Source organism: Arthrobacter sp. UYCo732 (assembly GCF_040547265.1).
Classification (GTDB): Bacteria; Actinomycetota; Actinomycetes; order Actinomycetales; family Micrococcaceae; genus Arthrobacter.
In genome coordinates, this window is record NZ_JBEPPJ010000003.1 from 112,932 (window position 1) to 228,274 (window position 115,343).

Here is a 115,343-nt window from a genome sequence, read left to right on the forward strand (position 1 = left end):
CGCGATGCGCTCCTACGAGAAGGCCCGGGGCCCGCGTCGTGCGATCAGGTCACCTTCAGAAACTTCGCCGCCGGCTCGTGGCCTTCCACCTTGAGGGTCCAGTCGGGGCGCTTGAACGTTGCCGGGGTGACGCTGACCTTTTGGACTTCTTGCATGGTGCCGCCCCAGGACTGGCGGGTGATGCCGTTGAGTTCGTAGCCGAGGGAACGGGACACGCCCAGGGAAGCGGCGTTCCAGGCGGCGGCTTCCGATTCGGCGACTTCGGCTCCCAGCCAGTCGAACGCGTAGAGCACGACGGCGGCGCGCATCTCCTTGCCCAGTCTTTGGCCGTGGACGGAGTGCTTGAGCCATGAGCCGGTGCTGACGGTCTTGAGAGTTGCGAAGTCCTTGGCACCGATGTCCTGGCAACCGATGAATTGGCCCTCGTGCCAGATGCCCAGGAGGAGAGTCCAGTCCTCGGGGGTGGCCTGGCCGCGGCAGCGCCAGTACCACTGCGCCATGTTGGTGCCCAGCGTGTCCGCGGGGAGTTCCGTCCACGGGGTGCTGAAGGGGTTCATGGCGGGATCGTGGACTCCGCTGGCTGCCGCCGCGACGGCGGCTGGAATGTCGTCGTCGGTGATGGGGCGCAGCATCAGCCTGGGTGTGGTCAGCTGCAGTGCTAACAGTGGCCAGATGCAAGTCAGGGCGGCGGTCATCAGGGAAGCCTAGCCGACGGTGGGAAGCCGGTCCTGTCATGCGGGTAGCGGCTAGGCGCCGATGTCCCAGCTGATGTGGCGGCGGACGTCCGTGAGGTTCATGGACTCGGCGAGGAAGAGGTCATCCAGCATGTATTCGTCAAGGGCGATGATCCGGATCCAATGGCCATAGTCCGGTGTTGGCCCCTCCAGCGACTGACTGGCGACACAGACGCTTGTCTCCAGGTCGATGCGCACACGGTTGGGGCCGGGCTGGCAGAGCGGCGCTGCGGGATCCGTGGCACGGTAGGAGGCGGTAGGCGTGACCGTTGCCTCCAGTGCCGACCGGCCGTGGTGATCCACTCGGCGCACGTTGTCCACCGCAACCGCGTTGGACCCGGGGAATTCGAGGGGCGCAGGCGCGTTCCCCGCAAGTTCCACGGGATCGAGGGCGGCCGAGAAGCGGCCGTTCCCGAAGCCTGGTTCGCCGTACGCGGCTTCCGGTCGGCGCCTGACCAGGCCGCCGTCGTCGTAAACGGGCGCCACGAGGTGAGGCGGCAGCAGCCAAGATTTCCGTGTTGAACTGATGTACAGCCCGTCCCTGGAATCATTGATGCCGGTAGTGCTGTGGAGGACAAGACGGTCAGCGGTCTCTAAACGGAGCGCCCCGGGCCGCCGCAGCCAAGCCCGGACCAGCGGGGCTGCAGGATCGGGAGCCTCGGCGAACGGCTCATCCCAGTATTCAAACCGCAAGGACTGCCACTTCCAAGGGGAAGACCGGCACAGGTTCCGGAACATTGCGGTCAGGTCAGTGGCCGCGGCACTGCCCTCCGGATCCGGCCGGCGCCTGGTGTCCCATGTCGACATATCCACAGTTTACGCGTGGGCTCTGCGGGCCTGCGCCAGAATCCAGTAGCATCCGAGGGGTGATCCGACGACTCGATGGACTGTGGGACGACACCCCGGTGGCGTTTTGGCTGGTGCTTGCTGCATGCGGGTACTTTCTGGTGATGGCGGCGCGGTTGACGGTTATCGACGTCCGCCACCACCTGCTGCCCAACCGGATTGTGTTTCCCTCATACGCTGTGGCTGGGGTTCTGCTGCTGGCGGCCGCAATCGCGCACGTGGTTGCCGGTTCCGGCGCGCTGCAGGTAACGCCCGACGGCGGTGCGGAACTTCTGGGGGTACCGGCGCTGCGGATACTTGCCGGGGGAGCCGTTCTCTGGGTTTTTTACTTTGTCCTGCGGCTGGTCTACCCACCTGGCATGGGCTTCGGCGACGTCAAGCTGGCAGGCGTCCTGGGGATGTACCTCGGCTACCTCGGCTGGGCGCACGTGTTTGCCGGGACGTTCGCGGCGTTTCTGCTGGGAGGCCTCTGGTCGCTGGCGCTGCTGGCGGCCCGCCGTGGCACTCTAAAGTCCGCCATTCCATTTGGCCCGTTTATGCTGGCGGGGGCCGCCGCTGCCATGTTGCTGCCCGCCTGATTCGGCCTGCCCGCCTGATTCGGCCGCCCGGCAGGCCAGTGGACTTAGCGCTTATCCGCCCATGCAGGAACGTGGGAACAAAGGCAATCGCCGAGAACATGCCCAGGCCCAGGGTAAAGCCGATTGCGGTGGCGTTGATGAAGTTGCGGTATTTGAACAGGCTGGTTATGGAACGTTCGGCAGGAGATGCCCACCTCGTCGCAGACCTCTTCCACCGTGAAGCCGTAGAGGCCTTTGGCTGCGGTTAACGCGCGGGCGGCCGCGGTGACGGCTTTGCGGGTTTGGCGGCGCTTGCGCTCACGGAGACCACCGTCACTGGGTGCACTATTTTCCACGAAGTGAAATTTTGCACCAATCAACAAGAGTGCAAAAGAATCCCGTCAGAGACGCCGACGGCGGCCGACGCCTTCCGTGGGGAAGGTGCCGGCCGCCGTCGTTATTCTCCGGGGCCTCCGCCGCCAAGGGAGGCGGTGGGGACTTATGCCTTGTGCGGCGGGCGCGTCATGGACATAACGTCCAGGGCGGTGTCCAGCTGCTGTTCGGTCAGTTCGCCGCGTTCCAGGAAGCCCATGGCAACCACGGTCTCGCGGATCGTGAGGCCCTCGGCCACAGCCTTCTTCGCAATTTTGGCAGCGTTTTCGTAGCCGATGTGCTTGTTCAGCGGCGTGACGATGGACGGCGAAGCTTCGGCCAGGAAGCGTGCGCGCTCCACGTTGGCGGTGATGCCATCGATCATCTTGTCGGCCATCACGCGGCTGGTGTTGGCCAGCAGCCGCACGGACTCGAGCAGGTTGGCGGCCATGACCGGGATACCGACGTTCAGCTCGAAGGCACCGTTGGTGCCGGACCAGGCGATAGCGGTGTCGTTGCCGATGACCTGGGCGCAGACCATGATGGATGCTTCGCAGATGACAGGGTTGACCTTGCCGGGCATGATCGAGGAGCCGGGCTGCAGGTCCGGGATGGCGATTTCGCCGAGGCCGGTGTTGGGGCCGGAGCCCATCCAGCGGAGGTCGTTGTTGATCTTCATGAAGGAGATCGCGATGTTGCGGAGCTGGCTGGACGCTTCGATAAGGCCGTCGCGGTTTGCCTGGGCTTCGAAGTGGTCGCGGGCTTCAGTCAGCGGCAGTCCGGTGTCGGTTGCGAGCAGTTCGATGACGCGCTCCGGGAAGCCGGCCGGGGTGTTTATGCCGGTTCCCACGGCCGTGCCGCCGAGCGGAACTTCGGCGACGCGGGGGAGGGATGCGTTGATGCGCTCGATGCCGTAGCGGACCTGGGCTGCGTAGCCGCCGAACTCCTGGCCCAGGGTGACCGGGGTGGCGTCCATGAGGTGGGTGCGGCCGGACTTGACGACGTCTTTGAATTCGACGGCCTTGCGCTCCAGCGACTCCGCCAGGTAGCCGAGGGCCGGGATGAGGTCGTTAATCAGGGCGGAGGTCGCAGCGACGTGGACCGAGGTGGGGAAAACGTCATTGGAGGACTGGGAGGCGTTGACGTGGTCGTTCGGGTGCACAACCTTGTCACTGCCGGCGGCCTTGAGGGCGCGCGAAGCCAATTCGGCGATGACCTCATTGGTGTTCATGTTCGAGGACGTGCCGGAACCGGTCTGGAAGACGTCGATGGGGAAGTCGCTGTCGTACTTGCCGGCAGCTACCTCATCGGCAGCCGCCGCGATCGCCTTGGCCAGCTCGCCGTCGAGCACCCCAAGTTCCGCGTTGGCCTGGGCAGCAGCCTTCTTGACCCGGGCGAGCGCCTCGATGTGCGCCCGTTCCAGGGTCTTGCCGGAGATGGGGAAGTTCTCAACTGCACGCTGCGTCTGTGCACGGTACAGGGCGTTCACGGGGACGCGGACTTCGCCCATCGTGTCGTGTTCAATGCGGAATTCTTCAGTGGAAGTCATGGGGCTAGCTTAGGACGAGGTACGCCCGGGGCTAAAACCGTGAACCGCATTGCTACGGGGGTTGGAGGGGGTCCGCGCTAGATCTCGCCGATCCCGGAAACCACGTTCGCCCGGCCCTCGGCGAGGCTGTAGGACAAGCCGATCACTGCGGCGCGGCCGTCCTCGATTGCGGCAGAAATCACACGCGAACTGTCCACAAGGCGCTGGGACGTCTGCTTGACGTGCTCCACCACCATGTCGTTTATCTCGTGCTCGCCGTTCCGCAGGGATGTCAGCACGGACGGTGTGATGCGCTCCACGAGGTCCCGGATGAAGCCGCCGGGCATCTGACCGGTTTCGACGGCGTCCTTGGTGGCGCTTACTGCCCCGCAGCTGTCGTGGCCGAGGATGGCGATCAGCGGTACCCCCAGCACACTGATGCTGTACTCGAGCGAGCCGAGTACGGCGTCGTCAATCACCTGCCCTGCGGTGCGCACCACAAAGGCGTCTCCCAGCCCCAGGTCGAAAATAATCTCCGCAGCGAGGCGGGAGTCCGAGCAGCCGAAGATCACGGCAAACGGGTGCTGGTTCTCCACCAGCGACGATCGGCGGGACGAGTCCTGGTTCGGATGCGAGGATTCGCCGGCAACAAAGCGTTCGTTGCCTTCGCGCATGCGGCGCCAGGCAAGGGCAGGGGTCAGGTAGGTAGCCACTGGCCTACCTTACGGCGCCGGACTGGCGGACGGTGAAACCGTTACGGGCGGATTGCCGTCCATAGACTTCACGACGGCGTCAGCCAGGACGGCGAACTCGTCCAGTTGCGCAGCCCCGGTCAGGACAACGGTGGTTCCGCGGTAGTTCAGGATCATGCTCTTCTCGCCTTTGCCTGCGTCCCGGAGCTCCCAGGCCTTGCCGCCCGCATCGCGGGTTCCTGTGACGGGAGCACTCTTGGTCTTCTGAAGAAGCCAGGTGGGATTGGACTGCCGGGTCTGGACCAGGCCGATAAAGGAGTCCTTCGGTGTGATGTAGCCCACCTCCCACGCGGGAACGCCACTGCCGCTGCCGGACTCCCAGCGTGCGTAATTGGGCCTGTATGCACCGGCCGTGTCCGGCGCGGCGGGTGTGAATCCCGCCACATCCGTAGCGTTCCGGGCCACCGCACCGACGTCGATGTCAGGGCGGAATCCGTCGCTCTTGGGAAGGGGGTTCATCAGGAGGATGGGCAGGAAAGCGGCAATGCTGACCACCAGGGCAACGATCATGCCGATCACTGACGCATTGGCGCGTTTGGCGGCTGCGGCCGCAATAACGGGCTTTACGGGAGGCTGGTCACCAATCGGCGTGCCCTGTCCGTTGCGTCCGGAGTCCGAGGGATCTGGTTCTTGGCTGGTCTTTTCCTGCATTTCACTCACCCCTCTATAGTCACCCATGCGCGGGCCCAACTCACATTCGGGGTTGAGGTCCGGGCCGGTGGCACATATTGCGCGGGGACGTCATGCCGGCACCCGGGAGTGGCGCCGCGACTATGATCAGTAGCAGAGGAATCACCGCGTCGGCTGAACCCGGCTGAGCGGGTCCAATGATCGCCACTCAAAGAAGAGGTTCACGTGTCACCAGCGCCTATGACCCAGCAGTACTCCACGATCTCGCCCTCACTTGCTGTGGGTATCGACGAGCCGGACCGCAACCTTGCCCTTGAGCTCGTCCGCGTCACCGAAGCCGCAGCCATCGCCGGTGGCCACTGGGTTGGTTTCGGCGACAAGAACAAAGCTGACGGCGCCGCCGTCGACGCCATGCGATCCTTCCTTCACACCGTCCACTTCAACGGCGTTGTGGTCATCGGCGAAGGCGAAAAAGACGAAGCCCCCATGCTGTTCAACGGCGAACACGTTGGCGACGGCACGGGCCCCGAGTGTGACGTTGCCGTGGACCCCATCGACGGCACCCGGCTGACTGCCCTGGGCATCAACAACGCCCTCGCCGTCCTCGCCGTGGCTGAGCGGGGTTCCATGTTCGACCCCTCCGCGGTGTTCTACATGGAGAAGCTCGTCACCGGCCCCGAAGCCGCCGACATGGTCGACTTGCGCCTCCCGGTGAAGCAGAACCTGCATTTAATCGCCAAGGCGAAGGGCGTGAAGGTCAACCAGCTCAACGTCATGATCCTGGACCGTGACCGTCACCGCCCGCTGGTCGAGGAGATCCGCGAAGCCGGTGCGCGCACCAAGTTCATCATGGACGGCGACGTTGCCGGCGCGATTGCCGCCGCACGCTCCGGCACCGGCGTTGATGCCCTCATGGGCATCGGCGGCACACCTGAAGGTATCGTTGCCGCCTGCGCCATCAAGTCCCTCGGCGGCGTCATCCAGGGCCGGCTGTGGCCCACCAGCGACGAAGAGAAGCAGAAGGCCCTGGACGCCGGCCACGACCTGGACCGGGTGCTGTCCACCAACGACCTCGTCTCCAGCGACAACTGCTACTTCGCGGCCACTGGCATCACCGATGGCGACCTCCTCAAGGGCGTCCGCTACTCCAAGGACAAGGTCCTGACCCAGTCCATCGTGATGCGGTCCAAGTCGGGCACCATCCGCTTCGTTGATGGCGAGCACCAGGCCAGCAAGTGGGAAGGCTACGCCCGCAAGAACTAATCGACGGGTTTGGCGCGAGGGGCGCCACACTGCTGCTGCGGTGTGGCGCCCTTTTGTGCCTGCAGCCTGGCTCGCTGCCTGCCCACGGCCTGCCTTGTCGCCGCGGACGCTGTACGGCCAGCCGCGGCAGGCCGTTGGTATAGGGTTGAATTCATGAGTCTTGCCGTTGTGCCCTGTACTGACCGCGCCGTCTGGGACGGTTATGTTGACCGGTTCCAGGGCCATCCGCAGCAACTATGGGGCTGGGGTGAGACCAAGGCCATGCACGGCTGGTCCGTGGACCGGGTCCTGGTCACCGACGATGAGAACATCCTCGGCTGCGCACAGCTGCTGGTCCGGAAGCTGCCATCCCCGTTCGGCGCCCTGGTGTACGTGCCGCGCGGACCGATGTGCTCCGAAGACAACGCCACCGCCGTCCTTGAACAGCTGGCCGGCTACGCTTCCTCCCGCCACCACGGCGTGGCCCTGAGTATCGAACCGGACTGGGACGCAGAGTCTCCCTTCGCCCCCGCAGTGGCTGCCGCCGGCTTCAAGCCCTCCGCCAACACCGTGCTTATCCCGCGGACCCTCATCCTCGACCTGGCCAAGACCGACGATGAGCTCATGGCCGACATGTCCAAGTCCACGCGCGCCAACATCCGCAAGTCAATGCGCAGCGAGGTGGACTTCCGGAAGGTCGCGGCGGCGGCGGAGCTGGAGCAGGTGCTGGGCATCTACCACGAGACGGCTGCCCGGGCGGGGTTCGGGATCCACGAAGACCAGTACTACCGGGACATTTGGGCCAACCTGGGCGAGGGCTCACCCATCATCGGAGCCTTCGACGGTGATCAGCTGCTGGCCTTCGTCTGGCTGTCCCGGAGCGGGGCAACCGCGTTCGAGCTCTACGGCGGCGTCTCTGCCGAGGGCCAAAAGCAGCGGGTGAACTACGGCGTGAAATGGGCTGCCCTGCGTGCCATGCGCGAGGACGGCTGCTGCCGCTATGACTTCAACGGCCTGCTCAACGACGGCATCTCCGATTTCAAGAAACAGTTCGCCAAGCACGAGAACATGCTGATGGGAACCTGGGAGAAGCCACTGTCGCCGCTCTACCCGGTCTACGCCCGGGCCATGCCTGCTGCCCGCAAGGCCCTGCAGGCAGCACGCCGCCTGCTGAAACGGGTTACCCGGCGCTGAGCGCGGTGGTGACGGCGAATGCAACGGTCGTCTCCGTAACCCCTGCCACAGCATGGACGTTCACCGGAGCTTCGGAGGCGGCCAGGAATGCGCTGCCGCCGCGGCCCAGTTCCAGGTCGCCCTTGGGCGAGTCGAGGTACACCGCGCCTTCCACGACAATCACGACGACGGCGCCTGACTGGGCAAGCGGGACCGGCGCCCCGCCCGGGGCCAGCTCGATCCGCTGAAGCTGGAATTCCCGGAACGGGGGCCGGTACAGCTGCTGGCCCAGTCCGGAAATTTCCGGGTTCAACATCGGGACTTGGACGGAAGTGAAGTCGACGGTGCGCAGGAGTTCGGACACGTCAATGAATTTGGGTGTCAGACCGCCCCGGAGCACGTTGTCGGAGGAGGCCATGACCTCTACTCCCAGGCCGGAGAGGTAGGCATGGATCTTTCCCTCGGGCAGGTAGACAGCCTCACCGGGGGCCAGCGATATGCGGTTGAGCAGCAGCGAGATCAGTACGCCAGGATCACCCGGGTACTGCTCATGGAGGGTGATGACCGTGGAAAGCTCCGTCTGGTACGGTGCCAGCGAAGCGCCGGAGATCAGGGCTGCGGCCACCGTCGCCGTGGCCCGCGGGACATCGTCGCCGCCCTGAATCAGACGTTCGAAGGCAGCCCGCAAACCGGTGCCCTCGTCCGGATTTTCGAGGAAATGGATCAGTTCGGTCAGCAGGGGCGGCACCTCGGTTTCCATCAGGTCGAAACATGCGCCAATGTGGGCCAGGATCTTCCGGGTGACTGCAGGATCCCGGAATCCGCAGAGCGATTCAAAGGGGGTCAGCGCAAGGATCATCTCCGGCTTGTGGTTGTCATCACGGTAATTCCGGTTGGCTGCGTCCGGGGCGATGCCTTCAGCATTTTCCCGCGCAAATCCTGCCCTGGCCTGCTCGATGCTGGGGTGAACCTGAAGCGACAAGGGCTGGGCAGCCGCAAGAAGCTTTGCCAGGAATGGCAGCCGCGGCCCAAATTCCGCCACTGATTCGCTGCCGAGGAAGTGCTCCGGATCTGAGGCAATCAACGCATCCAGTGGTGTTTCCGAGCCGTCAGTCCGGCGGGCCATAGACGGGGCGCCGGGGTGTGCACCGACCCACAGTTCGGCTTCCGGTCCGCCGGACGCGGGGCGCCCCAAAAGCTCTGCGATGGCTGTTCTGGAACCCCAGGCATAGTCGCGGAGGGCGTTTTCAAGTTCGTACAAAGCCGGGTCCATCCTTAGTATTCAGCTCTTCAGTAAGTGTGTAAGTGTGTAAGTGGGGCAGGGCGGGCGGCACGCCTACAGGGGCGCGCACTGACCGTTGGTGGCCACGAGTTGGCGGATGGCTTCCTCGTTACCCTCGCGCTTGAGCTGGTTCAGTAGCTCCTCGGTGATCGGTTTGCCGTCGGACGTTGTGGTCACCGGTGTGAAGTCCGACGACGGCGGGGGAGTTTGTTGCGCGGGCCAACCGCCTGCCAGTCCGGAAGCAGCCTGCAACGGTCCGGCTGCCTGCAAATGTCCGCCAGCCGTGGGGGGCTGCACCACGCCGTCGACGAACGCTGCAGCCTTCGGGCCCGAAGCAGATGCCAGAAGCTGGTCCACCTTGTCGTGGATGACGTCGAAGTCAGGCACCGTGGAGAAGGAAGCGTCGAAGTCGGGCGGACCAATGGTGAGCCGCCTGGCTTCCTGACCCTTGGCCTTCATGGCAAGATCCACAAAGCTGCCGAGCTGGGACGAGGAGATGGTGGACTCCACCACCTTGGTGCCCGCGCTGGCGATGTCCTCGAATTTGGACAGCAGCGTGGCCGGGTCCAACTGCTTCAGCATGGCCTGCTGGACACACTGCTGACGCTGGATGCGGGAGTAGTCGTCGACGTATTCGCGGGACCGTCCGTACCAAAGTGCATGCTCGCCATCGAGTGTTTGTTCACCGGCGGGAATCCAGCCCAATGGCATGCCGTGAGTGCGCGTAACCTCGTCGAAGTACCCGCTCATCGGAACCCAGCCGCCGGCCTTGATTTTGATGCCGCCCATAGCGTCAATGAGTTTGGCGAAGCCCGCCATATCCACCAGAACATAGGCCTGGACAGTAATGCCCAGCGTCCCTGAGACTGCTTCGAGAGTCGCCTGCGCACCGGGATCGGCCACCCCAGGGTAGAGGTCGGCGTGCTCATTCGTTACTTCAGTGTTGATGGCGTTGATCAGGCACTCGTCACCACAGTTGTACCCATCCGGGTAGATCTTGCGCATGGGGGAGTCTTCGCTGAACTGGGCGTTCTGGAGGTTTCGCGGCACGGAGATGATGGCGGTCTGGCCGGTCTTGGCGTCCACGCTGAGGACGGAAAGGCTGTCCGGGCGCCGGCCCGTGCGGTCATCGCCGGCGTCACCGCCCATCATCAGGAAGTTGTAGCGGCCCTCCACCGGATCAATCGCTGGCCCGGCCGAGAAGATATTGCCAATGGCATTGCGCCCCACGTTGAGCAGGTAAGCGGCGTAACCCAACGTGCCGCTGCTCAGGACCAAGGCAATGACAAGCGAAATCACGACGGCGGGACGCGCCCCCGGCGCCAAGAGGACCGGTCTGATGAGCCGAAGGGTGTTGATAAAGAGGAACGCCCACCCGAGGGCGAGCGCCACCAGGAGCACGATGATCACCAGCGAAGCGAACGGGTTGGTGATGACATTGATCAGGAGGGTGCGGTTGAAGATAAACAGCAGCACTGTTGCCACCAGCACCACCCAGACGCCCAGGGTCACCCGCAGGGCGGTTCGGCCGACTTTACGGTCACCGGCCACAATCTGCGCGCTTCCGGGCACCAGAAGAGTCATCAGCAGCAGGACAAAGGCCCGCTTGGTCCGGACAGGGGACGGGGCGCCGGACGGAAACCGTACGGGGTCGGTCATGACGGTGCCGGGGGCGGGGTGCTGCGGTTCGCTTCTGGACATGTTCCCGTACCTAGCGGCCGCCCCGGAGGACGCCATTGCCGTCAGCGAAGACTTCGCTGACTTTCTGCCTGAGGTTGGCTCCCTTGCGGGCGGCGACATCGTTGAGCTCCTGGGCGAAGTCCACGAGGTCGGCGCGGAGCGAGGCTGCCAGTGCGTCCGTGCCCGAGGCGAGGATGCGGACGGCCAGCAGGCCGGCGTTGCGGGCGCCGGCTATGGACACGGTGGCGACCGGCACGCCGGCCGGCATCTGCACGATGGAGAGGAGGGAATCCATGCCGTCCAAGGTCTTCAGCGGGACCGGGACACCAATAACAGGAAGCGGAGTCACACTGGCCAGCATGCCGGGAAGGTGTGCGGCTCCGCCGGCGCCTGCGATGATGACGCGCAGGCCGCGTTCGTGGGCCGTCTGCCCGTACCGGATCATTTCCGTGGGCATCCGGTGCGCGGAGACCACATCTGCTTCAAAAGGGATGCCGAATTCGGCCAGGGCATCGGCTGCGGCCTCCATGACCGGCCAATCCGAGTCCGAACCCATAACCAGCCCGACGATGGGTGCGGTTTCGGTGTCAACCCCGGTCAGGTTGGTGCCGGTGGTGGTGTCGCTGTTCATGCGTTCTCCTCGGAAATGCGTGCTGGTTCTTCGGCAGGAACCCGGCCGTCGCGGATGATCGCCGCCACCCGGGTGGCGCGCTGCCGGACTGAGTCCACGTCATCGGTGGAAGCCCCCAGCAGGTTGACGTGGCCAATTTTTCGCCCGGGACGCACGGACTTTCCGTAGCAGTGGACCTTGGCCGCCGGCTCGCTCGCGAGGGCGGCGGGGAAGGCGGAGAACAGGTCCTGGTTGTCGCCGCCGAGGAAGTTCTTCATCACCACCACGGGGCCCAGCACGTCAGTGGCGCCCAGCGGGAGGTTCAGTACCGCCCGCAGGTGCTGCTCGAACTGGCTGGTCACTGAACCGTCCTGGGTCCAGTGGCCCGTGTTGTGGGGCCGCATCGCGAGTTCGTTGATAAGGAAGCCGGCGCCGGTCCCGGGCGTTTCAAAAAGTTCGGCGGCCATCACGCCGGTCACGCCCAGTTCGCTGGCAATCCGCAGTGCGGCGTTTTCGGCTGCCGCTGCCACATCCAGGGGAATGCCCAGCGCGGGCGCAATGACTTCATCGCACACACCGTCCACCTGGATGGTGTGTACCACCGGCCAGGCCCTCGCTTCGCCGTCCGGGGTCCGCGCGACCAGCGCGGACAGCTCGCGGCTGAAATCAACCTTGGCTTCGGCGAGCAGCGGGCTCATTGCCTCAAACCACGGAGCCGCCCCGGCCGCGGCTTCGGCGGAGTCGATAATTCGAACGCCCTTGCCGTCGTAGCCGCCGCGGGGCATTTTGAGAACCACCGGCCAGCCGATGCTGTCGCCGAAGCTCACCAGCGCGGGGACATCGGAGACCGCAGCCCACTCCGGATTTGGAAGCCCGAGCCTGTCGATTGCCGCCCGCATAACCAGTTTGTCCTGGGCGTTGATCAGTGCGTCCGGCCCGGGCTGGACGTTCACGCCGGCGGCCTGAAGCGCGCGGAGGTGGTTCGTGGGGACATGCTCGTGGTCGAACGTCATGACATCGAGGCCCTCCGCGAAGTCGAGGAGCGTTTGGAGGTCTCGATAGTCACCCACTGGTGAAGTGGACACGGCTGAAACGGCGGAAACGTCCTCGCCTTCGGCCAACACACGGAGTTCAAAACCAAGGGCGGTGGCGGCTGGGGCCATCATGCGCGCGAGCTGGCCGCCGCCAACCACGCCGATCACTGGAAAAGTCACATGTGTCAGCCTACAGAAAAGCTCGGCGGATCCCGGACTTCGGGCGCCACGATGCCCGGAAAGCAGGTAATCTGGCCGCCGCGGGACCTGGTGCGCGGGGCGGTTCCCAGATTCGGCGCTAAAATAGACCTCTGGCCGTGTGGCCCACAGATCGGACGGCCATGGAGGGTCATGATTAATTCACTCGCAGAACGTATCCGGGGGCTAGCCTCGCTGTTTTGGCGCGAGGTTGCGAAATTCGGAGCCGTTGGCGGTGTGGCCTTCGTCATTGACTCGGCAGTCTTCATCTGGCTGTTTACCGGCCCCATGCACGGCAGTGAGGTATGGGCGAAGGCTATAGCCACCATCGTGGCGAGCATCTTCTCCTGGGTTGCGAACCGCTTCTGGACATTCCGGCACCGCAAACAGGCCAATGTGCTCCGCGAAGCGGGGCTGTTCGCCGTGATGAACCTGGTGGGGCTCCTGATCGCTTCCGGCTGCGTCTGGTTCGCGAAATACATTCTCGAGCTGAACGATAAGCCGTCCCTCTTTATTGCAGGCAGTGTTGTGGGCCTGATCCTGGGCACCATCTTCAGGTTCTTCGCTTACCGGTTCTGGGTCTTCAACGAGGAGTTGGACCAGGAGCCGGAGTTCTCCCACGACCACGAGCTCATCGAAGTGCACCATCACGAAACGGCCGCAGCTGTAGCTGCCCCGGGCGCGGAACGCCCAGAGCAGGACGTTACCGAACCCCCCCGGCAGCCCTAGCACCCGGCTCCGCGCCGGGCGCGGAACTACCTTCCCGCGCCGCTACTTCCCCTGGACGCGTTCGGCGGCGAGGAGCTGCTCTGTCAGCTGCACGTCGGGATGGACCAGCACCACCGAGCCGCCGTTCTGCCACGCGCCGAGTGAGTTGGACAGGGCTGCTTCCATGCCGTCCGAGGCCCTGACCAGCAGCCGCACGCCTTCATCGTGGGTGGCGGAAAACCCGGACAGCAGGTGTTCGTGGAGGTGCCGCTGCCCGTCGCTGCCCGAAATGGCGAAGCTGTTTGCGGAGGGGTCTGTATGCAGCATCAGGACGTCGCCGTGGGAGCGAACCTCGGCGGCATAGTCGATAACTCCGGCGGGCAGCTCCCCCGGCCACCGCATGGCAAGCGCCGGCAGCGCAACAGCGATCACGGCGTCGTACGTTCCGGTGACGCTTTCGGGGTTGTCGGTGACGAGTAACTCGGCCTCGCCTCCGTCCAGGACAGTCCCCATGCCGAGCTGCCAGGCGGCCAGGGCCCAAATCAAGGATTTCCAGTGCGCCGGGAGGTCAAGGCCGAGCCGCATCCCCGGCTCGGCGTCAAGCTCGTCCTGCAGCAGGTTGCCCGTTTTTGCCACCCAGTTGTCCAGGACGCGGCCGGAAAGTTCAACGCGCTCGGAGTCAGGGCCGTACCAAGTAAGGCGCGGCGATGTGGCGTGGCCGGAACGCAGGGAAGTCATCAGATCGATCGCCGGGATGCTCATCCCACCATCTTGCCACGGCCCCTCTACGACCTCCTGAGACGGGGAGCGCCGACCATCAGGAGGGGTGGTTCCCCACCTCGGCCATCCTGTGATGTTGCTCACAGTAGTTTGTAACCTCATTTGTCTTATTGGGGCGGCGCCTGTAGTTTTGGCCGGTATTCATGGGAATCGGGGTCTCCCGGTGCTATGTCGAGGCCCACCCTTGGTCCGGCGTGCCGGATCCTGCGCAAAATTCCCGGGCGTGGCGTGACAGGGTTTGGCCGGGACAGTTGATTAGTATTCCTGCCGCGGCTTGACTCGCTGCTAGTTACACACGTGTAATTAGATATCGAAAGCCACTGCGTAGATACCGGCACGCAACCGAGTGCCAAGGGGCCAGGCAGTGGCTGCAAACTTTCAGGAGGGTCGCCGTGGGGCAAGCAGAGCGTATCCATGAAGACGCCGTAGTGGCCGGCCAGGCAACGGCTAAATACCGCGCACGGGGCGTACCGAGCGACTGGTATGTGGATCCCGCCGATCCTGACGCAGCGGACCGTTACAACCGAAACACCAAAGACCCCCTCCAGGACCAGGCCACCGCCTTCCTGGCCGCGCACGAGGCGCTCCTTGACGGCGGGCACGGCCAGGACGATGACGACCTGGATCCGCCCATGGAACTGCGCACCTCCGTGGCGGAAGCTGCCCAGCCAGTGTGGATCGGGTTGCCGTTCAGGCAGGACTTTGATGATGAAGGTGAACTCGGCTGGCAGACTGATGCCCTTTGCGCGCAGACCGATCCGGAAGCTTTTTTCCCGGAGAAGGGCGGATCCACGCGCGACGCCAAGAAGGTCTGTGGTGCATGCAATGTGCGCTCACAGTGCCTGGAATACGCGCTGGCAAACGACGAACGGTTCGGCATTTGGGGCGGCCTTTCCGAGCGTGAGCGCCGGCGGCTAAGGAAGCGAGCAGTCTAATTCTTCAGGAAGTCCATGTCACTGCCGTTGTGGTGTCCCACAACGGCAGTGCCTATCTCCCCAGAACCCTGGCCGCCCTCGCGGACCAGACCCGGTCAGCCGACTCCGCCATCGGCGTGGATACCGGCTCGCGCGATGACTCCGCAATCCTCCTGGAGCAGGCGTTAGGCGCAGAGAACGTCATCAGCTTTCCCCACGGCAAGAGCGGAATGGGTGGCGCCGTACGCGCCGGGCTAGATGCGCATTCACCGCGGGAAGGCCAGTCCCACCGTGCCGCCACGGAGTGGGTGTGGCTGCTCCACGACGACGCAGCCCCGGCGCCGGAGGCGCTGGCGGAACTTCTGGGTGCCGTGGAACGCGCTCCATCGGTGACAGTCGCCGGATGTAAGCAACTGGATTGGCACTCCGGACGCCGCCTAATCGACGTCGGACTGTCCACCAGCCGGTGGGCCGAGCGGCTCACCCTCATCGACGCCGACGAGCTCGACCAGGGCCAGTACAACGGCCGTTCGGACACGTTCGCCGTGAACTCGGCCGGCATGCTGGTCCGCCGTGATATCTGGGAACTCCTGTCGGGATTCGACCCAGCCCTCCCGGGCACCGGTGACGACGTCGACTTCTGCTGGCGCAACCGCCTCGCCGGGCACCGTGTAGTAGTGGTGCCCACAGCGCGGATGTACCATGTGGCACACCGGCCCCATGCCCAAGGGAACCCCTCTGCGGCGCGCAAAGCGCAGGTCCACCTCCGGCTCAAGCACGCGCCGCTCTGGAAAGTGCCCATCCACGCGGTGGGCGCACTGCTGGGTAGCATCTTCAAACTCGTGCTCAGCATCGCGGTCAAGGACCCAGGTCACGGAGTTTCGCAGTTGATGGCAACGTTCGCTGCCTTGGCCCGGCCCGCTGCTGTGGCAAAGTCCCGGCGGACGGCGGCCAACACCCGCCGGATCAGGCGTTCGGTCATCAAGAACCTGCAGACGCCCCGGCGAGAGGTCTGGAACCACCGCCGTTCCCTGATGGAGGCCCTCGGCTCAGACAAGTCCACCGCCGATGGCCTTCTCCACGATCCCCTGGCAGACCAGCCCACCGGCGACTCCGCCGATGACTTTGCGGCGCTGACCACCACCGAACGGGGCTGGGTGGGTACTGGTGCGGTGGCCGCCATCATCATCGCAGCGGCCGCTTCCCTCACTGCCCTCAGCGGGTTGTTCCGGGCCGAGGCCGCTTCCGGCGGTGGCCTGATACCGGTGTCCGCCACGCTTGGGGAAATCTGGCATCACGCCTCCAGCTGGTGGATCAGCCTGGGGGCGGGTCTTCCAGGCGGGGGAGACCCCTTCGACTACGTGCTGTGGGTCCTGGGCCTGTTCGGCGGCGGGGATGCTAATGCCGCCATGTCGTGGCTGCTCTTGCTCGCTGCTCCACTGTCCGGCCTGACGGCGTGGTGTGCGGCTGGCGGCGTGACCATCAGGCGCCGCTTCCGCTTTGTTGCGGCCCTGTTCTGGGCAGCCGCTCCGGCCTTGCAGGTCGCACTCAACCAAGGCCGCGTCGGAGCCATGGTTGCCCACGTCATGATCCCGCTGCTGGCGCTGGCACTCTTGCGCGCCACGGGGTCCGCGGTTGGCCATGGGCGCTTTATCCTCCCGGCCCCCGGCGATCGCCGGTTCACCGAAAAGCCGCCCGCACGGCCAGGCATTAACGGCATGCCGTCCTGGACGGCTGCCGCTGCGGCGGGCCTGGCCCTGGCCGTTGTCACCGCGGCTGCCCCCTCCTTGCTGGTCCCCGCCGCGGTGCTCATCGTGTTGTGCGGGCTGATGCTGGGCCGGCGCGGCCGCACGGTGTGGTGGGCGCTTTTGCCCAGCGCTGCGCTCTTTCTTCCCTTGGGACTGTCCGTCTTAGACAGGCCACGGGCACTCCTTGCGGATCCCGGCGTGCCGCTGGGATTCGAGGCGGCCCCGCTCTGGCAGCAATTCCTTGGGCAGCCGCTGCTGTTCGCACCCGGGGGTGGTCTGCACGGCCTTCCGTTCTTCAGCGGGCAGGTCATCCCATGGGCACTTGTGCTTGCGCTGCTGGTGGCTCTCCCCGTCCTGGTGCTTGCCGTTGCGGCGCTGTTCCTTCCCGGTAAACGGAGCCGTACAGCACGTGCACTGTGGGTAGCGGCGCTGATCATCCTGGTGGGTGGGTGGCTGGCCGGACACGTTGCAACGGGCGCAATTGCAGACGCTCTGGTCACGCCATTCAGCGGTCCGGCTGTCTCGGCCGCCGGGTTCTCGCTTCTGGGGGCGGCACTTATCGGTGGTGAGCGTTTGTTGGCCGCCGCAGACCGTTCCACCTCATCGAGCGTCAGGCGAAATATGGTGCTCCGCTCCGCCACGGCCGTGGGCATGGTCATACTGCTGGCCGGTCCACTGGCGGGCATGGCGGTGTGGTCTGCGCAGAACGTCCTCCGGACCGTCGCTGCGGCGCATCCCGCCGACGTTTCGGCCGGACCGGCGCTGGGAACGCCCCGGCTCGTGGAGGCCGCCAATGCACGGACCCTTCCCGCCACAGCGATCGACCGCGGCACCGGGCCTGAGCAGACGCGCACGCTGCTGATCAGCACCAAGGAGAACGGCACCTTCGACGCCGCCCTGATGCGCGGTGCCGGGACTACCCTGGACAGCCTTTCCGCCATCGCTGCTGCGCGAAACATCATGGGCGCACCCGGCCAGGAGACGGTCCGGGACGATGATGACGTCACGGCCTCGCTCCGGAGTGTCGTGGCCACCCTCGTGGCCGGGCAGGGCGTTGACCCAAGGCCTGCGCTCGAACGCCTCGGCGCCGGATTCGTTGTGCTGCGGTCGGCCGATACCGCAGCCCAGCTCACCGCCAGCAGGATGGACGCAGTGCCGGGCCTTGTCACCGTAGGCCAGACGGATGTTGGCTGGCTTTGGCGTATTACCCCGCTGAACCAACCGGCACTGCAGCCTGCTGACGTGGCGCACCGCGTGCGGATTGTGGACCCGGCGGGAGCCACGGTGGCACTGGTGCCATCCAAGTACGACAACGTCGACACCGCCGTTGCCGAAGGGCCGGAAGGCCGGCTGGTGGTTCTCGCCGAACGGGCAGATCCGGGCTGGAGCGCCTGGTTCGACGGCCGGAGACTCACTGCCACAACGTCAGGCTCGGCCCAGGCCTTCACCTTGCCGGCCTCGGCGGGCCAGCTGACTATCCGCTACGACGCCCCTTGGGCCCTGTGGTCCGGAATCGCGCAGGTCACCGTGTTCGGACTCACGGCGATACTCGCCATTCCCATGCCCGCCCGCAGACCCAACACAGGCTTGTCACGGGACGAAGGATCTTTGCGTAAGGAACACCAGAATGCATAAGGACGCTTCGCACTCCGGAACGGCCGGGCCAGAAACGGCTCCGGCGGCTGCTGCAGCAACAGGCCCGGTACGGGCAGCCACCGTTCAGGACCAAGATTCTCCGGCGGCTGCTACAGCACCAGGCCCGGTAAGGGCGGCCACGGTTAGGAAACAGGATGCCCCGACTGATACGGCGACGGCGCCCGGTGCTCCCGAACGGACCCGGCCCGCTGCGCGCAGGACCGCGTCCAAGGAGATGCTCGCCGGTCTAATTTCGGCGGTGGCGATCATCGCGGCAGCCGGTGGAATCGTGACTGCTGCGTCCCTCGCCCCGCAACCGGCCAGCAGCCGCAGCATCCCGGCTACACTGGCCTCCGTTCCGGCCGGTGCAAGCGTTGGGGTATGTCCCGGGCCGGCCCGCCTGCTCGAAGGGACGGCAGCCGGTACTGACCCCCAGTTCAGCCCCGAATCGGCGACCGCCAAGAGTGTTGTCAGCGGCGCCGTCCTCAGCGCCCCCGGTGGTGTCCTGCCCGGTAGCCAGCTGTCCGCACTCAACGGGACTCCCGCCGTCGAGATCGCTAAAGGTGGCGGCCAACCCGCCCAGGAGGCCGGTCCGCAGGATCTGAAGGCCGCTGTGTTCAAAGGGCGCAGAGTGGACGGCGCCACCATCCTGAGCGCCGAGGCCCTGGCAGACCAGAAGCCGTCAGCAGCCGGTGCGCTGAAATACACGGCCACGGATGGTGACCTGCAAGGTTCTGCCGCAGCCAATTGCCAGCCACCAGCCAACGATCTTTGGCTTGCCGGTGCCAGCACCATGGTGGGCCGCACGTCTGTCCTGGTCCTAAGCAATGCCTCCAGCACTCCCGCCACCGTGAGCCTGGAGCTGTTCGGGAACAAGGGGCAGATTCAGGCCCCCGGCAGCAGGGGACTCCTCGTGGCTCCGGGAAGTACCCGCTCAATCGTCCTGGCCGGTCTGGCTCCCGGTGAGGCGCAGCTGAGCGTTCACGTCCGCAGCGCCGGTGGTCCCGTGGCCGCTGTCATCCAGCAGAGTGTCCTGAGGGGACTGACGCCCGGCGGTGTGGACTTCATCGTGCCAGGGGCCGCTCCTGCCGCCCGGCAAGTCATGACCGGCCTGGACATCCAGGACGCCGGTGGGATTGCCGCTGCCACTGGAAAGGGCGGCTTCTACGACGCCGGTCCGGCTCTTGCCATCACCGTCCCCGGTCCATCGGACGCTGTAGTGGAGGTCAAGGTTTTCGGCCGGGACGGACAAAAAGCCCTTCCCGGCGGCGGTGTTGTCACGGCCAAGGCCGGAGCCGTCACCGAGGTTTCGCTGGCAGGCGTTCCGGCCGGCCACTACACGGTATCCACCAGCTCGGATGTGTCGTTTGTAGCCTCGGCCCGGGTCACCCGCGGCGTCAACAGCGAAAAGGCGTCGGATGTCGCCTGGGCGGCCGCAGGCGTGCGGCTGGGAAGCCAGCATGTGGTACCGGTGCCGCAGGGCGGCGACCGTACCCTGGTCTTCGGCGTCCTCGAAAACCGGGCCACGATTTCCTACGCACCCATCACAGCTGACGGCAGGGTCCGTGCAGCGGCAACAGTCGACGTCGCCGGCGGCACCACAACCTCCATCAAGCTCGCCGACAAGGTTGAGGAGTCAGAGGTGGTGGCATACGTGGTCTCGGCCTCCGGCGACGCCGCTTACGGCGCGCTCCTTTTGCAGCAGGAAGGCCGCGAAGACGTCTCCACGCTGGCCTTGATGGCGGCCGCGTCCGGACAGGAAAAGGTTGCCGTCACCCTGGGCTACTGACGGGTCACCCAGGCTTACTGACGACATCGGATCAGCCTGACGACATCGGATCAGCGCTGTTGGCAGAGCGCGGCCGGACCACGATTATCGGTTCAGCGCCGTCGGCTCACAACCGCGGGCGCACTGCCGGCGGTCAGTATCTGCGGCGGTAGACCGGATCCAGCGTTTCGGGTGCCACGCCGAGCATTTCGGCAGTTTGTTCCACTACAACGTCGTGGACCAGGTCCTGTAGTTCCTCCCGGCTGCCGCAGCCATGCTCCACTACCCGCCGGTACAAGGTAATGACCGGGCCTTCCTCGTCCGTGGCGGGAGTGTAGGCGCCCATGGGCGGGGGTACGGCGCTGGCCACCAGCTGCTCCAGCTCCGGGGGTATTTCGTCGACGGCGAAGCGTACGCCGTCCAGCGTCTTGCCCCAGATGTCGTGCAGCCGCTGCGCGGAATCAAGCACCATGTCATCAAAACGGTCGGACCGCGTCCGGTACCCGGGATGTGTGGGCAGCACCAATTCCCCCCGCAGGCCACGGCCATGGCGGTTCCTGCGGCGCGTCGCAAAGCTTCGGCCCGGCAAGTCCGGCCCCGCGGCTTCGCTGCGGGCGTCCGGGTCAGCCAAACGGACCGAAAGACCTGAATCGTGGTTCGATGACTGCATACATTGACTGTAAACCCGGCCGAAGATTTACGCGACACCAGCCGGAGGACGCGCCAGGGCACGGCGGCAGGAGCGGCAAATACCCGGAAAGAACGCTCAAACGGAGTAGTCTGGGATGTCGTGGGAGCTATCCGTGAATGTTCAAGGTCAGCCTGCCGTCAGTCAGCGGTGGCTACTTTGACGTACGTCTACGCAGACTCCACCGCCGTCCTGGGTCCGCTCGCCACTTACGCCGAGCCGCATTGTTACGATTTGTGCGAGCAGCATGCCGGCTCGCTGACGGTCCCCCGCGGCTGGGAAGTACTTCGCCTGGCGATGCCCACCAGCCCGCAGCAGCCGGGCCCCGACGACCTCCTGGCACTGGCCAATGCGGTCCGGGAAGCTGCGGCGCTGCCGTCCAAGCTGCAGACAACGCAGACCCAGCGCGCTTCGCATTCAGCGCTCGAGGCTCCCGCCGCTCCAGAAGGCACCCGCCGGGGGCACCTGCGTGTCCTGCGCGAACCTTCCTGACGGGACGCCGCGGCCGGCAATTCTTCCTCAAGCTACGCGTTCCTGGCTTCAGCGAACCTTCATAGCCTTGTACAGTGCTGACCGCCCACCGTCCTGTTACCGATGTGGCGGTAGGCTGGGACCTGCTAATCAGTCAGCCAACGGCGCGCACACGCGCCCTTTCGGGAGCATCAACCATGGCAAAGATCAGTCCTGACCTGTTGTCCGTCCTGCGCTGTCCCGTGACCGGCTCGCCGCTGGTCCAGGAAGGCGAAGAGCTTGTATCGACGGCGGCAGGAGACGCCGGCGGGAAACTGCGCTATCCGATCCAGGACGGCATCCCGTTGCTGCTGCCGCCGGAACTGCTGCAGGCCGCCAACGCCGCCAGCTCCGACCAGCACGATCCCGTAGCCTCCCTGGCCAACGGCAAGAGCCCGGCCACTGCCTAAGGCCCGGGGGACCGCACGAGCCCGGCCCCGGATGGCACCGCGGGCCAGACATGGCCCAGACGAGGCTGCTGCCGGCTATGCCTGGAGAGGTCCCCGGCCGGCAGAGCGCGGCCATGGATCAAGCTACGGCGGACTATACCCAGAGCCTGGCGGACGGCGGGAGCCCCCGCCACCGCACCAGCGGCCAGGCGCGGACAGGCCCCGGCCAGTACTGGCCAGGCCACGCATCGCCACCTGCACCACCACCGCAGATACCTTTACCAGATAACTTTCGCCACACAACTTTCACGCCGACGCTTCAACGGCGTCGCCACCATCGGACCGAGCAAAGGAATCCAATGACATTTGACTACAAGGTTGCCGATATTTCGCTGGCTGAAGCCGGCCGGCACCAGATTCGCCTGGCCGAGCACGAGATGCCCGGGCTAATGTCCCTCCGGAAGGAGTTCGGCCCCAGCCAGCCGCTGAAGGGCGCCCGGATTGCCGGGTCCCTGCACATGACGGTGCAGACCGCCGTCCTGATCGAAACCCTCACCGTGCTCGGTGCCGAGGTCCGTTGGGCCTCCTGCAACATCTTCTCCACCCAGGACGAAGCCGCCGCCGCTGTTGTGGTTGGTACCGGAACTGTCGAGGACCCGCAGGGCGTTCCCGTGTTCGCCTGGAAGGGCGAAACCCTCGAAGAATACTGGTGGACTGCGCAGCAGATCCTCACGTGGCCGGGCGCTGACAAAAACCCGGAACTCGGCCCGAACATGATCCTGGACGACGGCGGCGACGCCACCATGCTGGTCCACAAGGGTGTTGAATTCGAAGCGGCAGGTGCGGTACCGGCAGCTGCCGAGGACGAGTCCGAAGAAGGCAGGATCTTCCTCGACGTAGTCCGCGCGTCCCTGCAGGAAGATACGCAGCGGTGGACCCGGATCGGCTCCCGCCTGCGAGGCGTCACCGAGGAAACCACCACCGGTGTGCACCGCCTGTACCAGCTCGCTGAACAGGGCAAGCTGCTGTTCCCTGCCATCAACGTCAACGACTCGGTCACGAAGAGCAAGTTCGACAACAAGTACGGCATCCGCCACTCCCTGCCGGACGGCATCAACCGCGCCACCGACGTCCTGATGGGCGGCAAGGTGGCAGTTGTCTGTGGCTATGGCGACGTGGGCAAGGGAGCCGCTGAGGCTTTCCGCGGCCAGGGCTCGCGGGTCATCGTCACCGAGATCGACCCCATCTGCGCCCTCCAGGCAGCCATGGACGGCTACCAGGTGGCCAAGCTTGAGTCCGTGCTGAGCGAAGGCCACATCTTCATCACCACCACCGGAAACAAGGACGTAATTCTGGCCGAACACATGGCCGGCATGCGTGACAAGGCCATCGTGGGCAACATCGGCCACTTCGACAACGAGATCGACATGGCCGGCCTCGCCAGGATCCCCGGCGTCCGCAAGGTGGAGATCAAACCCCAGGTGCACGAGTGGGTGTTTGAAGCCGACCCGGCCACCGGTCAGGGCAACCGCTCCATCATTGTCCTGTCCGAGGGCCGCCTGCTCAACCTGGGCAACGCCACGGGCCACCCGTCGTTCGTGATGAGCAACTCATTCGCTAACCAGACCATCGCCCAGATCGAGCTGTGGACCAAGCGGGACCAGCCCGAGGCCGAACGCGAATACGGGAACAAGGTCTACGTCCTGCCGAAGATCCTCGACGAAAAGGTGGCCCGGCTCCACTTGGACGCCCTTGATGTCGAGCTCACCGAACTGTCCAAGGAACAGGCCGAATACCTGGACCTAGACGTCGCTGGCCCGTACAAGCCCGAGCATTATCGTTACTGAGGTGTGACTCCCCGGGCGCTGACCGCGCCCGGGGTTGTTATCGTCAAGCATTAAGATCGGACTATGGAGCCTGAAGTGAAGCCACACCGGATGTCGACCACCAAGAAGATCCTCGCGGTTGCCGGCGTCTGTGTTCTTGCTGCCACCGGAGGCGTGTTCGCCGCCGTCGCGCCGGGCTTCGCGCGCGGGGCGCTTGAATCCGAAGCAGCCTCCGCGGTCCGGTCAGCGCCAGGCGTGGCTTCGCCCGTGGTGGCACCGGTCAAGGTGGACATCACGCCTGCCGGCGCCGCCAAACAGGTGAATCCGGCAACACCGGTTTCAGTCAAGGTGGGCAACGGCAGGATCGAGAGCGTCACGCTTACCAGCACCTCCGGAGAAGCGGTCAAGGGCACCTTCGCGACCGACGGCAGCGGCTGGTCTGCCACGGCCCCGCTGAAGTTCAACACTGAATACAGCTACACGTATGTGGTCGCTGACGGGGCCGGACGCGAAACCACAGCCACGCAGTCGTTCAACACCGTGCCCAGCACCCACGAGGCCGACGCCGCGATCTACCCCCTTGACGGCATGAAGGTGGGCGTAGGCCAGCCCCTGCAGGTCGTCTTCAGCGAGCCGGTAGTCAACCGGGATGCTGTGGAGAAGGCCATCAAGATCACCTCCAGTGCGGGCCAGGCCGGAGCCTTCCATTGGTTCAGCGACACCATGGTCCGCTACCGCCCCGAAGCCTTCTGGGCCGCCAACTCCACCGTCACCATGGACATGCAGCTCTTCGGGGTTGACCTGGGCAACGGCCAGATCGCCAACTTCAACAAGAAGGCGAACATCCATTTCGGGGACAAGAAGGTGGCCATCGCCGACGCCGCCGCCCACACGTTCACCCTCAGCGTCAATGACCAGGTAGTAAAAACCCTCCCGGTCAGCATGGGGGACAAACGCTTCCCGTCAGCCCGGGGCTATGCCGTGCTGATGGAAAAGAACCGCCGTGACCACTTCCGGGCCGCCAGCATCGGACTCAAGCCCGGTGACCCGGCCTACTACGGCGAAGTGGATGTGGAATACGCCATCCGCCTGACACTCAGCGGGGCGTATATCCACCAGGCACTGGAATCCGCCTACCCGTTCATTGGGAACACCAACGTCTCCCACGGGTGCATTGGCTTCGCTCCCGACGGTGCAGCCTGGGTTTTTGACAACATGACCACCGGCGACGTTGTGCAGATCATCAACACCGAGGGCGACCACGCCGCAGTGGACGACGGCTACGGGGACTGGAACATCCCTTGGGCCGGCTATGACAACTAGGCCGGTAGGCTCAAGACCAGACACACAGCGCTGCCGGGACCATAGCCGGCAGTGCGGACCCCAACGGAAGTGACGCTGCTGTGAACGACAATTCCCCGACCCCTGCCAAACGCACGGAGCCGCAGCCGGATCCGGTCCTTGATACTTCGTCGGACTCGGATGAGCCCGCATTTGCCTGGATGACGGGACAACCCGAAAGCCGAGCGGACCGCAGAGCGGCGGAGGCCGCCGTCGAACCTTCCGTGGTGGCGCCCGCGGCCGCCGACACTTCTGCCGCCCAGCGCTCCGCAGAACCTTCCACTGTCCAGCACCCGGGAACCCAGCGCATCGCCGTAGGGTCTCCCGCAGCAGCCACTGCGGAGGAACCGCCCCTCACCGGCGCGGCCCGCCACCAGGCCGGTCCGTTCAATGAATCCCTGCCCACGTCCGCTCTTCAGATCCGCCCGCCGGAGGAGGAAGTGGAGCGCCGAAATGCGGAGCGCGAAAGCGCGGCCAACGCCAAACCGGTGGCCCCGCGCATCTGGCAAGTCCTGCTTGCCCTTTTTTACCCCGTGATCCTGCTGGTACTCGCAGTCCGGGCGGTCACCAGCCCGCTGTTTCTCTGGGTCGAATACAACAGGCCAGGTTTTCCCGGCGACGGATACGGCTTCAGCACTGACGACAGGATGACGTACGGCTCCTACACCGTTGATTACCTCAGCAACTGGGCTGGACCCCGGTACCTCGGTGACCTGGTCAACCGCAGCGGCGGCACCCTGTTCAAGGACGGCGAAGTCAGCCACATGGCGGACGTGAAACTGGTTATTCTGTCGGCCTTTGGCGCGGGGGCGCTCTTGATCGTGCTCAGCATCGTGGCCATCGCCTACCTGCGCCGTAAAAGCACTGGGGGAGTGCGCCGGGGCCTGTTCGCGGGATCGATCGTTTCGCTCGCCATCATCGTGGGCCTCGCGGTACTGGCTGTGCTGGGCTGGCAACAGTTCTTCGCCGAGTTCCACCGGCTCTTCTTCGCCAGCGGTTCTTGGACTTTTGCCCTCGAAGACACCTTGATCCGCCTGTTCCCTGGCCAGTTCTGGATTGATGCCGGCATCGTGATCGCCGGATTGGTACTGCTGGCCGCACTGGTGACTCTGATCCTCACCTGGCCCACCCGCCGCCGTCGCGGCCTCGGACAGGATGAGCAGGACGCCGCTGCGGTTCCGGCCTAACTGCCGTAAAGCCTGGTGATCTCCCCTTCAAAACCACGGACGACGGCGGCCCTCTTGAGTTTGAGGGAGGGCGTCAGGTGACCGGATTCTTCCGTGAGTGGGGCCGCCAGGACAGTGAAGCTCCGGGCGGCTTCAGCCTTGGAAACCAGCGTATTGGCCTGGTCCACAGCCGTCTGTACGGCTGCGGTCCTCGGCGAACACGTGGCGGGCACCAGCGTCCATTCGTAGCGGGTTGCGGACATCACCGGCACGCTGTCTCCCGGCCCGAGGCCGCCGGCAATCAGCCCTTTGGCCAGCGCATAGCTCTACCAGGAGTTCAGTGCTTGCTTCCCGCACGGGGCGTCTCCGTTCCGCCGCCTTACCGCGGCGCGCGGCTCTCAAAGGTCTAATGCCATCCTGCCTTAGATCCAGGACGGCATCCACATTCTGTAGTGCCATTCCTCGTACGGAACGGTCTCCGCAGTCCACACCGGGTAGAAAAAGGCGGACAGCAGGACTGCCGCTGCGATGAAGAGCACAACCAGGTAAAGGCCCGAGCGCCGGCGCCAGAGGGGGTCGGTTTCCCGGCCCAGGACCAGGCCCAGGCAGTACACCAGAGCGAGTATCAGGAACGGCTCAAAAGAGACAGCATAAAAAAAGAACATGGTCCGTTCGGGGTACAGGAACCAGGGCAGATATCCCGCACCCATACCGGCCAGGATCGCCCCCGCGCGCCAGTCCCGGCGTCCGGCCCACCAGAAGAGCAGGACCACCAGCGAGATGGCTGCGCTCCACCAGATGATCGGGTTTCCTACGGAGAGGATGGCCGAGGCGCAGCGGGCGGCATCGCACCCAAGCGTTTCCGGGCCAGGCTGCTGGTAGTAGAACGAGGTGGGCCGCCCCATCACAAGCCAGCTCCACGGGCTTGCCTCGTAGGGGTGTTCCGACCCCAGACCCTGATGGAACTTATAGGCCTCCAGATGGTAGTGCGCCAGCGAACGGATCGAGTCCGGCAGCCAGCCCCAGGCATCGGGGGGGTTGTCCTGGGCCCAACGGCGGAAGTAGGCGTCCCCGGAGCGGAACCAGCCGGTCCAAGTTGCGGTGTAAACGAGGAGGGCCACGGGCACCATGCTGGCAAAGGCCGGCAGGCCGTCCTTGATGATTCCGCCGCTGATCCAGCCACGGATGCCTGCCACCCGGCGTGCATTAAGGTCCCACAGCACCGTCAGGACACCGAAGCCGGCAAGGAAAAACAGGCCTGACCATTTGGTGCCGACGGCGAGGCCCATGCACACGCCGGCGGCGAGCCGCCACCAGCGGATACCCAGCCACGGACCCGCCAGGAGCTGGCGGGCGGACGGACGGCCCGCCGTTGACGCCGCTGCCAGCAGCGCGAGCCTGGCGGCGAGGCGGCGGCGCCCGTCGTCGCGGTCCAGCAGCAAGGCGCCAAAGGCGGCCAGCAGCCAGAACATCAGGAAGATGTCCAGCAGCGAGGTCCGCGACATCACGAGGTGATGGCCGTCGACGGCCATCAGGAGGCCGGCCGCGGCGGCCAGGGGCAGGGAACGAAAGAGTTTCAGAGCGATCAGCGTCAGCAGCAGAATGGACAACGTGCCCGCCAGCGCAGCGCCGAACCGCCAGCCAAACGGATTATCCGAGCCGAACAGCCACATGCCGCCCGCGATCATCCACTTGCCCACAGGGGGATGGACCACGTACTCGGGACTGTCCAGGAGGATGGCCGGGTTGCCGGCGTTGAAGGAGTCGTTGGCCTTGTCCGGCCACCTGCGTTCGTAGCCGCTGATCAGATAGGAGTAGGCGTCCTTGACGTAGTACGTTTCGTCGAAGACGAGGCTGTGGGGGTTGTCGAGCCGCACAAATCGGAGGAGGCCGCCGATCAGGGTCGTGAGGGCAGGGACCAGCCAGAACCAGAGGCGCAACGACGGCGGGTAATCGCGCCAGCTGCGGACGTTGCCGATCAGGCGCCCGCGGAGGGCTGCCCCAGTGAATGCCTCGGCCGGGCTGGTGATCCAGGGGCGGCCGGTCAAGGGGGTGCGTTTTCTGGCCTCGGCAGGCCGCATCAAGGTCTGCGTCACGTGCCCCATGCTACCTTTTGCCGCTTGCGCTCCCTGCCAGCAGTAGGCTGGTGGAGTGGACCCTAACCCCAGCACCTTCGCCGATTCCAGCCCTGCCGACCCATCGCCTGAAGCTGAAGCTGAAGCGGGGCCGGCCACCGCCGGGTCGGTCTCCGCCGATCCAGTCTCCGTTGGTCCGGTCACCGCAGGGCCAGGCCGGATCGTCCTGGCGGCAACACCCATTGGCAATACCGGCGACGCTTCGGCCCGGCTGATCGAACTGCTGGGCAGCGCAGACATCGTGGCGGCCGAGGACACCAGGCGGCTGCACCGCCTGGTCCAGAGCCTAGGGGTTACGGTCGCCGGGCGGGTCATCAGTTACCACGAGCACAACGAGGCCACCAAGACCGCAGAGTTGCTGACTCAGGTGCAGGCCGGTAAAACCCTGGTCATGGTCACTGACGCCGGCATGCCGTCCGTTTCGGACCCAGGCTTCAGGCTGGTGGAAGGCGCTGTGGCGGCGGGCCTTACCGTGACCGCCGTGCCGGGGCCCTCAGCCGTGCTGACAGCATTGGCCCTGTCCGGCCTCCCTACTGACCGCTTCTGTTTTGAAGGTTTCCTTCCTCGAAAGGCGGGCGAACGCGCGTCGCGGCTCGCGGACCTTGCCGCCGAGCGCCGGACCATGGTGTTTTTCGAGGCCCCCCACCGGCTGGAATCGATGCTGCGCGCGCTCCGGGAACGCTTCGGAGCGGAGCGGCGGGTCGCTATCTGCCGCGAACTGACCAAGACCTATGAAGAAGTCATCCGCGGGACAGTGGGGGAGCTGCTGCTTTGGTCGGAAAACAGCGAGGTCCGCGGCGAGATTGCGGTGGTACTGGGCGGCGCTCCCGAACAGGCCCCGGGCACCCCCGAAGACCACGTGGCCGCCGTCAACGAACTGATCGCCCAGGGCATCCGGCTTAAGGAGGCGGTAGCCGCCGTTGCCGAAGACGTACGCGTGAGCAAGCGTGAGCTCTACTCGGCGGTACTCGCAGCGCGGTGAAAGGCGGCCTGACTTATTGGCGTGCGCCAGGTTGTGCAGCTGCACAGCCTGGCGCAAAGTCAGTGGTGCATCCACTCCTAGACCCCCAGTCCTGGACGGCAGTACTGTAAAGGGGAATCAGCCAGAACACGTGCCGCAACGGCACCGGTGGAGGCTGGAAACGTACTTACAGACGAGGGAGTCACCGTGACCGTCACTGCACAGACCGCCGTTACCGCGGAACGCGAGAGCGAGCTGCTGGCTTCTGTTCCCACCGGCCTGCTGATCAACGGCGAATGGCGGTCCGCCGCTTCGGGAAAAACCTTCGACGTCGAGGATCCCGCCACCGGGAAGGTACTGGTGAGCATCGCCGACGCCGGTTCGGAGGATGGCATGGCGGCTTTGGATTCCGCCGCCGCGGCCCAGGAATCGTGGGCGAAGGTGCCGGCCCGGGAACGCGGCGAAATTCTGCGCCGGGCCTTCGAACTGGTGACCGGGCGGGCCGAGGACTTCGCCCTGTTGATGACTCTGGAGATGGGCAAGCCGCTGGCGGAGGCCCGGGGCGAAGTTACGTATGGGGCGGAGTTCCTGCGCTGGTTCTCCGAGGAGGCTGTGCGTGCCTTCGGGCGGTATGCGGTATCGCCTGACGGAAAGTCCCGGCTGCTGGTGACCAAGAAACCGGTGGGGCCGTGCCTGCTGATCACACCCTGGAACTTCCCCCTGGCCATGGCTACCCGCAAGATCGCTCCCGCCGTGGCAGCGGGCTGTACCATGGTGTTGAAATCTGCCAACCTGACGCCGCTGACCTCGCAGCTGTTCGCTGCCGTTATGCAGGAAGCGGGTCTGCCCCCCGGTGTCCTGAACGTCATTCCCACGTCCACGGCAGGTGCCACCACGGGACCCCTGATCAAGGACCAGCGCCTGCGTAAACTGTCCTTCACCGGTTCCACCGAGGTGGGCCGCCGCCTCCTAGCCGATGCGTCCGGGACGGTTCTGCGGACCTCGATGGAGCTCGGCGGGAACGCCCCGTTTGTGGTGTTCGAGGACGCGGACCTGGACGCCGCCGTCGCCGGGGCCATGCTGGCCAAGCTGCGGAACATGGGCGAAGCCTGTACCGCGGCCAACCGCTTTATCGTGCACGAATCGGTTGCGGACGAATTCGCACAGAAGTTCGCCGCGAAAATGCGCGACATGACCACGGCCAGGGGTACCGAGCCCGAATCCAAGGTGGGTCCGCTGATCGACGCCAAGAGCAGGGACAAGGTCCACGAACTCGTCACCGACGCCTTAGCAGCCGGTGCGACGGCGGTCCTCGGCGGTGCCGCGGGCGACGGCCCGGGCTACTTCTACCAGCCCACCATCCTCACCGGCGTCGTCGAAGGCACCCGGATCCTGTCTGAGGAAATCTTCGGCCCCGTGGCCCCGATCATCACGTTCGGCACCGAAGAAGAGGCCATCCGGCTCGCCAACAACACCGAGTACGGGCTTGTGGCCTACGTCTTCACCAGGGACCTGAACCGCGGCATCCGCATGGGCGAACGCCTCGAGACCGGGATGCTGGGCCTGAACGCCGGCGTCATCTCCAACGCCGCAGCACCCTTCGGTGGCGTCAAGCAGTCCGGCCTGGGCCGCGAAGGTGGGCTGGAGGGCATCGAGGAATACCTCTACACCCAGTACATCGGCATCGGCGACCCCTACGCCGGCTGACTTGCTGGCTGACGGGCTTGTGGTGCGGTGGCCACCGGTTACCGGCTTCCCCCCGGACGGAACAAGCCGTCGCGCGCTCTCGACCAGGAGCGAGCGGCGGCCTTTGCCGTGCGGAGCGCCAGCCTGCTGACCCCGTGGAAGGGCGCTGCCAGGAACCGGGCGAACCGGCCCAGTACCGACGCCGGTAGCCACGCTGCGCGCCACCGGCGGGGGAGCGTGGCGTTGTCCCGCAGCGACTGCTGCAGCGTCGCGATGCGCGGCGCGATTCGCTCGAACTTCAGGTCTCTGCCGGCGGTGTCGTTGCCCGGCCGGCCGTAGTGCCTTCGTTCGAAGTCGGAGGTCAGCGTGCGGACGGCCTGGTGCGCGGCATCGTCCATACCGCCGGTCCCACCGAGCAGCGACGAACTCCGCAGCCGTGCGGAATACGCCCGGGGCGTCTCGCTGGAGTCCGGTGGCAGGCCGTAGTCGGTTCCAAGGTCGCGGAGTTCAGCCCAGCCCAGGGGTACCGCGTCGTCCGTGTCCGGAGCCGGGCTTTGGAGCCGTCTGGTGCGGAGCCCTGTCCGGACCAGCCGCGGCAGCGCCAGCAGGAGCAGCAGCCCAAAAACCCCCGCTGCCCCAGTGAGCCACGGCAGAAGTAGTTGCCCGATGTCGTTGCCGCCGCCGGCGCCTGGGAGGGGCACCGCCGTCGCGCTTGGCGTCGGGACCGGGGATTTTGCGTCCGGTACCAGGTCCTTGGTGTTTTCAATGAGGTCAGGAGAGCCGGGACTGACCGTCTCGGTGGCGTAATCGGGGACGACGCCGCGTGATGGGGTGGGCTCGAACGGCACCCACCCCAATCCTTGGAAGTAGAGCTCGGGCCAGGCGTGGGCATCGCGGGCGTCCACCTCGTATTCCGGGAGGGCTCCGAGCCCGGCGACCGAGACGGTGCTGCCGGTGGCCCGGCCGGGCGCGTAGCCAACAGCGATCCGGCTCGGAATTCCTTCCAGCCGGGCCATCACTGCCATGGCGGACGAGTAGTGGATACAGTAGCCACTCTTCTGGGTGAGGAAGTCCGCCAGCACCGAGAGCCCGTTTCCGTCGTAGCCGCCCTGAAGTGGGGACTGCAGGGAGTAGGTGAACTCTCCGGAACGCAGGTACTTCTGAATGGCCATTGCCTTGGCGTAGGCGTTATCGCTGGAGCCGGTCACCGCATCAGCAGTGGTGCGGACAATATCCGGAACGCCGCCGGGAATCCTGGTGAATTCTTCCGGAATTCCGCGGGCGCCCCGGGATGACTGCCGGAGCATGGTGGCCGTTAGCCTCGGCACTGAGGACGACACAATGTACTGCTGGGCGCGCGAAGTGGTGTTGGCCGCCTTAACGGCGAGCGTGGCGGGGTCCCACGTCCAGGATCCGTGGAGTCCACGAATCGATTCCGGCGCGTAAGGCAGGGGCAGATACGGGCTGGTGAATGTCCCGGTGTCTACCGCCGTGACCTGGCGGAGCTGTTCGTCCGCGGTGATCTCGTAGCCGGTTTGGATGGGCCCTGCGACGGGCTGGCGGTCTGCGTCCCGGTCATCGGGTCCCCAGGTTTCGCCATCGAAGTTGTCCACCGTCACGGACCGCAGATACAGCGGCGCAGACGCGTTGGTGGCATAAGTGAGCCGCCCCGTCCCGGCAGGGGCCCGAAGGTTGTTTCCCAAAGTGATCATGGGATTCAGACCCGTGCCGTTGCCCCAGGGGTTCAGCCGGGAGCCTTGGGGAAATGTTCCGTGGTCAAAACCCGGAATGGCCAGCGGCACGGCCAGGGTGGCCACCAAAGCCACGGTTCCCGTCAACACGGCCCGCCGGATATTGCCGGGAGTCCGGCCGCTGTCAGCCGAAGTGCGGGAATCAGGGGCAAACCACTGGCTGAAAGCAAGGACCAGCAGGTAGCCGGCCACGGCGGCGGTGAAGCCCCACACCCCTACACTCTGCGGCTTTACCGTTGCGGGAACCACCAGGATGGCCAGCAGGCCAAGCCCGGTTGTGGCCGGCATGCCCAAGGGCACAGCCAGAGCATCAATGAGTATGACGGCCAGGCCCAGGACAGCACAGGTGACCATCACGATGCCTGCGTTCGGCGCAACCGGGGCGCTCTCGGCGAGTACGGTCTCGCTGGCCCGGCGGATGAACCTGTCCACCTCAGCCATGGTTGTTCCGGAGGGAATGAACCCGGCAATGGCCGTGCCGCGGAAGAACGTCAGGGTGAGAATGGCGATCAGTGACGCGAAGCCGCCGGCTGCCACCAGGAGGGGCTGGGCCCGCAGGGCACGAAGCGCTGCCAGGGTAAGGCAGAGCACCGCTACCGTGGTCAGGACCGGAAGGTACCAGGCCCAACCCCGCAGGACACCGTTGAGGGACAATGCAGCTCCGGCCACCGACAGGGCGACAGCACCGGCCATGGCCCACGGGTATGCCCCTACAGGGGAACGGGCCGGAGCCGGTCCCGCGGTCCCCGTGGAAGTGCCCGTTCCTCCGCCTGTGGGCCGCGGTTCGCGCGGGGCGCTGCGTTCCGGTGCCAGCGTCACCGACCCACCCCCGCTCCACGACGAACATCGGCTGCAGCCGTGGCCGTGGCAGCTCCGCCTTCGTCAAAGCAGCTCCAGGCCACCGGGACGGGAACTGAGGACTGCACCGCAACGGCGCGCCAGCCACCCCGGCGCAGGGCCTCCAAGGCTTCTTCGGACTCCGCCGGCCGGTCTGAAACGATCATGGCGAAAGCGTTGGCGCCGTATCCGGCACCGGGCGCCAGTGCCTTGGCTTCGGCCAGTGAGATTCTGCCGAGCACCGCGATAACGGGCCCGCGCATGCGGTGGGCTGACAGCTTGTCCATCAGTTGGTCGTCGAAAACGGCCGGGCCGGAGTCATGGCCACCGCGGTCCCGCGGGTGTCCTTCCTTCCCGGTGTGCCTATCCCTTGGGCCGTGGTGCGGTCCGGACAGCTGGATAGCCGCCAGGCTCTCGGCGATGGACTGGAGGCCGGCCGCCCCCGTGAACTCCTCCGCCTCCGGTTCGGGCGCGGACGGGGAACGGAGGAAAGCAGGTTCGCCACGGGGGTCCAGGAGGCGCAGGGCATAATTCCGCTCCGCCAGGTGAGTGCAGATGGACATCGCGGCCACCACTGCCCACTCAAAGGTGCCGCTGCTGGCCATGTCACGGGCCTCCACGGCCTGAGTTCCTCCGAAACCGGAGGCGGTGCCCCCGGAAAACGCCGCTAACCGCTGGTCCAGGATCACAGTGGCCTCCGGCGTCGTCACGGATTCCTCCTGCCGCACCATCAGGGCTCCGTGACGGGCGGTGGCCGCCCAGTGGACCCGCCGCATGGGATCGCCGGCGCGGTATTCGCGGGTCATGACGTCGTCGTCGCTGGGGTTGGCGCGGGTGCGCGTGGCGGTGATGCCGTCGTTCCCGCGGGCACCGGCGAGCCCCGTTACGGGAAGCTCGACGGCGGCCGGCGTGACGGTGAGGACGTCGCCGTCGTCGATGGCCTGGCGGCGTAGGGACAGTCCGAACGGATCAGTGAACTCGGCCGTCACCGGGCCGATCGGGTACTGCCCCCGTTTGGTGGAATTCAGGTGGTATTCATACCTGCTGGCGCCGCCGGTCGCGGACCGTGCCGGAAAGCGGAAAGCGGGGGACTCGCCGAACCTTGCGGGCAGTTTCTCCTCCATGATCGCCCGTCCGCCGCCCGCACCGCTCCGGGTGACGGCAAGCCGCACGGTGGTGGGGGCGGAGGTCTCCACGGGCGAGGGATTGAATTCGCGGTACACCTGGAAGCGGGGCTTGACGAGCCTGATCCCGGCAAGGGCAATCAAGGGCAGGACTATCAGCAGCACACTGAGGCTCAGGAGGTCCCGCCGTCCCATGATTTGCGCTGCCACCAGGGAAACCGCACCGGCAGCCAGTAGTCCCCAGCCGCGCGGGCTGAAGAGCTGCCGGGGAAACCTGTCGAGCAGCGCCATGGGCCGGCCCTGCCTAGCGGTTCCGCCGCAACCCGGCCGGCTGGGTTGTTGACCGGGCCGGACTGTTCGCCGGATCCTGGCCTACGGGCAGCCGGGACAGGATTCCCCGGATGACGCTTTGCGGAGTCTCACCGGCTCCGGCGGCCTTGCGGTCCAGGATTATCCGGTGGGCCAGCACTGATTCCGCCACACCCACCACGTCGTCGGGCAGGACGAAGTCACGGCCGTCCAGGGCCGCCGTGGCTTTGGCGGCCCGGAGTAACTGGAGCATGGAGCGTGGGCTGGCGCCCAGCCGGAGCAGGCGGCTTTCGCGCGTGGCCCGGCCCACGGAGACCGTATATTCCTTGACCGCCTGGGACACGTAGACCTGCTGGACTGTGGCGATCATGGCCGCGACGTCCGCTGCGGTGACCACTGCGGACACCTTGGCCAGCGGCGAGGTTGCCTGGTGGGTCTCCAGCATTTCGATCTCGGCTTCCTTGTCCGGGTAGCCCATGGAGATCCGCGTCATGAACCGGTCGCGCTGGGCCTCGGGCAGGGGGTAGGTGCCTTCCATTTCGATGGGGTTCTGGGTGGCCACCACCATAAACGGCTCATCGAGCTTGTACGAATCTCCATCCACGGTGACCTGGTGTTCCTCCATGCACTCCAGCAGCGCCGACTGGGTCTTGGCGGAAGCACGGTTGATTTCATCACCGATGACGATGTTTGCGAACACGGCCCCCGGGCGGAATTCGAAGAGGCGCGATGCCTGGTTGTAGATGGACACGCCCGTTACGTCCGAGGGCAGAAGGTCGGGCGTGAACTGGATTCGGCTGACCGTGCAGTCAATGGTCCGGGCGAGGCTTTTTGCCAGCAGCGTCTTACCCACCCCCGGCACGTCCTCAAGCAGGAGGTGGCCTTGGGCAAGCAGCACCGTCAGGGCCAGCCTGGCGGCATCGGACTTGCCATCAATGACGGTGTTAATCGAGTCCAGGATCCTCTGGCTGGCGGCGTGGAACGACCCCGCGTCCATTGCCCCTGCCCGGTGCCCGTTGCGGCTCCCCTGCTCCGAGACGGCGGTGAAGTTCCGGCCGGCGGGGATTACCTCGTTGACGGCGGTGCGGCGGTGGGGTTCCATCTGCAACCTTTCAGCCCGGGGATCACCTGGGACGGGAAGCCGGCCTGCCTTCGCCCGGCGGTGGGGCGCTCGCATCTGTTCCTACCAGACTACTAAGAGAACTGCCGGCGCTGACAGAGAGTTCCTGGAATTCTGCGGGCATCCGCGGACGCTAGGCTTGAAGGATGTGCAATTCGCTGATTCCCGCTGCTTACCGCGCTTCCGGGGCCGAGGTTCCGGCAGGTTCCGGCCAGCAGAAGCGGATGCATTTTCCGCCGGCGCCGGAACCCTTGCCGGTCCCCGTGATGGACAACCACACACACTTTGATTTCCCCAACGGGGACAGTCCCGTGGCTGTCGCGGCAGCGTTGGACGCCGCCCAGGCGGTGGGTGTTCAGGGTGCCGTGCAGGTGGGCACCGACCTTGAGTCCTCCCGGTTCACTGTCCAGTCCGTTGACTTGGACCGCAGGCTGCTGGGGGCTGTGGCACTGCACCCCAACGATGCCCCGGAGTACGCGGAGCGCGGCGAGCTGGAAGAGGCGCTGGCGGAAATTGAGCGGCTCGCCGCCCACCCCCGCATCCGGGCCATCGGAGAGACAGGTCTTGATTTCTTCCGCACCGAGGGGGAGGGCCTGGCCCACCAGCGCTATTCATTCCGGCGGCACATCGACATTGCCAAGCGGCTGGACCTTACCCTGCAGATCCACGACCGGGACGCGCACGACGACGTGGTGCAGGTTCTGCGCGAGGAGGGGGCGCCGGAGCGGGTGGTGTTCCATTGCTTCTCCGGCGATGAGGAGCTCGCCAGGATCTGCAACGCGGCCGGTTGGAACATGTCCTTTGCCGGAACGCTGACCTTCAAAAATGCGGCCAACCTCAGGGCTGCGCTCGCAATCGCGGAGCCGGAATTGGTGCTGGTGGAAACCGACGCCCCGTTCCTGACCCCGCACCCCCACCGAGGCCGTCCGAACGCCAGTTACATGGTGCCTTACACGGTCCGTGCCATGGCCGAATTGACAGGAGCGGACCTCGCGGAACTTTGCACCAGGATCAGCGAGAATACCGTTCGGGCGTACGGATCCTGGGACTGAAGAAGACCGCCAGCGAGACCCTCGGCAACATACTTCGTATGCATATTTCTTGTTTGCTTTATAACGCTACGGTTACAGTGGAGAATTATTAGCCGGGGTCGGGGAAGGCCTTCGGATAATTTCACTTCACGCGCAGCAGGACTTGGCAGGCTTAGACGCCGTCCGCCTGCGGAGCGGAGTGTGGCGGCGCAACGGTGCCCGGAGCTGTCCCCAGGGTCATGCGCCGGCTATTTCACTGCGTTTTTCCCCGTGCCCGGATGGACCTAAAGTTACGGGCAATCGTGGTCAAGTTCTTCACAACGGACGGTAAGTTCAGTTTTATCAAGATCGGCACCCAGCTTGTGGTGCTCTGCGCACTGGTGGTGGGCCTCGTCGCCTTCGTCGGAAATAACAAAACCGTTACCCTCAATGTCGACGGGAAAGTGACTTCGGTCCAGTCCTTCGGCGGCACTGTTGGCCAGGTCGTCAAGGGCGCAAACGTTGAACTGAAACCAGCCGACCGCGTCTCGCCTGCGTCGGACGCCAAAGTGGAGAACGGCACAGTCATCAACGTCAACAAGGCCAAGGCCGTAAAGGTCAGCCTGGACGGTGCGGAGAAGACCGTCAGCACCACAGCCCCAGACGTTGCCGGCCTCGTCACCGAGCTCGGGGTGGCCAGCGCTTCCTCGGTCTCCGTCCCCAAGGAGGCCCAGCTTGCGGTGGCAGGCTCCTTTGTCTCCATCTCCACCCCTAAGAGCATCAGCATTGTTGCCGACGGCAAGGTTTCTACGGCCACCACGACGGCGGGAACGGTCACCCAGGTGCTCGAAGACGCCGGCATCACCCTGGGCGTCGACGACCGGACGTCGCAGCCCGGCAACGCGCACGTGGTGAACAACATGGTGGTCAAGGTCTCGCGTGTGGATACCAGGCAGACCGCCGCTTCGACTGAAAACGTTGCCTTCGACAGCGTGACCACGGAGAGCGCTGAGCTGTTCAAGGGTGAGAAGGAAGTCACCCAGGCCGGCGTCGCAGGAAAGGTCGACAGGACGTTCAAGCTTGTGCTCGTGGACGGCCGTGAAGCTTCCCGGACGCTGGTCTCTGAGGCGGTATCGGTCCAGCCCGTGACGGAGAAGGTCACCGTGGGCAGCAAGGCAAAGCCAGCGGCGGCTGCCCCCCCCGCAGCGGGTGCCCCCCCCGCAGCGGGTACCAACACCGGCGCCGCGGCCCCGGCCATGATGAACGAAGCCATGTGGGACAAGATCGCCCAGTGCGAGGCCGGCGGAAACTGGTCCATCAACACGGGCAATGGCTACTACGGCGGTTTGCAGTTCGACATCCGGACCTGGATCGGGTCCGGTGGCGGCGCGTACGCCCCCAACGCCAGCCTTGCCACCAAGGCCCAGCAGATCGACGTCGCCAACCGTGTGTATGCACAGCGTGGCCTGCAGCCGTGGGGCTGTGGCTGGGCCGCTACGAGCTAAGCACCCGCCAAGCACTTGTACAGGCGGCAGCTGACCACAGCCGCCAGGCACACCGCATCAGTGGCCGGCCCCGGAAATCCGGAGCCGGCCACGGCCCTTAACCCGGAACGGTCAATGGCCGGGACGTCGCAGTACCTGTCACAAAAGGACCGGTCCGTCAATGCCGCCGGGATAGGATACCTAAGTGACTGAACCGATTGCCGCCAGGCCCGCACCCCTCTTTGGAGCCTCCGACATACGCCGGCTGGCAGAAGAAATAGGCATCCGGCCCACCAAGACACTTGGCCAGAACTTCGTCATTGACGGCAACACCATCCGCCGGATTGTGTCGGTCGCCGCCATCGGGCCGGAAGAAACGGTTCTGGAAGTCGGGCCCGGCCTCGGCTCTCTCACACTGGGCCTGCTGGACGCCGCGAAGACGGTGGTCGCCGTCGAAATTGATCCGGTCCTGGCGACGAAGCTGCCCGAAACCGTGCAGGCATGGCGGCCGGAAGCGGCGGACTCTTTCCACCTCGTCCAAGCCGACGCCATGAAGGTGACGTCCCTCCCGGTGGAGCCCACCGCCCTGGTGGCAAACCTCCCGTACAACGTGGCCGTTCCGGTGGTCCTGCACCTGCTCCAGCATTTCCCGAGCCTGCGGCATGGTCTGGTGATGGTCCAGGACGAAGTGGCGGACAGGCTCGCTGCCGGTCCCGGGTCAAAGACCTACGGGGTGCCGTCCGTAAAGGCCGCCTGGTACAGCAGCATGCGCAAGGCCGGAGTCATCGGCATGAACGTCTTCTGGCCAGCGCCGAAAATCCACTCCGGCCTCGTGGCCTTCACGCGGCGGGAACCGCCCGTCACAACGGCCACCCGCGAGCAGGTGTTCGCCGTAATTGACGCCGCTTTCGCCCAGCGCCGCAAGACGCTGCGGGCTGCCCTGGCAGGTTGGGCCGGGGGAGCGGCCGAGGCCGAACGCTGCCTGGTTGCCGCAGGCGTTGACCCAACAGCCCGGGGCGAAGTGATTGATATTCATGCCTTTTCCCGGATCGCCGAAGCCCGCGGGGCTACCGCATGAAGGGGCCTGCCGGGCGGTTTCCCGCCCGGACGGTCAGGGTGAAGGCACCTGGAAAAGTCAACGTTTCCCTCGACGTGGGACCGCTGCGGGCCGATGGCTACCATTCTGTGGCCAGCGTTTACCTCGCGGTTTCCCTCTACGAGGAGGTTGCGGCTACCAGCACACAGACGCCCGGGATCACGGTCAGCATCAGCCCGGCCAGCACCTTGGACCTCGATGGCGTGGACATCCCGCTGGATGAAAACAACCTGGCTTATAAAGCCGCGGCCATGATGGCAGACATCTCGGAGCGCTCCACCGGGGTGCACCTGGAGGTCACCAAACGCGTCCCCGTGGCTGGCGGCATGGGTGGCGGCTCGGCGGATGCCGCAGCCACCCTTTTGGCCTGCGACGCCCTCTGGAACAGCGGGCTGTCCCGGGATGAACTGGCACACCTGGCCGCTGAACTGGGCGCCGACGTCCCGTTTTCGCTCCTCGGCGGAACCGCCGTCGGGCTCGGTGTAGGCGATGAACTCTCACCGGCGCTGGTCAAAGCCCAGACGGACTGGGTCCTGGTGGCCGCAGACTACGGGCTGCCCACCCCGGAAGTTTTCCGCACCCTGGACCGGCTCCGGGAAGCTGAAGGCCTCGATGCGGCCGAGCCAACTGCCGTGGACGCCAAGATCCTGCAGGCCCTGCGCAACGGGGACGCCGACGCCCTGAGCCGGGTCCTGGTCAACGATCTTCAGCGGGCCTCCATTGAACTGGCCCCAGGGCTCCGCGCTACGCTGGGACGGGGCGAAGCCCTCGGCGCCCTTGCCGGGATTGTCTCCGGTTCCGGACCCACGGTGGCGCTGTTGACCCACAACCCCGCCGCCGCCGAAAGCCTGGCCGAGGACCTTCGGCATTACGGGCTGACGGCATTCCCTGTCCACGGGCCCGTGCATGGCGCCCGCATCATCTCCGATACCCTCCTGTAGAACACCACTACCTCACCCAGCAGCAGAAAGCAGTTCCCTTTGGCACACCTTCTTGGCGGCGAGAACCTCACGGTTTCGTACGCAACCCGCACCGTCCTGGACGGCATCACCCTTGGACTCGAGGAGGGTGACCGGATCGGCATGGTGGGCCGGAACGGTGACGGCAAGTCGACGCTGATGCGCCTGCTGGCCATGCGGTCCACCCCGGACTCCGGCCGGGTGACCAAGCGCAGTGAGGTTAACATCGGCTACCTGGACCAAAGCGACGTGCTCGACGGCGACCTCACCGTCGGTGCTGCGATCGTCGGAGACCAGGCCGACTACGAATGGGCCCGCAATCCGCAGATCCGGGAAGTCATGGGCGGCCTGGTGTCCGACGTCGACTGGCACGCCAACGTCCACGCACTTTCCGGCGGGCAGAAGCGCCGGGTGGCGCTGGCCAAACTCCTCATCGAGGACCACGACGTGATCATGCTCGACGAGCCCACCAACCACCTCGACGTCGAAGGCGTCGCCTGGCTGTCCCGGCACCTGAAGTCCCGCTGGCGTGCCAACCAGGGTGCTTTCCTGGTGGTCACCCACGACCGGTGGTTCCTCGACGAAGTCTGCACCAAGACCTGGGAAATCCATGATGGCATCATGGACCCGTTCGACGGCGGATACGCCGCCTACGTGCTGGCCCGCGCCGAACGGGACCGCTCAGCCTCCGTGATGGAAAGCAAGCGCCAGCAGCTCGTGAAGAAGGAGCTTGCGTGGCTGCGCCGCGGCGCCCCGGCCCGCACGGCCAAGCCCAAGTTCCGCATTGAGGCGGCTAACGCCCTGATTGCCGACGTTCCTGAGCCGCGTGACTCGACTGCCCTGAGCAAGATGGCCACCGCCCGGCTCGGCAAGGACGTCCTGGACCTTGAGAACGTCTCCCTGGACTTCCTTGGGGGAGACCCAGGGCAGAAGCTGTTCGACAACATCACCCTGCGGCTTGCCCCGGGGGAGCGGCTGGGCCTGGTGGGCGTCAACGGCGCCGGCAAAACCACGCTGCTCAAGCTTCTGAACGGCGAGATCCAGCCGACCTCCGGCAAGGTCAAGCGCGGCAAGACGGTGGTTACGGCGGTCCTCACCCAGGAGGTCAAAGAGCTCGACGACGTCTCGGACCTGCGCGTCATCGAGGTCATTGAACGCGAGAAGCGGTCCTTCAACGTGGGCGGCAAGGAGTTCACTGCCGGCCAGCTCGTTGAGCAGCTTGGGTTCACCAACGAGAAGCAGTGGACGCCGGTCAAGGACCTCTCCGGCGGTGAGCGCCGCCGCCTCCAGCTGCTGCGCCTGCTGGTGGGCGAACCCAACGTGCTGATGCTTGACGAGCCCACCAACGACCTCGACACCGATACGCTCGCCGCCGTCGAAGATGTGCTGGACGGCTGGCCCGGCACCCTTGTTGTGGTCAGCCACGACCGCTACCTGCTGGAGCGCGTGACGGACCACCAGATGGCGCTACTGGGCGACGGGAAGATCCGCGCCCTGCCGCGCGGCGTGGACCAGTACCTGGAACTCCGCGAATCCGCACTGGCCGGCTCCACCATCACCGGCGGCGGCAATCCCGTGACGGGCCCGAGCGGCAGCTCCACGCCTGCGGCCAGCGGAGCCTCCGAGGCCGAGAAGCGCGACGCCCGCAAGGCCAAAAACCGCATCGAACGCCAGATGGGCAAGCTCGAGCAGCAGGAAAAGAAGGTCCACGACCAAATGGTCAAGAGCACCGCAGAGTCAGACTTCGATGCCCTGGCCGAGCAGAACAAAAAACTCAAGGACCTCGCCGGCGAACGCGAAGCCCTGGAACTCGAATGGATGGAAGCCCTGGAAGTCCTCGGCGAGTAACCCTGCGCTACTTGGGTTGGGTGCTGGAGCCGGCCCTTCCGCGTCGCTTAGACACAGGGCAAAGGGGACGCTCCGGTCGCTGGGCGACCTCCGCGTCCCGATGCCCTGCGATGCGCTCCGTTCGGAAGGACCGCCACCGGCGAGGTACGTCACCTTCCCAAGTGGAACCGAACGCGCTCGGAACCTTCGGCATTGACGATCTGTGCGAGTCCCCAAACGGAACGGTCGGCACTAGCGGTGCGGGGGACCTTCGCGTAGTCGCGCATCGCGGCGCATCGGGCTCCGGAGGTCGCTCAGCGACCGCAGGAGTCCCATTGCGCTGTGTCTAAGCGACGGCGAAGGGCCGCTGCACCGCGGAGGATGGGCGCGGGAGAACTCAGCCCTCGGACTTCAGTTCCGGGTCTTTTTGGAGGCCGGTCAGGCCGTTCCAGGCGAGGTTTACCAGGTGCGCGGCGACGGTGTGTTTGTCGGGCTGGCGGCTGTCCTGCCACCATTGGCCGGTCATGGCCACCATGCCCACGAGCATCTGGGCGTACATGGCTCCGTCTTCGGCGCTGAACCCACGCCGGTGGAATTCGTCGGACAGGATGTGTTCCACGCGGGCTGTGACGTGGGAGAGCAGGGTGGAGAAGGCGCCTTCGGGCTGCGACGGGGGAGCGTCCCGCATCAGGATCCGGAAGCCCTCCGTATGGTCCTCGATGTAGGTGAGCAGGGCCAGGGCGGCGCGTTCCACCATGACACGCGGCTTCGCTTCCTCGGTCAGGGCAGCCGTGATGGAGTCCAGCAGGATCCGGAATTCAGAGTCCACCACCTGCGTGTACATACCCTCTTTGGAGCCGAAGTGCTCGTAGATCACCGGCTTGGACACACCTGCGCAGGCCGCGATTTCCTCGATAGTGGTGCCGTCGAGCCCGCGTGCGGCGAAAAGGCCACGGCCGACGTCGATCAGCTGGCTGCGCCGCTGCACGCCTGTCATCCGTGTCCGGGGTGGGTTGTTGCTCACATTTCCATCATGCCCTAGCGCCGCGCACCAAGGCCTCTGAAACGGGCCGGAACGGGCGCCGGGGCCGTGGTCCGGTTGCCCCGATCACCGTCCGTGTCGCGGGCTGCCCCGAACCCATGGCAAAATAACTACTTGTGCCTTGGCCTTGCGCCTCCGGCATGGTCCGCCCTGGTGTAATGGCAGCACCCCGGCCTTTGGAGCCGTGGAGTATAGGTTCGAATCCTATGGGCGGAACTGCTGTGCGGAGAGCGTCCAGTAGTATGAAGTCGGTGCCCCGCCAGGCTTGTGGCCGGACAGACACCGCGCCCAGCGCCACGCGCAACAATGCAAGGAGAGCCCGTACGTGAGCCCCGAAACTACCGGCCCAGCCGCGGTTATTGTCCTGGCAGCAGGCGCCGGCACCCGGATGAAATCCCGTACCCCCAAGATCCTGCACGAAATCGGCGGCCGCTCCATGGTGGGGCACGCTCTCCTGGCGGCCCGCAGCATCAACCCTGAGCGCCTTGCCCTGGTGGTCCGCCACGAGCGCGACCTGGTTTCCAGTCACTTGAACGAGTTGGACTCCGAAGCCCTGATCGTTGACCAGGACGAAACCCCCGGAACCGGCCGCGCCGTTGAGGTTGCCCTGCTCGCGCTCGACGCCCAGGAAAAACTTGCCGGCACCGTGGTGGTGACCTACGGCGATGTTCCCCTCCTCAGCGGCAGCCTCCTGGCGGATCTGGTGGCAACACACGAACGCGAAGGCAACGCCGTGACAGTGCTCACCGCGCTGCTCGATGACGCCACGGGCTACGGCCGCATCCTCCGCGGCGATGACGGCTCTGTCACCGGTATCCGCGAGCACAAGGACGCCACGGACGCCGAACGCCTGATCGGCGAGGTCAATTCCGGCATTTACGCTTTCGACGCCGCCGTCCTCCGCGACGCGCTGGTCCACGTGACCACTGACAACTCACAGGGCGAAAAGTACCTCACCGATGTGTTGGGTCTCGCCCGGGAGTCAGGCGGCCGGGTGGCCGCCGTCGTCACTGAAGACCGCTGGCAGGTGGAGGGCGCCAACGACCGCGTGCAGCTCTCAGCCCTTGGAGCCGAACTCAACCGCCGGACCGTCGAAGCCTGGATGCGGGCCGGTGTCACCGTTGTTGACCCTGCCACCACCTGGATCGATTCCACCGTCACTCTGGACGAGGACGTCCGGATCCTCCCCAACACGCAGCTGCACGGCGCCACCACCGTGGCGAGGGACGCCGTCGTCGGCCCCGACTCCACCCTGACCGATGTCCGCATCGGCGCGGGCGCCGCCGTGACCCGCACCCACGGCTCCGGCGCGGTCATCGGCGCGAAAGCCGCCGTCGGCCCCTTCACGTACCTGCGGCCCGGAACAGTGCTTGGCGACACGGGCAAGATCGGCGCGTTCTACGAAACCAAGAACGTCACGATCGGCCGCGGCTCGAAACTGTCCCACCTCGGCTACGCCGGCGACGCCGAAATCGGCGAGGACACCAACATCGGCTGTGGCAACATCACGGCCAATTACGACGGCGAGAAGAAGCACCGCACGGTGATCGGCTCTGGCGTCCGCACAGGTTCCAACACAGTGTTTGTTGCACCGGTCACCGTGGGGGACGGCGCCTACAGCGGCGCCGGCGCGGTGATCCGCAAGGACGTCCCGGCAGGGGCACTCGTCCTGTCCGTCGCTGCCCAGCGCAACGCCGAGGGCTGGGTTATTGCAAACCGCCCCGGTACACGCTCGGCAGAACTCGCCGAGGCGGCCACGTCAGACTCCTCAAGTACCCCAGCATCGACAGAAGAGGGCAAGTAACAATGAGCGAAATTACGGCACACGGCGAGAAGAAGCTGGTGCTTGCCGCAGGGCGGGCACACCCCGAACTGGCGCGGGAAATCGCCAAGGAGCTGGGGACCGAGCTGCTGCCCATTGACGCCTACGACTTCGCCAACGGGGAGATCTACGTCCGCGCCGGCGAAAGCGTCCGGGGAACCGATGCATTTGTCATCCAGGCCCACCCGGCACCGCTGAACAACCACCTGATGGAACAGCTGATCATGATCGATTCGCTGAAGCGGGCCTCCGCCAAGCGCATCACCGTGGTATCGCCGTTCTACCCGTACGCCCGGCAGGACAAAAAGGGCCGCGGCCGAGAACCCATTTCCGCCCGGCTCGTGGCGGACCTGTACAAGACCGCCGGTGCCGACCGCATCATGAGTGTTGACCTGCACACCTCGCAGATCCAGGGCTTCTTCGACGGTCCAGTGGACCACCTCATGGCCATCCCGCTCCTGGCCGATTACATCCGGACCAAGGTCGGCTCTGACAACGTCACCGTGGTGTCCCCGGATACCGGCCGCGTCCGTGTGGCCGAGCAGTGGGCTGAGCGCCTGGGCGGAGCGCCGCTGGCGTTTGTGCACAAGAGCCGCGACCTCACCGTGCCCAACCAGGCCGTCTCCAAAACCGTTGTGGGCCAGGTCGAGGGCAGGACCTGCGTCCTGATCGATGACATGATCGACACCGGCGGAACCATTTCCGGAGCGGTCCAGGTCCTCATGAACGCCGGTGCGAAGGATGTCATCATCGCCGCAACGCACGCCGTGTTTTCCGAACCCGCTGCCCAGCGGCTGGCCGATTCCGGGGCCCGGGAAGTTGTGGTCACGAACACGTTGCCCCTCGGCGCCCACCAGCATTTCCCGCAGCTCACGGTGCTGTCCATCGCCCCGCTCATCGCCCGCGCCATCCATGAAGTGTTCGACGACGGTTCCGTCACCAGCCTGTTCGACGGCAACGCCTGACCCCGTTGGTTGAGCCAGGCCAGCGCCATTTTCGATAATCGACTCCGGTGCTGGTAGGCTCTTCTACGATACCTTGGCGAGGGAGAGAAGTCTCCGTAATCGACTGGGTCTGCATCTCCCTTCTGGAAGGGCTCCACATGGTGGCCCGGCGTTGAAGGTCGTAACAGACCTCCGCCCTTGCTGAAAACCTTTTTAGTCTTCCGAGGAGATACACATGTCTGAGCAGAAGCTCGCAGCAGAAGTACGCACTGAATTCGGCAAGGGCTTTGCCCGCCGCGCACGCATGGCCAACCTGATCCCCGCCGTCATCTACGGCCACGGCGCCGAGCCGATCCACATTACCCTGCCCGCCAAGGCCACCACCCTGGCAGTCCGCACCGCCAACGCCCTGATGTCGCTGGACATCAACGGCGAAGAGCACCTCGCCCTGGTCAAGGACATCCAGCGCGACCCCATCAAGCAGATCATCGAGCACATCGACCTGCTGACCGTCCGCAAGGGCGAGAAGGTCACTGTGGACATCCCCGTCCACGTGGTGGGTGAACTGGCTCCGGGCAACGTCTACAACCAGGAGCTGACCGTCATCTCCCTCGAGGCCGAGGCAACCCACCTGCCCACCGCCATCGAGGTTGACATCGAAGGCCGCACCGCCGGACAGCACATCCACGCTTCGGACCTGCTTCTGCCGAAGGGCTCCGTCCTGCTGGCCGACGCCGATGCCCTGGTTATCAACATCTCCGAGGCCGTTGAGTCCGCTGAAGAAGAGGGCGACGCTTCCGCCGAGGCCGCAGCCGAGTAACAACTCCTCTGCTGACAACTGTGGCCGGGCCCTCCACGGGGCCCGGCCACAGCCATGTCCGGACCACTTCGGAATTCACAACTTAGGATGGAACAATGACTGACACCTGGTTGATCGTCGGGCTCGGTAACCCCGGGCCCGAATATAAGGGCAACAGGCATAATGTTGGCCAGATGGTTCTGGACGAACTCGCCGGCCGGCTGGGCGGAAACTTCAAAACCCATAAAACGCGGGCCCAGGTCCTCGAAGGGCGCCTGGGGATCGGCGGTCCCCGTGTGGTGCTTTCCAAGCCGCTCACATACATGAATGTGTCCGGCGGACCGGTGGCGGCCCTGGCAAACTTTTACGGCATCGGCCCGGCTTACGTGGTCGCGGTACACGATGAGATAGATATCGCGTTCAACACCGTGAAACTGAAATGCGGCGGCGGCGAGGGCGGCCACAACGGTCTGAGGGACATCTCCAAGGCGCTCGGCACCAAGGACTATCTCAGGGTCCGGGTGGGAGTAGGCCGGCCACCTGGCCGGATGGATACCGCAGATTATGTGCTGCGCGATTTTGGCGCCACGGAGCGTAAGGACATCCCATTTCTGTTGGATGAGGCCGCTGATGCGGTGGAGCTGCTGGTCAGGGAGGGCTTGACGGCGGCCCAGCAGAAGTTCCATCCGGCGAAGACCGACGTGTAGAAAAAAATGCCAAATTCCCCGTAACCCTGTTTACCTGTCCCTGCCAAGGGGTAGTCTTCTTCCTAAGCGGGGGGCGATGGGGCTTGTTCCCGCTTTAGTGGGATGTAGGGGAAAAGTTCATGTCAATCGAGCCACTCAGCTGGGGACGTGGGTCACCGCTCAACGACCTTGACCTGCGCACGGAAACTGCTGGCGCCTCGGAGCCACAGCGATGGTCTGTGCCCGCACGCAGCGCCAACCTCGAAGCCGTCCGCACCGCCTTGACTGGCCCAGACTCCCTGGGCGTTGTGGTCACCGGTGGACGCGGGGTGGGTAAGTCATCCCTGGCCAGGACGGCAGTGTCCGAGCTTGGCCCCGATGTTTGGACGCTGCAGTTGCGCTGCGGGACCACAACGGGCGATACCCCTTATGGTTGCCTTGCGTTTCTGCTTGCGCGCCTTCCCCAGGCTTACATGGGTTCACCTACCGCCATTTTGCGTGGGATTACGTCATTGATCCGGAGTGATGCGGCCGGGCGCCAATGCGTAATCACCTTGGATACGGCCGGCAACATCGATGAGATGAGCGCCGGCGTCCTGCTCAACATCCTCCTTACCGGGACCGCCCGCATCGTGGCCGTGGCGCCAAGGATCAGCGATCTTCCTGCTGACTTCCATTGGCTCCTCACCGACCGCCGGCTTACTGAGGTCAGGTTGGACAACCTGAATGAGCTGCAGACCCGCCAGGTGTTGCTTTCCCTCCTGGGCCACCGCGTCTCCGCCTCCCTGGTCAGTACGTTCCACACGATGGTTGGGGGAAATCCGCTCTTGCTCAAGGCGCTGGTTGCCGAGCAGCAGCAATCCGGGAACCTGGTCCTATCGGACTCGGTCTGGACCTTGCGGGACAAGGTAGTGCTCGACGGCGCGGCGAGCCTGGAGGACATCGTCCGGTCGCGATGGTCCCGGCAATCTCCCGAGGAGCGGGAAGTCATTGAAATGCTTTCCTGCGCCCGGAGCGTGGAGCTTTCCCGGCTGACCGCCGTTTACGGAGCCGGCATCGTGGCGGACATGGAAGATGCGGGCCTGCTGGAGATCGACGTGTCGGAAAACCGCTGGGTTGCGTTGCGGGAGATGTACTTTGGCGACGTCGTCCGCTCCTGGCTCAGCATCACCCGGCGCCGGGAGCTCCGGGGCCTGCTCCTGGGCGGGCAGGAGCCAGACCCTTCCACCATGACCGTGGAAGAGTTGATGGCGTTCGCGGCCTGGACCCACGAATGTGAGGCAGAGCTGAATCCGGCCATGGCGCTGGCGGCAGCCGAAGCTGCCGTCCAGCTCTTTGACCCGCACTTCGCCCTCAAATATGCCGAGACACTGAGACGGGAAGTTCCAGAGTGGGTGCCCGGCCAGCGGCAGCGAGCCGCCGCGTACTTGCTCCTGGACCTCCCACTGCAGGCCATGGCGGCCCTGGATGACATCTCACAACCGCAGCTGGATAACCTGGATGTCAACGAATACGCCCAGGTCATCGCAGCTAAGTCAGGGGTGATGGTATGGCTCCCGGAACATGCCGACAGGGTCCCTGCGCTGTTGCAGACCGCGCGCGAGCGGCTTGGCGCGGAGCCAGGCACCGCGAATGGGTGGCCGGACCCGGTTGCTGCGGCACGGAACAGAATCAGACTGTCCGAATTCGAATACCAGGCATTCGTGGGAGATTACGCCGCCGCAATACCGGCCCTGGAAGCCGCTGCCAACGCGGAGCTGAACCCCGATACCTGGTTCCGGATGCATTCAGCCCTAATCCTGATGAGCGCTTTGGCCATGACCGGGCGGGAGATGGACGCCCTGAGCCTGATGCGGCAGCTGGGCGGGCAGATTTCCGACGCCGGCGAGATCGTAGGCCTGCGGGAGAAATTCACTGGACGGGCTTACAACGTGCTGTTGACCGCCGGGCAATGGCGCCGCTGCATCGACCTCCTTAATCCGCCAGCGATGCGTGACATTCACCAGCTCCCCTTCCGGAGCGCCGCCGCGGAGCTCGCAGCAGGGATCGCCTACGTGTACGCGGGAAGGGGCGCTGTCGCCCTCGATTCGCTGTTGTCAGCGGCAGCACAGCTCGAGCTGCGTCCTGCCCAGGGCATCCGCCGGGCTGCCTACGCTGCTGTTGCCTTCGCCTATGCACAGATTGGCAATGCCGGGCAGTCCCGCAAGTATCTGGACAAGCTGCAGCGGACCGGTGGTGCCGCCGATCATGCCACGCGGAGCACCACTGACTTCTGCGCTGATATGGCAGGACGATGGCTGGGCGACATTAATGCCGCCGCCCGCCTGAAGGTATCTGCCCGGCGCGACATCGCGGCAGGAAGGTACACCCTCGCGGGGATCAGCCTGCTCGGAGCCACAGTCCACGGTTCAGAAGCCGACTTCCGCCTGCTCGAAGAAGTGGCCGACCACCGCCAGGGCCCGTTGGCGGAAATCTCGCGGCTCATTGCAATTGGCAGCAGGACGCACGACGCGAAGACTTTGCTCGCCGGCGGGGAGCTTGCCGCCACGCTGGAGCTGGATGCCGTTGAGGCCCGCTGCATGGCGCTGGCCGTTGACTACGCCCGCCAGGCAGGAGATCCTGCCTCGGCCAGGACCGCCCAGGCACGGCTGGACGTCCTCGCGGCCACCATGGCAAGCCTGCCCATCGTGCCGAGCAGCGGCAGCCCGCTCTTGACCGGCAGGGAGCGGCAGATCGCGCAGCTTGCCGGCCGGGGTGCGTCCAACCGCGATATCGCGCTGGATATGGGCGTTTCCGTCCGCACCGTGGAAGGCCATCTCTACCAGGTCTTCACCAAGCTGGGCGTAACATCCAGGGGTGATCTGACTGGACTCGTCTAACGGCCACTCACCGAAACCGGGATCCGCGCATCGCCTACTCACGGGCCGGCGGCAGCCGCTGGACCGGATCTGCAATATCATCCGGACCCGGACCAGCCAGGCGGTGTTCCTCATGGCAGGCCCCGGGATCGGCAAGACCACGTTGATTGAGACCATCACCGAGCGGCTTGCCGCTGAGATGATCATTGTTCAGATCCATGGAAGCTCATCCCTCTCCCGCGTTCCTTTCGGCATCCTTGCTCCCTACACGGCGGAGCTGACCGCCGAGGATTCTGTATCCCCGGTGGCTGTACTGAGGTCCGTCTGGAGTTACTTTGAGAAGCTCAAGGCCGGCCAAGACACTCCGTTGCTCCTCATGATGGATGACGCCCACCATCTGGACGAGGCGACGGCCAGCATCGTGGCCGACATGATTTCTGCGGGTTGGGCCAGTGTTGTGGCGGCGGGCAGACCGCGGCCCGGGCTTCCCCAACCCCTCGCGCAACTCTGGTATGACGGCCTGGCCGACCGCGTGGATCTCCGTCCCCTGAACCGGGAACAGATCGAGGAAGTCCTCGCCCATGCCCTCGACGGCACGGTCCCGGCCGGAACCGTTGACACGATCTGGAGCGCCTCCGGTGGTAATCCACTGATCCTCGATGCCCTGCTCCATGACGCCGCCGAGGGCGGCCAGCTCGCGAAGCGGAACGGGATCTGGATGCTGCTGGGGCCGTTTCCGGCCGAAGGACCCAGACTCATCAATGTGGTGGTGAAGGACATGCTCCGCCGAACTCCGGAAGAACAGGAAGCCCTGAAGCTGATTTCACTTGCCGGGCCCGTGAGCCGCAAGGTGATCGAGGACATCAGCGGTGCAGAGGTGGTGCGCTCACTGCTGGACCAGCAGATGGTGGTCGAAAACCAGGGGACCCCCGCCGATCTTCGGATCTGGAACGCGATGTTCGGCCGTGCCCTCCGGAAAAGCATTTCGGTCTCGCGGAGCCTGCAGCTGCTGGAGAAGATCCGGGAGCACCGAGGCACCGCGCCAGCCGGGTCCGGGAACGGGTTCGCCGCGACTGCCGGGTCCGGGAACGTGGGAACCGCGTCTGCCGGATCCGAGGGCCGGTTGAGGGTTGTGGAGTGGGCTCTGGAATGCGGAATTAAGACAGCAGAGTCCGAGCTTCTCGAAGCGGCCGCCACCGCGCTGGCCCGTTTCAGGAGCCGGAGCAGCCGGACCATGGCAGCCAAGGTGCTAAATCCTGACCTCGTGCCACAGGCTCGGGCAATCCAGGCGCGGGCCCTCTTCAACGAAGGCGACTACGCCGGTGCGGCAAAGCTCCTGGACGAATGCTGGCTGCAACTGGGAAACAGCGCCGCGGCTGCCCCCGTCCTGATGCTCAGGGCAAAGGTCCATGAAGCCGCGGGAACACCGCTGGCAGTGTTCGCAGCCGAATCCTTGAAAGCGCTCCGCAGTTCCAGTGCTGAAGTTGGAGCCGGCATTGGCGATAATGCTGACGCCCAAGCTGAATCCGGTGCAGAAGCTGCTCCGGTCACGGCCTGGCGAGGGCAGCTGCTGCGCCTGCTGGTACTCGGTGAAGCAGGTAAATTCGAAGCTCTGGAAAGTGAGGTGCAGGAACTCCGGGCCCGCAACCCCGCCGGCCCTGCGGATGCTGCCCTGCGTGCGGTGGGGGCGGCTCTGCTGGCCCAATGCCTCGCTGCATCCGGTCGCTCCGTCCAGAGCCTGGACGCCGCGCTGCTGGCCGCCTCGGAACTTCCGGCCCTGGAAGGGGGCGTGTTCTTCTTCAATGAATTCGTCCTGAACCGCCTGGTTGGCGCCTACCTTGCTTTGGGGGATTGGGATTCAGCGGAAGGGGAACTGGCGAACTACGCGGCAGGACAACCGCGGGCCGCAGCTGCCTTTGGCGGCAGCCTCGAAGTACTTCGCGGCTACTCATTGCTGCGGCAAGGTCGGATTGAACGCGCCTACCAAACGCTCCTTCCTGCGGTGGAGCACCTGAGGCTCAATGATCCGCTGCAACTGTTCCGGCTGGGCTCGTCGCTGGCGTTTTATGTGGCATCGAGGCTGGGTGATGCTGCTCAGTCCAGCCGGCTTGAGCTGGACTACAAGGATTCGCCGCCAGGTCCAGCCGGCCAGGAACTCCTGGCCACGGCCTACGCCGCCGCCGCTTCGGAGTACGTGACCCGTGACGGCAAGGGGATCGCAGCCCTGCACACCCTGTCCACCACCCCGGAGGTGTCGGCACGGGCCGGCACACTGCTGGAACTTCTGGCCATTTGTTGGGACCTGGGCGACCATTCCGTGATCCCGCTGGTCCACTCCCTGGCGGGCGAGGTCGAAGGACGCTGGGCAGCGGCCATGCTCACGCTCGCTGACCAGTGGGAGGTCCCCGATGCCGATTCCCTCATGATGACGGCTGCCAGGCTTGAAGCGGAAGGGTTCGTGAACTTGGCCAGGGAAGCCTACGCGCGGGCGAGCTCCGTTTTGGAGAGTGCAGGTGAACGTCGTCGTTCCCGCCAGGCGGTTGCCCTACGGGAGAAATGCGACCACGAACTGGGCGAGCGGTTCCGGGAAGGGCAGTTCATTGCCGCAGGGCCCACTGTGCATCTCACCCGACGGGAACAGGACATCGTGGAGCTGGCTGTCCAGGGCCTCACCGATAGGGAGATTGCCCAGCGGCTCATGGTGTCCGTGCGGACGGTGGAGGGCCACCTGTACCGCACCTACGTGAAACTCGGGGTGCGGAGCCGCGACGAACTGTCCACCGCCCTGGCCCATTAGGTTGCCAGCGGCGCATGCCGTGCGGTGAGACTGCCCTAAACCGGCTCCTGACTGCCTGCTGCGCGCTGGCTGGACTTTTCCTGCCCTGCTCCTGACTGTGGACTGGCTTCTGCCCTGTTTCCTTCCTGGCCCCGGCCCCGGCACTGGCACCGGCACTGTCTCCGGCCCCGCCTCCTGCGCAGTGTGCGGACCTTCCGTCAAGGAGCCGTCTATGGGCGACAGCAGACCCTCCGTGCACCGTGTGTGGCGACGTCGAGTGGCGCTGGCCGGGAATACGCGTATCAGATGGGCGTAACCCGGAGGTGCGCCGTTGAAAAGTAGAGTACTGCCTACTCGTGCCGCAGGTGACCGCATGCGATTAACTAAAGGAGGCAGAAAGAGGCGGCCGCAACCGCCGCAACTCCCGCCAAACAGACTTTCCAGGTCTTGTCTCAATACTGACTTCCGGCGCCAGCGCCGGACCGAGACTGGGCCGGCGACGTCAGAGTCTTCTGAGACCGAGGCTCTCCCCCCAGCCGTCGCCGGCCCTCTTATCCGCGGGTGAAGCCCGGAGCTGCTGTGGCGGCCGCCCCCGGCGGCCGCCACAGCGGTGTTGTGGGACAATTGAGATGTCAATCCATTGGCATCTCAAGGAGTTACTTTGGCCCTCGTATCAACGCCAGCCACGCTGGAACATGCCGTTCCTGCCATGGATAACGCCGAGGTACTCAGAATCAGGAATGACTTCCCGGTGCTTAGCCAACTGGTGAACGGCCAGCCGCTGGTGTACCTGGATTCGGGCGCGACCTCGCAGAACCCCCTGAGTGTGATCGAGGCCGAGCAGGAGTTTTACGAACAACGCAACGCCGCCGTGCACCGCGGCGCCCACCACCTTGCGGTGGAGGCCACCGAGGTTTTCGAAGACGCCCGCCAAACCATCGCGGACTTCATCGGTGCCGACTACGAAGAGACCGTGTGGACGTCCAACGCCACCGAAGGCCTGAACCTGATCAGCTACGCACTGTCCAATGCCACCCTGTGGGCTGCCCAGGGGCGCGGGGACGCCCGGCTGAAGGAACTTGCCGTCGGACCCGGGGACCAGATCGTGGTCACCGAAATGGAGCACCACGCCAACCTGATTCCTTGGCAGGAACTGGCCTTCCGCACTGGCGCCACCCTGCGTTATATCCCCATTGACGACGCCGGAGCCCTGCGCCTGGACGTCGCGGCGGAGATCATCGGGAGCAGGACCAAGGTGCTGGCCTTTACGCACGCGTCCAATGTCCTGGGCACCATCAACCCCGTGTACGAACTCGTGGCCCTTGGCCGGGCGGCGGGAGCGCTGGTGGTGCTGGACGCCTGCCAATCAGCGCCCCACCTGCCCCTGAACGTCAAAGAGCTCGACATCGACTTCGCGGTCTTCTCCGGCCACAAAATGCTGGCGCCCACCGGAATCGGCGTGCTGTATGGCAAGAAGGACCTCCTGGACGCGCTGCCGCCGTTTCTCACCGGCGGTTCCATGATCACCACAGTGACTATGGAACGCGCAGAGTTTCTGCCCTCGCCGCAGCGCTTCGAAGCCGGCACCCAACGCATCTCCCAGGCTGTTGCCCTGGCTGCCGCTGCAACTTACCTCACCGAAACCGGCCTGGACCGCGTGCACCGCTGGGAATCGGAGCTCGGCCAGCGCATGGTGGCCGGGCTGGAGGCCATTCCCGGAATCCGTGTACTGGGGCCCGCAGCCGGCCGGGAGCGGATCGGCCTTGCCGCATTCGACGTTGAGGGTGTGCACGCACACGACGTCGGGCAGTTCCTGGATTCCCGCGGCATCGCCGTCCGGGTGGGGCACCATTGCGCGCAACCGCTCCACCGCCGCCTGGGCCTGACCGCCACCACCAGGGCAAGCGCCTACCTGTACAACACTACCGACGACGTCGACGCCTTCCTGGAATCCGTCGCCGGTGTCCGGTCCTACTTCCGCGTCTGACGCGACCACCGAAGGTATACCAGCATGAGCCTTGACCAGCTGTACCAGCAGATCATCCTTGACCATTCCAAAGCCCGCCACGGCAGCGGCCTGGCCGGCATCGACGCTCCCGAAGGGGCGTCCACCGGGCAGTCCCATCAGCTGAACCCCGTCTGCGGGGACGAAGTCACGCTCCGGGTGGCAGTGGAAGACGGCAAGGTGGCGCAGATTTCCTGGGACGGAGCAGGGTGTTCCATTTCCATGGCCTCAGCCTCCGTGCTCAGCGAACTCGCGGAGGGACTGACCGTGGACGAACTTCACACGATCATTGGCAATTTCCGGGAGGTCCTGCGCTCCCGCGGGAAGATCCACGCGGATCCCGAGATTCTTGGCGACGCGGCCGCGTTCGAGGGTGTGGCCCGCTACGCAGCGCGGGTGAAGTGCGCCATGATTTCCTGGGTAGCCGCCGAGGACGCGCTCAACCAGGCAGCCTAGGCAGGCGCCTCCTGTGCCCGGGGCAGAGGAGGCGCGCCTGCATCACTGCGGCAGCTTCGGCCGGATATTTAGACCGGTTAGCCTGACAGTTGCTAGCCGAGCAGGCCCATCACCCCTATAACGGCGGTGGCCGCCCCCAGCACCATGGAGATGCTGACGAGGACCAGATGGACCGTGAGGAACTTCGTGGCCTTGCCGTTGCCGTCGCGCGCCCGGGGATCCTTCATGACCCGGCGCAGGAACTGCGGCCAGACCGCCAGCGACCAGACGCCGGCGATGATGAGCAGCCAGGCGGCAAAGAGGGGAAGCTGCATGGACTCAGTGGCTTTCGAGCCAGGCCTGGGCCCGCTGCGACTGGATGTTGAGGGCTTTGGCCACCATGGGTTCGGCCGCCTCGGCGATCTTGCTGCCGAGGAACGGCACGGACGAGGTCACGTTGCCTTCGAGCTCAACCCGGGTGCTGCCGCCCTCGGCCACGAGCCGCTGGACCGCGGTCACGTCGATGGGTGCGCCGGCAATCTTCAGCGTGATGTTACTTTGGCGGGAACCGTCTGCCGCGGGGGCGTCCCAGTTTTCCACCTGCGTCACCGTGAGGTTTTCGCCCACGAACTTACGGGCGATTTCCGGCAGGCGGGTGGTGGGCAGGGTCCGCACCGACGTGGTGCTGAACGCCCCGGCAACGTCGCCATCCACGGCGAAGGACTCCAGTGTGCCGCCGACATATTCACTTGTGTGCCGCTGGAAGTCCTCGTTGATGAAAACAGCAGCGACGCTGTCGACGGCGTGCGGAAGGGTGGTGGTTGCACTCAGTGCCATGGATCCTCCAGTGATACGGGGTCGGTACGCTTTTTGCTCCCCACATCTTACGGGGAGCCTGGCGTGTTCTTGGAACCGGACTCCGTGCGCTCTGCATCGGCGAACTTCTGCGCTGCAGTGGTAATGTTCCGCGCCATCGCCGGAAAAATGAGACTGTGGAAGGGCAGCACGGCGAGCCAGTAGAGCCGGCCGCTGAGGCCTTTGGGGAAGAAAATGGCGCGCTGCCGGTAGAGGCTGCCGCCGCCGTCGGGCTCTACGGACAGTTCAAGCCAGGCACGCCCGGGGGCGCGCATCTCTGCCCGCAGGCGGAGGAGCTTCCCGCGGTCAATCCGCTCCACACGCCACCAGTCCACCACCTCGCCGGGGGCGAGATTTCCGGGGTGCCGGCGTCCCCGCAGGAGCCCGGCACCGCCGGTGATCTTGTCCAGCCAGCCACGGACGCGCCAGGCGAGCGGCAGGGAATACCAGCCGTTTCGGCCACCGATACCTTCGATGACCGTCCACACGTGGGCCGGATCAATGTCCCCGTGGAACGTCCGCTCGTCCACGTAGACCTTGTGGCCGGACCAGTCCGGATCGCTGGGCAGGGGATCGGCATCGGCGCCGGCTTTGGCCCACGTGGTCTCCACGTGGCCGTCGCGCTCTCTGCCCAGCGCGAGGGCAACGGCACGCCGGTAGGGCGTTAGTCCGCCCGCCGGCACGGGAATGACGGAATCGATATCGTGCTCCCGGGTTACGGCGTCGTGCTGCAGCGACTCGACCAGCGGCAGCGACATGGACAGCGGGATGGGCGTGGTCAGGGCCACCCACAGCCCGGCGAGCTTCGGGGCGGGAATGGGCAGCGCGAGCACCACCCGGTATGGCAGTCCGGCCTCGGCAGCATACTCCTTCATCATGCCGGCGTAGCTCAGTACCTGGCGGCAGCCAATGTCGAACGTGCGGTTTATGGGGCCGGCAAGGGACGCGGCGCCGACAAGATAGTACAGCACGTCCCGGACGCCGATGGCTTCAATCCTGTTCCGCACCCAGCTCGGGGCCGGCATCAGTGGGAGGGTTTCGGAGAGGTGCCGGATCATTTCGAACGACGCCGACCCGGACCCGATCACCACCCCCGCCTGGAAGACCACTGCGTCCACCGGACTGTCCAGGAACACCTTGCCCACTGCCTCCCGGGACCGCATGTGCGTGGACAGCTCCACGTTGGCCGGGTGCAGGCCGCCCAGGTAGACGATCCTGTCCACGCCGGCATCGGCTGCCGCCTGCGCGGCCGTCTCCGCCATCGCCTTTTCCTTGGACTCGAAACCTGCCCCGGCGGCCATGGAATGGACAAGGTAGTACAGCACGTCAACCCCGGCCAGTGCGTCGCGCAGGGCCCCGCCGTCGTCGAGGCTGCTCTGGACCACCACCACATCATCAAGCCATGGCACGCCGGCGATCTTTGCCGGCGTCCGCACCAGGACCTTGACGGTGTGCCCGGCCTCCAGCAGCCGGGGGACCAGTCGGCCACCGATATAGCCGGTCGCCCCGGTCACCAGGACGGTCCTGGTTTTCCGGTCAGTGTCGGGGATGGGGGTGGCGCTCGGACTGTTCATATCGCTCACTGGAAAGCTCCTCAGGCCTGGCGGAGGACCCGCATCTGGCGATGCGGTTCATCAGCAAGCGTAGCAACGCGTTCCGGGAGTGCGCCGGGGCAGGAGTAGGCTGGGACGACCCGGGATTCGAAGAGAATTTCGGGTCTTCGTGTTGCCTGCGCTTCCCTTGAACCACACAGGAGTTTCCGCCATGAGCCCCACCGGCCCGTCCCATCCCGGTCCCTCGCTTGCCGGGCTCCGCAGTGTCCTGGCTGAAGACCGCACGTTCTCCCGGGTCAAGGCCGAGGCAGCGCGGGGGTTTGACGTCCGTGGCCAGGATTACCAGATCAGTGCACCGGCAGGACTCCGCGCCGTCCTGCTCGCCGAAATGGCAGACGGCCTGGCCGCTGCCGGCGCCGCGGACGCCGCAGACGGAACGTCCGACGGCGCGATCCCGGCCGTGGTGCTCGCCGTCACCGCAACGGGACGGGAAGCAGAAGACCTGACGGCAGCCCTGCGCGCCTACCTGCCGGCCGATGCCGTGGCCGAGTTCCCCAGCTGGGAAACCCTGCCGCACGAGCGGCTCTCACCCCGCTCGGACACCGTCGGCCGGCGGCTGTCCGTCCTGCGCAGGCTCGCGCACCCGGAAAGCTCGACGGCGGGCCCCCTGCGGGTAGTCGTTGCGCCGGTACGGTCGGTGGTCCAGCCACTTGTCGCCGGCCTGGGGGAACTGGTCCCGGTCACCCTGAAGGTCGGCCAGGAGGTGCCATTCACGGACGTGGTGCGACGGCTCGCCGACGCCGCCTACGCACGCGTGGACATGGTCACCCATCGCGGCGAGTTCGCCGTACGTGGCGGCATCCTCGACGTGTTCCCGCCCACCGAGGACCACCCCATCCGGGTGGAGTTCTTCGGCGACGAGGTGGACCAGATGCGCTGGTTCGCCGTTGCAGACCAGCGCTCGCTGTCAGCCCCGGGCGTGCACCACCCCACCGAACTGCACGCGCCGCCATGCCGCGAAATCCTGATCACACCCTCTGTCATGTCACGGGCCGCGACGTTGAAGACCCAGCTTCCCGCGGCCGCGGACATGCTGGAGAAAATCGCCGGCGGCATCGCGGTCGAAGGTATGGAGTCCTTGGCGCCGGTGCTGGTGGACGCCATGGTCCCCTTCGTGGAGCAGCTGCCCGCCGGATCAATCTCCGTGGTGATCGAACCGGAGAAGGTCCGCACGCGCGCGCACGATCTCGCGGCGACCAACGAAGAGTTCCTTGAAGCGGCGTGGTCCACGGCATCGGACGGCGGCACGGCACCGCTGGACCTCAGCTCGCAGGCCTCGGCTGCCCTGCATTCGGCCAGCTTCCGCTCGCTGGCAGAAACCCGCAGTACCTCGCTGGCGCACGCGGTGTCGTGGTGGTCCATTACCTCGCTGGCTACCGACGAGGAGCTGCTGCCGGAGATCGACGTCCTGAACCTCCACGCCCGGGAACCCCGCGGCTACCAGGGCGACGTGGCCGAAATGATGGACTTTATCGGTTCGCATGTCCGGGACCAGTGGCGGATTGTGGTGGTCACCGAGGGGCCCGGGCCGGCCCAACGCCTGGCGGAACTTTTCCACGAGTCGGACATCCCGTGCGCCCGGGTGGAGACCCTGGACAAGGAGCCCCAGGCGGGCATCATCGAGGTGACCACTGCCGCCGTCGGACGCGGTTTTGTCCTGGAGAACCTCAAACTGGGGCTGCTTACCGAAGCGGACCTGCTGGGACGGACTTCAGCAGGTTCCACCAAGGACATGCGGCGCATGCCGTCCAAACGCCGGAACGCCGTGGATCCCCTGCAGCTGGTCAACGGGGACCACGTGGTGCACGAACAGCACGGCATCGGCCGGTTCATCGAACTGATCCAGCGCAAAGTAGCCGGCGGCGGCGACGGCGTCCGTGAATACCTGGTCCTCGAATATGCCCCTTCCAAACGCGGGGCTCCGGGGGACCGGCTGTTCGTCCCCACCGACCAGCTGGACCAGGTGACCCGCTACGTCGGCGGCGATACGCCTGTCCTGAGCAAGATGGGCGGCTCTGATTGGGCCAGCACCAAATCAAAAGCACGCAAGGCGGTCAAGGAGATCGCCGGCGAACTTATCCGGCTCTACTCGGCACGCATGGCTTCCCGCGGCCACGCCTTCGGGCCGGACACTCCCTGGCAGCGCGAGCTGGAGGAAGCGTTCCCGTATGTGGAGACGCCGGACCAGCTGACCACCATCAACGAGGTCAAGGCTGACATGGAGCGCGAGATTCCCATGGACCGGCTGGTCTCAGGCGACGTGGGCTACGGCAAGACCGAGATCGCCGTGCGGGCGGCGTTCAAGGCGGTCCAGGACGGCAAACAGGTGGCAGTGCTGGTGCCCACCACCCTGCTGGCCCAGCAGCACTACGAGACGTTTACCGAGCGCTTTTCCGGATTCCCGCTGCGCGTCAAGGCCCTGTCACGCTTCCAGGGCGCCAAGGAATCCAAGGAAACCGTGGCGGGCGTCAAGAGCGGTTCCGTGGACGTGGTGATCGGCACGCACAGGCTGCTGTCCAAGGACTTCGCGTTCAAGGACCTGGGCCTGGTGATCGTGGACGAGGAACAGCGCTTTGGGGTGGAGCACAAAGAAGCGCTGAAGAAGATGCGCACCAACGTGGATGTCCTGGCCATGAGTGCCACGCCGATTCCGCGCACGCTGGAGATGTCCCTGACCGGCATCCGCGAGACGTCCACGCTGGCCACACCGCCTGAGGAACGCCATCCCGTGCTGACCTATGTGGGTCCCTACACGGATAAGCAGACCTCGGCAGCGATCCGGCGTGAGCTGATGCGCGAAGGCCAGGTGTTCCTGGTGCACAACCGCGTGTCCACCATCGAGCGGACCGCAGCGAAGGTCCGGGAGCTGGTTCCGGAGGCACGGGTGGAGGTGGCGCACGGGCAGATGTCGGAGAGCCGGCTGGAGCAGATCATCGTGGACTTCTGGGAGAAGCGCTTTGACGTGCTGGTGTGCACCACCATCATCGAGACGGGCCTGGACATCTCCAACGCCAACACCCTGATCGTGGACGGTGCAGACAAGTACGGGCTCTCCCAGCTTCATCAGCTCCGCGGCCGGGTGGGCCGTGGCCGTGAACGTGCCTACGCCTACTTCCTGTACCCGTCGGAGAAGCCGCTGGGTGAAGTGGCGCTGGAACGGCTCAAAGCTGTTGCCACGCACAATGAGCTTGGTGCCGGCATGCAGCTGGCCATGAAGGACCTCGAGATCCGCGGCGCCGGCAACCTGCTGGGCGGCGAACAGTCCGGCCACATCCAGGGCGTGGGCTTTGACCTGTACATCCGGCTGGTGGGTGAGGCGGTGGCGGATTACCGCGGCGACGCCGAGGAGAAGGCTGCCGAGATGAAGATCGAGCTGCCCGTGAACGCCCACCTGCCGCACGACTATGTGCCGGGGGAGCGGCTGCGCCTGGAGGCCTACCGCAAGCTCGCCTCAGCGTTGACGAACGAAGCCATCGAGGAAGTCCTGGCCGAGCTCGTGGACCGTTACGGGGAGCCGCCGCTGCCGGTCCAGAACCTGATTGCCGTGGCCCGCTTCCGGGTGGGCGCCCGCGAAGCCGGACTGTCCGACGTCGCGCTCCAGGGGAACTTCATCAAGTTCTCCCCGGCCCAGCTGCCGGAGTCCAAGCTGATGCGCCTGACGCGGATGTACCCCGGTGCCCAGCCCAAGCCCGCCATGGACGCGGTGTTGATTCCAAAGCCCAAGACCGCCAGGATGGGTGGCCGTGACCTGCAGGACGCCGAAATCCTGGAATGGGCCAACGGGGTCATCCGCAACATCTTCTCCGCCGCCCCACTCGCCGCACCGGCAGTAAGCGGCTGAACCATGATGGGAGGACATCACGCCGCGTCGGGAGCCGCGGCGTGGGTAGCTATTGCCTCGACCGGGCCGTACACCCTGGGCTGGTATCCGCTTGACGCCGCCGGCATCCTGATCGGCGGCATGGCGACGGCGGGAACAGCCTTGGTGTGCGACTGGGACCACCGCCACAGCACGGTGGCGAACTCGCTGCCTCCGCTGTCCAACGTGATTGCCATGGGGATTGAAAACGCCAGCGGTGGGCACCGGCAGGGCACGCACTCCATCCTGGGGGCGGCGTTCTTTGTGGTGCTCGCCATGATGGCCGGGCAGATCCAGCTCCAGACGGACTGGGGCCTGCTGTCCGTCGGCGCCGGCCTGCTGTGCATGTTCATGATCAACATTGCCGCCAAGGCGCTGAAGCTGTTCCCCAAGTCCGGGTTCGTCAGCAACTGGATCTTTGCCCTGACCACGGCTGGCTTGGTGACGTGGTTCGCGCCGCACCAGTGGACCTGGCTGCCGGTGTCGATGCTGACCGGTGTGGTGGTCCATATCGTGGGGGACATGATCACCACCGGTGGCGTGCCGCTGCTCTGGCCCATCGTCATCAAGCCACCCAGGTTCCTGCGGAAACTGCCCGTAGTTAATGACGTCTGGAAAGCCAACGGCGCGTTTTCCTTGCCGCTGCTGGGCCGCGCGGGGTCGCGGCGGGAGTGGCTGGTGCTGATCCCCGTGAGCGCCTACGCGATGGTGGGTATGTGTGTGGCGGCCTGGGCCGTGGCAAAGGCGCACTGGCCGGGAGTCCTCGCGGTGCTTGGCGGGGTAATTCAGCCTTAAACAATGCAACGCGGGGTCACATGCGGCCCAATAAGTCCCCGCTGGGGACGGCCGGTAAGTGACCCCGCGTTGCGGTAAAGAGTAGTTCTTACTTCTCGCCGGCTGAATCGGAGCGGCCCGTGATGGTCTGCGGGATCCAGTACGCCAGGAAAAAGAGACCCAGGCACACAGCCATCGGCCAGGGGTTGTCAAGGGTGAGGAAGGAGAGCGAGTAGATGGCGCCCAGGAACAGTGCGATCATCACGACAAACAGCAGGATACTCGTCGGGAGGTTGTTTTCGTTCTCCGGGGTCTGCACCGTGCTTTTGCCGGACTGTGTGATCTTGCTGGACATTCGTTCCTCCTCGGCCCCGCGGGGCTCAATCTGCGGCGGCTCCGGGCGGCGTCAGTAGCCGGCTGAACCCTGTTCACCCTTGACGATCGCAATGCCGGAGCTGGCACCAATTCGTGTTGCACCTGCAGCAATCATAGCCTGAGCGTCCGCAAGGGAACGCACTCCGCCGGACGCCTTGACGCCCAGGTCAGGCCCTACCGTTCGGCGCATCAGAGCGATGTCTTCAGCGGTGGCACCCCCGCCGTTGAACCCGGTGGAGGTCTTGACGAAGTCCGCCCCGGCCTCCACGGCGGCCTGGCAGGCAAGGACCTTTTGGTCGTCGGTGAGCAGCACTGTTTCGATGATGACCTTCAGCATGGCCCCGCTCGCGTGGACGGCTTCGGCGACGGCGGAGATGTCCTCCACCAGGGCACCCTTGTCCCCGGCCCGCGCAGCGGCGATGTTGATGACCATGTCGATTTCGTCGGCGCCGTCAAGCACAGCGCCGCGGGCTTCGAAGGCCTTGACGTCGCTGGGCGTAGCCCCCATGGGAAAGCCGACCACCGAGCACGTCAGCACACCGGAACCCTTCAGGGCAGTCTTCACCGTTTTGACCCATAAAGGGTTCACACAGACCGACTTGAAGCGGTATTCGGCGGCCTCGGCACACACCTTGAGGATGTCCGCGTCGCTGGCCTCCGGCTTCAGGAGGGTGTGGTCGATGTAGGACGCGATGTTGCCTGCTCCTACGGCGCCAGCGTCGGTTTGAACGGAAGGGGTGGCTTCGTTGCTCATGATGGTCCTCTCCAGGGGCCTTATAGGCCGGGGACGTTGCAGCGTCCATGGGTCTTTCGGAACCCATCTTGCCACAGCTGCACGGGAGATTCTTGAGCGCGCGGCACCCCTACGCGGGGTCAGATCCGGCCCGAAGAAGCGCCCGGATTGGGCCGGATCTGACCCCGGGTAGCAGTGAAGTTGTCGCCAGTGAAGTAGCCGCCCGCCGCAGAGGCTGCGGCAACCAGCAGCCCCAGCCGGACGCCGTCGAACGTTGCGGCATCCCCGATCGCCCAGATGCCCGGAACGGAGGTCCGGTAGTCCCGGGTGATGGCGATCCCGCCGCCCGTGGCGGTCTGGAGCCCTGCACTCGCCGCCAGCACAACGATGTCCGCGTTCATGCTGCTGCCGTCAGGAAACACTATTCCCGTGGCGTTGAGTCCCGGAGCCGAAACCGCCGTTGCCGGCGGCGTCGTCAATGGAGGAGTAGCTCAGGCAATGGCCGGAACCCGCAACAGGCGCTGCTTCAGGTACTGAACCTGTGGCGATGACCAGGTGGTTGTAGCCCAATTCCATGCCGTCCGCTGTGGTCACGGTGCGGGTTCCGGCGTCGATGAAACTGGCAGGCTGGCCCCGCCGGAGCGAGACGTGGGGGAGGGTGGCCAGTTCCAGGAGTTCTGCGGATGCGTCATCCCGGTTGCTGAGGATCGTGACGGTTCCATTAACCGGGCCCGGTTAAGCTCTCTGACGAGCGCCTGGGCGGCAGGCCCTGCGCCGGCGATGACAATGCGGGTAGCGGCGGAGGTGGATGTGGCGGGTGCGGACATGTGCTGGCCTTTTCGCTGGCGGCCGCGGAACGGCCGGAACTTCGTGATGATGCCAGCGTAGGGGGCTCGTTTTTCCAACGTGTTTCCCGCGAATTATGGACTACGGAGTTTTTGTCCAGATAATGGGCTTAAACCTGCGCTTCGGCGGCATTATCTGGACAAAAACTCCTGGGAGGGGGAGGGGTCAGATCCGGATGCGGTAGCCCCGCTTGACCACCGTCTCCACCAGGCGCCCGTCGGGCAGTGAAGACCGGAGCCGGCTGACTGTCATGTCGAGGGCGTGGACGGAGCCCCTGAGTTCCAGGAGGTCCGAGAGTGCCTCCCGGGACAGGACCGCACCGCCGGCGCCCAGCAGCGCACGCAGCAGCAACAGGGGCGCGGGCGCCAGCTCAACGGGCTGCCCGTTGATCCGCAGGCTGCGGCCGCGGAGCGCGATGTTGCCGGACCCTGTGTCCAGGCGCCGGACGTGGTTCAGGGCGAGGTGCTCGCACACCAGCCGGATCAGTGCGCCCATCCGGAACCGCTCGGGAATGAGCGGGGTCACACCTGCATCAAGCAGCGGCTGGGCTGTCACCGGACCAACCACGGCCGTGGTGACGTTGGTCTTGAGGCTGTGGACCAGCTCCTTGTAGACGCCCATCTCGTGCGCGGTGCTCCACATCGCGTCAACGGCGGGCGCGCTCGTGAACGTGAGGACGTCCAAGTTGCCGCTGCACGCGGCCTCGATCAGGCGCGGAAGCCGGTCTTCGCCGTCGGGCTTCACCCAGCGGTAAGGGGTCACGGTGAGGACGGCGGCACCGGACATGCGCAGGCGTTCCAATTGCCGGACGTCCGTGTAGCCGTGGAGCTGCACGGCCACTGTCTTGCCGCGGACGCCCTCGGCAAGCAGCATGTCGACCAGTGTTGAAGTGGTTTCGTCGCTGCTGATTCCGACGTCGGCGAGACCGGCCGCGCGGACGGCACCGCGGGCTTTGGGGCCGCGGACGAACATCCGGCACGCGCCGAGCGTTTCCAGCAGTTCCTCGCCAATCCCGAAGGAATCGGCAGCTTCGCACCAGCGGCGCATGCCGTACGCCGTGGTGGCAATGCAGAGGTCGGGTCGGGCCGCGATGATGGCTTTGGTGTCCTCAATGAGGCGGATGTCTTCCTGCACCGGCGCGATCTTTAGCGCCGGGGCGTGCAGCACCTCTGCGCCGCGGCGTTCCAGCGCCTCAATAAGGTCCCGGGACCGACGGTGCGACGTGACGCCGATACGGAAGCCCTCCAGCGGGTTCATTGCGGCGTCCTGGCCTGCAGTGTCCTGATCAGGAGCGTGCGTCTCGTCAAGCTGGGCGGGTTCAGCCGGTGCCAGTGCGTTCATGGGGGCCAATCCTTTCACGAACCCAGCAGCGAGGCCGCGAGCCTGTCGAGGTCGGCGGCGGCTTCCGCGTGCCCGCGGTTGGCTTCGGCTACCCGGACCACCTCACCAATGACCACCACGGCGGGATTGCTGCACCCGGCAGCGGCGGCGGTAATAGTGCCCAGGTCCGCGATGGTGGTGCGCTGGCCGGGCCGGTAACCGCGTTCGACGACGGCCATTGGCATGTCGGGGCGCATGCCGGCTTTGCGCAGCCCGGCTGCGAGCTGGTGCAGCGTCCCGATGCCCATCAGGACCACAATCGTGCCGCCCAGGCCGGACAGGTGGGTGTGTTCCTTCCCGGTCAGCGGGGCGTGGCCGGAGACCACGGTGAACATGTGGCTGACTTCGCGGTGCGTGACGGGGATGCCGGCGGCTGCCGGGACCGAGATGGCGCTGGTGACACCTGAGATGACGCGGACGGGCACACCCGCCTCGACACAGGAGGCCACTTCCTCGCCGCCGCGGCCGAAGACGTAGGGATCGCCGCCTTTGAGCCGGACCACGTTGTTGCCCGCCTGGGCGCTTTCCACCATGAGCTTCTCAATGTCGGCCTGGCTGACTTTGTGATGCCCGGGTTTCTTGCCCACGTCCACCAATTCGGCCGAGGTCAGGGTTGGCAGGTCCTGGCAGGGAGCCAGCCGGTCGTAGAACACCACGTCCGCGTCCCGGAGGGCGTTCACGGCCCCAACGGTCAGCAGCTCGGTTGTGCCGGGGCCGCCGCCCACCAGGGTGACATGGCCTATTGGGCCGGCGGCCGGTTCGGCCGCTACCGGGATGCCTGTTGCCCGGCACCGGCCCAGCAGGGCTTCCCAGCCCGGCTGGCCGTCGTCGACCGCTGCCACCAGCAAGGGACGCTCGGGGAGCGGGCCGTCATGCGCGGCACCCTGCGGGGTGCTGAGTCGGTAGACGACGGCGCCCGCGGCTTCGTAGCGGCGGACCGCCTGCCGGGCGGCATGGTCGGAACCGGTGACCAGGATTTCGCGGCCGGTCAGATCAATGCTGAGCTGCATGGCTACACCTCGTTCTCGTCAGTCAGTTCCGGGGTGGAGGGCCGTACGGGGATGGAGGCGCCGATCAGGACCGGCTGCTGGCCGGCGCGTTCTTTCTCTTCTGCCGTCGCCGGGCGCATCTGGCCGCGGTCGTCGGAGACGAAGGTGATGGAGTCGTCCTTCTGGTCGGGAGCGTTGACGAAGGACCGGAACCGGCGCAGGCGCTCGGGATCCTTCAGGGTGTCCGCCCACTCGTCCACGTAGGCGTCAACGTGCTTGGACATGGCCGCTTCGAGTTCCTCGGCGATGCCCAGGGTGTCCTTGACCACCACGTCCTCGACATGCTTGATGCCGCCGGCGAGCTCCTCCTGCCAGCGCGCCGTGCGCTGCAGGCGGTCGGCGGTGCGGATGTAGTACATGAAGTAGCGGTCGATGTACTTGATCAGCGTCTCGTCGTCCAGGTCCGTGGCGAGCAGCTGCGCGTGGGCCGGGGTGGCACCGCCGTTGCCGCCAACGTAGAGGCTCCACCCGTCGGCGGTGGCGATCACGCCCACGTCCTTGCCGCGGGCTTCGGCGCATTCACGGGCACAGCCGGAGACGCCCATCTTGAGCTTGTGCGGGCTGCGCAAGCCACGGTAGCGGAGCTCCAGCTGGATGGCCATGGCCACCGAGTCCTGGACGCCGAAGCGGCACCAGGTGGACCCCACGCAGGACTTCACCGTACGCAGGCTCTTGCCGTACGCCTGGCCGGATTCGAAACCGGCGTCCACCAGTTCCTTCCAGATTTCCGGTAGCTCCTCCAGCCGGGCACCGAACATGTCAATGCGCTGGCCGCCGGTGATCTTCGTGTAGAGGTTGTACTTCTCGGCCACGGCGGCGATGACGCCGAGCTTCTTCGGGGTGATCTCGCCGCCGGCGATGCGGGGGACCACCGAGTAGGTGCCGTCCTTCTGCATGTTGGCGAGGGCGCGGTCGTTGGTGTCCTGCAGGGTGCCGCGGCCTGCGTCCAGGACGTAGGCGCTGTTCTGGCTGGCCAGGATGTTGGCGATGGTCGGCTTGCAGATGTCGCAGCCGGCCCCGGTGCCGTACTTGGCCATGATCTCTTCGAAGGAGGTCAGCTCCAGGACACGGATGGCGTCGAAGAGTTCCTGGCGGGACAGCTCGATGTGCTCGCACAGGGCCTTGGAAAATTCGACGCCGGACTTGGTCAGCTCGGTTTCCAGCAGCTTCTTGAGCATCGGGACACAGGAGCCACAACTGGTTCCGGCGCGCGTGCATCCCTTCAGCTCACCCAGTTCCTGTACGGGGGCGTTGCCGTCGCAGGCGCCGCAGCCGTTGATGGTGTCGCGGATGGTTCCCGCGGCCACGTTGTTGCAGGAGCACAGGATGGCAGCGTCCGGCAGTTCGGTTTCCGGGGCGTCGCCGCCGGCGGCCGCCGTCAGGTAGGCGCCCGGCTCGGCGCTGAGTTCGCGGCCCAGGAGCGGGCGGAGGCTGGAGTAGGGGGTGGCATCGCCGACGAAGATGCCGCCCAGGAGGGTCTTGGCGTCGTCGGAGGTGACGATCTTCTGGTACACGCCGCGGGCCGGGTCGGCGTAGACGATCTCGAGCGAGTGCTCGGTCTTGGCGAATCCGTCACCGAAGCTGGCGACGTCCACACCGGAGAGCTTGAGTTTAGTGGCGGTGTCGAAGCCGGGGAAAGTGGCCGCGCCGCCGTGCAGCCTGTCGGCGACGATCTCGGCCATGGTGTTCGCGGGGGCAACCAGACCGAGGCACATGCCCTCAAAATTGGCCACTTCACCGATGGCCCAGATGCCCGGTACTTCGGTGGCACAGAAGTTGTTGATAACCACACCGCCACGCTGGCCCAGGCTGAACAGCTGCTCGTCGCCCTCGGGGGCGCGGAAGAGTTCATCGCGGGGCCGGACGCCGATGGCCACGATCACCATGTCGGCATCGATAATGCGGCCGTCGGCCATGAGGACACCCGTGACCTGGCCCTCGTCGTCGGACAGGACTTCGGACGGGAAGACGCCGCCGTGGACTTCAAAGCCCTTGGCCTTGATGAGCCGGCCCATTGCCTGGCCCGCTCCTTCGTCGAGCTGCGTGGCCATCAGCCACTGCGAACCGTCGATGACGATTGGCGTGGCACCGAGCTGTTCCGTGCCGGCGGCCGATTCGAGCCCCAGGAGGCCGCCACCGATGGTGACGGCGTTAACCTTGCGGCCGAGCTTTTCCGTGAGTTGGGTGATGGCCTTGCTAATGGCCCATACGTCTTCAAGCGTGCGGTATAGGTGAGTGAGCTCGTTGCCGGGGATAGGCAGGCGGGCGGCGTTCGAGCCGGTGGCCACCACCAGGTCGTCATATTCGAACGCGCTGCCGGCAGCGGTTTCCACCGTCTTGGCTTCGGCATTGATCTTCACTACGCGCTCGCCGGTCTTCAGCTCCAGGGAGGCGTGGTCCCACATCGATTTTGCGCCCAGCGTCAGGTCAACATCACTGTCGGTGAGGGCCTTGGAGAGCGCCACCCGGTCATACGGCAGGTGGGCTTCCTCAGTGAGGACCGTGACATGCCAGCCTTCGAGGCCACGGGAATGCATGGCATCGGCGAAGCGGTGGGCGGCGGGGCCGCCACCGGCGACGACGATGCGGCGCTGGTTCTCTGTGCTTGAAGTCTGTTCGGTCACTGTGGGCCTTTCGCATGGGCCGCAGACGGTGTTCTGCGACCTTCCCTGACGAGGTGTCCGTTCAGACTACGGAGACGCAGTTTCGCTTCAGTTTCCCAATTGTTTCGCCGGCTTAACTTCTGCATCACGAACGCGTTTCCGGCCGGGTGATTTCTCTTTTACCCGCCGGACACATTCACTGCACGCCGTCGAAACACCTGCTGCCTAGGTTGTTGGTACGGCCACAGAGGTGGCCAGGCAAAAGCCGAACAGGCGCAGGGAGAGGAGCCGGACATGACGGCAACACTGGAAATTGGGGCACCCACCGCCGACACCATTGAAAGCGCTGCCACCTGGCACCGGGTTTGCGCCGTGGCAGAACTCGAGCTCGCCTGGGGCGAAGCAGCGCTCATCGCGGGCCGCCAGGTTGCGCTGTTCCGGACCGGCCCCGGTGAGGTCTTTGCAGTAGCCCATGAGGACCCGGCCACCGGAGCCCACGTGATGGCCCGCGGCATCCTGGGCTCCCGCGGCACCAGGCCCACTATCGCCTCGCCGCTGCACAAAGAGGTCTATGACCTGGAAACCGGCGAATGCTTCGGAACTGCGGCCGTGCGCCTGGAAACGTTCAGCACCCGCATCGCCGATGGCTTCATCGAAGTCGAAGTCTAGGCTGACCGTCCTTGCGCTGCCCTGCCCCGCATAAGCGGTGCGGGCCCGCAACCGTTGTGCGGGGCAGGGCCGTTCTTGGCTGACGGGCGGCCCGTTAACCTCAGAGCCCGAGGGCCTCGCGGACATCGCTGATCACGGCATCCAGGGTGACCCGGGCCGACTGCCGGGCTTCGGGCAGTCCGGCCGCTGATTCCACCGGGTGGAGCACTTCGAGGTAGCACTTGAGCTTCGGCTCGGTGCCGCTGGGCCGGATGATCACGCGGGTCTGGTCCCGGGTCAGGTACAGCAGGCCGTCGGTGGGCGGCAATTTGTCGCTCCCTTCGGCCAGGTCCGAAAACGTCTCAACCGTGGACGAACCAAAGGCTTCAGGCGGGCTGACACGCAGCCGGTTCATCATGGCGTCAAGCAGGCCGAGGTCCGCCACCCGGATGCTCAGCTGGTCGCTGGCGTGCAGCCCATGCCGGAGATAAAGTTCATCCAGCGTGTCGAAGATTGTTTTGCCGTCGGCCTTGGCCGCGGCAGCCATCTCCGCGATGAGGACAGCGGCCGAAATCCCGTCCTTGTCCCGCACAATGTCAGGCGCCACGCAGTAGCCCAGGGCTTCCTCGTAGCCGTAGACCAACCCTGGCACCCGGGAAATCCACTTAAAGCCCGTCAGTGTCTCCTCATGCGCGTAGCCGGCTGCTGCGGCAATCCGGGACAGCAGCCGGGAGGACACGATGGAATTGGCGAAGACGCCGGCAGTTTCGGTACCTGCCCTGTCGCCGGCCGGCCTGTCGCTGGCTGCCCCGCCGTCGCCGTCGGGTGTTACGGCACTTCCGGCCGCGAGCCGGGCCACGATGTGTGCCCCCAGCAGCGCCCCAACCTCGTCCCCGCGCAGCATTCGCCAGGCACCACTGGCCGGATCCTTCGCGGCCACCGCAGCACGGTCGGCATCGGGATCGTTGGCCAGCACAATATCGGCTTCCAGACGGGCGGCGGTCTCCAGTGCGAGGTCCAAAGCGCCTGGTTCTTCCGGGTTGGGAAAGCTCACCGTGGGAAAGTCCGGATCCGGTTCGGCCTGTTCGGCCACGAGCGTCACATCGGCGAAGCCGGCGGCGTTCAGGACCGCCACGGCGGTTTCCCCGCCGACGCCGTGCATGGGCGTCAGGACAATCCGCAGGTCGCGGGACGGGAAGCGGACCGGATCGGCGAGTGCCGCCGTCGCGCGTTGGTAGTCGGCCGCAACCGAGGCGCCCAGGACCGTCCAGCCCTCCGTTGCCAGGGCGATGGACTCCACGGGTCCCACAGCATCGATCTGCTCGGCGATCCGGGCGTCGTACGGCGCAACGATCTGTGCGCCGCGCCCGCTTTCCTCCACGGAGTGGCGGCCAAGGTACACCTTGTACCCGTTGTCCTGCGGCGGGTTGTGGCTGGCGGTGACCATCACACCGCCGTCGCACTCCAGGGCCCGCACTGCGAAAGCCAGCAGGGGAGTGGGCAATGCGGCAGGCATCAGGAAGGTATCAATCCCGGCGGCGGTGAAGATGGCCGCCGTTTCCTCGGCGAAGATGTCCGAGTTGTAGCGGCCGTCATAGCCGACGACGGCGCGGGGCCGGGTTCCGGGCGATGCCGCACCGACGGCGTCAACCAGGAAGGCGGCGAGTCCGGCGGCGGCCCGGCGCACCACCACCCGGTTCATCCGCTTCGGGCCGGGGCCGAGGGCGGCGCGAAGTCCCGCGGTGCCGAATTGCAGGGTGCCGTTGAAGCTGTCTGTCAGTTCCTGCAGGGCCGCCGGGGAGCCGTCCTCCGCGAGCTGCAGCAGCTCCGTGAGCGCGGCGGCAGTGGCGGAATCCGGATCTTTGGCCGCCCATTCACGGGCGTGGCTGAACAAGGAGGCGGCATCGGAGGACGTCATGGGGTCAACGCTATCGTTATTGCCCGCGGAACGGTCCCGAACACTCGAGGTGAAAGCGGAAACACTGGAAATCCTTGACAGCAGGTTTCTGGACACGTAGTGCGGGCCCGAATCCTGGCCTCGGTCTCCGGTCCGCCGGGGCGGCTTCTCGCCGGCCAGGCGTCCGGACCGGATTTCCGTCCTGGATGTGGTCCTGGCCATCGAGGGAAACGAGAATGCCTTCCGCTGCGAAGGCATTCTCAAGGACGCACCGGGCGGAACGCCGGTTCCCCGAGGCCCGGGCGGACACGGTCAATCAACTGGCGGGCTCACAGCCTCACCACCCCAAAAAAGCAACGCGGGCTCACCTAACGCCCCTCGGAAGGCCTCGGACGGGCGTTAAGTGACCCCGCGTTGTCCTAAAGCTTGGCGATGATCCCCGCCAGCAGTTTGGAGATGCGCGGTCCCGCTTCCTGCCCGGATTCGAGGACTTCCTGGTGGCTGAGCGGCATGGCACTGATGCCGGCCGCGAGGTTGGTCACCAGCGAAATGCCGAACACCTCCATGCCCGCGTGGCGGCCGGCGATCGCCTCCAAAGCCGTGGACATGCCCACCAGATCCGCACCGATCCGCTTGGCGAACTGCACCTCGGCAGGAGTCTCGTAATGCGGGCCGGAGAACTGGACGTAGACGCCCTCGTCCAGCGAAGTATCCACCTGACGGGCCAAGGCCCGGATGCGTGAACTGTAGAGATCTGTCAGGTCCACGAACGTGGCGCCTTCCAGCGGGGATGTGCCGGTGAGGTTGATGTGATCTTTGATGAGCACCGGTGTGCCCGGAGTCCAGCTTTCGTTGATGCCGCCGCACCCGTTGGTCAGGACAAGGGTTTTGCAGCCGGCGGCGGCCGCCGCACGGATGCCGTGGACGACAGCACGGACGCCCTTGCCTTCGTAGTAGTGGGTCCGGGCGCCCAGGACGAGGGCGCGCTTGCCTTCCTTGGTCAGCACCGACCGGATGGTGCCTACGTGTCCCGCCACGGCCGGGGCATGGAAGCCGGGGACATCGTCCGCGGCGAGGGTGGCGGTGGTCTCGCCGATGAGATGGGCGGCTTCGGCCCAGCCGGATCCCAGGACCAGAGCGACGTCGTGGCTGGCCACACCGGTTTTCTCGGCAATGTATGCAGCGGCCTCGCGCGCGGCATCGAAAGGGTCCAGTGTCAGGAAGTCTGTATTACTCACTGGTAAAAACTATCGTGCCGCCACCGCTGTGCACAGCGTCACGGGTGCCGGTGATACGCCCCATGAATCAGGCACTTTATTGATGTCCCGGCGCAATTGGGGAGAGAATGGTTGATTGTGACTACTCACCCAGACTTCAGCTCACCCCGGATCGCAATCCTGGGAGGTGGACCTGGCGGATACGAAGCCGCCATGGTTGCAGCCTCCTTGGGAGCGCACGTCACCCTCATCGAACGCGCGGGCCTGGGCGGCTCGGCGGTGCTCACCGATGTCGTGCCTTCCAAAACACTGATCGCGACGGCGGACCTGATGACCCGCGTCAGTGCGGCGGGGGAGTTGGGAGTGAAGTTCGACGTCGACGGCGGTGACTTTGCGCCCGTGATGAGGGCGGACCTTAAGCACATCAACGACCGCGTCCTTGGCCTGGCCCGTCAACAGTCCCGAGACATCACATCCGGACTGGAACAGCACGAGAACATCCGCATCCTGCTGGGTTCGGGCAAGCTGGTGGACAACCACACCATTGAAGTCCTGACCGCGGACGGCACCGAAACCGTTGAGGCGGACACCATCCTGCTGGCAGTCGGCGCGCATCCACGCGAACTGCCCACGGCGCGGCCCGACGGCGAACGCATCCTGAACTGGGCCCAGATCTACAACCTCGATGAACTGCCCGAGGAACTCATTGTGGTGGGCTCGGGTGTGACCGGTGCCGAGTTCGCTTCCGCCTATAACGGCCTGGGCTCCAAGGTCACCCTGATTTCCAGCCGCGACCGGGTGCTGCCCGGTTCCGACACCGACGCCGCGGAGGTGCTGGAAGAAGTCTTCGAGCGCCGCGGCGTGCGCGTCCTGTCCCGGGCCCGTGCGGAGACGGTTGAACGCACGGACGACGGCGTGGTGGTGACCCTCGGTGACGGTTCGAAGGTCACGGGCAGCCACTGCCTGGTCTGCGTCGGTTCCATCCCCAACACCGCCGGCATCGGTCTGGAGGAGGTGGGCGTCGCGCTCACCGGGAGCGGGCACATCAAGGTCGACGGCGTCTCCCGCACTACGGCCCCGAACATCTACGCCGCCGGTGACTGCACCGGCGTGCTGGCGTTGGCCTCGGTCGCTGCGATGCAGGGCAGGATCGCCATTGCCCACTTCCTAGGTGACGCCGTGGCCCCCATTAAGCTGCACCAGGTGGCATCGAACATCTTTACGTCACCGGAAATCGCCAACGTGGGTGTCACCGAGGCCGATATCGAGTCGGGTAAATTTCAGGGCGATGTCATCAAACTGTCTCTCAAGAGCAATGCCCGCGCCAAGATGCGCAACAACAAGGACGGCTTCGTCAAGATCTTCGCGCGCAAGGGCTCCGGCACGGTAATCGGCGGCGTTGTGGTGGGCCCGAACGCGTCCGAGCTGATCTTCGCCATCTCCATTGCCGTGAAGCACAAACTCCACGTGGACGACGTCGCCAACACTTTCACGGTGTACCCGTCGCTCAGCGGATCCATCTCCGAGGCCGCACGCCGCCTGCACGTCCACATGTAGTACCTGGTGGGGACGTTTGGCCCTAATTCCTGTACGAACAGGACCGCCACAGTGAATCACGGCCAACATCTACATTTGCTATGGGAGCGTTGGAGGGCAGACCGCCCAAATCGCGGAGTACATTGCCGAACTGGTCCGGAGCCACGGGCACGAGGCAGAAACCGTGGGCCTCGAGCATTCCGAAGACACCCTTCCCGGCGGCCCGGACGCCTATACCGAGTGGGACGGCGTGAAACGTTTACCGAAGACTTCCTGGCTGGGCTGCCCGCACCATCGGGCGCGGCACAGCCATAGTGCCCGTCAGGAACGGGCGAAGGCCGGGACTACATCGCCGGGTGACAAGGGCGCGAACCACTGGTCAAAGCCCAGGGCGCCGGCGCTTTCCGCGGGGCCGGGATCATCCGAGTACAGCGCCTGGCTGTCTGCGTCCTCCAGCAGGACTTCCTCAACCTGTGCCCGCCAGTCCTCCGGCAGGTCCAGTTCGTAGATGTCCTCGGTGATTTCCGCCTGGTCGAGCAGGCACCGGACGGCCAGCTCGGCGGCCAGGCATCCGGGGGCGGTCCAGCCACGGCCCAAGGATGCCGCGACGTCGGAGGCCACCACAATGAACTTTTGGGTGAACTTCGCATCGTAGCTGGATGCGAACCGGGGCGGCAGCGAGGAGAGCACTGAGGACCCCGCAATGTCCGACGGGCCAATATTCTCCAGCCCGCTCAAAGTTCCGAGGTCGCGGAAAAGCTGGTCGAGGAGAACGCCCGACGAGTTCCACAGCAGGCCAGCCAACAGGCGGGTCTGGCTCACTGCTTTGTGGCGCTCTTCAGCCGGCACAACGGCCATTTCGTCGAGGTCATCGGGATCGAACTGGAGCCGCTGCTCCGGTGTCATGTCATCCGGATGGGGATCGAGGCCCAGAAGTTCCAGGCCCAGCCCGGTCAGCTTCGCCGCGTCGGCCAGCAGTTCTTCGGTGATGTCGTCTTCTTCGTCGGCATTCATGGCCCCGATGCTACTTTCGCCGGCAACCACACCCGATTCGCGTTACGCGCACATGTCAGGCCTACCGGCCTTCAGCCCAGCTCACGCGGCGGGGGCCGCCTGGAAGTGTTTTTCGATAAGCCCTTTGATGTCGTCGTGGCAGCCGCCGCAGCCCGTACCGGCCCGGGTTGCCCGGGAGACGTCGGCCACGGTGGCGCAACCGCCCTCCACCGCGCCCTGGATTTTGGCTCCGCTGACTCCCGCGCAGCGGCACACCATACCTGCAGGATCGGCCGGGCCGGAGGAGGCCAGCTGGTCAGGACCGTCCAGCCGCAGCAACAAGGACCTGTCTGCCGGCAGCTCAGCACCCCGTTCGAAGAGTCCCACCAGTTCGGCGGCCGTCCGCGGCATGCCAACTGCCACCAGGCCTTCCAGCACTCCGCCGCGGGTGGTCATCTTGACGTAGCGGCCGTGCTCGGGGTCCGCCCACTGGGCGATCTGCAGGCGCGGGCGGCCGTTGACGGCGCCGGCCGTCAGGGCTTCCTCGTCCCACGGATCGGCCGCGTTGTCTCCGGCCACAGCCATGTTCATGCCGCGGGCCTTAAGGACAATCACGCCGGCCTGTTCCTGGGGCAGTTCCTCCAGCGCGTCGGCTTCATCCGGCGTGGCGGTGGCCAGCAGGGTTAGGTAGTCGGCCAGCCATTCGGCTTGCCGCCAGCCCGGTCCCACCAGCCCGGACGGGCCCTTCGCGGTGCGGCAGTCATTGCACGTGGGGTCAGGGCAGCGCACCTCGGCGCAGTCACCGATGGCGAAGATGTGCGGCTCGTGGTGCGCACGGAGCCGGTGGTCCACCAGGATCCCGGTGCCGGTGGACAGGCCGGAGCCCTCGGCGAGCTCGGTCCGCGGACGCACGCCGCACGACAGGACCAGGAGGTCGCCGTCGATCGCGGAACCGTCATCGAGCAGCAAGGCCGAGAAGCCGCCGTCGGGCGCCTTTTGCTCTACACCGGTGGACCGCGCGTTGCCCGCCATCCGGACACCGCACCGACGCAGGGCGGCCGCGAGAACCGCTCCGCCGCCGCGGTCGATGTTGCGGCCGAGCGGGTGCGGGCCGTTGTGGACCACCGTGACAGTGGCGCCCTCCTCCGCCGCGGCGAGGGCAGTCTCCAGGCCCAGGACACCGCCGCCGAGCACCACCACGCGCTTGCCGCCGTCGACCGCTGCGCCCAAAACCGAAGCGTCGCGCAGGTCCCGGAGCGCCGTGACTCCCGCGGGAAGGACGGGGAAAGCGGGATCCGGGTTGATGCCGGTGAGGTTGGGGATCACCGGACGGGAACCCGTGGCGAACACCAGGCGTTCGTAGGGCACCGATGTGCCGTCGTTGAGGAGAACACGCTGGCGGGCCCGGTCGACGCGCCGGACCCGCACACCAAGCCGGACGTCCACACCTTCGGCGATCAGGGCGGCCGCGTCAGAAAGCGCCAGGGCGTCCGCCGTGGTGCGGCCCACGCCCAGGTCAGCGACCAGGACGCGGTTGTACGCCGCCTCGGCTTCCTCGCCCACTACCGTCAGGCTGACGTGTCCGTCGCGGACCGCGGGGAGCAGTTCATCAACCAGGCGGGCTGCCACCGGGCCGAATCCGACAATGACAACCTGCTCGCTCATGAGGCCTCCGTCGTTTGAAGAACACAGTGCTCAAGTCCGGTGGGTGCGGCCGCCCGGACCAGCACCGTGTTGAACTTGAATTCGGGCATCCCGGAGATGGGGTCTGTCGCGGCTTCCGTCAGGCGGTTGGCGCTTTCGATTTCCGGGAAGTGGAAGGGCAGGAACACCGTTTCCGGGCGGATGGCGGTGCTGAGCTCGGCCCGGCAGACCACCGCCCCGCGTTCGTTGGCCACCGAGACAAAAGCACCGTCGACGATACCCATCGCGCCCGCGGCAGCCGGGTGGATCTGCAGTTTCGCCTCGGGCTGGGTGGCCAGCAGCTCGGACACCCGCCGCGTCTGGGCGCCGGACTGGTAGTGCTCCAGGAGGCGGCCGGTGATGAGGGTCATGGTCTTCGCGGCCGGGGCTGTGGCATCCCCAGCCGCGGTGACGGCTGGCGTACGACGGCGGCGCGGCGTCACCGGGGTCATGACCGCTTTGCCGTCGGCGTGGGCAAAAGTGTCGAGGAAGAGCCGTGGCGTGCCGGTACTGCCCACGGGGTATGGCCAGTAGGCGGCCTCGCCGCGGTCCAGCATGGCGTAGTCGATGCCCGAGTAGTCGGCCAGCCCGCCGGCCGAGGCAAGGCGGAGCTCTTCGAAGACTGTTTCCGGGTCCTCGCTGTACGTGGAGGGGGCATCGAGGGCTTCGGCCAGCCGGGCCATGATCCACAGTTCGCTGCGGGCACCGGCGGGCGGCTGGATGGCACGGCGGCGGCGCAGGACACGTCCCTCAAGGTTGGTGAGCGTGCCTTCCTCCTCGGCCCATTGCAGGACAGGCAGGACGAGGTCCGCCTCGGCCGCGGTCTCGGACATGAAGAAGTCGCAGACTACCAGGAAGTCCAGGCTGCGGAGGCCTGCTATCACGGCATTGGCATCGGGGGAGGCCACCGCGATATTGGAGGCGTGGACGAAAAGGCACCGGACGCCGTCGGGCTTTCCCAACGATTTCAACAGGTGGACCGCGGTAAGGCCGGGGCCGGGAATGGATTCCTCCGGGACGCCCCAGACGCCGGCCATGTGGGCGCGGGCTGCGGGGTCGGTGATCTTGCGGTAGCCGGGGAGCTGATCGGCTTTCTGGCCGTGTTCGCGCCCGCCCTGGCCGTTGCCCTGCCCGGTCAGGGTGCCGTAGCCGCTGCGGGCTGAGCCTGGCAGGCCCAGGAGCAGGCTCAGGTTGATCGCGGCGGTGGCGGTGTCGGTGCCGTCCACGTGCTGTTCCACGCCGCGGCCGGTGAGGATGTAGCTGCCGCCCTTGCGCGCGCCGTCGGCAAGCCTGCGGGCGGTCTTCCGGATGAGCTCTGCCGGCACACCGGTGATGGACTGGACACGTTCGGGCCAGAAGGAGTTGACGCTGCGGACCACGGCATCGTAGCCGGAAGTGCGTTCCGCCACGAAGGCGGCGTCCGCCAGGCCCTCGTGGATCACTACGTGCTGCAGGCCCAGCAAGAGGGTAAGGTCGGTGCCCGGCAGGGGCTGGAGGTGGAGGCCGCCGCCGTCGGACGTAAAGGCCGCCGTGGCTGAACGGCGGGGATCCACCACAATCAGCCCGCCGGCGTCGCGGGCACCTTTAAGGTGCTGCACAAACGGCGGCATGGTTTCGGCGACGTTGGAGCCGAGCATCAGGATGGTGCTGGCACCGTCCAGGTCCGCCAGCGGGAACGGCAGGCCCCGGTCGACGCCGAACGCCCGCATCCCGGCGGCCGCTGCGGAGGACATGCAGAAGCGGCCGTTGTAGTCGATGCACGACGTGCCGAGGGCCAGCCGCGCGAACTTGCCCAGCATGTAGGCCTTCTCATTGGTCAGCCCGCCGCCGCCGAAAACCCCGATGGCGTCCGCCCCGTAGCGGGCCTGTGTGTCCCTGACGGCGGTGGTGACCAGGGCCAGGGCCTGGTCCCAGCCGATGGGGCGGTGGATGCCATCGTGGCCCTTCAGGAGCGGTTCTGTGACGCGTCCCGGGTGGTTCAGGAGGGTGGCTGCGGTCCAGCCCTTACGGCAAAGCCCGCCGCGGTTGGTGGGAAAATCCCGCCCGCTGACTTCCAGGACGGGGGCTTCAATGGTAGCCAGGGCGGCGGGCGGTTCTGCCGGCACGGGGCCTGGCCCCGGCTTGGAGGCCGGGGCCAGGCCCGTTGGAGACGTGAGCGTCATGGCGCACTGCAGGGCGCAGTAAGGGCAGTGCGTGTCGGCGCTGTCGGTCATGTTAGACGTGTCCCATCGCGTTTCGGTTGGCGTTGCGGATGTAGCAGAACCAGCAGACCGCCAGCATCAGGACGTACGCTCCCACGAAGCCGTAGAACGCCGGGGTGTAGGAGCCGGTGGCCGTGTTGGATGCGTTCAGTACCTGCGGGATCACAAACCCGCCGTAGGCCCCGATGGCCGAGATAAGGCCAAGGGCTGAGGAAGCGAGCCGCTGGGTGGCCACTGAGTTTGCCCCGGTGCGGGCGGCGCGGCTGGAGGTGGCGAAGATGACCGGGATCATGCGGTACGTGGCACCGTTTCCGAAGCCGCTGGCGGTGAAGAGCATCAGGAAGAGGACCAGGAAGAGCCAGAAGTTCTTCAGCGGCAGGGTCCAGATCATGGTCAGCGTGATGACTGCCATCGAGGCGAACGCCGCCACGGTCATCCGCGCGCCGCCCATCCGGTCAGCCATCCGGCCGCCGTAAGGACGGGCCAGGGAACCGACCAGCGGGCCAAGGAACGCCAGGGACAGCGCCATGGTGCCGACTCCGATCGAGGAGAACTCCGGGAAGTAGTCCTTGATGAGCTTCGGGAAAACGCCGGCGAAGCCGATGAACGACCCGAAGGTACCGATGTACAGCAGCGCCATGATCCACAGGTGCGGTTCCTTCAGCGCTGCGACCGAGCCGGCCACGTCACCCTTGGCGCTGGTGAGGTTGTCCATGTACTTCCAGGCACCGAAAGCGGCGATCAGGATGAAGGGGATCCACATCCAGCCGGCCATCGGAAGGTTGACGGTACCCGCAGCGAGCAGCGTGATGACAATCGGCACGGCCAGCTGTGCGACGGCTGCACCCATGTTGCCGCCGGCGGCGTTCAGGCCCAGGGCCCAGCCCTTCTCCCGGGCCGGGTAGAAGAAGGTGATGTTGGCCATCGAGCTGGCGAAGTTGCCGCCGCCGAAACCGGCCAGGGCTGCCACGAACAGCATGACGCCGAAGGGGGTTTCGGGGTTGGAGACACAGAGTCCCAGCCCGGTCGCGGGAATCAGGAGGAGGAGCGCGGACACGATGGTCCAGTTCCGGCCGCCGAAGCGGGGAACCATAAAGGTGTAGGGGATGCGGAGCGTGGCGCCTACCAGGCTGGGCATCGAGATGAGCCAGAAGATCTCCGAGGTGGAGAACGTAAAGCCTGCCGCGGGGAGCTGGACCACCACGATGGACCAGAGCTGCCAGACCACGAAACCGAGGAACTCAGCGAAGATGGACCAGTTCAGGTTGCGGCGGGCGATCGCGCGGCCGGCGGACTCCCACTGCTCTTTGTTCTCGGCGTTCCAGTTGGCGATCCAGCGGCCCGGGCGGAATTCAAGGGCGGGGGCGGCTGCGGTTCGGGTGGTGCGGATATCTGCAGTGCGGTCAGCGGTCACTGCGTGCCTCCTTTGGGGGAATGTTGTTCCTCCACGCTAAGGACGGCGCGTTTCGCGGACGGTCGCCGTGTGTTAACGCCCTGTGACTTTTCCCTGTCTGCCCCTGGAAAGCGGCGTGAGGCGGGGTGAAGGGCCACGAAGTGAGACAAACCCCGCGTGTCCAGATGCTGGAATCCTTGTCCATTGACTGGACGGCGGGAACTAATATTGGACTCTAACTACTGCGCGCCTGGCCTCATCATGCCCGGCCGGTTCTCATGAAAGTGTGTCCATATGTCTTCCACACAAACCTCCGCGGAGCAAGGATCACCCAAGGCAGTGAACACGCGCGGCCGCGTGATTGTTGCCAGCCTGATCGGTACCACTGTGGAGTTCTACGACTTCTACGTCTATGCGACCGCCGCTGTGCTGGTCTTCCCGGCACTGTTCTTCCCCAACCAGAACGAGACCACGCAGCTGCTCAGCTCCTTCGCAGTATTCGGCGTCGCGTTCGTGGCCCGACCCTTGGGATCGATCGTCTTTGGCCACTTCGGTGACAAGTTCGGCCGCAAGGGCACCCTGGTGGCTTCGCTGCTGACCATGGGTATTGCCACGTTCCTCATCGGCTGCCTGCCCACTGCGCTCGTCCCCGGCTGGCAATTCTGGGCCCCTGCCCTCCTGGTGGTCATGCGCTTTGCCCAGGGCCTGGCCCTCGGCGGCGAATGGAGCGGTGCGGCCCTCCTGGCCACCGAAAACGCCCCCGCCAACAAGCGCGCCATCTACGGCACGTTCCCACAGCTCGGTGCGCCCATCGGCTTCATCATCGCCAACGTGATCTTCCTCGTGGCCAGCTACACACTGTCGCCGGAAGCCTTCCTGGCCTGGGGCTGGCGTGTGCCGTTCCTGATCAGCGCCGTGATGGTCATCATCGGGCTCTACGTCCGTCTCAAGTTGATCGAGACGCCTGCCTTCACCAAGGTCCTCGAGTCCAAAGAGGTGGCCAAGCTGCCCCTGGCGCGGGTCTTCAAGACCAGCTGGCGCCAATTGATCCTGGGCACGTTCATTATGCTCGCCACCTATGTGCTCTTCTACCTGATGACCACGTTCACGCTGACCTACGGCACCCGCGCCGCCAGCCTGGATACAGCTAGGGCAGCCGCTGAGAAGGCCGGCAAGCCGATGTCTGAAGCAGCAGCTGCTGCATTCGTTCCAGGTTTGGGCTTCAGCCGCAACGATTTCCTCTGGATGCTGATTGCCGGCGTCGTGTTCTTCGGTATTTTCACATTGGTCTCCGGGCCGTTCGCCGAGAAGTTCGGCCGCCGCAGGATGCTGCTGGCGGTGACCGCCGGCATCTTTGTGTTCGGCCTGCTGTGGGTTCCGCTCTTCAGCGGCGGCTTTGTAGGGACCATGGCCCTGCTGATCCTGGGCTTTTCGCTCATGGGACTGACGTTCGGGCCCATGGGCGCCGTCCTGCCGGAACTCTTTCCCACCAACGTCCGGTACACCGGTTCGGCCATTAGCTACAACTTCTCCAGCATTCTGGGCGCAGCCGTGGCACCGTTCATCGCCGTCTGGCTGTGGGAAATGGCGAAGGGCAGCCCGGTGCTGGTTGGTGTCTACCTGACCGTCATGTCCGTCCTGACGCTGTTCGCCCTGTTCCTGAGTAAGGAAACCAAGGACACGGACTACGAGAACAACGTAGCCTGACGTTCCAGCCCGCTTACTGCCGGAAACGCCCGGCGTGTTCCCTGGTAGTCCGGGGAGCGCGCCGGGCATTTCTGCGTCCGGGACCAAGCAGCCGGGCCGGAACGCACGACGGCGGGCTCCCGACAGTCCGGGAGCTCAGCTGCGGTAGCGGGCCACGAAATTCTTCAGGATGCTCATGGGTTCGGTGACAGTGGAGCGGCGGGCTTTCGCCATCAGCTCCTCCGCGGACTCCGGCGGGAAGTACCCGGCATGGCGGTAGATATCTATCCGGGTGACCAGGCCCTCGACATCCAGTTCGGGATGGAACTGCGTGGCGTACAGGTTCTGTTTGATCCGGAACATCTGGACGGGGCACGCCTGGGAGGACGCGAGCAGCACGGCATGCGAAGGCAGTGTGGTGCAGGCTTCCTTGTGGCCCGTGAAGGCGTTGAACCGGCGTGGCATTCCGCGCAGGACAGGGTCTGCGATGCCCGCCTCCGTCAGTTCGATCTCCACACCGCCCAGGGGTTCGCCGAACGTCCTGTCGATCACGGCACCCTGGTGTGTTCCCAGCGTTCCCACCCCGTAGCAGGCGCCGAGGAATGGAAAGTCCTGGTCCACGATCAGGTCCAGCAGCCCGGCTAGCTCCCGTTCCACGCGGTGCTGGGTGGCGCTTTTGTGATCCGAGGGGTCGCTGGACGTGAACGGGCTGCCGCCCACAATCACCCCGGCGTACGCCGCCAGGTCAAGGTCCGGCAGGGGAGCGGCCTCCAGCCGGATGCGGCGGAGCTGTGCCGGGGCCAGGCCGGCGTACCGCAGGTAGGCGGCGTACTCGTCCTCCGCGGCGTCGTCTTCGGCCCGGGAGGCCAGGAGCAGGAAAGGCTTCACACGCTAAGTGTGCCCCAGGGCCCCACCCTCACGCCAAGAGCACAGGCCAATGCCAAGTGGTGCCGCGGACTCAATGGCTGCCGAACTCAATGTCCGCCGAACTTAGTATCGGCCGGACTCAGTGCCCGGCGGGTTCAACGGCCGGCTGGGCCAGGGACCGCCGGGACTGCGGGCGGGCAGCGGGGTCGGCGTGCCGGTGGACCAGCTTCCAATAGCCCTCTTCACGGCGGAAGATGCTGGTCACCCGCAGTGCGAACTCCTCCGTGAGCGGGGCGCCTTCCAGACGGGCCTTGAAGTGTTCGGTCTCCACCAGGTAGGCGGTGTCGCGTGCGGTGTAGGACGTGATGGTTTCGAACCCCAGCATCTCGCCGTCCTGGAACTGCCGCGATGCCTGGTCCAGGCGTGCTTCCACCTGCGCCCAGCCGCGGGCGATGCCGCCGAAAGGATTGGCCAGGGTGACGTCGTCAAGCCTGGAATACAGGTCCTTGACCGGCCCGGGATTACCGCGGGTGATCTCCGGAACGGCCAGGTGGTAGCTGGCCACTTCTTCTTCGAAACTGGGTGCGAGCATGGGGTGCCTCCGGCGGGGTCTAGTCTTCGATCGTGGCGATGACGGCGCCGGCCGAAACCGTCTCACCGGCCACTGCGCCGAGTCCGGCAATGGTGCCGGAACGGTGCGCGGTCAGGGGCTGTTCCATCTTCATGGCTTCCAGCACCACGATGAGGTCGCCTTCCGCCACAACGTCGCCGTTGGCCACGGCCACTTTGACGATGGTGCCCTGCATGGGGGACGTGAGGGCATTGCCGGTGGCGGCCGCCGCAGTGCCACCGGATCGGAGGCGTTTCTTGGACTTGCCGGCCTTCGCGCCGCTGCCGGAACCAGTGCCGACTGATCCCAGGGAAGCCGGCAGGACCACTTCGAGGCGTTTGCCGCCGACTTCAACCACCACGCGCTGGCGTTCCTCGGCGTCGGCCGCCTCAGCCTCGGTGCCGTTCGGCGTCCAGGCAGGGATGTCGTTGATGAAGGCGGTTTCGATCCAGCGGGTGTGGATGCTGAACGGCCCTTCCACGGGGGCGAAAGCAGGGTCCGAAACGACGGCGAGGTCGAAGGGGATCACGGTGGGGATGCCTTCCACCACCATTTCCTCCAAGGCCCTGCGTGAACGCTGCAGGGCCTGGGCGCGGGTGGCGCCGGTGACGATCAGCTTGGAGAGCATCGAGTCGAAGTTGCCGCTGATGACGTCCCCCTGTTCCACGCCCGAGTCGATCCGGACTCCCGGGCCGGTGGGGTTCTTCAAAGTGGTGATGGTGCCCGGAGCAGGCATGAAGTTGCGGCCTGGATCCTCGCCCGTGATGCGGAATTCGAACGAGTGGCCGCGGACCTCGGGATCGCCGTAGCCCAGCTCCTCGCCGCGGGCCACCCGGAACTGTTCGCGGACCAGGTCGATTCCGGTGACTTCCTCAGAGACGCAGTGCTCCACCTGAAGGCGGGTGTTGACCTCGAGGAAGGAGATGGCGCCGTCCTGGCCGACCAGGAATTCGCAGGTTCCGGCGCCTACGTAGCCGGCCTCCTTCATGATGGCCTTGGAGGATTCGTACAACCGGCGGTTCTGCTCTTCGGTGAGGAACGGGGCCGGGGCTTCCTCTACAAGCTTCTGGTTGCGGCGCTGCAGGGAGCAGTCGCGGGTGGAGATGACAACAACGTTGCCGTGGGCGTCCGCCAGGCATTGGGTTTCCACGTGCCGCGGGGCGTCCAGGAAGCGTTCGATGAAGCACTCGCCGCGGCCAAACGCTGCAGTGGCTTCGCGGACGGCCGATTCAAACAGTTCGGGAATTTCCTCGCGGGTGCGGGCCACCTTGATGCCACGGCCGCCACCGCCGAAAGCAGCCTTGATGGCCACCGGCAAGCCGAATTTGTCCACGAACTCAAGGATTTCCTCGGCCGACTGCACGGGATCGGCGGTGCCAGGAACCTGGGGTGCGCCCACCTTCTCGGCGATGTGGCGGGCCTGCACCTTGTCGCCCAGGGCGGAGATTGCCTCAGGGGAGGGGCCGATCCAGGTGATGCCGGCGTCGATCACCTTGGCGGCGAAGTCGGCGTTCTCGGCCAGGAAGCCATAGCCGGGGTGGATGGCGTCGGCGCCGGACTGGCGGGCAGCGTCAATAATTTTGTCCATCACCAGATAGGACTCGGCGGCGGTGTTGCCACCCAGGGAGTAGGCCTCATCAGCAAGCCGGACATGCAGCGCGTCGCGGTCAGGGTCGGCGTAGACAGCCACGGAGGCAATGCCCTCATCACGTGCCGCGCGGATGATCCGCACTGCGATTTCACCGCGGTTGGCGATCAGCACCTTGGTGAGGTTCGACTGCACGGGACTTGCGGACTGCTGCAAAATTGCTGACAAGGCGTCTCCTTCTTTCCTTCAGGGAGCCTAGCGCGATTTTGAGGGTTCCGCCGATATTACTTGCGGATTCCGTGGGTAAACGGGCGGAGCTTTGTAGGGAACCTACAATCGCACCGCAAATTGATCCGGACTACCCGGCCGGCCAAAGCTCCGTGATGCGCACGTTGGCCTGCGCCAGGAGGGCCCGTAGCGTCGAAATGGAGAGCCCGACGACGGCGTGCGGGTCCCCGTCCACCTTCCGGATGAACGCCCCGCCTAAGCCGTCGATGGTAAATGAGCCGGCGCAGTTCAGCGGCTCACCGGTGGCGATGTAGGCGTCGATTTCCTCCGGTTCCATGTCCGTGAAACATACCTCGGCGGAGGTGACCGCCCCGAGCGTGGCGCCGGAGCCCGGACCCGTGGACCCGGCGTCGTCGGCGCCGCCGTCGGCCGCCGTGTCGCGGCAGTCCACCAGCCAATGCCCGGTATGCAGCACCCCGCTGTTGCCGCTCATCCGGAGCATCCGTTCGCGGGCGACGTCGGCGGTGTACGGCTTGCCGTGTGCCTCGCCGTCGAACTCAAACACCGAGTCGCAGCCGATGACCAGCGCACCGTCCGCCTCCGGCAGCGCGGCCACGGCCTCGGCCTTGGCGCGTGCCAGCAGAAGTGCTGTGTCGTGCGGATCCGTGACCCCGTAGCGGGCCTGGACTGCGTCTTCATCAACGTCGGAGACCAGCACCGAGTGCCGGATTCCGGCGTCGGCCAGGAGTTTGGTGCGGGCGGGGGACTGGGAGGCCAAGATCAATCGGGTCACGGAGTCAGCCTAGTGGACCGGCTCGGAGAGCTTCCGCGTCCCGGATTCCCGGCGTTCCAGCTTGGCCCCCTCCACGTCGACATCGGGAAGGATGCGGTCCAGCCACTTCGGCAGCCACCAGGTCTTTTCGCCCAGCAGGTACATCACGGCCGGGACGATCGTCATGCGGACCACAAACGCATCCAGCAGCACACCGAACGCCATGGCGAAGCCCAGCGGCCGGACCATGGTCAGGTGGCTGAAGATGAAGCCGGCGAACACACTGACCATGATGATCGCGGCGGCGGTCACCACGGCGCCGGCATGGCTGAAGCCGATCCGTACAGCCTTTTTCGCCTGGGCGCCATGCATATAGGACTCGCGCATGCCGGATGCGATGAACACCTGGTAGTCCATGGCCAGGCCGAACAGCACACCGATCAGGATGATCGGCAGGAAGCTCAGCACCGCGCCGGGATTGGCGACGTCGAACACACCGCCCAGCCAGCCCCACTGGTAGACGGCCACCACCAGGCCGAACGCGGCGGCCAGGGACAGCAGGAAACCGCCGGTTGCCAGCAGCGGAACCACAATGGATCGGAACACCAGCAGTAACAGCACGAGGGAAAGTCCGACGACGATCGCCAGGTAGGGCGGCAGGGCGTCACCGAGTTTCGTGGAGACGTCGATGTTGCCCGCGGTCTGCCCTGTCAGGCCGATGGTGACTCCGGTATCGGACTTGATCTGTGCGCCGCGTTCGCGGAGCTCGCTGACCACCCGGACAGTGCCTGCCTTGGCGGGGCCCTCTTCGGGGATGACCTGGAACACCGCGGTGGTGCGGTCCACGCTCAATGCCACGGGCACAGCAGCCACCACGTTGTCCACGCCGCGGATCAGGTCCGCGACGTCGTACTGCAGTTCCTGGGCCTGTGTTTCGTCCAGGCCGGCCGGGAACTCGCCCACCACCACGATGGGGCCGGTGACACCTTCGCCGAAGCTGCGGGCGGTGACGTCGTAGGCCTGGTACGCCTCGGATTCGACCGGTTCGGAGCCGCCGTCGGGCAGTGCCAGCTGGAGCTGCGCGGCAGGCAGGGCGAGCGTGCCCAGGAGGAGCACACCGGCCGCGAGCGCCACGATGGGGTGCCGCGTTACCAGGCCACCCCAGCCCCGGGTGCTCTTGGCTTCGTCTTTGACCCGGTCGGCAGCCTCGTGGCCAGCCTCCGCGTTGTGGGCTTCGGCCTTGGCCCAGGCCCGCCGGGAAATGATGCGCCGCCCGATCAGGGACAGCATGGCCGGCGTCAGCGAGAGCGCCACCAGCACGGCCACCGCCACGGTGCCGGCCGCGGCCAGGCCCATCACGCTCAGGAACGGCAGGCCGGGCACCACGAGGGCCGCCAGGGCAATGATGACGGTCAGGCCGGCAAAGAACACCGCGTTGCCGGAGGTTCCGGTGGCACGCGCCACGGACTCCTCCGGATCCATGCCCGCGAGCAGCTGGGTCCGGTGCCGGTTGACGAGGAAGAGGGAATAGTCGATGCCCACGGCCAGGCCAAGCATCAGGGCGAGCATGGGGGAGATGGAGCTCATGTCGAACGCTCCGGACAGGGCGAAGGTGATGCCCACGCCAACTCCGACGCCGATCACGGCCATCAGGAGGGGCAGACCGGCAGCGATCAGGGTGCCGAGCATCAGGATCAGCACCAGGGCGGCCACGGCGATGCCGATGATTTCGGCGGTACCGAAGAGCTCAGAGATGTCCTCGGTGATTTCCTTGCTGGCCAGCGCCGTGACGCCGGCGGCCGATGTTTCGTGCGCAATGTCCTGGACCTGCTGGCGCACTGCGGGTGTCAGGGCGTTGATGGAAGTGTTGAACCGCACCTGGGCCACCGCAGCCTGGCCGTCCTCAGAAACGAACCTGATCCCGCGGGAGGCTTCAGCCTGCCGTTTGCCCAGGTCCAGCTTGGCCTTCGCGGCTTCGAGTTCCTGTGTGCCGGCAGCAAGCTGTACTTGGCCCTGGGCCACGGCTGCCTTCTGCTGTCCCAGCTGGGCCTCGATGATGGTGGCGGGCGCTCCGGCGGCCGTGAGCTGCTGCTCTGCGGCATTCAGCTGCGCTGCACCGGCGTCGAGCTCTGCCCGCGATGCGTCAAGGCGGGACTGGCCGGCGGAGAGCTGCTGCTCACCGTCCGTGATTGCCTGTCCGGCCTGGTCCAGCTGGGCCTGGGTGGCGAACGGATCCGTGGTGGCTTTGACTTCCGGCAGTTCGCCGAGTCTGGTGAGGGCCGCCGTAACGGCCGCGCGGCCCCCGTCGGTGAAGCCGCTGGCGGGGGCTTCGAACACGATGGTCGCGGAACCGCCAGAGGCGGCGGGCAGTTCTGCCTTCAGCTTGTCCGCGATGCGCTGGGTCTCGGTGCCGGGAATCTGGAAATTGTTGGACAGCGTGCCGTGGAAGGCGGCAGCGGAGCCGCCGACGGCCACCAATACGGCGAGCCAGAGAGATATGACCAGCCAGCGGTGCCGGTAGGAGAACTTGCCGAGGCGGTAGAGCAGCAGGGCCATGTCAGAGCCGTTCTTTGAGGAGGGTAGTGGGTGCAGCAGTGGGGGCGGTGCCGGCAGCGGTGGGGCTTCCGAAGCCGGAGCCAAGGTGGCCCATGGCATCAATCAGCAGTTGGCGCAGGATGGCGAGCGAGGCGGGGGAGAGGTCAGCGCCGCATTGGGCGAACCACACGTCCATGGCGGCCTTGCCGCAGGCGATGACCGAACCCGCGAGGGCCCGCAGGTAGAGCTCGTCGACGGCGGCACCCGGGGCGCCCGCGAAGCGTTCCCTGGCCGCGCTGATGATTTGTTCGGTGCAGTGGTCCCAGGCCTCCAGCTCGGAGCGGGACAGGAGAGCATTGTCCTGTGTCAGCGTGAACAGCTCAGCCAGTGGGGCCACGGTCATGGGGTCAGCCAGCTGCATGAGGGCGGTGCGGGCGGATTCAAGGATCGGCTCATCGGCGGGACGCTGCCGAAATTGCTGCAGGGCGCTGTCCAGGAAGCCGTGCGTTACCGAGGCCAGCGCCGCTTCGATGCTGCTGAAGTAGTTGAAGAAGGTACGCCGCGAGATCCCTGCCAGCTCGGCAATATCCTCCACCGTGAAGTTCCCCTGTCCTTTGCCGCGCAGCAGCGCCAGGGCAGCATCGGTGATGGCCTGATGGGTGGCGGCCTTGTTGAGTTCACGGCGCGTGAGAAGTTCGGGCATGAAGTTACACTACGTGCAAGTTTGCACGACGCGCAAATTAATTCACAGGAAGATGAAAGGTTCCCGACAGCTCACCCTGATGCTGCCTACAGAGACTGGAAGAGTCCCAATCAGGGACATACGACCAGCCGTCACCTGACGGCAGATCCAGGAGACAGAAATGGTACGGAAGAAAAGAATTGCCGTCGGCCTGACGGCCGCCGCGCTGGCCCTCGGTGCAGGGATCGGGATAGCCGGCGTGGCTTCGGCAACCACAACGCCTACGCCGAGCGCCAGCTCGAGCGCCTCCGCCGACGGCAGCACCAGCACTGCGCCTGCCCACGGCAAGGGCGGGCGCGGCGGCCATGGGCACGGCGGCTTCCGCGGCGTGGACGCCGCGGAACTTGCCACCAAGCTCGGCGTCGACGAGGCCAAGGTGACGGACGCGCTGAAGTCCTTCCGTGAGGCCAACAAACCCACCACCAAGCCGGCTGAAGGAGCGCGGCGGGACCCTGCAAACACGCAAGCTGAGCTCGCCAAGTCCCTTGCGGCTGCTCTCGGAGTGGACGAAGCCAAGGTGACGGCGGCACTGGACGAGCTGCGCACCGCTGAACAGGCAGAACATGCCGCGGCGCTGAAAACCCGCCTGGACACAGCGGTCACCGACGGCAAGCTGACCCAGGCTGAGGCGGACGCTGTCACCAAGGCCGTCCAGAACGGGGTGATTGGCGGCGGCGGGCGTTAAGCCACAACACCGCCCCCTAAAGAGTTTTTGTCCAGATAATGCCCATTTAAGTGACTCCGGGCGGCATTATCTGGACAAAAACTCAGGGCGGTGGGCGGTGCGGTGCGGGCCGCGTCGGTGGTGCGGGCGGCGGCGTCAGGCTTTCGCGTCGGCCAGTTCGCGTCCGGCGCCAGGAGAGTCAGTACCCCGGGCTGCGGCGGACGGATCCGCGGTGGGGGAGTCGGCGTCGTCGTCCGCGAACGGGTTGCCGTTGCGGGGCGCGTTGTAGAGCGTCTCGTCAAGGATGCCCTGGCGCTTGGACACGATAGCGGGGACGAGAGCCTGGCCCGCCACGTTGAGCGCGGTGCGGCCCATGTCCAGGATGGGATCGACGGCCAGCAGGAGGCCGACGCCGGCCAGCGGCAGTCCCAGCGTGGAGAGCGTCAGGGTGAGCATCACCACGGCGCCGGTGGTGCCGGCCGTCGCGGCGGAACCGAGGACCGAGACGAGCGCGATCAGCAGGTAGTGGCTGAAGTCCAGCTGGATGCCGAAGAACTGGGCCACAAAGATGGCCGAGATAGCCGGGTAGATTGCGGCGCAGCCATCCATCTTGGTGGTGGCGCCCAGGGGCACTGCGAAGGAGGCATACGCACGCGGAACGCCCAGGTTCCGTTCGGTGACTCGCTGGGTCAGCGGCAGGGTTCCGATCGACGAGCGGGAAACAAAGGCCAGCTGTACTGCCGGCCAGACGCCGGAGAAGTACTGCGTGACGGAGAGCCCGTGGCTGCGGACCAGGACCGGGTAGACAACAAACATCACCAGGGCCAGGCCGACGTAGATGGCGAATGTGAACTTGCCGAGCGCACCGATGGTGTCCCAGCCGTAGACGGCCACGGCGTTGCCGATCAGGCCCACGGTGCCGACAGGGGCAATCCGGATGATCCACCACAGGACCTTCTGGATGACGGCCAGCGCGGAGGCGTTGAGGTTCAGGAACGGCTCAGCGGCCTTGCCCACCTTGAGTGCGGCCACGCCGACGGCGATGGCGATCACCAGGATCTGGAGCACATTGAAGCTGACTGCGGTGGTGACGGCGCCGGATTCAGCCACGGTGGAGCTGGCACCCAGGGCGAGGAAGTTCTTGGGGAAGAGCCCGCTCAGGAAGGACCACCAGTCGCCGGTCTTGCCCGCGTACTTGGCCTCCTGGGTGATTCCGGTGTTCGCGCCGGGCTGCAGGAGCACGCCGAGCCCGATGCCGATCAGGACTGCGATCAGGGACGTGATGGCAAACCACAGCAGGGTGTTCCAGGCCAGCTTGGCGGCATTGGAAACCTGGCGCAGGTTGGAGATGGAACTGACCACTGCCGTGAAGATCAACGGGACCACAGCGGTCTGCAGCAGGGAGATATAGCTGGAGCCGACGGTCTGCAACGTGGCGCCGAGACCGTTGGGGGCCGCCTTCGTGCTGCCCGTGTATTTGGCCAGTAAGCCGAGGCCCAGGCCTACGATGAGGGCGGCGATGATCTGGAAGCCGAACGAGCCAGCCCACTTGGGCAGCTGGAAGCCGGTCTTTCCTGCGGGGTCGGGGGTGCGGGTTTGAGTGCTCACCAGAACACGCTAGGCCCACCCCAAATATCACGGCGAACGGATGTTGAGAAATGTTACGTCGCCGTATGGTCGTTCGCATCCTGAAATCCTCGGAAATCCGGTGTCATATAAGGGAAATATGAAGTTATTCCCGGCGGCCATGTGGCAAGACTCTCACCTTACTCAAGAGTTTTTGTCCAGATAATGCGTCCTCGACCGGCTTCAGGGCGCATTATCTGGACAAAAACTCAGGGGGTGGGAGGTTCCAGCAGAGCGCGCCTGAGCGTATCGAGGCCCACGGAGCCGATGTTGAGTGCCTTGGTGTGGAAGGCCTTCAGGTCGAATCCGGGCCGGCTCTCGAGGTCGGCGCGGATCTGTTCCCAGAGACGCTGGCCCACCTTGTAGGAGGGGGCCTGGCCTGGCCAACCGAGGTAGCGGGTGAATTCGAAGTTGAGCTGGCCCTCGCTGATGGGCAGGTTTTCCTTGAGGAAGGCGTAGCCCCTGTCCGGTGTCCAGGTCCCGGTGCCCCAGCGTTCGGGGATCTCAAGTTCCAGGTGGACGCCGATGTCGAACACCACCCGGGCCGCGCGCATCCGCTGCATGTCCAGCATGCCCATGTGGTCGCCCGGATCGGCCAAGTAGCCGAGTTCCTGCATCAGCTTCTCGGCGTACAGCGCCCAGCCCTCGCCATGTCCGGAGGTCCAGCAGACGTTGCGCCGCCACTTGTTGAGCAGTTCCCGGCGGTAGGTGGCGGTGGCTACCTGCAGGTGGTGCCCGGGGACGCCTTCGTGGAAGACGGTGGTGGTTTCGGCCCAGGTGGTAAAGGTCTCCTCGCCGGCAGGCACTGACCACCACATCCGGCCGGGACGGCTGAAATCATCGGAGGGGCCTGTGTAGTAAATGCCGCCCTCATCAGTGGGGGCGATGAGGCATTCGAGCTTCTTCATCACGTCAGGGATGTCGAAGTGCACACCGGCGAGGTCGGCAACAGCCTTGTCGGAGAGTCCCTGCATCCACGCCTTGAGCGCGTCCGTCCCCTTGAGCTGGCGGGCGGGGTCATTGTTGAGGAGGTCCTTCGCCTCCGCGATGCTGGCTCCGGGCTTGATGGTGGCGGCGACCTTTTTCTGCTCGGAAATGAGTCTGCCGAGTTCCTGGAGGCCCCACTCGTAGGTCTCTTCGAGGTCGACGGCGGCGCCCAGGAACGAGCGCGAGGCCAGCGCGTAGCGTTCCCGGCCCACCGCATCCTTTTCCGGGGCGGCAGGCAGCAGTTCCGCGCGGAGGAACTCTGCAAGGCCGCGGTAGGCACCCCGCGCCGCGGCAGCACCGGCGTCGAGCTTTACCTGCCCTGCAGTGTCCAGCGGGCCTTCGCCGGTGCGCGCACCGGCGGCGAGCTTAGCGAAGAAGCCGTCGTCGGCAGCGTACTTGGTGGTCTGCTCGATAACGATCGAAACCTGGCGTGCGGCTGACACTTTCCCCGAGTCACGGGCCCGGCGAAGGGATTCGATGTAGCCCGCGATGGCGCCGGGAACGTTGAGTGCGCGGGCCGCGATGTGCTCCCAGTGCTCGGCGCTATCCGTGGGCATCAGGTCAAAAATGGCCCGGATGTCCTGCGCGGGCGAGGCGATGTTGTTCAGGTCCGCTTCGTCCCAGCCGGATTCGTGGATTTCCAGCTGCAGACCCAGCCGCTCACGCATGGCGTCCAGGGTGACACCGTCCACATCGTCCTGCGGTTCCAGACCGTCCAGGGCGGCCAGCGCCCTCCGGGCCTCCGCCGCGAATTCGGCGATGCCGGCACGGGAGTAGTCCTGGTACTCGGTCTCGTGGCCGGGCAGCCCCAGTTCGGTGGCGAAACTCGGATTCAGCCGGATAAGCGTGTCGGTATAGTCATTCGCCACGGCATCGATGACGGTGGGCGGACGGACGGCAGGCGGGGTTTCGGTAGTCACCCCACGAGCCTAGCCCCGGCTTCGCTTCCACGCGCCGGGACCCGGCGTCGGCGCGAGCCGCAATTGCTGCCGTCGCACCCAGTGACGCAGCGGGAGCTTCGCGGTCGCCGCTGGGTCTGTGCCGCCCAGGGAAAGCACGACGGCGGTCAGCGCCGCGAGCTCCTCGGCAGACGGTTCGCCTTTGACCACAGAAATCAGCGGGGCCGAAGATGCCTCAGGGGTTTCGACAGGCTCAAGCACCGGATTTTTCGCGCTCACAGCGGGATGTTCCCGTGTTTTTTGGCGGGCAGGCTGGCCCGCTTGTCACGGAGGGCGCGCAGGCCCCTGATGATCTGGAGCCTTGTTTCGGACGGTGCGATGACCGCGTCCACGTAACCCAGCTGGGCAGCCTGGTAAGGGTTCAGCAGCTCCTCTTCGTACTGTTGGACGACTTCGGCACGGCGGGCCTCAACGTCGCCGCCGGCCTCGGCAACGGCGGCCAGGTCGCGGCGGTACAGGATGTTGACTGCACCCTGGGCGCCCATCACGCCGATCTGGGCTGTGGGCCAGGCCAGATTCAGGTCCGCGCCGAGTTTCTTTGATCCCATCACGATGTATGCTCCGCCGTAGGCCTTGCGGGTGATGACGGTCAGTTTGGGGACGGTGGCCTCGGCGTACGCGTACAGCAGTTTGGCGCCACGGCGGATGATGCCCTGGAACTCCTGGTCCTTGCCGGGCAGGAAGCCCGGCACGTCCACCAGCGTGATGATGGGGACATTGAACGCGTCGCAGTTCCGGACGAAGCGGGCGGCCTTTTCCGAGGCGGCGATGTCCAGGGTGCCGGCAAACTGCATCGGCTGGTTGGCCACGATTCCAACCGTGTGCCCCTCCACCCGGCCGTAGCCGATGATCACGTTGGGTGCATACAAGGACTGCATCTCCAGGAAGTGCGCGTCGTCCACGATCTGCTCGATCACCGTGCGCATGTCGTAGGGCTGGTTGGCGGAGTCCGGCACGAGCGTATCCAGGGCGAGGTCGTCGTCGTCCGCCTCCAGCTCCTGCTGGTGCTCCAGCACCGGCGCCTCGGCGAGGTTGTTGGACGGCAGGAAGTCCAGCAGTTCGCGGACGAAGCCGATCGCATCGGCTTCGTCGGAGGCCAGGTAGGTGGACGTGCCCGTGTTGGCATTGTGCTGCCGGGCCCCGCCCAGCGTTTCCATGTCCACATCCTCGCCGGTGACGGTCTTGATGACGTCCGGGCCGGTGATGAACATGTGCGAGGTCTTGTCCACCATCACCACGTAGTCGGTAAGCGCGGGGGAGTACGCGGCGCCGCCGGCGGACGGTCCCATAATGAGCGAAATCTGCGGGACCACGCCGGAAGCATGGACGTTGTTGCGGAAGATGTCCGCAAACATGGCCAGCGAGGCAACGCCTTCCTGGATGCGGGCGCCGCCGCCGTCGAGGATGCCCACCACCGGGCAGCCGTTGCGCAGGGCGAACTCCTGGACCTTGACGATCTTCTCGCCGTTGACCTGGCTCAGCGACCCGCCGTAGACGGAGAAGTCCTGGCTGTAGACCGCCACCGGGCGGCCGTCAACCGTGCCGTAGCCGGAGACCAGGCCGTCACCGAGCGGCTTTTTGTTTTCCATGCCAAAGGCTGTGGAGCGGTGGACTGCCAGCGCATCCAGCTCCACGAAAGAGCCTTCATCCAGCAGGAGGTCAACGCGCTCGCGGGCGGTGTTCTTGCCGCGGGCATGCTGCTTTTCGACGGCTTCGGGACCGGATGGCAGCTCTGCACGGGCCTGGCGGTCGCGGAAGTCGGCGATTTTTCCCGCTGTCGTGGTCAGATCGTGGCTCATCAAGTGTCTCCGGCTCTATAGCAGATTGGTGCTGTAACAATGTGGTGCTGCGTGCGGTGGTGCCTGGCAGGTCACGTGCGGCATTTAAGTAGCTTCTCCACACAAAAGACGAACCCTGCTGGCTAGTCTAATGACGCATCAATGCAGGACGGCTGTAGAAAACCTACAATTTTCCGCCACATCCAGCGGCCAGGACGTATGTTACTGGTGAGTAACATATCTCGGCTACAGTGGAGCCCATGACTTCCAGCAACGATGCACGGTCCGCCGCCGCAACGCCCTACCAGGCCACCGGTTCGCTGCGGGGACGCACCATTCTGATGTCCGGCGGCAGCCGCGGCATCGGGCTGGCCATTGCCACCCGTGCTGCCCGCGACGGCGCCCACATTGTCCTGCTGGCCAAGACGGGTCAGCCGCACGCCACGCTGGCAGGCACCGTCCACAGCGCCGCCGAACAGATCGAGGCCGCCGGCGGCGAGGCGTTGGCCATCGTGGGCGATGTCCGCCGCGACGGGGATGTCGCAGGGGCCGTGGCCGCCGCCGTCGAGCGCTTCGGCGGGATCGATGTGGTCCTCAACAACGCCTCCGCGATCGATCTGTCCACAACGGACGGGGTGGACATGAAGCGCTATGACCTGATGCAGGACATCAACGTCCGCGGGACGTTCCTGCTGTCCAAGCTGGCACTGCCGGCGCTGCGCAAGTCGGCCAACGGCCACATCCTCACCCTGTCGCCGCCCCTGAACCTCGACCCGGTGTGGGCGGGCAGGCATCTTGCCTACACCATGGCCAAGTACGGCATGAGCCTGACCACCCTCGGGCTGGCCGAGGAGCTCAAGGAGGACGGGATCAGCGTCAACTCCCTCTGGCCGTGCACACTGATCGATACCGCCGCCATCCGGAATATGCCCGGCGGCCGGGCCATCGTGCAGGCTGCCCGCGGGCCGGAGATCATGGCCGATGCTGCCCATGCCATCCTGACCGGCAGCAATCAGCCCGGCACCCCGCGTGCGGGCCAGGCGGGGGCCAGCGGCAACTTTTACACAGACGAACAGGTGCTCACAGCGGCAGGCGTCACCGACTTCCGGCCCTACAGTCTCGGGGCCGCCGAGGAGCAGCTCGTTCCGGACATTTTTCTCTGAGGCGCATTCCAGGCATGTGGCCGCCGGAACAGCCGCCGGCGCGGCGTGAGTCGATAGGATTCAACCATGGCTGACACACACGCACCAGGAAGTCCTTTGAACCGCGGAGCCCTGGCGGACCAGGATTTCCTGGCCGCTACCGGCATCGCGAAGGTGGTTGTGATGGACTCCACCGGGTCCACCAACGCGGACCTCCTGCGCGGACTCACCGTTGAGCCAAAAGAGTGGCCTGACCTGTCCGTGCTGACGGCTGAGTACCAGACCGCGGCGCGCGGCAGGCTGGACCGGACCTGGGAAGCGCCGCCGCTGAGTTCCGTCTCCGTTTCCATGGTTTTGCGGCCAGCCAACGCGGCGGGCAGGCCCCTGCCCACCCACACCTATTCGTGGCTGTCGCTGCTGGGCGCGCTGGCGCTAAGGCAGACACTGCGGGAGACGGCCGGCATCCCGGCCGAGCTTAAATGGCCCAATGATGTCCTGGTCCGTGGCCGCAAGATCGCCGGGATTTTGGCCCAGATGGGGCCCATGGGCGACGGTTCCGTGCCGGCGGTAGTCCTGGGGACCGGCCTAAACGTGACGCTGACCGAAGCCGAACTCCCGGTGCCCACAGCCACGTCCGTGGCACTTGAGCAGCCGCTGACTGTTGACCGGACCCAGCTGCTTAAGAGCTATCTGGCGCACTTCGCCGTGCTCTACCGCAGTTTCTGCAATGCCGACGGCGACCCCACCGCCGGGATGGCCGGTGGCCCTTCGCTCCACAAGCGGGTGGAGTCCGTGATGGTCACGCTGGGCAGGCAGGTGCGCGCGCAATTGCCCGGCGACCACGAGATAATCGGCCATGCCACCAGGCTGGACGAGTACGGATCCCTGCTCGTGGTGGACAAAGACGCCCGCGAACATGTGGTGACCGCCGGCGATGTAGTTCATCTGCGCCCGTGGACCCCGCCCGGCCAGGGCACCGAAGGCGGTTATGCGTAAAGGCCTCGTGCCGGGCGAACAGGTCATCACCACCACCCGTCCGCAGCCGAGGAAACTGGCCGGCCCGGCCGCACTCTTCATCGCCGCGCCCGCCGCCGCGGCCTTCGCCAGCGCCTGGACTCTGCGGGGTGAGGCCAGCCGCGTGGTGCCGGCGGTCTCGGCGGACTGGACACCGTGGATCGTCCTGGCATGCGTGCTCGCCGCTGCATGGATATGGTTGGCATATTGCCTGCCCCGGCTGGTGCGCTGGCAGGGGACCCGGTACATACTCACCAGCCAGCGGATTGTGGCCCGCTACGGAATTCTGCGGCGGCGTGATGAGCAGGTAAACCTCGCCTCGGTCCGCAACGTGACGGTCCACCAGTCGGTGGTGCAGCGCATATTGCGCTCCGGGAATATATCCTTGGAAACCGGATACCAAAGTGTGGTGACCGTCCAGGACGTCCCGGAAGCCGCACGGTTCCGGGACTTTGTGCTGGATGCGATGGCCGAACTGCCCGAGGGCAGGGATCCGGAGACCGATGAATCGTGGGACAGTGCCGGGGACGTATTGCCGTGGGAATTGAGAGAAGGTGGACATGATGAACGATGAGGAAGAACAGGGCGAGCCGGCCCTGCCAGCCCCCGCAGCTGAGACTGCCCACCCCCCAACAGGCACGTCGTCCGTCGAGCGGCTGGCGGCCAAATTACTCGAGACCAAGCTGCTCGGTGGCGAGCGCAAGCTGAGGCGCCGCGAAGTGGCCGCCGGGGCCGGTCTGTCGCTCCTGTCGGCGCGGAAGCTGTGGCGCGCCCTCGGCTTCCCGAACTTCGGGGACGACGACGTCGCCTTCACGGAACGTGACCAGGCAGCGCTCTCCACAGTGGTGGACCTGGTCCGCTCCGGGGTTCTGACCGAGGAGGCCGCCATCTCCGTGACCCGTTCCATCGGGCAGATGACCGACAGGATGGTGGTCTGGCAGATCGAAGCCCTCGTGGAGGACATGGTTCACGAGCAGGGTGTCACCGACGCCCTGGCCCGCAAGCGACTGGTCCAGGAACTGCCGGCACTGCTGGACGCGCTGGAGCACATGCTCGTCTACTCGTGGCGGCGGCAGCTGAACGCCGGCGTGCAGCGGCTTGCCGTCCGCGCCGAGGCTGGCCTGCAGGCCAGCGAGGAAGGCCGCGAAGGCGACGAAGACGACGCTCCGCTGCCCCTGGCACGTGCCGTGGGCTTCGCCGACCTGGTCTCCTACACGAGCCTGTCCCGCCGGATGAATGAAAAGACCCTCGCCCGGCTGGTCCAGCGCTTTGAGAACAAATGCGCCGAGATCATCTCCGTGGGTGGTGGCCGGCTGGTTAAGACAGTGGGTGACGAAGTCCTGTACATCGCGGAAACGCCGGCTGCAGGCGCAGAAATATCGCTCGCCCTGGCAGAGGCCTTCACCGAGGATGAGATCCTTCCCGAAGCGCGGGTGGCGATGGTCTGGGGGCGGATACTGTCCCGGCTCGGCGATATTTACGGACCCACGGTCAACCTCGCTGCCCGACTGACCACCCTGGCTGATCCGGGTACGGTCCTGATCGATTCCATGACGGCGTCCGCGCTGGATCAGGACGAACACTTCGTCCTGGTCCCGCAGCCCGCCGAAAACGTGCGCGGGTTCGGTGAAATCCATCCGGTGCTGCTGGCCCGAGGCGAAGGCAAGGGCCTGGTAGTCGACTAGGATTTGGCTCCGGCCAGGGCGATACGCAGGGCACCGTGTGCTGAGCCCGCTGGGCCCCGATTGGCTCACCTGCGGGTTTATCCAGTTGTTGGCGAATCACGCTATAGTCGTCTGTGGCGGCCGATCGGGCCCCCGCATGAGGGAAGTGCTCCCATGGCGGTTCGTCAGGCACTGTCAGCAATATTCCGGTGCCTTTGTGGGGGAGCGGCGGAACCGGCCCACGGAAGCAAAAAGGGCAATTTAGCTGCCGCACGGCAGTTGTGATTTCAGGGGAATAGTAAAGCTGTGACAAGTCTGCTGGGGAAGCTTGGTCTCGTGAAGTGGCACAACAGGATGGTCACCGGGACGGTTTTTGCCGTTGTGGGTGCCGTGTTGGTGACGGGTGCGATCATCTATCCGGGGTTTAAGACCACCGAGGTGGAGTTGAACGACGGCGGTGTGTGGGTTGTCAGTAAGTCCAATAATGCTGTGGGCCGGTTGAATTATCCGTCGCGTGTGTTGGATGGTGCCGTGACGCCGGCGAGTACTACTTTCGATGTTCTCCAGAGTGCGGGGGATGTGTTTGTGGATGATGAGACGGGTTCGACGTTGAACCAGGTTTCGCCTGCGAACATGCGCCTGGGCGGGGATAAGCAGTTGCCGGGGTCTGCGGATGTGAGTTTTGGTGCCGGGGTGATCTCGGTGACGGATCCGGCGGCCGGGAAGGTGTGGGCGCTCTCGCCGTCCACGGTGAATGGTTTTGACCAGGAGGCTTCCGAGCCGGTGATGGTGGGGTCGGAGGGGCTGGTGTCGGCGGTGGGTGCTGATGACCGGGTGTACTCGGCGGACCCGAAATCCGGTCTGGTGACGGTGACCGCCGTGGACGCCAATGGCGAAGTGCTGACCTCGGATTCGAACACGTGGAGTGAGCTCAAAGGCGCGGGTGATCTGCAGATCACGGTGGTGGGCGATAAGCCTGTGGTGTTGGATGCTGCGGCGGGGAACCTGTTCCTCCCGGGCGGTAAGCGCCTGGTGTTGGCGAGTGCGCGGGATGCGAAGCTGCAGCAGGGCGGGCCGGCCAGTGAGTTTGTGGCCGTTTCGACGCGGAAGGCGTTGTTGGAGCAGCCGTTGGATGGTTCGACGGCGAAGACGGTCACCTTTGATGGTGAGGGAGTGCCGGCAGCACCGGTCCAGTTGGGTGGCTGTGTGCATGCGGCGTGGGCCGGGGCGAACAAGTATGTCCGTGACTGCGGAAATGATGCTGACGACAGGAACGTGGATGTGCCCAAGGCGAGTGCGTCGCCGTCGTATGTTTTCCGGGTGAACCGTGACCTGGTGGTCCTGAATGATGTGAACTCGGGGAATGTGTGGCTGGTGAACCAGAACATGCAGCTCGTGAACAACTGGGACGACGTTGTGCCGCCCAAAAACGAATCCGATGAGCAGGACCAGGAGTCGGCGGACAACAACACCATCAACGTCCTGCCGGACCGCAGCAAGCCCAACCGGCCGCCGGAAACAAAACCCGACGTTATAGGCGTCCGTCCAGGACGCACCACCATCCTCAGCGTCCTGGATAACGACTCAGATCCCGACGGCGACGTCCTGACCGCCGCCGTCGGCGATTCCGGACCCAAAGCCGGAACCCTGCAGAGCATTTACGGCGGCACGGCATTCCAGATCTCCGTGCCCGCGGACGCCAGGCCCGGCACCGAAAGGTTCAACTACAACGCGGCCGACGGCCGGGGGCTTTCCGCCGGCGGGCAGGTCACCCTCAACGTGGTGGGTCCCGACGAAAACCGGCCCCCCGTCTTCAAACGCGGCGGTGAGGCCACCACCATGCTCGTGGAGCAGGGCAAAACCGTTAGCCAGAACATCCTCACCGACTGGACCGATCCCGACGGCGACGACCTCGTCCTGATGGACGCCAAGGCCGACAACGACCAGGACCAGGTCAAAGTCCGCCGCGACGGCGTCCTGACCTTCCAGGATTCCGGCGCCACCGCCGGAAAAAAGAACGTCCAAGTCACCATCTGGGATGGCCGCGCCACGGTCACCGGAAAAGTCGTGATTAACGTCCAGCCGCCAGGTGCTCTGGCGCCGGTGGTCAACGCCGACCACGTCACGGCAGTGGTGGGCCAGGACCTGGTGATCTCACCCCTGAAGAACGACGTCGACCCCAACGGCGGTGCGCTCCGCCTGGCGCAGGTCGAGGCCACCGGTCCCGCCGAGCTGGGTCCCGTCACCGACGGCGGCACCTTCACCTTCCGCAGCACCACGCCCGGCCCGGTCTACCTGACCTACATCGCCAGCAACGGCCCACAAAGCAGCCAGGGCCTGATCCGGGTTGACGTGGAATCCGGTAACGACGCCGGCGATCCTGTCGCCGTGCACGATGTCGCCCTGATGCCGACCGGCGGCAGCGTCCTCCTGGACCCCCTGGCGAATGACTCGGACCCGTCCGGCGGTGTGCTGGTCCTGCAATCCGTGAAGCTTCCGGAGGGCACCACAGCGTCCGTGAGCGTGATCGACCACAGCGTCCTGCGCATCACCGATGTCCTGGGCACCAAGGAGCCCTTCCGCTTCGAATACACCATGTCCAACGGCAGGAAGCCAGCCACCGGCAGCGTCGCCGTGGTCCCGGTCCCGGCTCCCGCCGTCGTCGAAGCACCCCAACCCAAACCCGACGAAGTAAACGTCCGGGTCAACGACGTCGTCACCATTCCGGTGCTGGAAAACGACACCCACCCGCAGGGCCAGCAACTGACCGTTGACCCCGTCCTGCCGCAGACCGTGGACGCACTGGACGGCAAGAGTTTCGTCTCCGAAAACACCGTCCGGTTCATCGCTGGCGCCCAGCCCAAAACGGTCCGGGCCATCTATAACGCAGTGGACCCGCAGGGGCAGAAGAGCGCCGCTGCTCTCACCATCCACATCCTTCCGCTGGAAGGCGCCGAGAATTCCCGGCCGCAGCCCCGGAACCTCACCGCCCGCGTGGTGGCCGCCGGAACAGTGCGGATACCGGTACCCCTGGACGGGATCGACCCCGACGGCGACTCCGTGCAGCTGACCGGCATCGACAGCACCCCTGCCCTGGGAACCGCCACCGTGGGCAGCAACTTCATTGACTTCACCGCGGCCGGCGACGGCGCGGGAACCGACACGTTCCGCTACAAGGTGGTGGACCGCCAGGGCGCCGTCAACACCGGCACCGTGACGGTGGGCATCGCCCCGCGGGGAGAGACAAACCAGAACCCCACCCCGGTCGATGACGAGGTGAAGGTCCGTCCGGGACGGCAGATCGCCGTCGACGCCACCGGCAACGACACTGACCCCGACGGCGACCTCATCCGCATCCTCACGGACGGCATCGAAGCTGACGCAGCCCTCCAGACCACCGTCAGCAAGACCAGCGGACGCATCATCCTGCTGGCCCCCAACGCGGCCGGCACGGTTAATGTCCGCTACGCCATCGCCGATGACCGGGGGGCATCCGCCCAGGCCACCATCCGCGTGGTGGTCGATAACGAGGTTCCCCTGAAGGCGCCCATTGCGCGCGATGACCGGGTAACGTCCGCCCAGGCCAGGGGAAAGACTGCCGTGGACGTGCCTGTCCTCAAAAACGATGAAGATCCCGACGGCGTGGGTGAGAACCTCAAAATCAGCACCGAGGCCGTCACGGCACGCCCCGGGGCCGACGGCAACATGATCGTGGAGCTCACTGAACAGCCGCAGCTGATCCCGTACTTCGTCGAAGACGTGGACGGCCAGAAATCCACCGCGATCATTTGGGTGCCGGGCCTGGGGCAGCAGGTCCCCACCCTCGCCAAGGACGAGGTTATCGAGGTCATCTCGGGGCAGTCCGTGAACGTTGACCTCAAAGACTGGGTGAAGGTCCGTGAGGGACGGTCACCCCGCCTGACCCAGACAGACCGCATCAAGCTCATCGGCTCGGACGGCAGCAATCCCGTTTCGGGCGACGGAACCTCACTGGAGTACTTCGCCGGCGTGGACTATGTGGGGCCCGGCTCGCTGAGTTTTGAAGTGACCGACGGCACCGCCGTTGACGATCCTGCAGGCTTGAAGTCCACCCTCAGCATCCGCACGAAGGTGCTGCCGGACCCCAACCGCAACAACCCGCCCGAACTCCTGGGCGCGAAAATTGAAGTACCGAAGGGGGAGTCCGCCGACCTGGACCTGAGCCGGCTGACCTCGGACCCTGACCGTAACGACGTGGACAACATGAAGTACGACCTGGTGGGCGGCAGCCCTGCCAGCTTCAATGCCCGCATGGACGGCCAGATCCTCAAAACTTCGGTGGACGGATCAACCGCCACCGGCACCTCGGGGGCCGTTCAGGTCAAGGCGACGGATTCGCGCGGACTGGAAGCGACCGCCACCTACCAGCTGTCCGTCATCGCCTCCAACCGGCCCAAACCGGTTGCCAATGACGACCTTGAGCCCAACGCCGCCGCCGGTAAGCCGGTGACAGTCAAGGTCCTCGCCAACGACGCCAACCCGTTCCCCGAAACGGCGCTGAAAATCATTGCGACATCTACAGAAACCGGCCAGGGAAACGCGACGGCGTCCGGTGATTTTGTGACGGTGACGCCGTCGGCCGGTTTCACGGGAACCTTGGTTGTGGTTTATACAGTGGCGGACAAGACTGGCGATGATTCCCGCAACGCGACAGCCCGGATCCGGCTGACCGTCAAAGACAAGCCGCTGGCACCAACCACGCCGCAGACTCAGAGCGTGGGTGACCGGACTGCGCTGTTGAATTGGTCGGCCCCCGCGGACCGTGGTTCACCCATCACCAAGTACACGGTGTACGGCGAGTCCGGCTTCAGGCAGGACTGCCCTGCCAACACCTGCACTCTGAACGGGCTGGTCAACAACACGAAGTACCACTTCGAAGTGACGGCCACTAATGAATTTGGTGAGTCGGGCCGTTCGCCCGCTTCCGCCGACGTCCGGCCAGACGTCAAGCCGGACACCCCGGTGGCACCGGCCCTCAAGTTCGGTGACAAGCAGCTCGCCGTGAACTGGCTGGCCCCCGCCAGTAAGGGCTCGCCGATCAAGTCGTACGACCTTGAAATCTCGCCGGCCCCACCGGGACAGAACGCCCAGGTCCAGAACCTGACCGCCGTCAGCTACGTCTGGAAGGGTTTGCACAACGGCGTGTCCTACAAGGTCCGCGTCCTTGCCCGGAATGATGCCAGGGAACCGTCGGAGTGGAGCGCCTACTCGGCGGCTGAAGTGCCTGCCGGCGTGCCGGCCACCCCAGCCGCGCCCAACGCCGCCCAGACACAACCGGTGGGCAGCCAGAGCCAGCTGAAGGTTTCCTGGGCTGCGCCGAACAACAATGGTGACGCCGTCTCCGCGTACACGCTAACCACGCTCCGAGGCGGCGCCGCAATTGCCACCCAGCAGGTGGCAGGTACCTCCCAAAACGTCACGGTGGACAACTCGGAGACCAACTACACCTTTACGGTCTCCGCCACCAATAAGGCCGGCACCAGCGGCACCAGCGCCCAGTCGGCGGCCATCCGGGCCGCGGGCAAGCCCGGCCAAGTCAGCAGCGGAACAGTGACAGAGACCGGCACCAGTGGCCAGCTCAAGGTGACCTTCACACCGCTGACCGAAGCTCAGCGCAACGGATCCACGGCGAATGAGATCGCCTATTCATACCAGGCATCGACCGGCCAGACCGGCGGCATCAGCGCATCGGGTGGAAATATCGGCGGTCTTCCCAACGGCACTGACATCACCATCACCATCATCGCTAAGTCCACGAAGAACAACATGTCGGGTGATGCCAAGGCCATCGGCACGGGCAACCCATACGGACCGCCCAGCGCGCCCAATGTTGACGGCCGAACCTCGGCCAAGGGCGATGGCCAGGTGCATTGGACCTGGAACAACCCCAACACGAACGGCCGCCCACTCAACCGCTACGAAGTGAGCATGGACTCTGGCGGCTGGCAGAACGTGGGCCAGGCCAACAGCTTTGCAGCCGGCGCTGGAGGCTGGAGCAAGGGCCATACCCTGCGTGTCCGCGCCGTGACTGTGGTGGACGGTGCTATTGGCGGACCTGTCACGTCCACGTCCGGGACCGACCCCACCCCGCCACCGGCGCCAACGAAGGTCCGTGTCAAGCAAGTAACCAACAACAGTTGCCCGGGGAAGCCTGGGGTGCCGGATCGATTCGGCTATAGGAACGGCAGCCCCGATTGTGGCGGCAACGACGCTAACTGGGTTTCCTACTCCGACGGCTGGATTAGCAGCGCCTGCTGGATGAACATCTACGGTTCCAGTGAATCGTCCAACCCGGCGTCGTACTACAAGTGGTACCGGATGGACGGCGGCCCCCACCAGGGCTGGTACGTCAAGCTTGAAACCATCGACATCAGCGGCGCTGACGTCGGCAGATGCTGACCCGTACGCAGCCACATGCTCCATCATCACCGGACCAGCGCCCCGCACCACCAGAAAAGGACTGAACTTCATGACCATGACCACCGAGCAGGCCGAATGGTTTGCAGGCACTTTCGACAAGCTCGTTTCCAACGTGGGGCAGGCGGTGCTTGGTAAGGAACACGTCATCCGGCTGACCTTCACCGCCATGCTGGCTGAGGGACACGTACTGTTCGAGGATGCGCCTGGCACGGGCAAGACCATGCTGGCCCGTGCCATGGCCGCCACCGTCAAGGGCTCCAACAACCGCATCCAGTTCACCCCCGACCTCCTGCCCTCGGACGTCACCGGTGTGACCATCTACGACCAGAAGACGCAGAAGTTCGAGTTCCATAAGGGCCCGATCTTCAACAACATCGTCCTGGCCGATGAAATAAACCGGGCGTCGCCCAAGACACAGTCGGCACTGCTGGAAGTCATGGAAGAATCCCGGGTCACGGTGGACGGCGTAACGTATGAGGCCGGCCGGCCGTTTATGGTCATGGCCACGCAAAACCCGATCGAGCAGGCCGGTACCTACCGCCTCCCGGAGGCACAGCTGGACCGCTTCCTGATCAAGACCTCCATCGGCTACCCGGACCACGCTTCCACCGTCAAGCTGCTGGGCGGCTCCAACCTCAAGGACCGTTCCGCCGACATCACCGCCGTTATCACCACCCAGGCAGTGGCGGACATGGCTGACCTCGCGGCCACCGTGCACGTTGACACGGCTGTCCTGGAATACATCTCCCGGCTCTGTGAGGAGACCCGCAACGCGCCCGAGAGCCGTTTGGGCGTCTCCGTGCGTGGCGCCATCGCCATGGTGCGGGCTGCCAAGGTCTGGGCTGCAGGCCAGGGCCGGAACTTTGTCCTCCCCGACGACGTCAAGGACCTGGCCTCCGTGGTCTGGACCCACCGCTTTGTCATGGATCCGGAAGCGGAGTTCGCCGGAGCCACGGCCGAGGCCATCCTGGCCAGAGTGCTGTCCGACGTCGCGGCACCGCAGCAGCGCGCAACCGTCTGACGCTCCCGGCAGCCCCGGACCACTCTCCTCCAGCGCGAACAAAGGTACTTCTATGTCCAGCAGCACTCCGCTGACCCGGCTTGCTGAACGCCTCCGGCAACCCTTCCGCCGGAACGGCAGGCCAACCAGGCTGCATCCGTCCTCTGTCTGGTCCGAAGCCACCGGCACGGCCGCCCTCGCCCTCACCCCGGCGTGGGATAACGTCCGCGGCCTGTGGCTGCGGTACGCCTGGCCCGTCCTCACGGTGGTCAGCGTCCTGGGCTGGTCTGTCCTGGCCGCCTCGATCCTGCTGTGGACCGCTGGCCAGGCCTTCGGCTGGCAGGAGGCTAAAGCCGCGGCCATCGCCGCGTTTGTCCTTTTCCTGATCGCCATCGGGTTCATCCTGGGCCGGTCCTCGTACGGCGTAAGCCTGGACCTTGCCCGGACCCGCGTGGCAGTAGGGGACAGCGCGGTGGGAAGTATCGCAGTCTCCAACACCTCCACGCGCCCGCTGCTCCCTGCAGCCTTGGAGCTGCCGGTGGGTAATGCCACCGCCGTCTTCCACCTGCCCAGGATGAAACCCCAGCAGGTGCATGAGGACCTGTTCACCATCCCCACGGCCCGCCGCGCCGTCATTGTGGTGGGACCTGTGCGCTCCGTCCGTGCCGACCCGCTGCACCTGCTCCGCCGCCAGGTGATGTGGACCGGGCCGGAAGACCTCTTCGTCCACCCACGCACGGTAGCCCTGGCCGGTTCCGCGGCCGGCTTTATCCGCGACCTTGAAGGCATGCCCACGACCGACCTGTCGAGCGCGGATGTCTCCTTCCACGCCCTTCGCGACTATGTCCCGGGCGATGACCGGCGGCACATCCACTGGAAGACCACGGCACGGACCAACAAGCTGATGGTCCGCCAGTTCGAGGAGACCCGCCGCGCCCACCTGGCCATCTCGCTGTCCATCAATACGGACGAATACGCCTCGGAGCAGGAATTCGAAATGGCTATCTCCGCGGCCGCTTCGATCGGGCGGCAGGCCATCCGCGAGCAGCGCGAGCTCGATGTCCTCACGCAGAAGGGGCCGCTCCGCTGCGAAACCGGGCGGAACCTGCTCGATGACATGACGCGGATCGCAGGGGCACCCATGCGGCGCACCGCCGTCGACCTCGCCAGGACCCTGGCAGATACGGTCCCCAACGCGTCCGTGGTCTTTTTTGTGGTGGGCAGCAATATGACGCCCACCCAGCTCCGGTCGGCAGCGGCATCCGTGCCCCCTGGGGTGCGGAGCCTGGCCGTCCGCCTCCAGATCGGGGCCGCCCCCGGCCGCGCCAACATCGCAGACCTGACAGTACTGACGCTGGGCGACCTCGCCGATCTCGCGATCGTCCTCAGAAAGGCGGCCGCGTGAGCTCCGCATCCGACTTCCGGCACCGGGCGTCCCCGCGGCGGCAGGATGAGTCAGCCTTCGCCGGCGGCCAGCCCGCCTGGCATTTTGTGCTCGACGCCGGTGCACTCACCGTGCTGCTCGGGCTGGGCCTCCTCGGTTTCGGCCTCAGTTTCGGCGGGGACCCCTTCTACCTGGTCTCCGGGTTCGGCGGCATTATCCTGGGCCTTGGCATCGCGGCCGCCAACGCCCACCTGCGCCTTGGCCTGCTGATCACCACGGCCCTCGCCCTGGGCGCCTACCTGGTGTTCGGTACGGTCCTCGCCGTGCCGGATGCCGCGATTGCCGGCTTCGTTCCCAGCCTCGACTCACTGCGTACCCTGCTCCTGGGTGTGGTGTTCGCCTGGAAAGACATGCTCACCGTGGGTGTCCCTGTTGGCTCCTCCGGCGGGGTACTGATTGTCCCGTTGCTGAGTTCACTGCTCACCGCACTCGTTGCCGGGCTGCTCATCTGGCGCCTGAAGAGCCCTTACTGGCCGCTGCTTCCGGTGCTGGTCCTGTTTATCACCGGCATTGCCTTCAGTACCAACGCTGCCTTCCACACCGTTGACCGCGGCATTGGCCTGACCGTCGTCGCGATTGCCTGGGCAACCTTCCGCCGGGACGCGCTGCGCCGCAGCGATACCCGGAAAGTGTCGGTCAACCGTCCCCAGACGGATACGGCCACAGCCCAGCGTGCCAGACTCCGCAGGCTGGGTACGGCGGCGGCCGTCATTGCGGCCAGCGTTGCCGTCACAGCAGTGGCTGCGCCGTTAGTGACCGCCGGCGGCGACCGCAAGGTCCTCCGCAACGTGGTGGTCCCGCCCTTCGATCCCAAGGACTACATCACACCCTTGGCAAGCTTCCGGACCTTCGTCAAAGACCAGAAGGATGACACCCTCTTCGTGGTCAAGGGACTGCCGCGCGACGGCAGGGTCCGGCTGGGCGCCCTGGATGCCTTCAACGGCACCAACTACAACATGGACCCCAACGGCTCCGGCAGCTTCAGCAAGGTGGGCGACACCGAGTCCATTAACACCCTGGCGGATACCTCCAGGGTGGTGCCCACGAACGATTACGCCATCGACATCACCATTGAGGACTACCGGGGATACTTCGTCCCGGGCGGCCGGAAGACCACCGGCCTGAGCTTTGACCGGAGTGCTGCAACGGCCGCGTCAGGCCTCTATTTCAATGCAGGAACGGACACCGCCGTCACCACCCAGGGCCTGTCCGAGGGTGATTCCTACAGCGTCCAGGTATCCGATCCGGTCAAGCTTGAGCACGGCCAGCTCACCCAGTATGACTTCGCGAATATCAGCCTCCCGGATGCCGTCGAGGTACCGCCGGTGGTGGGCTCCCAGGCCAATGACCTCTCGGCTGATGCGCCCACCCCGATTGACCGGGTGCGGCAGATCGAGGCGCATTTCCAGAAGACCGGCGCCTTCAGCAACGGGCTGGTCACTGAGGGCCAGTTGCCCAGCGTGTCCGGCCACAGCTCGTCGCGGATCCGGACCCTGCTGACCGCCAAGCAGATGCTTGGCGACGACGAACAGTATGCCGTGTCCATGTCCCTGATGCTCCGCCACCTGGGTATCCCGTCGCGCGTGGTCATGGGCTTCTACCCTGATCCGACCAGCCCGGAAAACGGCGCCGGGGAAGTCAAAATCACCGGCAAGGACGTCCACGCCTGGGTTGAGGTGGCCTTCGACCGGGTGGGCTGGGTCAGCTTCGATCCCACACCGCCCAAGGACAACATCCCCATCCCGCCGGACCCGGAAAACAAGTCCAAGCCCAAGCCCCAGGTTCTGCAGCCGCCGCCCCCGCCGCAGGAACCCGTGGACCTGCCCACGGATTCTTCGCCGGATGCGCTTGACGCGGACGAAAAGAAGAACAACCCGTGGCTGTTCTGGGGGGCCCTGCTCGGTGCCCTGGGCGTTGCCCTGATTCCGCTGGCCATCCTCGCGTTGCCGCTGCTGCTCATCGCGCTGCTCAAATCACGACGCAGGAAAGCGCGTTTCACCGAGGGGCACCATGCGCAGCGGGTTGGCGGTGGCTGGAACGAGGTCCTGAGCCTTGCCACGGACATGGGCGCCGGAATCGATACGCGGTCAACCCGGCGCGAAAGTGCCGCGGTAGTTGCCGAGGCATTCCCTGTCACAGGGCCCACCACCACCATGCTGGCGCATCGGGCGGACGCGTCCATCTTCGGGGCCGGCCAGCCCAGCGAAGAAGATGTCCGCGAATACTGGACCATCGTGGACGGCTCGCTGAAGGAGATGACCGGGACCGTAGGTTTCTGGCGCCGCCAGCGGGCCCGGTTCTCGCCCCGGTCGCTGCTGGCAGATGGCCGCACTGCGCTCAAACTGCGCAGCGCCAGGCTGGGCCTGCTGCCGCCGTCGCTCCGGTCCGGCAAGGGTTCGGCGGGACGGCCGCCGGCCACCGGTAGGGTGGAGACCGGCCCAGACCTCCCCGGCGGCGCAGGTCCCGCGGCGCCGGGCACTGGAACAGGCGCGACCACGGCCGCCCCCGAGGCTGATGAGTCCACCGTTCTGAGGAACCCCGGCAGGAAGAACCACACTGAATCATGATGAACGAGGCCGAGCGCTGCCAACGGTGCCAGCAACTGATTCGCGGCGGCGCCACGTTCTGTACGGCCTGCGGCGCGCCGCTCCCCAACAGATCTGCCCGCAGCGGACGCAACGTGGACCACGCACAGCGGGCCATGATGGAAAGTGCTGCGGCGCACGCAGCACGGATTCCCGGTACTATCCCGGTAGTACAAACGGCTCCAGGGGGAGGAACGGGAATGGCAGCCAATCTTGAGCTGGTTCCGGCCACGGCCGGCAAAAGACTCGGCGCCGCAGTGCTGGACTGGCTTGCACCCGTCGCAGTCCTGGTGGTGTCCTTCACCATCGGCTTCGCGGGAATCACCCGTACCCTCAGCGGCGGATTCATCATCTACAACACCGCCTCCCTGGTCCTCTTCGGCAGCATCGGCATGGGGCTGACGCTGGTCTACCTGGTGGTCCTGCTGGGCATGGAGGGCCGCTCCGGTGCGACCATCGGTAATCGGGTCATGGGGATCCGCAGCACTGACAAGGATGGCTACGCACCAGGCGCCGGAGGCGTCTTCCTGCGCGGCCTCATCACGGGTGCCGGCATCATCCTCGCGCTCATGGCCGCAGTGCTCGTCGTTATTGTCAAGTGGTTCGACACCGCCCTGTTTATTCTTGGCCCACTGCTTCTGGTCGGTGCGGTGTGGGCTGTCCTGGTGGTGGTCTCAAACACGTGGGACCGCAACGGCAAGCGCGGCTGGCACGATTCCGCAGCCAAAGCCCTCGTGTTCGACGTCAACGCCGGCCGCAACCCCATCACCTCCGGCGGGATCCAGGGCCCGTACAGTTTCGCGCCCCTGGACCTGCCGCCCGTCCAGCCGGTCGCTTCACCCGTAGCCGGCGCAGCCCTGCCGTACGCGGCACCCCCGGCACCCACGGCCCCGGCACAGCAGGCCGCGGCACAGCCTTACGCCGCTCAGCCGTATGCCGCGCAGCAGCCGTATGCACCGCCGTCGTTTTCTCCTCCTGCTACCACTTCGTTCCAGGTGCCGGAGACTCCGGTGGCAACCCTTCCCGACCCAGGTACAGCACATCCCGACGATGACCTCGACCGCACCCAGATGCGGGGCGGTGCGGCCTACGCGGCGCCGGTCGCGGTACTGCGGATAAAGCTCGACGACGGCCGGGACTTCCAGGTCGACCGCATCGTCCTGGTGGGCCGGAACCCCGTGGGCCAAACAGGCGAGCAGCAGGCCCAGCTCCTGGCCATCACCGACCCGGGCCGCTCGATTTCCAAGACCCACCTTCACCTGCTGACCGACGGTGCGGGCATCTGGGTGACGGACCGAAACTCCACCAACGGCAGCGCCGTCACCACGCCGGATGGCCGGCGCACGCCACTGCAGCCGGGCGTGCCCGCCTTTGTCAGCCCGGGATCCACTGTCCACTTTGGTGACCGCTCCTTCCACCTAGGACAGGCATGAACTCTCACCCCGCCAGTGATTCCCCGAACGCAGAAAACGGATCCGCCATCAGCCTGAGTTACGGCTACGGCACGGACCGCGGACTGCGCCGGGAGCTCAACGAGGACTCCTTCATCGCCTCGGACCCTGTCTTCGCAGTGGCTGACGGCATGGGCGGACACGAGGCCGGCGAGATCGCCAGCGGCATGTGCGTGCGTGCGCTGGCCGCGATGCCGCAGGTGGCCAGCGGAGAGCGCAGCGTCACGGCGGCCGTACTCCAGCAGTACCTGCTCCGTGCCGACAATTCCATCAGGGCAGTGGCCGGTGCCCGGGCCGGGACCACCTTGACGGGCGCTGTGGTGGTGGAGCAGATGGGCATGCCGTACTGGCTGGTCATGAATATCGGTGATTCCCGGACGTACCGTCTGAGCCAGGGGCATTTTGCCCAGGTCAGCGTGGACCACTCGGAGGTCCAGGAACTCGTGGATGCCGGTGAGATCACACCGGAGCAGGCCACAGTCCACCCGCGCCGCCACGTAGTCACCCGTGCGTTGGGCACCGGCGATGAGACTGAGGCGGACTACTGGCTGCTGCCGGTTGAAGAAGGCGACCGGATCCTTGTCTGCTCCGACGGCCTCAACGCCGAGCTGACGGACGAGCACATCCACCGCATCCTCAGCACGGTGGGCCACCCCCAGGACGCCGTGGATGCGCTGATCCAGGCAGCACTGCGCAACGGCGGACGGGATAACGTCACCGTCATTGTGGTGGATGCAAAGAACTTGATGAACGACGCCGGCATGGCCACCACCGCCCCCCGCCCTTCCGCTGACGCGGAAGAGGCCACGCTGCCCAGGGCCCAGATTGTGGACGCCAGCCGGCCGGCTGCCGGGGAAGACGAACGTGGGGAGAACTGAGATGGCCACCGCGAACTACACCGCGGGTCCCTGGCTGGGCCTCCTCCGCTCCCGTACGGCCGTCTTCTTGGGACCCGGGACGCCGCCGGCCCTCGTCCAGTCGATCTGGGACCTGCTCGAGGATGCTCCGGAAGTGCACGAGGTGCTGCATGCCGTCACCAGCAGCTTCGGGGTTTCCCTGGCGCAGATCCCGTCATTTGGCATCGTGGACTACCGTGACGCGCTCCGGGTCTTCCTCCGCGGTGACCTGGACCTGACCGTGCAGTTGGCCGCCGGCCCGGTGGAACTGAACGGGCGGGACGTCACCACCTGGACGGAGCGGCGCCTCGACCTGCCCGAGTGGTACCGCCTGGCTGTCGCAGGCGACACCCAACTAGGGCCCGTGCTGCCGCTCACCGAGGGCGTGGTTCTGGTGCAGTCGCTGACCGTCACGCTGACCGCTCAACCGGCTGGGGCGCCGGCGATTGAACCGGGCGGGGCACGGACCAGCGAACCGGCAGGGGCGGCGGCTGCGGTTAGCGCCGTCGTACGGGAAGAGGCCGTTGAGCCGGATGTTGAACCGGAGGCTGAACTTGAAGGCGAACTGGCACCCCACACTGAGCCGGGAACGGACGCTGACGTGGTGTTGGATCCGGTACGTGACCGGGAACCGGAGAGCCCCCCCGAGGTCTCGGCCGAGACCGTCATAGGGCTCCTGGAGGATGAATCCAGCTATGCCGCGGAAACACCTGGACCGCAGCGGGAGGCCGAGCCTGTGCAGGAGGCACCGTCCAAGCCTTCAGCTGACATTGACCCCGCGTCCCCTGCCGACCAGGTGCCCGCGCACGAACTAACGGGCGGCTACGACCACCTCTGGGAGAAGACTGTGGTCCGTCGCATCGAGGACGCCGCCGTTCGCGACGAGCCGGAGGAAGCCGACGCCGGCGCATCGCCTCATGCCGCTGCCCCTGCAACTGACGCCGGACCAGAAGCCGACGCCCGAGCAGAAGCCAGCGCCCGAGGGGAAGCTCCGGGGTTGCCGGACGCCGCGCTGCACGCGCCGGACGAGCTGACCCCTGTACCGCACGCGCCGGTGCAGGCAGCCGTGCCGCCCACCGGCCTGATCGACTCTGTCCCGTGGCGGAAGGGGTCGGGGAGCGCGCCGGCCACCCAGGTTCCGCCGTCGTTCCTGCCACCGGTACCAGTTCCTGCGCCGGTAGCTCCTGCGCTGGATTCAGCCGCCGAGCCTGACG

At 65.8% G+C, this 115,343-nt stretch carries 84 protein-coding genes, 1 tRNA gene and 2 pseudogenes (1 of these 87 only partly in view); 45 read left to right on the forward strand and 42 right to left on the reverse strand.

From position 1 onward, the window contains the following. Positions 1 to 44 precede the first annotated feature (44 nt). Both ABIB45_RS06780 and ABIB45_RS06785 read right to left on the reverse strand, forming a co-directional pair. Positions 45 to 695, reverse strand: a complete 651-nt coding sequence (locus tag ABIB45_RS06780; protein ID WP_354215144.1) for a GNAT family N-acetyltransferase — start codon at positions 693 to 695, stop codon at positions 45 to 47. 51 nt (positions 696 to 746) lie between these two features. Then, the gene (locus tag ABIB45_RS06785) at positions 747 to 1,541 is read right to left on the reverse strand and encodes a hypothetical protein (protein ID WP_354215145.1); all 795 of its coding nucleotides are present in this window, start codon (positions 1,539 to 1,541) and stop codon (positions 747 to 749) included. Positions 1,542 to 1,600: 59 nt separating this feature from the next. Here ABIB45_RS06785 and ABIB45_RS06790 point away from each other — a divergent pair, with 59 nt between their 5' ends. Further along, positions 1,601 to 2,158 (forward strand): prepilin peptidase, encoded by a 558-nt coding sequence (locus ABIB45_RS06790; protein WP_354215146.1) that lies wholly within the window; start codon positions 1,601 to 1,603, stop codon positions 2,156 to 2,158. A 478-nt stretch (positions 2,159 to 2,636) separates the two neighbouring features. Here the strand turns inward: ABIB45_RS06790 and ABIB45_RS06795 are convergent, their stop codons facing one another. The 3 genes from ABIB45_RS06795 to ABIB45_RS06805 all read right to left on the reverse strand — a co-directional run bounded on the left by ABIB45_RS06795 (position 2,637) and on the right by ABIB45_RS06805 (position 5,440). Continuing rightward, entirely contained in the window at positions 2,637 to 4,058 is a 1,422-nt protein-coding gene (locus ABIB45_RS06795; protein WP_354215147.1) for a class II fumarate hydratase, read from the reverse strand. A gap of 77 nt (positions 4,059 to 4,135) precedes the next feature. Then, complete coding sequence (locus ABIB45_RS06800) at positions 4,136 to 4,750, reverse strand: carbonic anhydrase (protein ID WP_354215148.1); 615 nt, start codon at positions 4,748 to 4,750, stop codon at positions 4,136 to 4,138. Between the two features lie 9 nt (positions 4,751 to 4,759). Next, positions 4,760 to 5,440 carry a DUF4245 domain-containing protein gene (locus ABIB45_RS06805; RefSeq protein ID WP_354215351.1) on the reverse strand — a complete coding sequence of 227 codons (681 nt, stop codon included), beginning with the start codon at positions 5,438 to 5,440 and terminating at the stop codon, positions 4,760 to 4,762. A 219-nt stretch (positions 5,441 to 5,659) separates the two neighbouring features. On the opposite strand from ABIB45_RS06805, the gene glpX reads away from it, so the two are divergent. Together glpX and ABIB45_RS06815 are read left to right on the forward strand one after the other, a co-directional pair. Continuing rightward, the gene (gene glpX / locus ABIB45_RS06810; protein WP_354215352.1) at positions 5,660 to 6,682 is read left to right on the forward strand and encodes a class II fructose-bisphosphatase; all 1,023 of its coding nucleotides are present in this window, start codon (positions 5,660 to 5,662) and stop codon (positions 6,680 to 6,682) included. A gap of 153 nt (positions 6,683 to 6,835) precedes the next feature. Further along, positions 6,836 to 7,855: a lipid II:glycine glycyltransferase FemX gene (locus ABIB45_RS06815; RefSeq protein WP_354215149.1), complete on the forward strand. Its 1,020-nt coding sequence runs from the start codon at positions 6,836 to 6,838 to the stop codon at positions 7,853 to 7,855. Here ABIB45_RS06815 and manA read toward each other — a convergent pair. From manA to ABIB45_RS06835, 4 genes are all read right to left on the reverse strand, one after another. After that, complete coding sequence (gene manA / locus ABIB45_RS06820) at positions 7,842 to 9,095, reverse strand: mannose-6-phosphate isomerase, class I (RefSeq protein WP_354215150.1); 1,254 nt, start codon at positions 9,093 to 9,095, stop codon at positions 7,842 to 7,844. The two genes, ABIB45_RS06815 and manA, sit on opposite strands and share 14 nt — an antisense overlap. A 75-nt stretch (positions 9,096 to 9,170) precedes the next feature. Then, a complete protein-coding gene (locus ABIB45_RS06825; protein ID WP_354215151.1) occupies positions 9,171 to 10,817 on the reverse strand; it encodes an LCP family glycopolymer transferase in 1,647 nt (548 codons plus the stop codon). Between the two features lie 10 nt (positions 10,818 to 10,827). Beyond that, on the reverse strand, positions 10,828 to 11,427 hold the full coding sequence (gene purE, locus ABIB45_RS06830) for a 5-(carboxyamino)imidazole ribonucleotide mutase (RefSeq protein ID WP_354215152.1): 600 nt from the start codon (positions 11,425 to 11,427) through the stop codon (positions 10,828 to 10,830). Then, the gene (locus tag ABIB45_RS06835) at positions 11,424 to 12,620 is read right to left on the reverse strand and encodes a 5-(carboxyamino)imidazole ribonucleotide synthase (protein ID WP_502909174.1); all 1,197 of its coding nucleotides are present in this window, start codon (positions 12,618 to 12,620) and stop codon (positions 11,424 to 11,426) included. The genes purE and ABIB45_RS06835 overlap by 4 nt, the downstream gene beginning before the upstream one ends. A 171-nt stretch (positions 12,621 to 12,791) precedes the next feature. Here ABIB45_RS06835 and ABIB45_RS06840 point away from each other — a divergent pair, with 171 nt between their 5' ends. Beyond that, positions 12,792 to 13,367 (forward strand): GtrA family protein, encoded by a 576-nt coding sequence (locus ABIB45_RS06840; protein ID WP_354215153.1) that lies wholly within the window; start codon positions 12,792 to 12,794, stop codon positions 13,365 to 13,367. A gap of 42 nt (positions 13,368 to 13,409) precedes the next feature. On the opposite strand, the gene ABIB45_RS06845 is transcribed toward ABIB45_RS06840, so the two are convergent. After that, the gene (locus tag ABIB45_RS06845; protein ID WP_354215154.1) at positions 13,410 to 14,108 is read right to left on the reverse strand and encodes a TIGR03089 family protein; all 699 of its coding nucleotides are present in this window, start codon (positions 14,106 to 14,108) and stop codon (positions 13,410 to 13,412) included. A gap of 410 nt (positions 14,109 to 14,518) precedes the next feature. On the opposite strand from ABIB45_RS06845, the gene ABIB45_RS06850 reads away from it, so the two are divergent. The 3 genes from ABIB45_RS06850 (at position 14,519) to ABIB45_RS06860 (ending at position 20,212) form a co-directional block, all read left to right on the forward strand. After that, positions 14,519 to 15,061 carry a WhiB family transcriptional regulator gene (locus ABIB45_RS06850; RefSeq protein WP_354215155.1) on the forward strand — a complete coding sequence of 181 codons (543 nt, stop codon included), beginning with the start codon at positions 14,519 to 14,521 and terminating at the stop codon, positions 15,059 to 15,061. Between the two features lie 29 nt (positions 15,062 to 15,090). Next, complete coding sequence (locus tag ABIB45_RS06855) at positions 15,091 to 18,423, forward strand: glycosyltransferase (protein WP_502909173.1); 3,333 nt, start codon at positions 15,091 to 15,093, stop codon at positions 18,421 to 18,423. Between the two features lie 235 nt (positions 18,424 to 18,658). Further along, positions 18,659 to 20,212, forward strand: a complete 1,554-nt coding sequence (locus ABIB45_RS06860; protein WP_354215156.1) for a DUF5719 family protein — start codon at positions 18,659 to 18,661, stop codon at positions 20,210 to 20,212. 133 nt (positions 20,213 to 20,345) lie between these two features. Here the strand turns inward: ABIB45_RS06860 and ABIB45_RS06865 are convergent, their stop codons facing one another. Further along, positions 20,346 to 20,861 (reverse strand): metallopeptidase family protein, encoded by a 516-nt coding sequence (locus tag ABIB45_RS06865; protein ID WP_354215157.1) that lies wholly within the window; start codon positions 20,859 to 20,861, stop codon positions 20,346 to 20,348. 120 nt (positions 20,862 to 20,981) lie between these two features. On the opposite strand from ABIB45_RS06865, the gene ABIB45_RS06870 reads away from it, so the two are divergent. The 5 genes from ABIB45_RS06870 (at position 20,982) to ABIB45_RS06890 (ending at position 26,132) form a co-directional block, all read left to right on the forward strand. Next, positions 20,982 to 21,371 carry a DUF3499 domain-containing protein gene (locus tag ABIB45_RS06870; protein ID WP_354215158.1) on the forward strand — a complete coding sequence of 130 codons (390 nt, stop codon included), beginning with the start codon at positions 20,982 to 20,984 and terminating at the stop codon, positions 21,369 to 21,371. Positions 21,372 to 21,547: 176 nt separating this feature from the next. After that, entirely contained in the window at positions 21,548 to 21,799 is a 252-nt protein-coding gene (locus ABIB45_RS06875; protein ID WP_354215159.1) for a Trm112 family protein, read from the forward strand. Positions 21,800 to 22,137: 338 nt separating this feature from the next. Then, positions 22,138 to 23,625, forward strand: coding sequence for an adenosylhomocysteinase (gene ahcY / locus ABIB45_RS06880; protein WP_354215160.1), 1,488 nt, complete (start codon positions 22,138 to 22,140; stop codon positions 23,623 to 23,625). A gap of 63 nt (positions 23,626 to 23,688) precedes the next feature. Then, positions 23,689 to 24,927, forward strand: a complete 1,239-nt coding sequence (locus ABIB45_RS06885; protein WP_354215161.1) for a L,D-transpeptidase — start codon at positions 23,689 to 23,691, stop codon at positions 24,925 to 24,927. Between the two features lie 80 nt (positions 24,928 to 25,007). Next, complete coding sequence (locus tag ABIB45_RS06890; protein WP_354215162.1) at positions 25,008 to 26,132, forward strand: TIGR01906 family membrane protein; 1,125 nt, start codon at positions 25,008 to 25,010, stop codon at positions 26,130 to 26,132. Here the strand turns inward: ABIB45_RS06890 and ABIB45_RS06895 are convergent. Both ABIB45_RS06895 and ABIB45_RS06900 read right to left on the reverse strand, forming a co-directional pair. After that, a pseudogene (locus ABIB45_RS06895) lies at positions 26,129 to 26,347 on the reverse strand (long-chain fatty acid--CoA ligase); the annotation flags it as partial. The gene ABIB45_RS06890 and the pseudogene ABIB45_RS06895 overlap by 4 nt on opposite strands. Positions 26,348 to 26,533: 186 nt before the next feature. Then, the gene (locus tag ABIB45_RS06900) at positions 26,534 to 28,216 is read right to left on the reverse strand and encodes a dolichyl-phosphate-mannose--protein mannosyltransferase (RefSeq protein ID WP_502909172.1); all 1,683 of its coding nucleotides are present in this window, start codon (positions 28,214 to 28,216) and stop codon (positions 26,534 to 26,536) included. A 46-nt stretch (positions 28,217 to 28,262) separates the two neighbouring features. Between ABIB45_RS06900 and rsmI the strand changes: the two genes are divergently transcribed. Both rsmI and ABIB45_RS06910 read left to right on the forward strand, forming a co-directional pair. Next, on the forward strand, positions 28,263 to 29,228 hold the full coding sequence (gene rsmI / locus ABIB45_RS06905; RefSeq protein WP_354215164.1) for a 16S rRNA (cytidine(1402)-2'-O)-methyltransferase: 966 nt from the start codon (positions 28,263 to 28,265) through the stop codon (positions 29,226 to 29,228). A gap of 186 nt (positions 29,229 to 29,414) precedes the next feature. After that, positions 29,415 to 30,914, forward strand: a complete 1,500-nt coding sequence (locus ABIB45_RS06910; RefSeq protein WP_354215165.1) for an NAD-dependent succinate-semialdehyde dehydrogenase — start codon at positions 29,415 to 29,417, stop codon at positions 30,912 to 30,914. 38 nt (positions 30,915 to 30,952) lie between these two features. On the opposite strand, the gene ABIB45_RS06915 is transcribed toward ABIB45_RS06910, so the two are convergent. From ABIB45_RS06915 to ABIB45_RS06925, 3 genes are read right to left on the reverse strand one after another with little or no spacing between them, the layout of a single operon-like run. After that, positions 30,953 to 33,463, reverse strand: coding sequence for a transglutaminase TgpA family protein (locus ABIB45_RS06915; protein WP_354215166.1), 2,511 nt, complete (start codon positions 33,461 to 33,463; stop codon positions 30,953 to 30,955). Further along, positions 33,460 to 34,896, reverse strand: a complete 1,437-nt coding sequence (locus ABIB45_RS06920; protein WP_354215167.1) for a DUF58 domain-containing protein — start codon at positions 34,894 to 34,896, stop codon at positions 33,460 to 33,462. The genes ABIB45_RS06915 and ABIB45_RS06920 overlap by 4 nt, the downstream gene beginning before the upstream one ends. A gap of 13 nt (positions 34,897 to 34,909) precedes the next feature. Next, the gene (locus ABIB45_RS06925) at positions 34,910 to 36,016 is read right to left on the reverse strand and encodes an AAA family ATPase (protein WP_354215168.1); all 1,107 of its coding nucleotides are present in this window, start codon (positions 36,014 to 36,016) and stop codon (positions 34,910 to 34,912) included. 164 nt (positions 36,017 to 36,180) lie between these two features. Here ABIB45_RS06925 and ABIB45_RS06930 point away from each other — a divergent pair, with 164 nt between their 5' ends. From ABIB45_RS06930 to ABIB45_RS06950, 5 genes are all read left to right on the forward strand, one after another. Beyond that, positions 36,181 to 37,086 (forward strand): TatD family hydrolase, encoded by a 906-nt coding sequence (locus ABIB45_RS06930; RefSeq protein ID WP_354215169.1) that lies wholly within the window; start codon positions 36,181 to 36,183, stop codon positions 37,084 to 37,086. Between the two features lie 281 nt (positions 37,087 to 37,367). Beyond that, positions 37,368 to 38,549, forward strand: a complete 1,182-nt coding sequence (locus tag ABIB45_RS06935) for a resuscitation-promoting factor (protein ID WP_354215170.1) — start codon at positions 37,368 to 37,370, stop codon at positions 38,547 to 38,549. Positions 38,550 to 38,733: 184 nt separating this feature from the next. Beyond that, the gene (gene rsmA, locus ABIB45_RS06940) at positions 38,734 to 39,606 is read left to right on the forward strand and encodes a 16S rRNA (adenine(1518)-N(6)/adenine(1519)-N(6))-dimethyltransferase RsmA (protein ID WP_354215171.1); all 873 of its coding nucleotides are present in this window, start codon (positions 38,734 to 38,736) and stop codon (positions 39,604 to 39,606) included. Next, on the forward strand, positions 39,603 to 40,565 hold the full coding sequence (locus ABIB45_RS06945) for a 4-(cytidine 5'-diphospho)-2-C-methyl-D-erythritol kinase (protein WP_354215172.1): 963 nt from the start codon (positions 39,603 to 39,605) through the stop codon (positions 40,563 to 40,565). Before rsmA ends, ABIB45_RS06945 begins: the two co-directional genes overlap by 4 nt. A 39-nt stretch (positions 40,566 to 40,604) precedes the next feature. Continuing rightward, positions 40,605 to 42,431 (forward strand): ABC-F family ATP-binding cassette domain-containing protein, encoded by a 1,827-nt coding sequence (locus tag ABIB45_RS06950; protein ID WP_354215173.1) that lies wholly within the window; start codon positions 40,605 to 40,607, stop codon positions 42,429 to 42,431. Between the two features lie 376 nt (positions 42,432 to 42,807). On the opposite strand, the gene ABIB45_RS06955 is transcribed toward ABIB45_RS06950, so the two are convergent. Further along, positions 42,808 to 43,434, reverse strand: a complete 627-nt coding sequence (locus ABIB45_RS06955) for a TetR/AcrR family transcriptional regulator (RefSeq protein WP_354215174.1) — start codon at positions 43,432 to 43,434, stop codon at positions 42,808 to 42,810. Positions 43,435 to 43,596: 162 nt separating this feature from the next. On the opposite strand from ABIB45_RS06955, the gene ABIB45_RS06960 reads away from it, so the two are divergent. The 9 genes from ABIB45_RS06960 to sufU all read left to right on the forward strand — a co-directional run bounded on the left by ABIB45_RS06960 (position 43,597) and on the right by sufU (position 55,798). Then, a tRNA-Gln gene (locus ABIB45_RS06960) sits at positions 43,597 to 43,668 on the forward strand. 109 nt (positions 43,669 to 43,777) lie between these two features. Next, the gene (gene glmU, locus ABIB45_RS06965; RefSeq protein ID WP_354215175.1) at positions 43,778 to 45,256 is read left to right on the forward strand and encodes a bifunctional UDP-N-acetylglucosamine diphosphorylase/glucosamine-1-phosphate N-acetyltransferase GlmU; all 1,479 of its coding nucleotides are present in this window, start codon (positions 43,778 to 43,780) and stop codon (positions 45,254 to 45,256) included. Positions 45,257 to 45,258: 2 nt separating this feature from the next. After that, positions 45,259 to 46,239 (forward strand): ribose-phosphate diphosphokinase, encoded by a 981-nt coding sequence (locus tag ABIB45_RS06970; protein WP_354215176.1) that lies wholly within the window; start codon positions 45,259 to 45,261, stop codon positions 46,237 to 46,239. Between the two features lie 214 nt (positions 46,240 to 46,453). Next, a complete protein-coding gene (locus ABIB45_RS06975) occupies positions 46,454 to 47,038 on the forward strand; it encodes a 50S ribosomal protein L25/general stress protein Ctc (RefSeq protein WP_354215177.1) in 585 nt (194 codons plus the stop codon). Positions 47,039 to 47,133: 95 nt separating this feature from the next. Next, a complete protein-coding gene (pth, locus tag ABIB45_RS06980; protein WP_354215178.1) occupies positions 47,134 to 47,724 on the forward strand; it encodes an aminoacyl-tRNA hydrolase in 591 nt (196 codons plus the stop codon). A 119-nt stretch (positions 47,725 to 47,843) separates the two neighbouring features. After that, positions 47,844 to 50,582 carry a LuxR family transcriptional regulator gene (locus ABIB45_RS06985; RefSeq protein WP_354215179.1) on the forward strand — a complete coding sequence of 913 codons (2,739 nt, stop codon included), beginning with the start codon at positions 47,844 to 47,846 and terminating at the stop codon, positions 50,580 to 50,582. Next, positions 50,569 to 53,358 carry a LuxR C-terminal-related transcriptional regulator gene (locus tag ABIB45_RS06990; protein WP_354215356.1) on the forward strand — a complete coding sequence of 930 codons (2,790 nt, stop codon included), beginning with the start codon at positions 50,569 to 50,571 and terminating at the stop codon, positions 53,356 to 53,358. Before ABIB45_RS06985 ends, ABIB45_RS06990 begins: the two co-directional genes overlap by 14 nt. Before the next feature lie 640 nt (positions 53,359 to 53,998). Beyond that, a complete protein-coding gene (locus tag ABIB45_RS06995; protein ID WP_354215180.1) occupies positions 53,999 to 55,324 on the forward strand; it encodes a SufS family cysteine desulfurase in 1,326 nt (441 codons plus the stop codon). A 24-nt stretch (positions 55,325 to 55,348) separates the two neighbouring features. Next, entirely contained in the window at positions 55,349 to 55,798 is a 450-nt protein-coding gene (gene sufU / locus ABIB45_RS07000; RefSeq protein ID WP_354215181.1) for a Fe-S cluster assembly sulfur transfer protein SufU, read from the forward strand. A 92-nt stretch (positions 55,799 to 55,890) separates the two neighbouring features. Here sufU and ABIB45_RS07005 read toward each other — a convergent pair whose 3' ends face one another. Genes ABIB45_RS07005 through ABIB45_RS07015 form a run of 3 tightly spaced genes read right to left on the reverse strand, consistent with a single transcriptional unit; the run spans position 55,891 to position 58,206 of the window. Continuing rightward, entirely contained in the window at positions 55,891 to 56,112 is a 222-nt protein-coding gene (locus tag ABIB45_RS07005; RefSeq protein WP_354215182.1) for an SCO4848 family membrane protein, read from the reverse strand. 4 nt (positions 56,113 to 56,116) lie between these two features. Continuing rightward, on the reverse strand, positions 56,117 to 56,614 hold the full coding sequence (locus ABIB45_RS07010) for a DUF2505 domain-containing protein (protein WP_354215183.1): 498 nt from the start codon (positions 56,612 to 56,614) through the stop codon (positions 56,117 to 56,119). A 47-nt stretch (positions 56,615 to 56,661) separates the two neighbouring features. Then, the gene (locus ABIB45_RS07015; protein WP_354215357.1) at positions 56,662 to 58,206 is read right to left on the reverse strand and encodes an SDR family oxidoreductase; all 1,545 of its coding nucleotides are present in this window, start codon (positions 58,204 to 58,206) and stop codon (positions 56,662 to 56,664) included. A gap of 190 nt (positions 58,207 to 58,396) precedes the next feature. Between ABIB45_RS07015 and mfd the strand changes: the two genes are divergently transcribed. Next, positions 58,397 to 62,086 (forward strand): transcription-repair coupling factor, encoded by a 3,690-nt coding sequence (gene mfd, locus ABIB45_RS07020; RefSeq protein ID WP_354215184.1) that lies wholly within the window; start codon positions 58,397 to 58,399, stop codon positions 62,084 to 62,086. Between the two features lie 3 nt (positions 62,087 to 62,089). Beyond that, a complete protein-coding gene (locus tag ABIB45_RS07025; RefSeq protein ID WP_354215185.1) occupies positions 62,090 to 62,899 on the forward strand; it encodes a metal-dependent hydrolase in 810 nt (269 codons plus the stop codon). An 88-nt stretch (positions 62,900 to 62,987) separates the two neighbouring features. On the opposite strand, the gene ABIB45_RS07030 is transcribed toward ABIB45_RS07025, so the two are convergent. The 6 genes and pseudogenes from ABIB45_RS07030 to nirB all read right to left on the reverse strand — a co-directional run bounded on the left by ABIB45_RS07030 (position 62,988) and on the right by nirB (position 69,885). After that, complete coding sequence (locus tag ABIB45_RS07030) at positions 62,988 to 63,233, reverse strand: hypothetical protein (RefSeq protein WP_354215186.1); 246 nt, start codon at positions 63,231 to 63,233, stop codon at positions 62,988 to 62,990. A gap of 51 nt (positions 63,234 to 63,284) precedes the next feature. Next, complete coding sequence (gene deoC, locus ABIB45_RS07035) at positions 63,285 to 64,007, reverse strand: deoxyribose-phosphate aldolase (RefSeq protein WP_354215187.1); 723 nt, start codon at positions 64,005 to 64,007, stop codon at positions 63,285 to 63,287. Between the two features lie 119 nt (positions 64,008 to 64,126). Beyond that, a pseudogene (locus ABIB45_RS22550) lies at positions 64,127 to 64,813 on the reverse strand (FAD-dependent oxidoreductase). 184 nt (positions 64,814 to 64,997) lie between these two features. Further along, positions 64,998 to 66,173, reverse strand: a complete 1,176-nt coding sequence (locus ABIB45_RS07050; protein ID WP_354215190.1) for a uroporphyrinogen-III synthase — start codon at positions 66,171 to 66,173, stop codon at positions 64,998 to 65,000. 14 nt (positions 66,174 to 66,187) lie between these two features. Continuing rightward, entirely contained in the window at positions 66,188 to 67,222 is a 1,035-nt protein-coding gene (gene cobA / locus ABIB45_RS07055) for a uroporphyrinogen-III C-methyltransferase (protein WP_354215191.1), read from the reverse strand. A 2-nt stretch (positions 67,223 to 67,224) separates the two neighbouring features. Next, complete coding sequence (nirB, locus tag ABIB45_RS07060) at positions 67,225 to 69,885, reverse strand: nitrite reductase large subunit NirB (RefSeq protein ID WP_354215192.1); 2,661 nt, start codon at positions 69,883 to 69,885, stop codon at positions 67,225 to 67,227. Between the two features lie 273 nt (positions 69,886 to 70,158). Between nirB and nirD the strand changes: the two genes are divergently transcribed. Beyond that, positions 70,159 to 70,533, forward strand: a complete 375-nt coding sequence (nirD, locus tag ABIB45_RS07065; RefSeq protein ID WP_354215193.1) for a nitrite reductase small subunit NirD — start codon at positions 70,159 to 70,161, stop codon at positions 70,531 to 70,533. Positions 70,534 to 70,633: 100 nt separating this feature from the next. Here the strand turns inward: nirD and ABIB45_RS07070 are convergent, their stop codons facing one another. Together ABIB45_RS07070 and ABIB45_RS07075 are read right to left on the reverse strand one after the other, a co-directional pair. Next, positions 70,634 to 72,430, reverse strand: coding sequence for a phospho-sugar mutase (locus ABIB45_RS07070; protein ID WP_354215194.1), 1,797 nt, complete (start codon positions 72,428 to 72,430; stop codon positions 70,634 to 70,636). 398 nt (positions 72,431 to 72,828) lie between these two features. Next, a complete protein-coding gene (locus ABIB45_RS07075) occupies positions 72,829 to 73,647 on the reverse strand; it encodes a purine-nucleoside phosphorylase (protein ID WP_354215195.1) in 819 nt (272 codons plus the stop codon). A 117-nt stretch (positions 73,648 to 73,764) separates the two neighbouring features. On the opposite strand from ABIB45_RS07075, the gene ABIB45_RS07080 reads away from it, so the two are divergent. Beyond that, the gene (locus tag ABIB45_RS07080) at positions 73,765 to 75,183 is read left to right on the forward strand and encodes an NAD(P)H-quinone dehydrogenase (RefSeq protein ID WP_354215196.1); all 1,419 of its coding nucleotides are present in this window, start codon (positions 73,765 to 73,767) and stop codon (positions 75,181 to 75,183) included. Between the two features lie 300 nt (positions 75,184 to 75,483). On the opposite strand, the gene ABIB45_RS07085 is transcribed toward ABIB45_RS07080, so the two are convergent. From ABIB45_RS07085 to ABIB45_RS07100, 4 genes are all read right to left on the reverse strand, one after another. Further along, positions 75,484 to 76,176: a peptidylprolyl isomerase gene (locus tag ABIB45_RS07085; RefSeq protein WP_354215197.1), complete on the reverse strand. Its 693-nt coding sequence runs from the start codon at positions 76,174 to 76,176 to the stop codon at positions 75,484 to 75,486. An 81-nt stretch (positions 76,177 to 76,257) separates the two neighbouring features. Continuing rightward, on the reverse strand, positions 76,258 to 77,820 hold the full coding sequence (locus ABIB45_RS07090; protein ID WP_354215198.1) for an FAD-dependent oxidoreductase: 1,563 nt from the start codon (positions 77,818 to 77,820) through the stop codon (positions 76,258 to 76,260). Next, on the reverse strand, positions 77,817 to 80,051 hold the full coding sequence (locus ABIB45_RS07095) for a molybdopterin oxidoreductase family protein (protein WP_354215199.1): 2,235 nt from the start codon (positions 80,049 to 80,051) through the stop codon (positions 77,817 to 77,819). Before ABIB45_RS07095 ends, ABIB45_RS07090 begins: the two co-directional genes overlap by 4 nt. A gap of 1 nt (position 80,052) precedes the next feature. Then, positions 80,053 to 81,453, reverse strand: a complete 1,401-nt coding sequence (locus ABIB45_RS07100) for an MFS transporter (protein ID WP_354215200.1) — start codon at positions 81,451 to 81,453, stop codon at positions 80,053 to 80,055. 273 nt (positions 81,454 to 81,726) lie between these two features. On the opposite strand from ABIB45_RS07100, the gene ABIB45_RS07105 reads away from it, so the two are divergent. Next, positions 81,727 to 83,139, forward strand: coding sequence for an MFS transporter (locus ABIB45_RS07105; protein ID WP_354215201.1), 1,413 nt, complete (start codon positions 81,727 to 81,729; stop codon positions 83,137 to 83,139). Positions 83,140 to 83,274: 135 nt separating this feature from the next. On the opposite strand, the gene ABIB45_RS07110 is transcribed toward ABIB45_RS07105, so the two are convergent. The 6 genes from ABIB45_RS07110 to ABIB45_RS07135 form a co-directional block, all read right to left on the reverse strand. Then, the gene (locus ABIB45_RS07110; protein ID WP_354215202.1) at positions 83,275 to 84,006 is read right to left on the reverse strand and encodes a glutamine amidotransferase; all 732 of its coding nucleotides are present in this window, start codon (positions 84,004 to 84,006) and stop codon (positions 83,275 to 83,277) included. A 118-nt stretch (positions 84,007 to 84,124) separates the two neighbouring features. Beyond that, a complete protein-coding gene (locus ABIB45_RS07115) occupies positions 84,125 to 84,577 on the reverse strand; it encodes a YybH family protein (protein ID WP_354215203.1) in 453 nt (150 codons plus the stop codon). A gap of 19 nt (positions 84,578 to 84,596) precedes the next feature. Beyond that, positions 84,597 to 86,399, reverse strand: a complete 1,803-nt coding sequence (locus ABIB45_RS07120) for an acetyl/propionyl/methylcrotonyl-CoA carboxylase subunit alpha (RefSeq protein WP_502909176.1) — start codon at positions 86,397 to 86,399, stop codon at positions 84,597 to 84,599. A gap of 142 nt (positions 86,400 to 86,541) precedes the next feature. Continuing rightward, positions 86,542 to 87,204, reverse strand: a complete 663-nt coding sequence (locus ABIB45_RS07125) for a Maf family protein (RefSeq protein ID WP_354215205.1) — start codon at positions 87,202 to 87,204, stop codon at positions 86,542 to 86,544. Positions 87,205 to 87,213: 9 nt separating this feature from the next. After that, positions 87,214 to 89,739 carry an MMPL family transporter gene (locus ABIB45_RS07130; RefSeq protein WP_354215206.1) on the reverse strand — a complete coding sequence of 842 codons (2,526 nt, stop codon included), beginning with the start codon at positions 89,737 to 89,739 and terminating at the stop codon, positions 87,214 to 87,216. A 1-nt stretch (position 89,740) separates the two neighbouring features. Next, positions 89,741 to 90,421, reverse strand: coding sequence for a TetR/AcrR family transcriptional regulator (locus ABIB45_RS07135; RefSeq protein WP_354215207.1), 681 nt, complete (start codon positions 90,419 to 90,421; stop codon positions 89,741 to 89,743). Between the two features lie 160 nt (positions 90,422 to 90,581). Between ABIB45_RS07135 and ABIB45_RS07140 the strand changes: the two genes are divergently transcribed. After that, a complete protein-coding gene (locus ABIB45_RS07140) occupies positions 90,582 to 91,145 on the forward strand; it encodes a hypothetical protein (RefSeq protein WP_354215208.1) in 564 nt (187 codons plus the stop codon). Positions 91,146 to 91,280: 135 nt separating this feature from the next. Here ABIB45_RS07140 and ABIB45_RS07145 read toward each other — a convergent pair whose 3' ends face one another. From ABIB45_RS07145 to ABIB45_RS07160, 4 genes are all read right to left on the reverse strand, one after another. After that, entirely contained in the window at positions 91,281 to 92,732 is a 1,452-nt protein-coding gene (locus ABIB45_RS07145) for a dicarboxylate/amino acid:cation symporter (protein ID WP_354215209.1), read from the reverse strand. Positions 92,733 to 92,959: 227 nt separating this feature from the next. Further along, positions 92,960 to 94,657 (reverse strand): DUF885 domain-containing protein, encoded by a 1,698-nt coding sequence (locus tag ABIB45_RS07150; RefSeq protein WP_354215210.1) that lies wholly within the window; start codon positions 94,655 to 94,657, stop codon positions 92,960 to 92,962. Between the two features lie 9 nt (positions 94,658 to 94,666). Beyond that, positions 94,667 to 94,915 (reverse strand): acyl-CoA carboxylase subunit epsilon, encoded by a 249-nt coding sequence (locus tag ABIB45_RS07155; RefSeq protein ID WP_354215211.1) that lies wholly within the window; start codon positions 94,913 to 94,915, stop codon positions 94,667 to 94,669. After that, on the reverse strand, positions 94,912 to 96,495 hold the full coding sequence (locus tag ABIB45_RS07160) for an acyl-CoA carboxylase subunit beta (protein ID WP_354215212.1): 1,584 nt from the start codon (positions 96,493 to 96,495) through the stop codon (positions 94,912 to 94,914). The genes ABIB45_RS07155 and ABIB45_RS07160 overlap by 4 nt, the downstream gene beginning before the upstream one ends. A gap of 239 nt (positions 96,496 to 96,734) precedes the next feature. Here ABIB45_RS07160 and ABIB45_RS07165 point away from each other — a divergent pair, with 239 nt between their 5' ends. From ABIB45_RS07165 to ABIB45_RS07215, 11 genes are all read left to right on the forward strand, one after another. After that, positions 96,735 to 97,637, forward strand: coding sequence for an SDR family oxidoreductase (locus ABIB45_RS07165; RefSeq protein WP_354215213.1), 903 nt, complete (start codon positions 96,735 to 96,737; stop codon positions 97,635 to 97,637). Between the two features lie 66 nt (positions 97,638 to 97,703). After that, the gene (locus ABIB45_RS07170) at positions 97,704 to 98,612 is read left to right on the forward strand and encodes a biotin--[acetyl-CoA-carboxylase] ligase (RefSeq protein WP_354215214.1); all 909 of its coding nucleotides are present in this window, start codon (positions 97,704 to 97,706) and stop codon (positions 98,610 to 98,612) included. Continuing rightward, positions 98,605 to 99,204, forward strand: a complete 600-nt coding sequence (locus ABIB45_RS07175; RefSeq protein WP_354215215.1) for a PH domain-containing protein — start codon at positions 98,605 to 98,607, stop codon at positions 99,202 to 99,204. The genes ABIB45_RS07170 and ABIB45_RS07175 overlap by 8 nt, the downstream gene beginning before the upstream one ends. Then, a complete protein-coding gene (locus ABIB45_RS07180) occupies positions 99,191 to 100,315 on the forward strand; it encodes an adenylate/guanylate cyclase domain-containing protein (protein ID WP_502909171.1) in 1,125 nt (374 codons plus the stop codon). Before ABIB45_RS07175 ends, ABIB45_RS07180 begins: the two co-directional genes overlap by 14 nt. Before the next feature lie 285 nt (positions 100,316 to 100,600). After that, entirely contained in the window at positions 100,601 to 106,732 is a 6,132-nt protein-coding gene (locus tag ABIB45_RS07185; RefSeq protein WP_354215216.1) for an Ig-like domain-containing protein, read from the forward strand. 70 nt (positions 106,733 to 106,802) lie between these two features. Continuing rightward, positions 106,803 to 107,774: an AAA family ATPase gene (locus ABIB45_RS07190; RefSeq protein ID WP_354215217.1), complete on the forward strand. Its 972-nt coding sequence runs from the start codon at positions 106,803 to 106,805 to the stop codon at positions 107,772 to 107,774. Between the two features lie 52 nt (positions 107,775 to 107,826). Next, on the forward strand, positions 107,827 to 109,158 hold the full coding sequence (locus ABIB45_RS07195) for a DUF58 domain-containing protein (RefSeq protein ID WP_354215218.1): 1,332 nt from the start codon (positions 107,827 to 107,829) through the stop codon (positions 109,156 to 109,158). Next, entirely contained in the window at positions 109,155 to 111,764 is a 2,610-nt protein-coding gene (locus tag ABIB45_RS07200) for a transglutaminase TgpA family protein (RefSeq protein ID WP_354215219.1), read from the forward strand. The genes ABIB45_RS07195 and ABIB45_RS07200 overlap by 4 nt, the downstream gene beginning before the upstream one ends. A 218-nt stretch (positions 111,765 to 111,982) precedes the next feature. Continuing rightward, entirely contained in the window at positions 111,983 to 113,215 is a 1,233-nt protein-coding gene (locus ABIB45_RS07205; protein ID WP_354215220.1) for an RDD family protein, read from the forward strand. Further along, positions 113,212 to 114,111 carry a PP2C family protein-serine/threonine phosphatase gene (locus tag ABIB45_RS07210; RefSeq protein WP_354215221.1) on the forward strand — a complete coding sequence of 300 codons (900 nt, stop codon included), beginning with the start codon at positions 113,212 to 113,214 and terminating at the stop codon, positions 114,109 to 114,111. Before ABIB45_RS07205 ends, ABIB45_RS07210 begins: the two co-directional genes overlap by 4 nt. Before the next feature lies 1 nt (position 114,112). Beyond that, positions 114,113 to 115,343 carry the 5' portion of an FHA domain-containing protein gene (locus tag ABIB45_RS07215; protein ID WP_354215222.1) on the forward strand. The gene runs 557 nt beyond the window's last position, so the window shows 1,231 of its 1,788 coding nt (coding positions 1-1,231); the start codon lies at positions 114,113 to 114,115; its stop codon lies beyond the right edge, outside the window.

Coding starts and splice junctions, on each gene's coding strand:
- ABIB45_RS07090 (WP_354215198.1), bottom strand. CDS start 77,820: ATGAGCGAGCAGGTTGTCATTGTCGGATTCGGCCCGGTGGCAGCCCGC.
- ABIB45_RS06815 (WP_354215149.1), top strand. CDS start 6,836: ATGAGTCTTGCCGTTGTGCCCTGTACTGACCGCGCCGTCTGGGACGGT.
- ABIB45_RS07160 (WP_354215212.1), bottom strand. CDS start 96,495: ATGAGCCACGATCTGACCACGACAGCGGGAAAAATCGCCGACTTCCGC.
- ABIB45_RS07085 (WP_354215197.1), bottom strand. CDS start 76,176: ATGAATGCCGACGAAGAAGACGACATCACCGAAGAACTGCTGGCCGAC.
- ABIB45_RS07190 (WP_354215217.1), top strand. CDS start 106,803: ATGACCATGACCACCGAGCAGGCCGAATGGTTTGCAGGCACTTTCGAC.
- glpX (WP_354215352.1), top strand. CDS start 5,660: ATGACCCAGCAGTACTCCACGATCTCGCCCTCACTTGCTGTGGGTATC.
- ABIB45_RS06945 (WP_354215172.1), top strand. CDS start 39,603: ATGAAGGGGCCTGCCGGGCGGTTTCCCGCCCGGACGGTCAGGGTGAAG.
- ABIB45_RS06840 (WP_354215153.1), top strand. CDS start 12,792: ATGATTAATTCACTCGCAGAACGTATCCGGGGGCTAGCCTCGCTGTTT.
- ABIB45_RS06875 (WP_354215159.1), top strand. CDS start 21,548: ATGGCAAAGATCAGTCCTGACCTGTTGTCCGTCCTGCGCTGTCCCGTG.
- ABIB45_RS07180 (WP_502909171.1), top strand. CDS start 99,191: ATGATGAACGATGAGGAAGAACAGGGCGAGCCGGCCCTGCCAGCCCCC.
- ABIB45_RS07105 (WP_354215201.1), top strand. CDS start 81,727: ATGTCTTCCACACAAACCTCCGCGGAGCAAGGATCACCCAAGGCAGTG.
- sufU (WP_354215181.1), top strand. CDS start 55,349: ATGAGCCTTGACCAGCTGTACCAGCAGATCATCCTTGACCATTCCAAA.
- ABIB45_RS07175 (WP_354215215.1), top strand. CDS start 98,605: ATGCGTAAAGGCCTCGTGCCGGGCGAACAGGTCATCACCACCACCCGT.
- ABIB45_RS07115 (WP_354215203.1), bottom strand. CDS start 84,577: ATGCTCGCACCCAGTTTCGAAGAAGAAGTGGCCAGCTACCACCTGGCC.
- ABIB45_RS06860 (WP_354215156.1), top strand. CDS start 18,659: ATGCTCGCCGGTCTAATTTCGGCGGTGGCGATCATCGCGGCAGCCGGT.
- ABIB45_RS07005 (WP_354215182.1), bottom strand. CDS start 56,112: ATGCAGCTTCCCCTCTTTGCCGCCTGGCTGCTCATCATCGCCGGCGTC.
- ABIB45_RS06865 (WP_354215157.1), bottom strand. CDS start 20,861: ATGCAGTCATCGAACCACGATTCAGGTCTTTCGGTCCGTTTGGCTGAC.
- ABIB45_RS07140 (WP_354215208.1), top strand. CDS start 90,582: ATGGTACGGAAGAAAAGAATTGCCGTCGGCCTGACGGCCGCCGCGCTG.
- ahcY (WP_354215160.1), top strand. CDS start 22,138: ATGACATTTGACTACAAGGTTGCCGATATTTCGCTGGCTGAAGCCGGC.
- ABIB45_RS07195 (WP_354215218.1), top strand. CDS start 107,827: ATGTCCAGCAGCACTCCGCTGACCCGGCTTGCTGAACGCCTCCGGCAA.
- cobA (WP_354215191.1), bottom strand. CDS start 67,222: ATGCAGCTCAGCATTGATCTGACCGGCCGCGAAATCCTGGTCACCGGT.
- ABIB45_RS06885 (WP_354215161.1), top strand. CDS start 23,689: ATGGAGCCTGAAGTGAAGCCACACCGGATGTCGACCACCAAGAAGATC.
- ABIB45_RS06985 (WP_354215179.1), top strand. CDS start 47,844: ATGTCAATCGAGCCACTCAGCTGGGGACGTGGGTCACCGCTCAACGAC.
- ABIB45_RS07165 (WP_354215213.1), top strand. CDS start 96,735: ATGACTTCCAGCAACGATGCACGGTCCGCCGCCGCAACGCCCTACCAG.
- ABIB45_RS07010 (WP_354215183.1), bottom strand. CDS start 56,614: ATGGCACTGAGTGCAACCACCACCCTTCCGCACGCCGTCGACAGCGTC.
- ABIB45_RS06920 (WP_354215167.1), bottom strand. CDS start 34,896: ATGGCGCTGCTCGACAGGTTTCCCCGGCAGCTCTTCAGCCCGCGCGGC.
- ABIB45_RS07070 (WP_354215194.1), bottom strand. CDS start 72,430: ATGACGTCCTCCGATGCCGCCTCCTTGTTCAGCCACGCCCGTGAATGG.
- deoC (WP_354215187.1), bottom strand. CDS start 64,007: ATGAGCAACGAAGCCACCCCTTCCGTTCAAACCGACGCTGGCGCCGTA.
- ABIB45_RS06780 (WP_354215144.1), bottom strand. CDS start 695: ATGACCGCCGCCCTGACTTGCATCTGGCCACTGTTAGCACTGCAGCTG.
- ABIB45_RS07170 (WP_354215214.1), top strand. CDS start 97,704: ATGGCTGACACACACGCACCAGGAAGTCCTTTGAACCGCGGAGCCCTG.
- ABIB45_RS06930 (WP_354215169.1), top strand. CDS start 36,181: ATGTGCAATTCGCTGATTCCCGCTGCTTACCGCGCTTCCGGGGCCGAG.
- ABIB45_RS07025 (WP_354215185.1), top strand. CDS start 62,090: ATGATGGGAGGACATCACGCCGCGTCGGGAGCCGCGGCGTGGGTAGCT.
- ABIB45_RS07205 (WP_354215220.1), top strand. CDS start 111,983: ATGGCAGCCAATCTTGAGCTGGTTCCGGCCACGGCCGGCAAAAGACTC.
- ABIB45_RS06845 (WP_354215154.1), bottom strand. CDS start 14,108: ATGAGCATCCCGGCGATCGATCTGATGACTTCCCTGCGTTCCGGCCAC.
- ABIB45_RS06795 (WP_354215147.1), bottom strand. CDS start 4,058: ATGACTTCCACTGAAGAATTCCGCATTGAACACGACACGATGGGCGAA.
- ABIB45_RS07130 (WP_354215206.1), bottom strand. CDS start 89,739: ATGGCCCTGCTGCTCTACCGCCTCGGCAAGTTCTCCTACCGGCACCGC.
- ABIB45_RS06925 (WP_354215168.1), bottom strand. CDS start 36,016: ATGGAACCCCACCGCCGCACCGCCGTCAACGAGGTAATCCCCGCCGGC.
- purE (WP_354215152.1), bottom strand. CDS start 11,427: ATGAACAGCGACACCACCACCGGCACCAACCTGACCGGGGTTGACACC.
- pth (WP_354215178.1), top strand. CDS start 47,134: ATGACTGACACCTGGTTGATCGTCGGGCTCGGTAACCCCGGGCCCGAA.
- ABIB45_RS07030 (WP_354215186.1), bottom strand. CDS start 63,233: ATGTCCAGCAAGATCACACAGTCCGGCAAAAGCACGGTGCAGACCCCG.
- ABIB45_RS07135 (WP_354215207.1), bottom strand. CDS start 90,421: ATGCCCGAACTTCTCACGCGCCGTGAACTCAACAAGGCCGCCACCCAT.
- ABIB45_RS07050 (WP_354215190.1), bottom strand. CDS start 66,173: ATGAACGCACTGGCACCGGCTGAACCCGCCCAGCTTGACGAGACGCAC.
- ABIB45_RS06970 (WP_354215176.1), top strand. CDS start 45,259: ATGAGCGAAATTACGGCACACGGCGAGAAGAAGCTGGTGCTTGCCGCA.
- ABIB45_RS06975 (WP_354215177.1), top strand. CDS start 46,454: ATGTCTGAGCAGAAGCTCGCAGCAGAAGTACGCACTGAATTCGGCAAG.
- nirD (WP_354215193.1), top strand. CDS start 70,159: ATGACGGCAACACTGGAAATTGGGGCACCCACCGCCGACACCATTGAA.
- ABIB45_RS06900 (WP_502909172.1), bottom strand. CDS start 28,216: ATGGGGCACGTGACGCAGACCTTGATGCGGCCTGCCGAGGCCAGAAAA.
- ABIB45_RS06825 (WP_354215151.1), bottom strand. CDS start 10,817: ATGTCCAGAAGCGAACCGCAGCACCCCGCCCCCGGCACCGTCATGACC.
- ABIB45_RS07015 (WP_354215357.1), bottom strand. CDS start 58,206: ATGAACAGTCCGAGCGCCACCCCCATCCCCGACACTGACCGGAAAACC.
- ABIB45_RS06785 (WP_354215145.1), bottom strand. CDS start 1,541: ATGTCGACATGGGACACCAGGCGCCGGCCGGATCCGGAGGGCAGTGCC.
- ABIB45_RS06805 (WP_354215351.1), bottom strand. CDS start 5,440: ATGCAGGAAAAGACCAGCCAAGAACCAGATCCCTCGGACTCCGGACGC.
- mfd (WP_354215184.1), top strand. CDS start 58,397: ATGAGCCCCACCGGCCCGTCCCATCCCGGTCCCTCGCTTGCCGGGCTC.
- ABIB45_RS07210 (WP_354215221.1), top strand. CDS start 113,212: ATGAACTCTCACCCCGCCAGTGATTCCCCGAACGCAGAAAACGGATCC.
- ABIB45_RS07095 (WP_354215199.1), bottom strand. CDS start 80,051: ATGACCGACAGCGCCGACACGCACTGCCCTTACTGCGCCCTGCAGTGC.